Below are 107,246 nucleotides of genomic sequence, written 5' to 3'. Positions count from 1 at the left end.
AATATTATAAAGCTTGTAAAAAGTAATTTTTAAGTAAAATTACTTTTTACTTTCAAAAGATTATTATCAAAAAGAGTATTTATGGCAAGCAAACAACTTTCACTTAAACATCTTAGTATGCCTATATTGCTTGAAATGTTTTTAAGATATTTTTCTTTGATTATCAACACCGTTATGGTTTCGCAATATTCTAACTTTTTGGTTGGAGCTATGGGTGCGGGTAATCAAGTAGCAGATTTATTTATCATTATTTTTAGTTTTTTAAGTGTGGGTTGTAGTGTAGTGATTGCTCAAGCTTTAGGGGCTAAAGATTACACTCTAGCAAGAAAGGCAATTCATCAAAGTTTATTTTTAAATGCTTTGCTTGGTTTTGTGTGCGGAAGTTTAATTTTATGGCATGGAGAGTTTTTACTCTATCTTTTACAAATTCCAAATGAGCTTTTAAAGAATAGTGAAATTTACTTGCACATGCTTGGAATTTGCTTGTTTTTTGACGCTATGGGTATAGTTTTGGCTGCTATTATTAGGGTGTATAATATGGCTTATTGGGTTATGTTTACTACCTTATTGATGAATGTTGTGATATTTATAGGAAATTTTTATGTATTACATTTTACCAAACTAGAGCTTTTTGGAGTAGGGCTTAGTAATATACTTGGGCGTTTGGTCGCCTTTGGTATGCTTGTAGTAATACTTAGTTTTAAACTTAAAATTCATCTTAAAATTAAAGAGATGATAAGTCTTGAAAAAGCTGTGCTTAAAAAGATTTTTAACATCGGTGGTTTTGCAGCAGGAGAGCATTTGATATGGTTTATACAATACACCATAGCTTTTGCTTTTGTAGCAAGTTTGGGTAAAGAAAATTTAAGCGTTCAAACGATTTATTTTCAAATTTCTTTGCTCATCATGCTAATAGGGCAAGCTATAAGTGTAGCAAATGAAATTATCATAGGTAAATTAGTCGGTGCAAAATACTTAAATGTGGCCTACAAACATACTTGGATAGCTTTGTATTTTAGCGTGGTTGCAAGTGCTTTTGTAGCTTTACTTAATTATGTTTTGCAAGATTTTACCATGGATGTAGTAAAGCTTGAAGAAAGTTTAAAAGAACTTATGATACCACTTTTTACTCTTTCAATATTCTTAGAAATCTCAAGAACTTTTAATATAGTCATGGTGAATTCGCTAAGAGCAAGTGGTGATGCGAGGTTTCCGTTTTTAAGTGGAGTGGTATTTATGCTTGGAGTTTCTTTACCGGTTGGCTATGTGCTTTGTTTTTATGCTGGACTTGGAATTTTAGGAGTTTGGATAGGTTTTTGTGCAGATGAGTTTTTGCGCGGTATAGTAAATTCATATAGATGGAAAAGTAAAAAATGGCAAGGCAAAGCACTAGTATAAAAGGAATTTTAGAATTTAAAGAATTTCGTTTTGTTTTTGAAAAGAAAAAACTTAAATACTTAAGACTCAAGATAGATAGGGATTTAACTTTCAAGCTTAGTATACCGCTATATTATGAGCAAAGAGATGTTTTAAGATTTTTAGAAAAAAATGAAAGTTGGATTAGAGCCAAAGAAAAAGAACTTTCTTTAAAAAGAGTAGTTTTAGCAAGTGATGAATTGTATTTTTTAGGTAAAAAATACAAGCTAGTTTTTAACGAAAATCATAAAAAAGTTCTTATAAAAAAAGATAAAATTTTTGCAAAAAATCAAAAGTCCTTAGATCTTTTCTTAAGGCGTAGTGCTAGAGTGATTTTTGAGTATTTTATAAAAAAATGGCAATTTGTCCACAAGAGAAAAGTGCAAAGAATTTGCATTAAAGAAATGATTTCAAGATGGGGTTCTTGTAATCATCAAAAAGCATACATAAACTTAAATTTAAAACTTATGCAAAAACCTATAAAAGCTATAGAATATGTGATTTTACATGAACTTACACATTTAATCTACCCACATCATCAAAAAGAATTTTATGATTTTTTATATAAATTTATGCCTGATTATAAAGCAAGAGAAGTTTTTTTAAAAAGTCTTATTTTTTAAGTATATTTTTAAGCTTTCCTTAGAATTAAAATTGTTATATTTATATTTTTAAAAATTTAATTTTAAGGTTTTAAACTTGCTTTTAGAAATTACTTTTGATTATAAATCTAAAAATGATATTTTTGAGTATTTGTTAGCTTATTATGCTAAAGATTATGTGTATGATTATGAGCAAAAAGATGAAAAAATTATCATTAAGATTAAAGGCGAAAAAGATGAAATTCAAGCCTTTTGTTCTAATTTAGAAAATATCAGCCATAGTGTTTTTTTAAACAAATTTGACTTAAAAGTTATAGAAGAAGATTTTACACCTATAAAAAAAGAAAAAGCTTTTACTCAAAGAAGTTTTTTAACAAGACTTAATGCAAATGCTTATACTAATGGCGAGCTTTTAGAAAATGAATGGGGTATTTTTGTAGAAGAAGAATTTAAAATAGAAGAAGATTTTATAAAAATCACTAAAGAAAATTTCTACGATAATTTAAAAAAAGCCTTGGAAAAATTAAAAAACAAAGAAAAAATGCATTTTAAAAGTCCAAAAGGAATATATGCTTTTGAAATTTTTAATGAAGCATTGGATGATTTTTTAATACCTTGTGACCCAAAACATATCAATGCATTTTTTTCTTGCAATAACGAGCAATTTAAAATCTTAGCAGGGGTTGAAAAGCCTCTAATGAAGCTTAAATTTAATGCTATTTTTAGACAAAATCATCAATTAAATCATGAATATTTTAAAATCAAAATATATGATAATCTTTTCTTGTTTGCTTTATGTTTTGAACTTGAAAAAGAAGGAATTAAGTTTTTAAATTTTAAAAAGCTAGAACATTTTGAAGATGATTTTGAAGTAGCTTTAATCGAAAATGAACTAGTAGTTTGTAGGGGTTATGATTATATTTTACCCGAGTTTAAAAATTTGATTTTTCAAAAAGAGGATAAAAATTTCGCAAGAATTTCTTGTATATTGTCTGATTTTAAAGACAAAAAGCCTTTGCTTTTAGAACTTAGCAAAAGAAATGATGATATTATCTTACTTGATAAAGAACTAAATCTTTTAAAACTTTGCTTACCAAAAAGCTTTGATGAGTTTTATGAAACTATAAGTCAAGATGATGTTGCTAAGAGATTATTAGCTAATTACGAAAAAGAATTTATTCTTGTGCGAAAAGAACTAAATATGGCTAATAATTTTTTTAATCTTTTTGGCATGGTAGGGATGATTTTAGAGCTTAGTGAAGACGAGAAAAAAGCAGCATTAGCACTTTTGGCCTTAGCTGATGAGAGTAAAATGGCAAAAGGTGTTAGGATAGACTTTAAGCTTAATGAGCAAAAAGAATTTGATTACACTAAGACCTTAAGAAGTGTGATGAGTTTTAAGCTTGCTGGAGTAGAAAATCAAATCATAGCCTTAGGTGTTGTTGAGAGTTTGGTGTATTTTTTAAGAGATTTATTTGATGATTTAAAGGCTAAAGAGCAAGTTGATTGTGCCGTGCTTAGTGGGAGCTTGTTTGAGCATAAAAGCCTTAGCAAAAATGTATTTAAACACATACCATTTTTTAAGTTAAGTGATGTCCCACTTTGGATATGAAATTCATATTAAAGGGCTAGTGCAAGGTGTTGGCTTTCGTCCTTTTGTTTTTAACATAGCTAAAGAGCTTAATTTAAAAGGTGAAGTTTATAATAATAGCTTAGGTGTTGTTATAATCCTTGAGTGTGGTAATGATGATTTAAAAATTTTTAAAGAAAAACTTTTTGCTAATTTACCACCTTTAGCTAGGATAGATGATTTTAGCTTTTCTTATAAAAAACTTCAAAAAACTTATAATGAATTTATCATAAGTACTTCACAAGATAGTGAAAAATTTAGCCCGATTTTAAGTGATTTTGCTCTTTGTGAGGATTGCTATAATGAATTTTACGATGAGAAAAATCCGCGATTTAAATATCCATTCATCACTTGTACAAATTGTGGACCAAGATTTTCTATTATAAAAAAACTCCCATATGATAGAGTTAATACGACTATGGATGAGTTTAAAATGTGTTCTTTTTGTCAAAGCGAGTATAAAGATCCTACTAATCGTCGTTTTCATGCCCAACCACTCTCATGCCCAAAATGTAAAATTACTATTTTTTTAAAAGATAAAAATCAAAATATTTTAGCCAAAGATGAAAAAGCTTTTATCTTGCTTGCAAAGCTTTTAGAAGAAGGCAAAATCATAGCTTTTAAAGGTATGGGTGGGTTTCATTTAATTTGTGATAGCACAAATAAAAATGCTATAAATGAACTTAGAATACGCAAAAATCGCCCTAAAAAGCCTTTTGCTATCATGGTAAAAGATCTTAAAATGGCTCAAGAATTAGCTTTTATTAATGAAGCTGAAGCAAAACTTTTAACTTCAAATTTAAAACCCATAGTTATTTTAAATAGCAAAAATATCCATAAAAGCTTAGCACCAGATACCAATAAAATAGGCATTATGTTAGCTTATATGGGAACGCATTTAATGCTTTTTGAGCATTTTAAAAAACCTATCATTGCAACAAGTGCTAATCTAAGCTCACAAAGCATTATTTATGAAGAAACAAAACTTTTAGAGCAACTTAGTGGTGTGTTTGAGTTTTATCTTGATTATGATAGAGCAATACATAATTCAAGCGATGATAGCATTGCTCAAGTTGTTGGTAAAGAAGTAATGTTTTTAAGGACTTCAAGAGGTCTTAACCCATTTTATATTAACATAGCAGATATTTTTAATGTAAAAGAAAATATTCTTGCTCTAGGAAGTGAGCTAAAAAATGAATTTGCATGTTTTTTTAAAAATCAAATTTTCATTTCTCCTTATATAGGCGATATGAAAAGTTTAGACATACAAGAGAGATTTTTTAAAATTTTAACTTTCTTTCAAAACTCTTATAAACTAAATTTTGATCATATTTTAAGCGATAAACACCCACAATTTAACTATGTAAAAGAATTTAGAGATTATAAAAATTTTCGCGTGCAACATCACTATGCACATTTGTGTGCTTGTTTATTTGAACACAAAATTTACAAAAATGATGTTTTAGCCTTTGTTTTTGATGGAACAGGTTATGGAGATGATGGAAAAATTTGGGGTGGGGAGATTTTTAGAGCGAATTTAAAAAACTATGAAAGGCTAAATCATTTTAAAAATTTCAAACTAATTAATGCAGATATTAAAAATATCGCAAATTTAGCTTTAGCTTTAATTTTTGATTTTAATTTAGAAAGCAAAGCTAGCGAGTTTTTAGCTAAATTTTCTCAAGTAAAATTAAATAATCTTAAAAAAATTCACACTCAAAGCTCTTTATATACGAGTTCTCTTGGTAGGATTATTGATGCTTTTGGCACTTTTGCTTTTAATATACAAAAGCTTGATTATGAAGCACAAATTGGGCTTTTGATGGAAAAATATTATGATAAAAATCTTGATTATAGTTACAAATTTGACATCAAAGAAAAAGAAATTTGCTTTAAAAATGCTTTTTTGCAAGCTTTAGAAGATAAAGATAAAGTTAAAATTAGCACAGGTTTGCTAAATGGCATTGCAAATTTAATTATAGAATACTCAAAAGATTTTAAAGAAGAAGTGCTTTTATGTGGTGGGGTATTTCAAAACAAAACCTTGCTTGAAATTTTAGATCGAAAAAATTTTGCTTATAAAACTTCTTTGCAATTTCCTTGCAATGATAGTTCTATCGCACTTGGGCAACTTGTGCATTATTTATCTTTAAAAACTTAATAAAACTCATATTTTTTTAATACTTTTTTATATACAATAAAATAAAAATATAAAGGAAAGATTATGTGTAAAGATTGCGGTTGTTCTATTAATGGACATGAACATCATCATGATCACCATCATGAAAATCCTGTTTTAAAAGATGAAAAAACTATTAATGTTATTAGTAAAATTTTATCAAAAAATGATCATCAAGCAGCTCATAATAGAGAGCATTTTAATGAGTATAATACTCTTTGTATTAATTTAATGAGTTCCCCAGGAAGCGGTAAAACAACGCTTTTAGAAGAAACTATAAAAACTTTAAAAGATGATTTAAAAATAGCTGTGGTTGAAGGAGATTTAGAAACTAATAATGATGCAAATCGCATTATTAAAGCAGGAGGCTTAGCTCATCAAATTACTACAGGACAAACTTGTCATTTAGATGCTTTTATGGTGCATGAAGCTTTACATCATTTTAAACTTAGTGAACTTGATATAGTATTTGTTGAAAATGTGGGAAATTTAGTATGTCCTGCAAGTTATGATTTGGGCGAGCATTTAAATGTAGTTTTACTTTCAGTAACAGAAGGTAGTGATAAGGTAGAAAAATATCCAGTGATGTTTAGAAAGGCTGATTTATTGGTCATTACTAAAGCCGATTTGGCTCAATATTTTGACTTTGATTTCAAAGCAGCTTCTATGGCAGCTAAAAGATTAAATCCTAAAATAGATATTATGATTTTAGATAGTAAAACAAAAACAGGATTTGATCTTTGGATAAATTATCTAAAAATGAAAAAGGAGCTTAACTAATGTGTCTTTCTATACCTTCTAAAATTTTAGAAATTGATGAGCTAAATTCAGCCATAGTAGAAACTTTAGGGGTTAAAAGAAGAGTAAGTTTGGATTTAATAAGCGAGCCTTTAAAAGTAGGCGATTATGTGCTTATACATGTGGGTTTTGCTATGGAGAAAATCGACACTCAAGCTGCACAAGAAAGTTTAAAAATTTATGCTGATATAGCAGAGAAAATGCAAAATGGACAAATCGATGAAAATGAAGGCGATATGGGGCTAAAAAATGGATTTAATTAATGATTTTAGAAATAAAGAAAGAATTTTAACCTTAAAAGAACTTATTGCTTCTAAAATTACTAAGCCTATTAATATCATGGAAATTTGCGGTGGACATACGCATAGTATTATGAAATTTGGTTTGCCTGATTTATTGCCAAAAGAAATTAATTTTGTTCATGGCCCAGGCTGTCCTGTGTGTGTTATGCCTAGAGAGCGTATTGATGTAGCTTTAAAGCTTGCAAGTATGCCAAATACTATCTTTTGTGTATTAGGTGACATGCTTAAAGTGCCAGGAAGTTATGAAAGCTTAATTGATCTTAGAGCTAAAGGGGCTGATATTAGAGCACTTTATACACCTTTGGATGTGATAGATATAGCTTTAAAAAACCCTGAAAAAAATATAATCTTTTTTACCATAGGTTTTGAGACAACTACACCTATGAGTGGGGTGATTATAGAAAAAGGTATAGCTTTAAATTTAAAAAATTTATTTTTTCATATTAATCATGTGTTGGTTCCACCCGCGGTAGAAGCTATCATGCAAGATGAAAATGTAAAAATTGACGCCTTTTTAGGGCCTTCCCATGTAAGCGTTATCACAGGATCAAACATTTATGAACCTATTGCTAAAAAATACAAAACTCCTATAGCAGTGAGTGGTTTTGAGCCAGTTGATATAATGCTTAGTGTGTTAAATATAGTAGAGCAAATGAATGCAAATACTTTTGAAGTTTATAATGAATATCACAGAGTAGTTAGCAAAGAAGGAAATTTAAAAGCTAAGGCTTTAGTGGAAAAATACTTTAAACCTTGTGATTTTGAATTTAGAGGTCTTGGAGTGATTGTAAATGGCGGGCTTTGTCTAAAAGATGAATTTGCACACTTAGATGCTAGCAAAGTGTTTGATTGTAAAGTACAAAGTAAAAACGAAAGCAAGGCTTGTATTTGTGGTCAAATTTTAAGAGGCTTAGCTAAGCCTTACGATTGTAAGGTGTTTGCAAAAGCTTGCACTCCAAAAAATCCCATAGGTAGCTGTATGGTTTCTAGTGAAGGAGCTTGCGCGGCTTATTATAAATACTATCAAGATAAGGCATAAAATGAAGCAAATTACTTTAGCCCATGGTGGCGGTGGCGAAGAAATGAATGCTTTGATAAGTGAAATTTTTTCTATTTTTGAAAATGATGTTTTAAAAGAAGCAAATGACGCTGCTATTTTAGATGATTTGGCTTTTAGTACTGATTCTTTTGTATTAAATCCTATCTTTTTAAAAGATATAAATATAGGAAAATTAGCAGTTTGTGGTAGCGTAAATGATGTATTAATGGTGGGAGCAAAACCACTATATTTATCATTAGCTTTAATTTTAGAAGAGGGTTTTGAGCTAGAAAAGTTAAAAATTATACTAAAATCTATAAAAGAAGAATGCGATAAAGCGGGAGTAAAGCTAGTTTGCGGGGATACTAAAGTTGTTCCTAAAAATAAAGGCGATGAAATATACATTAATACTTCATGTATAGGTAAAAATATACAAAAAATCAATACCAAAAACTTAAAAAGTGGTTGTAGTATCTTAGTTTCAAGGGATATTGGAGCTCATGGTTGTGCGGTTTTGATTGAAAGAAATAATTTAGAGGCAAATATCCAAAGTGATTGTAAAAGCTTAAAAGATGAAGTTTTAACACTTTTAAATGCAAATATTTCCATAAAAGCAATGCGTGATGCTACGCGTGGTGGGCTTAGTGCAGTTTTAAATGAATGGACTAAATTAAGTAATTTAGAGCTTTTAATATTTGAAGAAAAAATCCCAGTTTGCGATGAAGTTTTAGGGGTTTGTGAGCTTTTTGGGTATGAGCCTTATGAGCTTGCAAATGAAGGAACTTTTATTATTTGTGTAGATAAAAAAGATGAACAAAAAGCATTAGAAATTTTAAAACAATTTAATACTAATGCAGCTATTATAGGTGAAATCACAGCTAATAAAAAAGCAAGAGTGGTTTTAGAAAATGCTTATGGAGCAAAACGCATTTTAGAAGCTCCAAAAGGCGAGCTTTTACCAAGAATTTGCTAATGCATGAGTTAAGTATTACAGAATCATTACTAGAACTTTGTGAAGAATATGCTCAAGAAAAAGTTATTGAAGAAGTGCATGTTAAAATAGGGCGTTTAAGTGGGGTTGAACCTCCACTTTTGCAAAGAAGCTTTGAAACTTTTAAAGAAAATAGTCCCTTGTGTAAGAATGCTAAATTTATTATGCATATTCAAGAAGTAGTAGTTGAGTGTCAAAAGTGCCATTTTAGTGGAGTACTTGAAAATAATATCTTTTGGTGCCCAAAATGCGAAGATAAAGATTTAAAAATCATAGACGGGGAAGAGCTTTATCTTATGCAGCTTGTTTTAAAAGAAAATGAGGATTTGAAAAATAATGACAAATAAGGAAATTATCTTAGGTGCGGGTTGTTTTTGGTGTACTCAGGCTGTGTTTGATGAAATCAAAGGCGTAGTTTATACAGAAGTAGGTTATAGCGGTGGTAAGCCAAATCCAAATTATGAAAGCGTGATAAATGGTGATGGGAATATAGAAGTAGCTAAGATAATTTATGATGAAAAACAAATTTCATTAGAAAAAATCTTAGAAATTTTTCTCAAAATGCACGATCCAACAAGCTTAGATAAACAAGGAGCTGATGAAGGAACGCAGTATAGATCAGTTATTTTTTATCAAACTAATGAGGAGTTAAAAATTATTAGCAATTTTTTACAAAAAGCACAAAAATATTACACTAAAGACATAGTTACACAAGTTTTAAAACTAGAAAAATTTTATAAGGCTGAAAACTATCATCAAAAATATTTTAAAAATAATCCTAGCCAAGCTTATTGTAGATTTGTTATTGCTCCAAAATTAGAAAAGGTTAATTGCTAATATTGTTTTTAAGTATTTTTGCAATTAGATTTAAAAGCCTTTTGCAGGCTTTTAAAATTTAGTGGCAACCACAACCACCACATCCACAACTTTGACTAAAGAAATTTTCTAAAGCTTGCATATTAGGAAGTTCTGTTACTTCATTTACTAATTCTTTATAAGCAACTACGCCATCTTTAATTACAAACACTGCTCTAGCTAAAATTCCCTCAAGCGGACCATCAGCCATTAAAACACCATATTTTTCACCAAATTCTTTAGAAACAAAATCACTCGCAACAGTTAAATTATTTATACCTTCAGTTGAGCAAAAACGACCCATAGCAAATGGTAAGTCCATGCTAACTACGATTACTTCTACACCGCTTGCTGCTGCTTTTTTATTAAATTCTCTAGCTTCGGTTGCACATACTGGGGTATCAAGGCTTGGAACGCTGATAATAATTTGAGTTTTACCTTTTGGAGCAATTTCAACACCTGAAAGATCTTTGGCTTTTAAAGTGATATTTGGAGCCATGTCACCAACTTGGATGTTGTTTCCTTTTAAATTTACTTTATTTCCTTTGAATAATACACTATTCATTTTTTCTCCTTGAATGATTTTTATTAATCATAATATAAAAAGATTAATAAAGTCTTATTTTTATTCTTCTTTGCACATACCTGCTTCGATTAGAAAACACGAGGGTTGATAATTGCTTTTTTTAATCTTATCATATTTTGCATAGCTTAAGTATAAAGTATCTTTGGCTCTAGTTACAGCTACATAAAAAAGCCTTCTTTCTTCTTCCAAACTTCCACCCATGCTCATGAGTTTTTGGTTAGGAAATCTTCCTTGTGCAAGATCAATTACAAATACAAGTTCAAACTCAAGCCCCTTACTAGCATGTATGCTTAAAAGATTAACCCCACTACCACTACTCATTTCACTAGCACCAAGAGTAAGAAAGTTATAGTATTTATAATTATCGCTATAATTTTTAGCAAGTTCTTTTAATACAAACATTTTCGCGTTGATTTTTTCTAAAATTTCATTTTTTTTATTTAAATCAACATTGGAATTTTTATTAGTCGCTCTTTTAGTTGCCAAAATATCACAAATTTCTTTAAAATAATCATTTTCTAAAATCAAATCTACAAGTTGGGTCGAGATTTTACACTCACTTGCTTTTTTAATAAAAAGATAAATTTTTTCAAGATTTTTTGCACAAAACTCGTTGATTTTGGGTAAGCTTAAAATAGGGTGGGTGTTAAATTCACTTTCTAAGTTAAATCTTGAAGGCGAGGCTAGCTCCTCAATATCATCAAAAAGTCCTAGTTGGTAACTTTGTTTTTTGTATTTTTTTAAATTCACACTACTATCAGGATTTAAAAAGCCTTTAATTAAACTAGAATTTCCTAATTTTAATAAAGCATCAAAAATATCTTTTGCCAAAACCCCACCAACTCCTTTGGTGTATTCAAGTAAATGTATAAAAGCCATGATATCTTTTGGATTAAGCACGATTGCAAGCATAGAGCAAAAGTTTTTAACTTCCAAGCTTTCAAAAAAACTTCCTCCACCTTTTCTTTTGCTTGCTATGCCAAGTTCTCTTAAGGCTACTTCTACTCCATCTGCACTAGAATTGTTTCTAAAAATCACAGCAATTTCATCAAGATTAACCCCGCTTTGTAAGATTATTTTTGCTATGGTAGAGTATTGATCAAATAATTCATTAAAAGTTAGCAAACTTGGCGCTTTAAAATCTCCTTCTCTAGTTACAATTAATTCTTTAGGATATAATCTTTCATTGTTTAAAATAACCTTATTAGCTAACGCAAGTATATTTTTACTAGAACGATAGTTTTTATTTAAAGTAAAAATATTTGCATCGACAAATCTATCTTTAAAACTTCCTATAATAGAAATATCAGCCCCATTAAAAGCATAAATACTTTGATCATAATCACCCACACAAAACAAACTTTTACTTTTAAAAGCATCAATTAACGAGCCTTGCAAGGTGTTAGTATCTTGATATTCATCTACTAAAATCTCATCAAATTCAAAATGATGTGAAGCTAAAATATGTTTTAATTTGATCAATAAATCATTAAAATCCACATAGTTAAAACGCATTTTTTCTTCTTCGTATTCTTTTAAAATATCTTCATAAATTTCAGCATAAACAGCTTGTTCATCATAATTTTGACAAAACCAATTATAAAATTCATCTAAGTTTGCATTAGTATTTTGAAATAAAGAATACACATCATACAAATAGCTTGGCATATAAGGTTTAGTATCGCTTAAATGATGAAAAGTGCGTTTTTCAAAAATAGAACGCAAAAGAATTTTAAGCTCACTCGCAGGTTTTAAAATAATATCGTGATTTAACTCTTTAAGTAGAGAATAAGCAGTACTATGAAAGGTTCCTGCTGTGATTTTTGAAGTAATGCTTTTATCAAAATACCTACCAAGTCTTTCAATCATCTCTTTACTAGCTTTGTTTGTAAAGGTTAGAAGCATAATTTTTTCAGGCTTTATACCATTTTGAAGTAAAAAAGCTATTCTTGCAACTATAGTTGAAGTTTTACCCGTGCCTGCACTTGCTATAATTAGATTATGTCCAAAAGGAGCACTAGCGGCTTTATATTGTTCTTCATTTAAACGCGATAAGGGCATGAATTTCCTAGTTTAAAATTATATTTTGTATATCATTAAAATAAAAATGATTAATACCATCTTTATATTCATAATAAAGCGTGAGTTTATGAGAATCTAAAATAGTCTTAACAATGTATAATCCAAGTCCAAAACTATCTTTATTTTTCTTGCCTTGCGTAAAGGCTTGAGTATAGTATTTCAAGTCTTTATCTAAGGCTTTTCCTTTGTTTTTAAAGCAAAGATAATCTTTAGTTATTTCTATAGTAACGCAATTTTCATCAGAGTATTTTGTCGCATTATCTATCATATTTTTCATTGCAGTGGTAAAAAGTTTAAAATCTACATTGACACTAAAACTTTCTTTTATACTAATTTTTACCTTTTCATCATCACTCATAGCTATATCTTTAGCTTCATCTAAAAGATCTAAGATATTGTATTTTTTTAAATTAATCAAACCAGCACCCGAAGTAATTTGCTCAATGGCTGCAAATTCATTAATCAAAATCTCTAAACGATTAAAAGCACCCACTAATCTTTCTTTATATTTGCTATCTTCAAGCATTTCTAAAGTAATTAAACCTTTAGTAATGGGGGTTTTTAGCTCATGCATAATATTTCTTAAGAAAAACTGCCTTGAAGTGTTTAGTTTTTGAATTCTTAAAATAGACTCATAAAAGGCTGTTGCTACTTGAGAAATTTCATCATTTCCCTTGCTAACATTTTGAATTTCATTGAGTTTATTTTCGCCAAATTTATCAATTTGTCTTTTTAAAGCTCTAAGTGGTTTTAATTTTTTAATGATAAAAATATATAAAATCAATAAAACCATTACTACTATACTAGCAATAAGCTTGATCACAAAATAACGATAACCTTGATATTCTAAATCTTTATATAAATAAAGCTTACCATCAAAGATGATTTTTAAATACACATTATCTTCTAAAGTAATGATTTCAACTACACCTGTGCTAGTTTGAGCCCGTGCTATAGTTTCAGCTTTATAGATGATTTGTCTTATGGCTGATGGAGTTGTTAATTCTATCATTTTGTAATTTTTTGTTTGCTCATAAAATTCTCTTTCACTAATCACATGATTAAAATATAATAATCTTGCATTAGCTATAAAAGAATATTTTGCATTAAGCTCATTAGTGTAATTTTGTTGATCATATTTTATAAGCCATAAAAAAGCTAAAATTACACTAACGCTTGCAAGCAAAAAAACAAAGGTTATAGTATAAAAAATTGATGATTTATTCATTGAGTTAATTTATATCCTATACCTCTGATTGAATGAATGTATTTTGGAGTTTTAGGATCATCTCCGATTTTTTGTCTGATTCTACTAATGATTACATCTATACTTTTATTACTAGAATCTTCACTAATAGAGCTACAATTATACACAAGCTCTTCGCGGCTTACCACTCCACCTTCTTTTTTAATTAAATAACTCAAAATATCAAATTCAGCATTAGTAAAGCTAATTTCTTGATCTTTCATAGTGATAGTATGTTTATATTTATCATATACAAGATCTTTTTTAACTTGAGCTTGAGCAGTTTTTGTGTTTGAAATTCTTCTTAAATGACTTTTAATTCTTGCTTGAAGTTCTTGAGGATTATATGGTTTTGGTAAATAATCATCTGCACCCAAATCAAGTGCTGCAACCTTATCGCTAATATCATGCCTTGCACTTGAAATGATAATAGGTGTATCATATTTTTTACGAATTTCCTCGCATACTTCAAGTCCATCAAGTCCAGGTAAGCTTAAATCCAAAATGATTAAATCATAAGGATTTAAAGCAAGTCTTGAAAGACCTATATAAGGTTCATGAGCAATATCTACTTTCATATCAAATTGCTCTAAATATTCAGCTATAATCTCTGCTAATTCTAAATCATCTTCTATCATTAAAATATTTGTCATTTTTTTCCTTTCTTAAAAAAGTAAAGCTCTTACAAATCCGCCTCTATTAATCCAAATTTTAACATACTCTTTACCTTTATTTAATTCTAAAGCCTTAGATAATTCTTTAAAATTTGAAATTTCATACTGATCAACACCTATAATAATATCACCTTGCTCAAAACCTATTTTTTCAGCTTTTGATTTTGGAGTAACTTCGGTAATTAAAATACCACTAATACTTTCAGGTATGCGGTATTGCTGTCTATTCTTAGAGTCAAGTTCCACTAATTTTAGACCATCAATATAACCTTTTTCATATTGTAGCGACTTTTCATCTGTTTTTAACATAAATTTAGCTGTTTTGACTTTATTATCTCTTTCATAAGTTACTTCTACTGCTTGTTTTGGATCAATACTTCCTATGTAGTTTTTTAAATCCATAGGGCTTTTAATCACAGTTTTATCTACTTTTATAATCAAATCTCCTCTTTTTAACCCTGCATTATAAGCTGCTGAATCTTTTTGTACTTCAGTGATTAAAGCACCTTCTTGATTAGTATAGGCTTTTTTAATATCTTGAGTTAAAGCTCCTATGACTACGCCTAAATATCCTCTTTCAATTTTTCCATGCTCAATAAGTTTTTGTGCAATAGATTTTGCCATATTAGAAGGGATTGCAAAACCTATGCCATTATTTCCACCACTTCTTGAAAGTATGGCTGAATTTATCCCAACTAAAGCTCCTCTACTATCTACCAAAGCTCCGCCTGAATTTCCAGGATTAATAGAAGCATCAGTTTGGATGAAATTTTCATATTGATTTAGACCTATATTGTTTTTATTTAAGGCCGAAATAATCCCACTTGTAACACTACTTCCAACACCAAAAGGATTACCCAAAGCAAACACTACATCACCTTCTAGTAATTTATCTGAATCAGCAAAAACTACTGCGGGTAAGTTTTTTGCTTCTATTTTTATCACTGCTAAATCTGTTTTAGGATCAGCTCCGATTAATTTAGCTTTATATTCAGTGCTAGAATCAGGTAAATTTACAGTGATTTTTTCAGCATCTTCTATAACATGATTATTTGTTATAATATAACCATCGCTTGAAATAATTACACCAGAACCCAATGAACTTACAACTTCTTTATTTTTTTTATTTTTTGGAGCTTGTGGGAAATCAAAACCAAAAAATTGTCTAAAATAAGGGTCATTGAAAAAATCATCAATTCCAAATGAACTACTTTGAACAGTTTTAGAAGTTGAGATATTTACAACTGAATTTTTAACTTTTTGTATGGAATCATGATAAGAAAGTATAGTATTTTGATTATCAGTTGGTAAAGTTCTTTTTACATTATCATCTGCTTGTTTAAAATCAATACTAGCACTAAAAAGACTAGTTGCCAATGCCAAAGAAAGAATCATAGTTTTTTTCATGTTTTATCCTTTGTAAAATCATTTAATGCAAGTATAAAATTTTATTTTTACACAATTGTAAATAAAACCTTTAGTTTTAAAACTTATAAAAGTTGATTGACTAAGACTAAAGTTTTTGATATAATCTTATAAAAAATTAAGGAATAATAAAAATGAGTAATAGTTTATATGAAACACTAGGAGTTTCGCAAAACGCTAGTGCAGATGAGATAAAAAAAGCTTATAGAAAATTAGCAAGACAATATCATCCTGATATTAACAAAGAAAATGGTGCTGAGGAAAAATTCAAAGAAATTAACGCCGCTTATGAAATTTTAAGTGATGAGAAAAAAAGAGCTCAGTATGATAGATATGGCGATTCTATGTTTGGTGGGCAAAGTTTTCATGATTTTTCAAGAAATGCAGGTGGAGCTGACATCAATGATATTTTAAAAAATATTTTTGGCGGAGGCTTTGGAGGATTTAGTGGCGGTTTTAGTTCTAGTAATAATTTTAGAAGTGGCTTTGGAGGATTTGGAGGATTTGAAGAAGATTTAGACTTGCAAGCAAGTGTTACAATTCCTTTTGAAAAAGGAATTTTAGGTGGTGAGCATTTGGTAAATATAAATAACGAGCAAGTTAAAATCAAAATTCCACATGGCATAAAAGATGGCGAAAAGCTACGCATACGAGGTAAAGGAAAAAGCTTTCAAGGGCAAAGAGGGGATTTGATTTTAAAAGTTGAACTTGAAAAAAGCGATGAATATGAAAGAGAAGATGATGATTTGTACAAAAAGGTTGAAATTAGCTTAAAAACAGCGCTTTTTGGAGATAAAATCAGTGTGCATACCCCAAGAAAAGAAGTTAAAATTACCATACCACCAAATTCTAAAAACAATCAAAAAATTAGACTTAAAGGCTATGGAGTGCAAAATAGAAAAACAGATCTTTATGGGGATATGTATTTAATTTTAAATGTAAAAATACCTGATATTAATAGCCTTGATCCTGAATTTGTAAAAATTTTAGAAGAAAAATTACCTTGAAAGGAGTAAGTAATGGAGCATAGTTATGATGAACCGGTGTATCTTATAAGTGTTGTTGCAAAAGTTTTAAGTATACATCCACAAACTCTAAGACAATACGAAAAAGAAGGTTTAGTTGAGCCAAGTAGAACCGATGGTAAAATGAGACTTTATTCTCAAAAAGATATAGATAGAATCAAAATGATTTTACGCTTAACAAGAGATCTTGGGGTTAATTTAGCTGGTGTTGATGTGATTTTAAAACTAAAAACAAAAATTGATGAGTTTGAAAACACTATTGAAGAGTTAAGATTAGAACTTGATAGAAGAGATAATCCTTCAAAATCAAGAGCAGTAGTTAAACATAGAAGTAATTTTGATTTAATTTTTTTAGAAAAAATAAAATAATAAAAACATTACAAAAGGTTGGTGAGTGGATGCTTTTATAACTTTATTTTTAACTGCAGTAGCAGTTGCTGTCATACTTAATGTTATACTTAAAAAATTTGGTATTCCAACTATTATAGGTTATATAGCTACAGGTTTATTTGTGCGTGAATTTTATGGTTTTAGCACTAATGAATTTGTTATACATGTAGCTGAATTTGGCATAGTTTTTTTAATGTTTACCATAGGGCTTGAATTTTCATTTAAACATCTTTTGGCAATGAAAAAAGAAGTATTTTTAAATGGAAGTTTGCAAATGCTAACTTGTGGTTTGGTTTGTACTTTACTTGTAACTTATATTTTAGGTATAGCAAGCCATATCGCAATGATAGCAGGTTTTGCTCTAGCCTTATCTTCCACTGCTATAGTTTTAAAAATACTTAATGATAATGGCGATATCAACGAAGAATACGGCAGAAAAGCTTTAGGAATTTTACTTTTTCAAGATATTGCTGTGATACCACTGCTATTAATGATTGATATATTTAGTTCTCAAAATGCTGATATTTCAAAACTTTTACTTACAACTTTAGTCAGTGCTGTGATTTTACTTGTTTTGCTTTATTTTATAGGCAAATACCTTTTTACTTATGTTTTAAAATTCATCATTAAAACTAACGCAAATGAAATTTTCATCGCTACCATACTTTTTACTGTAATAGGAGCAAGTTTTTTGGCTCATTCTTTTGGCTTTTCATACTCACTTGGAGCATTCATAGCTGGAGCTTTGATAGCTGAAACTAAATATAAACATAAAATAGAAGCAGATTTGGTTCCTTTTAGAGATTTGCTTTTAGGATTTTTCTTTATCAGTGTTGGTTTGCAAATTGATTTTCATATAGTTTTTGAAAATTGGTTTTTGATTTTTGTTTTTGTAAGCTTGGTTTTATTGATAAAATTTGTAGTAATCTATGGTCTTTTAATCCTTTATACAAGAAAAAGAGTAGCGTTAAAAACTGCTTTGAGTATTTCTCAAATTGGAGAATTTGCGCTAGCAGTATTTTCGCTAATGCAAGTAAATTCACTTATAGATGAAAAAACAGCACAAATTTTTATTATAGTTTCTATCGTCACTATGGTTGCAACGCCTTTTATTTTAAATAATCTTAGAAAAATAGCCAACGCAGCTGAAGGTGAGCAAAATGATATGGCTAAATTTTATTTATGTGATCAAAAAATGAAAGATCATTTTATCATTTTTGGTTATACAAGATTAGGTCAAGAAGTGGTACAAAAGATCAAAAAAACAGGTATTCCATATTTGGTTTTAGAAAGTGATTTAAATTTAGTTGAACTTGGCCGCAGTAGAAATGAAAATATCTTTTTTGCAAATGTAGCCCAAGTAGAAACATTAAAAGTAGCAAATATAGAAGAATGCTCAGTTGCTATTATAACTATAAGTAATGAAGCTAAGCTTGATATGCTCTATCAAGTGCTTTCTAGCTTTAACAAACCCATACAAACGGTTTTAAAAACAAGTGGTACAGGTGCTAAGATCATTTTCCCACATACTGATAAACATTTACACATTGTAGATGCTGAAGCTTCAATAGCAAGAAATTTAGTACAAGAAGCATTACAATGTAGAATCAATACAAGTGCAGCAGAATGAAAAATGATGAAAAAGCTTTAAGGGTAAAATATGTAAGAGCTTTAGAAAAATTTACTAATTCTGCTGTGAGTGCTTTAAAAAGAGAAGATTTTGATTTAACTCTTTTTAGGGAAAGAATGCAAAAAAATGCTAAAATCTTTGAGAAAATTCAAGCGGTGTTTTTAGATTCTACTTATACTAAGGCTTTGGAGATTTTTGTAAATGAGTGTTTAGATGAAAGTTTAGACCAAAAAACCTTAGCTTCAAAAGCCAATGCCTTATATAAGCTAAAAAATAATCAAAGTTATAAAAAAGACAAATATAAAATTAAATTTAAGGATGAATATTGATAAATGTAATTTTTGATATGGATGGCACGCTTATAGATAGTGCTAATGCTATAATATGTGCGGTAAATGAAATAAGAGCGGATTTAAATTTAGAACCTTTAAAAAGAGAGTTTATTTTAGATACTATCAATACTCCTGGACAAAATTATGCTAAGATTTTTTACGGGGTTGATACTTACTCACATACTAGCTTTAAAGAAGGTTATGAGAAGTATTTTATTAAGCATTATGATCAAAGCGTGGTGCTTTTTGATGGTGTGCTTGAGGTTTTGGAATTTTGTAAAAAAAATGATTGCTATTTAGCTATAGCCACAAATGCACCTCAAGAAAGCTTGGTACCTATTTTAAAAAAACAAAACATTCTTTCATATTTTGATAAAATACTAGGTGTTAGTTATGGTATAGAAGCTAAGCCTGATCCTATGATGCTAAGATTAATCGCAGATGAAGCAAAATATGAAAAAAGTATTTTCATAGGCGATAGCTTAAAAGACAGACTTTGTGCTAAAAATGCTAAGATGGATTATATACATATTTCTTGGCAAAAAGAAATTAAAGACTTAGATGAAGCTAACGATAAAACTACTTTAATAGAAAAAATTCAAACTTACATAAAAGGTTAAAAATGGATATTTTTGATGAAATGTTTGCAAAAAGCCCTAAAGAAAAATTTATCGAAACAATAAAATATGCAAATTTAGGTGCATTAGAAAATGTTTTAGAAAAATTATTAGCCGATCATATCGCTATGATAGAGCTTTTAGAAAAAAATAATTTAAATGAAAATGATGTAGCACAATTTCAAATGGAAAATTCACTCTTAATAGATGAGAGAAAAAATGATTTTTATATAGGCTTAAGTGCTGAAATTTTAGGGCATGAGGGTTGATTTTGCGTTTATTTTTATCTTTATTTTTGATGTTTAATTTTTTAAAAGCTGAAGTATTTTTTGATTATACTTACAAATTTACCTTAAGTAAAGATGAAAAAGCAAGTGTAAAAATAAAAGAAATTGATTATCCTGATGAGATTTATTATTTTGACTTTTCATGGACTTTATTTGATCAAACTAATATCATCGTTCATTCAAGGTATAAAAAATACCCTAGGCAATTTGTGATGTCTTTAAGAAGAAATTTAAATTGGGTAGATCAAACTTTAGTGCCTGATTATAAAAATCCACACATAGATAGAGCAAGATTAATACTTGAATTTAATGATTTTAAAAAAGGTGAGGCTATTTTCACTATCTACATAGAAGATAGAGATAAAAGATTAGAAGTGGAATTTTTAGATCCTAGAAAAGTCACTCTTAATCAAAACTAAAGTAAAATTTAATAAAATATAATTATAAGAAAATTAAGGAAAGCATGGTGCAAAAGATAGATCAATATATGCATGAATTTTTATCTGAATTAAATTACAAGCCTATTTTAACAATGAGTTCAAAACTTCAAGGCGGTAAAAAATTACGCTCAAAATTACTTTTAAAAATAGCTAGTGAAAACGATATTAGTTATAAAATTTGTGCCATTATAGAATTAATCCATGCTGCAAGCTTATTGCATGATGATGTGATTGATGAAGCAAAATTAAGAAGAGGTGTAAAATCTATCAATGAACAATTTGGAGCCAAAAATGCTATCATGCTTGGAGATATTTTATACTCAAAAGCCTTCTATGAACTTTCTTTAATAGATTTAAAATTAGCAAAAATCATCTCCAATGCTGTTGTAAAGCTTTCCATTGGTGAATTAATGGATGTAAATTTAAGCGAAACTTTCAATACCGATAAAAACGCTTATTTGCAAATGATATATAACAAAACAGCCGTTTTAATCGAAGCTAGTGCAAGATGTGGGGCTATACTTGCTAATTTAAATGAAGATGATTTTGCAGAATATGGTAAAAACTTGGGCTTGGCTTTTCAAATCGTAGATGATATTTTAGATATCAAAGGCGATGAACAAACCTTAGGCAAACCCGCCATGAATGATTTTAAAGAAGGTAAAACCACTCTTGCTTATATGTATTTATATGAAAAATTAAATCCACAAGATCAAGAAATACTTAAGTCTTATTACAAGAAAGATTTAAACATAGATGAACTTACTTGGATTAAAAATAAAATGCAAGAGCATGAAATTTTTAATCAAATTGGTCAAGAATTAAACACCTATGCAAATAATGCCTTAAAAGCCATAGAAAAATACAATATAAAAGATTTAGAAGATATTATTAAAAGTATGATAGAAAGGGAATTTTAATGCATTATTATTGTATCAGTTTTACGCACAAAAATACAGATATTGCTACTAGAGAAAAACTTTCCTTTTCTAATGAAGATAAAAAAAGAGAATTATTAAGATTAATCCATACTAATAATAAAATTCTAGAAAGTTTAGTGCTTAGCACTTGCAATAGAGTTGAAATTTTTCTTTTTATCGGAGAAATTGAAAGTATCAATGAACATATTTTAAAAACACTTAGTTTGCTTTGTGGGGTTGATAAAGAAAATTTAAGCACAAAAGCTGATTTTTATGAAGATAGTGGGGCTATCCATCATTTATTTTCTGTGGCAAGCTCACTTGATAGTTTAGTTATTGGAGAAACACAAATTGCTGGACAATTAAAAGATGCTTATAAATTTGCTCTACAAGAACAAAGATGTGGTGTGCATTTAACTAGAGCAGTCCATTATGCTTTTAAATGTGCAGCAAATATTAGAAATCAAACTGAAATTTCCAAAAATCCTATTTCAGTTGCTTCAGTAGCAGTAGCAAAAGCCAAAGAGCTTATAAATTTAGAAAATAAAACTGCAGTTGTAGTAGGTGCAGGGGAAATGAGCGAGTTAGCCTGTAAACATTTATTAAATGCTAAGGCCAAAGTATTGATTTTAAATCGAGATATACAAAATGCCAAAAAACTTTGTGAGGATTTAGGTGAAAATGCAAATTGCGAAAGTATCGCAAATTTAAAAGAAGCATTAAATAAATATGAGATATTTTTTAGCGCCACAAATGCTCCACATGCTATTATAACTAATGACATATTAGAAGAAAAAGATTATAAAAGATATTTTTTTGATATAGCAGTGCCTAGGGATATTGATGTAAAAGCAAATGAAAAAAATATAGTTTATGCTGTTGATGATTTAGAAGAAGTTGTAAGAAAAAATTTAACACTAAGAGAACATCAAGCCCAGATTGCTTATTCTATAGTAGGCACTATGACAAATGAGTTTTTTCAACACCTAAGCAAACTAGCAACCTTACCTTTGGTTAAGCAATTACGCTTGCAAGCTGATGAAATCGCTAAAGAACAATTACAAAAGGCCATAGATAAAGGATATTTAAAACACTCAAATCATGAAGAAGCAAGAAAGCTTATAAGACAGGTGATGAATGCATTTTTACATCATCCTAGTGTAAATTTAAAAAAACTAAGTGGAACTATGCAAAATGACTCTGTTGTAAATGCCATGCGTTATGTGTTTGATTTAAAAAATGAAAGCATGGAAGGTTTAAACTTCTATAAATGTGAATTTAATTTGGAGAATAATCATGAAATTTAGTAAATTTTATGCCATAAGCACAAAAGAAAATCCAAAAGATGCTACCCTGCCAAGTCATATATTTTTAGTTAAGGGTGCTTTTGTAGAACAAATTGGAAGTGGTTTGTATAATTTTTTACCTTTAGGAAAAAGAGTTTTAGATAAGATTAAAAATATCATCAAAGAAGAAATGGATAAAGCAGGGGCTTTAGAAGTAAATTTAAGTTTTAATACCCCAGCTGAACTTTGGAAAGAAAGTGGGAGATTTAATGTTTTTGGTAAAGAGCTTTTACGCTTTAAAGATAGAAAAGAAAATGATTTTGTCTTAGGACCAACTCATGAAGAAGCCATAGTAGCTTTGGTTAGAAATAAAGTAAATTCTTACAAGCAACTTCCTTTGCATTTATATCAAATAGGACTTAAATTTAGAGATGAAGCTAGACCTAGATTTGGGCTTTTAAGATGTAGAGAATTTTTAATGAAAGATGGCTATAGTTTTCATAGCAATGAAGCTGATTTAGACAAAGAATTTAATCTTATGCATGAAACTTATAGTAAAATTCTTACAAGATTAGGGCTTGATTTTAGAGCTGTTGAAGCTGATAGTGGGGCTATTGGTGGAAGTGGATCAAAAGAATTTATGGTTTTGGCTAAAAATGGCGAAGATGATATATTATTATGTGAGCATTGTGATTATGCTGCAAATATCGAAGCAGCAAAAAGAGCTAAAAAAAGTTGCGAAGATGAAAGACCAGAAGCTGACTTTGCTACACAATTTCACACTCCAAATGTAAAAACTATAGAAGAATTAGCAGAATTTTTTAAAATTAATCCTTACTATACTGTTAAAGCTATTGCTAAAAAAGCTATTTATGAAAATGAAGAAAAAATTGTAGTATTTTTTATACGCGGCGATGATGAACTGCAAGAAGTTAAAGCACTAAATGCAGCAAATGCATTAGAATTGGCCGATGTAAGTGAAGAAGAATTAGAAAAAGCAGGTTTGGTACCAGGATTTATTGGTTTTGTAGGATTAAATGGAGTTGATTTTTATATTGATCATGAGCTTGAAAATGAAACAAATATGATTATTGGAGCAAATAAAAAAGATTATCATTTGGTTGGAATCAATGTTGTAAATTTAAATAAAGAACGCTTTAAAGATCTTACCGCAGTTAAAGAGCATGATCTTTGTCCAAAATGTCAGCACAAGCTTAAGCAAAGCAAAGGTATTGAAGTAGGACATATTTTCAAACTTGGAAATAAATACTCAAAAGCAATGAATGCAAGCTATTTAGATGAAAATGGTAAAGCTCAATTTTTCACTATGGGTTGTTATGGTATGGGAGTGAGCCGTTTAGTAGCTGTCGCCATAGAAGCAAGCCATGATGAAAAAGGTTGTATTTGGAATAAAACTCTAGCTCCTTTTGTTTTAGATATTATCGTTTCTAATATAAAAGATACAAAAGCTATGGAATTTGCCGAGCAAATTTATACTCATTTTAAAGATAAAGAAATTTTGTTTGATGATAGAAATGAGCGTTTTGGTGTAAAGATTAATGATTTTGAATTAATGGGCTTTCCTTATGCTTTAGTTATAGGTAAAGGCTTAGAAAGCGATGAAGTAGAGTTAATCCATAGAAATACCTTAGAAAAACAAGTTTTAAAAACCCAAGAAGTAATTTCACACTTAGAGAAAATTTTATGATAGCAAAAACAAATTTAAGTGCTTTTTTGATTTTAGAATTGATTGCTAGTATTTTATTTATAGTCTTTTTTGGTTTTTTAAATTTTTTTATGATAGTTTTTGCAAGTATGTTTTTAGGAGCAATGTTTTTAGCAAAGACTTGGACAAATCTCATCACTATGCAAAATGCCAATACTAATTTATTTGGTATGATTAAATTATTTTCCTTAACTATAGTTGGAATTTTACTTTTAATACCAGGAATTTTAAGCACATTTTTGGGAATTTTACTCTTATTTTTTATGATGATATTAAAATTATTTACAAAACAAAAAAGAAAATATCATCAAACAAACAACGAAGAAGAAATCATAGATGTAGAAATCATACAGGAGCATAAAAAATGCAATTAATCATCGCAACAAGAAAAAGCCAACTTGCATTATGGCAAAGTGAGTATATAAAAAATAAATTATTACAAACACATTCTGATTTAGAAATTTCTTTAGAGGGTTTTAAAACTAAAGGTGATGTTTTACTTGATTCTCCTTTAGCTAAAATAGGTGGAAAAGGACTTTTTACAAAAGAACTTGAAGAAAGTATGTTAAGAGGTGATTCACACTTAGCTGTGCATAGCTTAAAAGATGTGCCAAGCTTCTTTCCTGATGGCTTAGTTTTAGCTGCTATTTCAAAAAGAGAAGTGGTAAATGATGCTTTTTTAAGTGAGTATTATGAAAGCTTAAATGCTCTTCCAAAAGGTGCAAAAGTAGGCACTACAAGTCTTAGAAGAAGAATGCAGCTTTTAGCGTTAAGACCTGATTTAAATATCATTTCTTTAAGAGGTAATATCAACTCACGCTTAGAAAAACTTAAAGCTAAGGAATTTGATGCTATTATTTTAGCTCTAGCTGGCATTAAACGCTTGGGTTTAGATAAAGAAATAAAATACATTAGGGCTTTTGAACTTGATGAGATAATACCTGCAGCTTCTCAAGGAGCTTTAGGTATAGAAAGCATTGATGATAAACAAATTTTAAAATACCTTGAATGCTTAAACGATAAAAATGCCTTTGTAGAAACTTATATAGAAAGAGATTTTATAAAAACCCTAGAAGGTGGTTGTCAAGTACCTATAGGAATTAATGCAAAAATCATTGATGAAAAAATAGAAATTCGCGCCATAGTGGGCTTACCCGATGCAAGTAAAATTTTAAAAGAAAAAAGAGTGATTGATAAGCAAAATTACTCAAATGCAGGCGAGCTTTTAGCCAAAGAAATGATAGCAAAAGGTGCAAAAGAAATTTTAAAAGAAGCAGAAAGTATGATATAAATGCAAAAATTCGTAGAGCTTTTAGAAAAAAATAATTTATTAAAAACCATCCATGAGCCAGTAGATGTAGAACTTGAAATGGCACATTTAGCTTATATAGAAGTTAAAAAAGAAGACTCTAAAGCCTTGCTTTTTACTAATGCAGTAAAAAATGGCAAAAAATACGATTATCCTGTATTATTAAATACTTTTTGCAGCAAAAAAGCTTTAAATTTAGCATTTGGAAAAGATTATGAAGATGTAGCTAAAGAAATTAGCTCTTTACTTAAAATGCACATACCGCAAAGCTTTGGTGCGAAATTAAATTTTTTCAAAACCTTGCTTGATTTAAAAAATATCCCACCAAAACGCATCAAAAAAGATGGAGAATTTAACTACAAAAGCTTAAATTCTTTATATGAAATACCTATTTTAAAAACTTGGGAAAAAGACACTGCACCTTTTATCACTATGGGGCAAGTTTATACTCAAAGCATAGATGGAAAACAAAATAATCTTGGAATGTATCGCTTGCAAGTAGTTGATGAAAAAACCTTGCTTATGCATTGGCAAATTCACAAAGACGCGAGCCACTTTTTCCATGAGTATAAAAAATCAAATCAAAAAATGCCAGTAAGTATAGCCATAGGTGGAGATCCTTTATATATTTGGTGTGCTCAAGCGCCTTTACCAAAAGGTATTTTTGAACTTTTACTTTATGGTTTTATCAAGAAAAAACCTGCTATTTTGGCAAAATGCAAAAGCAATCACCTCTATGTGCCTTATGATAGTGATTTTGTGATTGAAGGTTTTGTAAATCCAAATGAATTTGCACCCGAGGGACCTTTTGGAGATCATACAGGCTTTTATACTCCTATTGAACTTTGTCCTGTCTTAAAAGTAGAAAAAATCTTTGCTAAAAAAAATGCGATTTATCAAGCTACGGTTGTAGGAAAACCGCCTTTAGAAGATAAATACATGGGGCTTGGCACAGAAAGAGTTTTTCTACCTTTACTTCAAACTAACGCACCTGATTTGATAGATTATAACATGCCTGAAAATGGAGTTTTTCATAATTTAATCTTAGCCAAAATAGAAGCAAAATATCCAGCTCATGCAAAACAAGTAATGCATACTTTTTGGGGAGTAGGGCAAATGAGTTTTGTAAAACATGCTATTTTTGTCGATGAAAATGCACCTTGCTTGCAAGATTATGACAAGCTCATACCTTATATACTTAATCGCTTTGATGAAGAAAAATTACTTATTAGTGAAGGAATTTGCGATCAACTCGATCATGCTTCAAGCACTTATTGTTACGGTGGTAAAGCAGGACTTGATGCGTGTGGCGATGAGAAAAAAGTTGAACTTGAAATTCTAAGTGATGAAACTTTGTTTTCACTTTTTAAAGAAAAAGATCAAAATATTTTAAAATTAAAACAATTTTACACCCAAACCTTTGCTCCAATTTGTGTGATCTTAATTGATAAAAAAGAAAAAATTGCTCAAATTTTTGAAAAACTACAAATTCATAAAAAACATTTTAGAATTTTAGTTTTTTTAGATTCAGATGCTATTTTGGAAAATCCTTATATGTTAATTTGGCGTGTGGTAAATAATATCGATGCAAAAAGAGATATATTTATCAAAAAAGATTGTGTTGCAATTGATGCGACAAATAAAGGATCATTAGAAGATTATCATAAAGAGTGGCCTTTAATGACAAATTGCTCTAAAGAAGTTATAGACAGACTTATTGCAAAAAAATTACTTGTAAATGATGAAAAATTCTTCAAAAAGTTTGAAATTTTTTAATTTTAAACTTTTTGAGAACACTTTTTGCTTATTAAATATATATATTTTTAATTTAAATATTAAGTTTTTTAAAATTGTGTCGATAGTGTGTTTTAGAGTCTTTTAAAAAGGAGTTTAAAATGGACATTAGCAATATTCAAAGAGATACAAATATAACTCATTTTAACACAAAAAGTGTTGAAAAGCCATCTCAAGAGAATAAGCAACAGGTTGATTTAAATGATCAAGATGAGAATTTAAATGAAAAATTAAAAAACGCAACAGAAAAACTTAATAGACAAATGGAAACATTGGAAACAAATGTGCGTTTTGCGTATAATGATAAAATAAACGAAATGTATGTAAATGTCACCGAAAAAGACACAGGTAGGTTAATACGCAAAATTCCTAGTGAAGAAGTTATGAAATTAATAGAACATTTTAAAGGTGTTATTGGCACCATTTTTGATAAGGAGAGTTAATCATGGCAGTAGGTAGTTTAGGAAGCTTAGGTATAGGTTCAGGAGTTTTAACAAGCGATACACTTAATAAGCTTAAAGAAGCAGAAATGAATGCTCACTTAAAGCTTTATAACACGCAACTTGAAACTAACACTTCAAGACAAAAAGACTTAGCAGAGCTTGAAGCTAAACTACTTGCTTTTCAAACTGCTGTAAATAGTCTTGGCGATACTTCTCAATTTAACAAAAAGAAAGTTTCTCCTAGTGTGAGTGGCGATAGTGCTGCTGCTAGCTTAGTTGTAGGCTCTTTATCTAATCTTTCAAATATGAAAGTCATAGTCGATCAACTTGCTCAAAAAGATGTTTATCAAAGCAATGGTTTTAAAGACAAAACCTCTACCGTCATGGGTAGTTTAGGTATAGAAGGTGATTCTAACGGCAAAGCTTCTTTTACTATTACCCAAGATGGAAAAGACTATAAAATAGAAATTGATAAAAGTACAACCGTAGCTCAACTTGCTGAAAAAATCAATTCCGCCACAGGTGGTAAAATAGAAGCTAAGCTAGTAAATACTGGAGATAGAGACAATCCTTATCGTTTAGTAGTACAAAGCACTGAAACAGGAACTAAAAATAATATTTCTTTTTCAGGTGATGAAAACCTTTTGGATGCTATGGGTTGGAAACTTGATAAAGATAGCATTAGCGCAGGTGGTTTGTATGGTTTTAGACCAACAGGTACTGAAAATAAAGATAAAGATAAAATAAGTGGAACATTTAGCGGAAAGCCTGAAGATAAACTACTTAATCCAGGAGAAAAAACCTCTTTTACCTTTGTTATAAAAAATGGTGAAAGATATGATAGATTTACTATTGATATAGACGAGAACACTACTTATAAGAGCTTAGCAGAAGATTTAAAAAAACAAACTAACGGAAAAGTGGAATTAAACTTTGATGAGGGTAAAAATACTTTTACATTTAGAGCTACCAATGGTGGTGAATTAAGTCTTTTTGATGGTGGCTATGCAACTGATGCTGATGGCAATATAGATCAAGCAAATTATGCTAGAGATGAAAAAGCCACAAAATTATTAAGTGAAAAATTTGGTATTAAATTAGATACAAGCACACCACAAGGCTACAATGTAAAAGCAGACAATGAAAATCATATCCAAAAAGGTATGGATGCTATCTTTAGTGTAGATGGCGTTAAGATGATTAGATCAACTAATACGATCACAGATATAGGACCTGATATTACCCTAGAGCTTAAACAAAAGGGTGAAATTAGTTTCAATGTTACTCAAGATACTGAAGCCATAGCACAATCTTTAGAAAGTTTAGCTACTGCTTATAATGATTTGATGATCAATCTTAATGCAGCGACAAAATACGATCCTGATGCAGGGACAAAAGGAAATTTCGTAGGTGTAAGCTCGATTTATAATATAAAATCACAAATTAACAATATTTTACTTCAAACTATCACAGTAGATGGAACAATCACAGTTGGAGATAGTGATACTTCAGATGGTGTTAAAGTTTCTTCAAAAGTAAGTTTATCTCTAGCTGATTATGGTTTGACTTTAAATGATGGGGTTTTAACCTTTGACTCTGGAAAATTTAATGCTAAATTTAACGAAGATCCTGAAATGGCTGAGAAATTTTTCGTAGGACACAATGGCTTTGAAGACATTGATCTAACAGGAGATAGAGTAAGTAATCTTGGTAGTGGCGATATAGAATTCAAAGAAGGTGGTTTTACCATTACTTATAATGATGAAACTATAGATTTAAGTAAAACTGCCAATGGAGATCCTTTTAAACTAACAGGAAAAGATGATATAGAAAAAGCTAAAAATTTAGTTGATCATATAAATAGTTTTGGTTTAGAAGGTTTAGAAGCTAGTTTTGAAATCATTAATCAAGGTAATGAGAATCAGCAAATTCAATTTAGAATCAAAGGAACATCAGGAAGTAACCTAGAAATTCAAGGTGATAAAGAATTTTTGAAAAAATTTGGCTTAAGTCCAAAAACTATATATTCAGTTTATAAAGAAGAAACTGGAACCTTTGGGGTATTAAAAAACACTATGGGCGAGATGATGAGCTCTGATGGTTCTTTTGGTGGTTATAAAGACTCTTTAACTAAAGAATCAAAAAATCTAAACGAAACTATAGAAAATACTAAAAAATCCATAGAAAGCAGATATGACACAATGTGGTCAAGATGGGCTGCATATGATGGTATAATTGCAAAATTAAATAACCAAGCAAGTGTTATTACAAATATGATTAATGCAGCAAATAATCAAAATTCTTAAAAATAGAGAGGATTTAAATGCTAAATAGTGCAGTATATAATGCGTATTCACAAAATCAAACTGGTGTAGAATCCCAAGAAAAACTTATAGAGATGTTATATAGTGGGATTTTACGCTTTGCAAGTAGGATAAAAATAGCTATTCAAAATGGAAATATAGAAGAAAGAGTGTATTATGTAAAAAGAGCTAGTGCTATTTTTATAGAATTGTTAAATTGCCTTGATTATGAAAAAGGCGGAGAAATAGCACACTACTTAAGTGGCCTATACACTAGAGAATTACAACTTCTTTCTTTAGCAAATATAGAAAATAGTGAAGCAAGAGTAGATGAAGTTATCAATGTAGTCAAAGGCTTGTTAGAGGCTTGGAGAGAAGTTCATCAAAAATGAGTGAAAAAAAATGGATAGATGAGTTTAAACTAGCTGTATATACTGAAGATGTGGAAAAAATAGTTAAACTCATAGAAAAACCTGACTTTAAAGATTGTCCCAATGAGGCTTTAGCTCTTACCAATGAGGCAATAGCTTTTATGAAAAAAAAGCAAGATGAAGTAGCAAAAAATTTACAAAAACTTAAAAAAGCATCTGCTTATATGAAATAAAACATGGCGATAAGCCGAGTTCTGTCAAGAGCGATCATTTATCTAGACTTGTTTTTGCAAACAAGTTCAAGCGAAGGGTTATATTATAAGACTAAAACCACCCCTTCTTGCTGCGGATTGGGTTTACATAGCTAGCTTTGTTACCAAAGCTACTGGTAGGCTCTTACTCTACCGTTTCACCTTTTCCATATAATATGGTAGTTTTCTTTCTGTTGCACTTTCCCTTAGGTTACCCTAGCCATCCATTAGATGGAATCCTTGTCTTATTGCAGCTCGGACTTTCCTCTTCAAAAGAAGCGATCGCTTGCCATGTTTAGATAAATTTTATCAAAAAAATCATTTTTATACTAGAGTAAAAATAAGATTTAATGTAATTTTTAATTCATTTTCATATTTTACAAGCTCTAAATTTTTGACTTTTATATAAGGATCTAGTTCTTGTAAAAATTGCATTAAGAAATAAAAATCACCATTAAAACTCAATCTTAAATCATAATAAGTAAAATACTGATCTTGACTTTCATGACTTTGGATTTGTAAAAACCTTACTTTAGTGAGATTTTTTTCTATATTTTTTAAAACACTTTGATAATCTTTATTTTCTTCTAAGGATATTTCATTATCAAAAGATTGCAATTTTTCATCTTTAAAATCAGAAATCAATTCTTGTTTTTGCTTATATTTTGCTTGTAAAATAAATAACTCATCTTTTGATAATTTCATTTGTTTTTCAAAATACTCAAAAATACTCATATAGATTATAAAAAAACCAAATACAAAAGCCATTATCAAAGTCAATATAAATTCGCGTTTAGATAATCTCGTAAAGATATTTTCTAAATTTTCATAAAGATTTTTCAAAAACAAGAGTAATTTTTTCATCGTTAATCTCTTTATTTTTTAACACAAAATGATATTTTTTAAAATCATCATAAAAATCATAATCTTTATTAAGCTTTATGATAAAATCATTATTTTTTATATATAAAGCTTCTATATAACTTTGATGAGAATTTAAGACTTTTAAAAAATTATAAAAATCCTTATAGCAGAGCGTATTTGCATAAAATTTTTGTAACAAATCAACTTTTTGTTCATTTTTTTCTTGTAATTTTTCAACTTCTTGATTTTGTTTTTGATTTATTTTTGCTTGCTCTAAGATATCATCTTGATTTTTGATTAAATTTTCATATTTTATTTTTTCTTTTTCATAAAATGATTTTTGCGTATATAAATACAAAGGATAAACTAAGGCTAGTAAAATCCCGCATGTAAAAGCTAATAAAATTTTAAAACTAAAAGATTTTAAATGATTTATTTTTGCTTTATTAGCAAAATTAATTTTAACTCGATCATATTTTTTTAATAATTTTTGATAGAAAGTATTACTATTAAATTTATCAAAACTGCTAAGATTTTGAGTATCGTCTATACTTATGATGTTTTTATATGTATTTTTTAATTTTTCATCATATATTTTACTATAAGTATTTAATGGCATAACTTTGCAATTTTGAAATTCACATCCCAAATACTCCACTAAAACTATGTATTTTTTCTTAAATAATAATGCAAGATTTTCACTATTTGTATCATTCCTAAAATACACTTCAAAGAGCAGGGGTTCTGGGATTACATAATCAACATCTAAAATATCTTCATATTTACACAAAAATACATGAGTAAAAGATTTATCTTGAAAATACTTTAGCTCATATGAAAAATCATCTTTAAGACCAAGTTCCTCAAAGCTCTTTTTTAAGATTTCATCTTCACTAATAGGATTTGCAAGTTTTACATATAAAAGTTTTTCATAAGTAAGAAAATCTTTTTTGATGATTTTTTTACTCATCATAAAGGATTTTTTTGAGATTTTGCTCGTTTTTATGCCAATTTTTTTCTAATTGAACGAACAATTTTAACATTACCTTTTTTTGCGCTAATTTTTCTATCTTCATCCTAGCTTCTTTACCTATACGCTTAATTGTAGCTCCATCTTTACCTAGTATCATTCCTTTATGAGAATTACTATCTGTAATGATGATAGCGTTAATATAATAAATTTGCTCAAGCTCTTTGATTTTTTCTATTTTTACTTCAGTGCTATAAGGAATTTCATCACTTAAATTTTCATATATGGCTTCTAAAATAAAATCTCTATAGATATCCTTTTCATTTGTGGTAGTAATAAACTCAGGATCAAAATAATACGGATGTTCAGGCAAATACTTAATCATCTCATCTAAGAGAATTTTTTTATAAAATTTTTGCTTAGCAGAATAGGGGATAATAGCGCTAAAATGTGAGTTAAACTGAGAATACTCGCTTAATTTTTTAAGTAAGACTTCTTTTTTTACCAAATCAACCTTATTGATTAATACAATATGCGGCACTTTAGGATTTAAACTTAAAAAATTTTCATAATCTTTAATATCATCATAAATACTAGCTACAAATAAAATCACATCACAATCTGCAATGCTTTTAATCGCCAAATCAATCATAAGCTGATTCATAGCTTTAGAGCTTGCATGCAAGCCTGGTGTATCTATAAAAATAAGCTGATGATTCTCATGCATTATAATTGCATTAATCTTTCTTCTTGTGGCATTTTGCTTATGAGAAACCATAGCCACTTTTTCTTCTAATAAAGAATTAAGGATAGAACTTTTTCCCGCATTAGTTCTACCCACTATGCTTATAAAGCCACTTTTCACAAGATATACCTAGCTAAATCTTTATTTTCTATGATATCTCCAAGTTTAACTTGCACTTTAAAATCATCTATTTTATAAACTTTTCCAGCATATTCATCTGCCTCAAAACTAATATCTTCCAAAAGTTTTTCCACCACCGTGTGTAAGCGTCTTGCACCAATATCTTGCATTTCTTCGTTAGCCTTGCTTGCTATTTTTGCTATTTCTCTAATAGCCTCATCTTCAAAAACAAGCTCTACATTTTCGGTTTTTAAAAGCTCAATGTATTGTGTTAGTAATGAATTTTTAGGTCTTGTTAAAATAGCATATAAAGCATCCTCATCTAGCGAATCAAGCTCAACCCTTAAAGGAAAACGCCCTTGAAGTTCAGGGATTAAATCACTTGGCTTGCTTAAATGAAAAGCACCTGCTGCGATAAATAAAATATGATCAGTTTTTAAAGGTCCAAATTTAGTTTGTATAGTACTACCTTCAACTATAGGAAGCAAATCCCTTTGCACTCCTTCTTTGCTTGGATCTTGGCGGTTTGAATTTGAGCTTGAAACTGCTACTTTATCTATCTCATCAATAAAAATAATCCCTTCATTTTCAGCTCTTCTTAAAGCCTCGCCTTTAATACTTTCCATATCAAGAATTTTTTCACTTGCTTCTTGAGCTAAAGCTATTCTTGCATCTTTTACTTTCATTTCTTTTTTAACTTTTTTATTACCCACGCCAATAACTTTTACTATATCTTGCATAGCACCCATTTCAGGTGGTAAATTTGGATTAGCATCAAACACGCTTTGTGAAATTTCAACTTCTATTGTGCTATCATCTAAATCACCAGCTTTTAATTTCACGCGCATTTTTTCTAAAGAATTTTGATACTCTTCTTGTTTTTCTTCACTAACACCCTTTGGTAAAGGTGGTAAAAGTTTTTCTAAAATTTTATTTTCTATAAATTCATTAATTTTGTCTTTATTTTTTTCTTTTTCTTCGTTTTTTACTAAATTTAAAGCAGCATTAGCTAAATCTCTAACCATGCTTTCTACATCACGCCCAACAAAACCAACTTCAGTATATTTACTTGCTTCAACTTTTACAAAAGGAAGTCCCATCATCTTAGCAAGGCGTCTTGCAATCTCTGTTTTACCAACCCCAGTTGATCCTATCATTAAAATATTTTTTGGCATGATATCATCTTGAAGTTCAGGGCTAAGCTGCATTCTTCTATAACGATTTCTTAAAGCAATTGCTATGATTTTTTTGGCATTTTTTTGTCCAATTACATAATCATCTAAAAATTTTACAATCTCTTTTGGAGTTAAATTCATTTATCATCCTCAATTACATAAGTTTTAATATTTGTATTAGTATAAATGCAAATTTCACCAGCTATTTGCAAGCTTTCTTTGACTAATTCTTCTTCATCTAAATTTGAATGTTTGGCTAAAGCTCTTGCAGCAGAAAGTGCATAATTACCCCCACTACCAATAGCGGCTATAGCACCATCTTCAGGCTCAACTACATCTCCAGTTCCTGAAAGTAAAAATATATGATCTCTATCTAATACCAACATCATTGCTTCAAGTTTTCTTAGGTATTTATCCTTACGCCATTCTTTTGAAAAATCTATTGCAGCTTTTAATAAATCACCCTTAGAACTAGAAAGTAGTTTTTCAAACATATCAAAAAGATTAAAAGCATCAGCGGTGCTTCCTGCAAAACCTGCTAATACTTCTCCATTGTTTAATTTTCTAATTTTAACTGCATTGTTTTTTAAAACAGTGTTTCCAAAACTTACTTGTCCATCTCCACCAATTACAGATTTATTTTTACCTTTATAAGCTAAAATTGTAGTTGCGTGAAACATTATTCTCCTTTAACTTCTAGCTTAAATACAGCGTGAATTGCATGGCCTAATTTTGCTGAAATTTCATGCACACCAAGCTCTTTTATAGTATCACATTCTAAGCTTTTTTTATCAAGCTCTATACCTTTTTGATCTTTTAATGCATGTGCGATTTCATCTTTAGTAACCCCACCAAACAAGCTTCCATTAGCTCCTACAGGCTTAGCTATACAAATAGTGATTTTAGATAATTCCTCTTTTAATTTTTCCAAATTTGCAAGTTCAAATCTTAAATTTTCAGCCTTTTTCTTTTGCTCTGCTTCATATTGTTTTAAAACTTCATGCGTAGCAGCTTTGGCAAAACCTTTGGCAATTAAAAAATTTTGTCCATATCCATCTTTTACTTCTTTAACTTCTCCTGCTTTTCCTAAGCTTTTTACATCTTTAATTAATAATACTTTCATTGTTTTCCTTTTTAAAATTTTCTTCCATTTTTACCTGCGATGATAAATCTCAAAGCATTTAATCTTATAAAGCCTGCTGCATCTTTTTGATCATACACAGCATCTTCTTCAAAAGTACAATAAGCCTCGCTAAATAAGCTATCATTCGCACTTTCTCTGCCTATTACCATTACATTACCTTTATATAATTCAAGTTTAACTTTACCATTTACATATTTTTGCGACTCATCAATTAAGGCTTGAAGCATTAATCTTTCAGGCGAGAACCAATAGCCATTATAAATTAAACTTGCATATTTTGGCATTAATTCATCTTTTAAATGTGCTGCTTCTCTATCAAGAGTGATACTTTCTATAGCACGGTGTGCTTTTAAAAGTATGCTTCCACCTGGGGTTTCATAACAACCTCTACTTTTCATACCCACATAGCGATTTTCGACAATATCAAGACGACCTATACCATGTTTTGCACCAAGCTCGTTAAGTTTTGCTAAAAGCTGCGCAGGAGACATTTTTTCTCCATTAATAGCACATAAATCGCCTTTACTAAACTCAAGATCTATCACTTCGCTTTCATTTGGAGTTTCTTTTAAATCTTTCACCCAACGCCACATATCCGCTTCAGGTTTAGCAGCAGGATCTTCAAGTACTAAACCCTCATAAGAAATATGCAATAAATTTGCATCCATAGAATAAGGTGACTTACCTGGCTTTTTAGCTATATCAATACCATGTTTTTGCGCATAAGCTAAAAGTTTTTCACGGCTATTTAAATCCCATTCTCTCCAAGGAGCAATGATGGCTAAATTTGGATTTAGCGCCAAAGCACCTAATTCAAAACGCACTTGATCATTCCCTTTACCGGTTGCCCCATGACTAATAGCATCTGCTTTTGTTTTATTTGCTATTTCTACTAAAGCTTTTGTTATTAAAGGTCTTGCTATACTTGTACCTAGTAAATATTCTCCTTCATAAATAGCATTTGCTCTAAACATAGGAAACACATAATCTTTTACAAATCCATCTTTTAAATCTTGAATAAAAATATTTTCTTCTTTTACACCCAAAGAAAGCGCTTTTTTTCTAGCAGGTTCAAGCTCTTCGCCTTGTCCAATATCTGCTGTGAAAGTTACTACTTCACATTTATACTCATCTTGTAGCCATTTTAAAATTATACTTGTATCAAGTCCGCCAGAATATGCTAAAACTACTTTTTTAATATCTTTTTTCATTGTCTTTCCTCTTTGTAAAAAAATGATTGTAAAATTTAACGAATTTAGCTTAATATAATGTAAAATATTTAGACATTTTATAACATTTTCTTGTATTTTTTGATAAAATATTTTTATGAGAATAGATAAATTTTTAAATGTAGTTAATATTACTAAGCGTCGTGCTATTTCAGAAGATATGTGTAAAAGTGGTGTAGTAAGTATAAATAATCAAGTAGTTAAAGCTAGTAAAGAAGTAAAAATTGGCGATGAAATAAGCATTAAATTTATAGAATATACCAATACCTATAAAGTCTTAGATATACCAACAACCAAAAGCATACCAAAAGCTATGCAAGAAAAATATGTGGTAAAAATCCAATGAAAGAAATGATTTTAAGCCAAAATGAGCTTTATAAGCTTTGTGAAATTTTACCTAAAAATGGAGTTATTTTACTTCAAGGGGATTTAGCAAGCGGTAAAACTACTTTAGTACAAAATTATGCTCAATTTCTTGGAGTAGAAAAAACGCTTAATTCTCCTACATTTTCTATCATGCAAGAGTATGATTTTCAACAAGGTAAAATGTATCATTATGATATTTATCAAGAAGGTTTTGATGGGCTTTTAAAAAATGGCTTGATTGAAAATTTTTTTGAAGATGGTTTGCATTTGGTAGAGTGGGGTGATGAAAAATTAAAAAAATATTTAGATAAATATCAAATTTTTAATATAATTTTACAAATCATTCCTTATGAAAATAAAAGAAAGTATATAATACATGAGTAAGCTAGAAGCTAGAAATTTAGAAAAAATCATTAAAAAAACTAAAATCATACACGATGTTTCGCTAGAAGTGCAAAGTGGAGAAGTTGTAGGACTTTTAGGGCCTAATGGAGCAGGAAAAACTACGAGTTTTTATATGATATGTGGGCTTATTTTACCAACAAGTGGACAGGTGTTTTTAGACTCACAAGATATCACAAAAGAACCGCTTAATAAAAGAGCAAAGCTTGGCATTGGGTATTTACCTCAAGAAAGTAGTGTTTTTAAAGACTTAAGCGTAGAAGAAAATTTACTTTTAGCCGCCCAAGTAATATATAAGGATAAAAATTTATTAGAACAAAAGATAGAACAAATGCTAGAATTACTTAGCATAGAGCCTATTAGGCACAGAAAAGGTATGAGCTTAAGTGGGGGTGAAAGAAGGCGTTGTGAAATCGCAAGATCACTTATGTGTGATCCTAAATTTTTACTTTTAGATGAACCATTTGCTGGGGTTGATCCTATCGCAGTGAGTGAAATTCAAAGTTTGATTAATGATTTAAAAGCTATGAATATAGGTGTTTTAATCACTGACCATAATGTAAGAGAAACTTTAGCAATTTGCGATAGAGCCTATGTGATTAGAAGCGGAAGGTTGCTAGCTAGTGGTAATGCTAATGAAATTGCGCATAATGAAGATGTTAAAAAATATTATCTTGGAAGTGAGTTTAGACTTGAATAATGCTTAAACAAAAAACCTCTATAACGCAAAAAGCAAAACTATCACAAACCTTAAGATCTTGGCTTCCTATATTGCAAGCTAATATTGAAGATCTAAAAGAAAGTTTAGATGAATTTGCTAAAGAAAATCCTTTTATAGAGATCAAAGAAAACTCAAGCATTACAAACAATCAAAACAAGTATTATCAAGAGTATTTTAGTAAAAATACCACTACGCAAATGATTGATGTAAAAAGCTTGGAAGTAAAAAATGTATATGAACTTTTAAGCGAGCAAATCATACCACCATTTTTTCCTACTAAAAAATCCCAAACCATTGCTGAAAAAATCATAGAATGTTTAAATCATGAAGGTTATTTTGAATATGATGAAGAAATTTTAGGTGAATTTGATCCTTTAGAAGTAGAAAAAATCAGACAAAGATTTAAGTATCTTGAGCCTATTGGAGTAGGTGCAAAAGACAATCAAGAAGCTTTTATTTTTGCACTAGAACATTTTGACTTAGATGATGAGCTTTATGAGTTTTGCAAAATGTTAATTTTAAATTTAGAAAATGCAAAAGATTTTATCAAAGATCCTTTGTATAAAAAGGCTATAGCTATAATTAAAAAAATCTCCATTCCACCTTTTTTGGAGTATTTTGAAGAGAGCATGGAAATCATTCCTGATATATTTATTTATCAAGAAAATGGTGAAATTAAAATTAAAATTAATGATGATTATTATCCTGAAATTGCTTTTGAAGCAGATGGTTTAGATCATGAGTTTTTAAGTGCTTATTTAAAAGATGCAAAAAATTTAATCGATGCATTAGCTATGCGTAAAGCTACCCTTTATAAACTAGGGCTTATGATTATAGAATATCAATATGATTTTTTCATGGGTGGGGACATCAAACCTATGCAGCTTAAAGATTTAGCACAAGATCTTGAAAGAAATGCTTCTACTATTTCAAGGGCAATTGCAAACAAATACTTAAGTTGTGATAGAGGTTTAATACCTTTAAAATCTTTCTTTACTACCGCAGTTGATGATGGCGAAACTTCTAATGCTACAATCAAAGATTTTCTTAGTAATTTAATTAAAAAAGAAAATCCTAAAAAACCTTTGAGTGATTTGAAAATTCTTGAACTCACTCAAAAAGAATTCCCAAGTGTGCAACTAGGGCGTAGGACTATCACTAAATATCGTATGCAACTTGGTATAGGAAGCTCAAGTGAGCGTAAAAAATTATATGAATTGATGTAGGAAAAGATGAATTTAAAAAGTATTTTTGAAAAAACCATAAAACAAAATGTGCGTTTAGTAGCAGCTAGCAAGTATGTTCAAGATGAACAAATTCGAGAGCTTTTTAAGCAAGGTGTTGTAGAGTTTGGAGAAAATCAAGTCCAAGCTTTAGCTTTAAAAAAAGAAAAACTTCAAGATTTAGAAATCAAATGGCATTTTATAGGCAATCTTCAAAGTAACAAAATCAATCTTTTAATCAAACAAAACCCATTACTTTGGCAATCTTGCAATGGCTTAAAAATCGCCAAAGCCGTAGATAAAAGACTTGATTATAAATTAGATACTTTATTAGAAATCAATACTGCTAATGAAAGTTCTAAAAGTGGTATAGAGCAAAATAAGGCCATAGAAGAGTATTTACAAATACAAGAAGAGTGTAAAAATTTAAACCTTACAGGCATTATGTGTATAGGCTCTATGGATGAGGAAAAAGTTCAAGAAAGCTTTGAGCAAACTTTTAGAATCTATGAAATTTTACAAAAACACGGGGCAAAAATTTGCTCTATGGGTATGAGTGGGGATTTTGAACTAGCTATAAAATGTGGTTCAAATATGGTGCGTTTGGGGAGTATTTTATTTAAATAAACCCCATTTGTTTTGCTTTTTCTATCATAAAATCTGCGCCATTTTCACTTTTTAATCCTTGCAAGGCTATAGATTTTTCTTCTAGTGAGAAATTTTCTACCAAATTTAAAAATTGATGTTTTTCTTCTTGGGTTAAAATTTCACATAAATTACGCTCTTTTAAATACAAAGCATTAAAATATTGATGATTTTTAGCCGCATATGGATAAGGAATAAAAATACAAGGAAGTAAATTTGCACTAAGTTCAAAAAGACTACTTGCACCTGATCTTGATATAGCTAAATCTGCTTTAGAAATTTTATCCATAATGTTTTTATCAAAATCAAAAAGCTCTACTTTGACATTTAAATCCTCATAAGCTTTTTTACATCTTTCATAATCATTCTTACCACATTGATGAATGATATTTATACCTTTTTCTTTAAAGTATAAAGCATTTTCTAAAGCAAGGTCATTAATAAATTTAGCCCCTTGAGAGCCACCAAGAAAAATAATATTTTTTAATTCTTTTCTCACTCTTGCTTTTTGAGAAAAAATCTCGCTAATAGGATAAGGACAAAAGAAAGTATTTGTTTTGTTAATTTGATCATCAAAAGCAGTAAAAAAAGCTTTAGAAAAAGGTTTTAAAAGTGAATTTAAACTTCCTATTTTTGAATTTTGCTCATGGATTAAAAGTGGAGTATTTGCCATTAAAGCACCAAAAGCGCCTGGAGCACTGCTATATCCACCCACACTAAAAACTGCTTTAATATTATGTTCTTTTAAAATTTGTTTTGTTTTTCTTGCAAGTTTTAAAATATGTAAAAATGATTGAACTTTAGCTAAGCCTTTTTTATTAACAACGCCTTGAGAGCTTAGAAAATATTTTTTATAAAAACCATTTTCATTTTCAAACCAAAGTCTATCTTGGCCATTTTCACTTCCTATGTAAATACATTCTACGCCTTGTTTTCTTGCACTTTGCAATAAACATCTAGCTATAGCCAAATGTCCTCCCGTGCCTCCACCTGTAATTGCTATCATTTGTCCTCTTTATTTAGTTTTTCTTCTAAAAATTTAATTCTTTCCTCTAGTTTTTGAATTCTCTCTTTTTGGCTTATTTGAAATTCTTTAATATAAGCAGGTATACCAATAGCTGTTAAATTTGCCCCAACATCTTTTAATACAACTGCATTTGAACCTATTTTTGCATTTTTACCTATGGTAATATTACCTAAAATTTTAGCCCCAGAGCCTATGATCACACCATCTTCTATAGTAGGATGTCTTTTGGTATTTTTATCTAAACTTGTGCCACCTAAGGTTACTCCTTGATAGATAATCACATCATTACCAATTATAGCTGTTTCACCTACTACCACACCTATTGCATGATCTATGAATATCCTTCTACCTAGCGTAGCTCCAGGATGCAAATCAACCCCTGTTAAAAACTGAGAAATTCCACTAATCATTCTTGCTATGCGTTTATAATTTTTGATATAAAAAAAATGCGCAAAACGATAATTTACCACAGCCCAAACACCAGGATAGTTAAAAACTAATTCCACCCAAGATCTATATGCAGGATCTTTTTGTTTTGGCATAGAAAAATCTTCTTTGATTAGTTTAAAAATACTCATTTAGAACCTATACTTTTTAAGTATCCATTATCATTTAAAAATAAATAAATTTCACCCAAAATATGTTTTTTTTGATTTTCATTTACAAGTTTTGAAGCATAAATTTTTTCATTAATATTGTCCATAATTGCATGCACATCATAATCAAGATCTTCTAAGGTATCTAAAATAGATTGAGCCTCTAGCACGCTTTCTACTTCAAAACCCTTTTCATTAATACTTATACAAGCTTCAGTTGGATGTGTAAAAAGATTATGCTTCATGCCAAGCACTTCTTGATAAGCTCCCACTAGGAAAAATCCTAAAAAATAATCTTCAGCTTCTACATCAATATCATGTAAAAACAAAGGATTATCTTTAGAATAAGAAATTTCTCCATCGCTATCACAAGTTATATCCCATATACTTGCACTTCTAGTTGGCTTTTTATTGAGTCTATCAAGTGGCATGATAGGGAAATTTTGCTCTAAACCCCAAAAATCAGGTAAAGACTGAAATACTGAAAAATTCACTAAATATTTTTCTTGCACTTCATTTTGCAAACTCGATAAATCAGCTTGATCACCCACCAAAGAAATAGCTTTTCTCATAATCAAATGTACTAAAATTTCACTATTTGAGCGATCTTGTAAATCTACATAACCCAAATCAAACAAGGTTAAAATACTCTCCATATGATCAATGCTATCATGTAAATACTCAAGTGCATTAGAAGCTTTAATGTTTTTATACAAATCATAAAGTTCATCAATAAGTTTTGGGTTTTTATCTTTTAATAAAAGCTTGCTTTCTGTGTATTCTTGAGAAAAAAGCTCTAAAACAGGTGCTACTAAAACAGCATGATTAGCTGCTACAAAACGCCCACTTTCTATAAAAATATCAGGCTCTAAATCTTTTTTTTGTTCTGCAATACCTTTTAAAATAAACACAACATCGTTTGCATACTCACTTAAGGTGTAATTTCTGCTTGTTTCGTTTTTAAACTGAGAGTATTCTACCGCTAAACCTCCACCAAGATTAATAGCTTTTAAATTTTTTGCCCCCATTTTTCTAAGCTCGGTGTAGATATTACCCGCTTCATTTAGAGCTTTTTTCAAAGGATGAATTTCAGTAATTTGTGAGCCTAAATGAAAATGTATCATAGTAAATTGCTCTAAAAGTTTATTAGCTTTTAAAAGATTTACCGCTTCAATAAGCTCAGTGGATGTTAAACCAAATTTTGAATTTATACCACCACTTTTTGCCCAAATTCCTACTCCAGCTGAATGCAAACGCACTCTTAAACCTATATTTGGCTTTGGCTTAAAACGATTTTTAGCAATTTCAATCATCGCTTCAAGCTCATTAAGTCCTTCCATAGTTAAAGTGATATTATGACCCATTTCACACGCTATAAAGCCCATATTTATGAGTTCTTTATCTTTAAAGCCATTAACTGTTATAGGAGCACTTTCATTATTATAAGCCATAGCTAGTAAAAGCTCGGCCTTACTTCCTGCCTCTAAGCCATAGTTGTATTCTTTACCTAGATTAACTAAATTTTTTACAAAACCTGGATATTGATTGACTTTTAAAGGATATACAGCGTTAAAAGAACCTTTATAGTTAAATTCTTTTTTTGCTTTAGCAAATTTATTATAAATTTGCTCAATTTGCTTATGGATTAAATGAGGAAAACGAAGCAACAATGGCCCCTTATAACCATCATCGCGCAAAGTATTTACTATATCTATAATGGCAGGTTTTTTACCATGATTTACACATACTTTGCCATTTTCAATGATAAAATTATTTGCACCCCAAATATTAATACCATAATCAATCATAACTCATTCTCCAAATTTGCTAATTTTATATTTTTATTTTCTTTACTATCTAAATTTTTATAAAAAATCTCTTCTTTTTGCATTTCATCTTCGCCTATACACAAAAAGATTTCAGCATTAGCATTATCTGCTTGGTTTAAATGCTTTGCAAGTTTTTTTGCTTCATAGCTTAAATATACCTTATGTTTTTTTCTTAAAGTATTTGCTAATTTAAAAATAGTATCTATATAAGCTTCATCCATAGCACAAAGATAAATTCCTTCTCTTGGTTTTACGCTTTGTTTTTGCTCTAAAATAGCCATAATCCTTTCTATACCCATAGCAAAACCCACACCATAGCCACTTTTACCATCTAAATATTCAATCAATCTATCATATCTTCCACCACCTGCTACGGCAGCTTTTGCACCGATTTCATCGCTAACAAACTCAAATGCACTTTTAGAATAATAATCAAGCCCACGCACTAATTTTTCATCACATTCAAATTCAACATCATTTTCTTTTAAAAGTTTTTGCAATTTTTCATAATCTTTCTTACAACATGAGCATAAATTTTCACTTAGTTTTGGTGCATTTTCGATTAAACTTTGACAATGATCATTTTTGCAATCAAGCACTCTAATAGGATTTAAGTCTTTTCTTCTTAAGCAATCTTCGCAAAAACCTTCTTTAGAATTTAAAAAAGCTATGAGTTTTTCTTTATATACACCCATACATTCTTTACAGCCTAAAGAATTAATTTTCAAGCTTGTATGAATTTCTAAGCGTTTAAAAATTTCATTTAGCATTAAAATAATACTCGCATCCTCATATACACTTGCTACACCAAAGCTTTCTACTCCAAATTGATGAAATTCACGCAATCTTCCTTTTTGTGGCCTTTCATAGCGAAACATAGAGCCATGGTAAAACCATCTTTTAACACTTTGAGCCTTGTCCATTTTAGCTTCTATGTATGATCTTACCACCCCAGCTGTCCCTTCAGGCCTTAAACACACTTCATTGCCTGCTTTATCAACAAATTCATACATTTCTTTGCCAACTATATCAGAGCTTTCTCCAACACTTCTTTTAAAAAGCTTAGTAAGTTCTAAATGCGGACAATTAATAAAAGTAAAACCATAGTTTTTAGCTACTTCTTCACAAGTTTTTACCACTTTTTCATAAAGAGTAGCTTGATCATCTTGTAAATCTTTCATTCCTTTTAAAGCATTAATCATCTATAAATTCCTTAATCTTTTCATGTAAAATTTCAATACTCAAAGAAGCATCTAATTTTAAAATTTTTATATCTATCTTAATTTTTAAAAACTCTAAAGTTTCTTCTAGGGCATTTTGTATATTTAAAAAATATTCAACCCCTCTTTTTTCAATACTATCTAGATCTTTTTTAGAAAGTCTTTGTGCGATAAGCTCTTTAGAGCCATGCAAAAACACAACCTTTTGTGGAAAAAGTCCACCTGTGGCGAAAGAATTTAACTCAAATAAAATATTTTGATCAAAATCACATCTTGCATAAGCCATATTAGAAATAAAACTACGATCTGAAATGATAAGTTTGTTTTTATTTTGTGCTAAATGCATGTCGATTAAATTTGCTCTATCTGCTAAAAAAAGCAAAAGCTCAGCCTTTTTAGAAAAATGTATTTTGCTTTCTAATAAAATTTTTCTCAAATGCACTCCAAGCTCACTTCCACCTGGTTCTTTAGTAAAAAATGCATTATGAAAATATTTTTTTAAAAGTTCTATCTGTGTGCTTTTACCCACACAATCAACCCCTTCAAAAGCTATATACAATCTCTCTCCTTTAATAAAGATATAATTTCTTTTGGCACAAGCTTGCTCACATCACCATTATGGGCACAAATTGATCTTACTATGGAGCTTGAAATAAAAGAATTTTTTAAATTTGGCATAAGATATATAGTTTCAAAATCTTCCCAAAGCATGTGATTTGCATAGCCAAGTTGTAATTCATACTCAAAATCACTCACCGCTCTTAAGCCTCTTATAATGATATTTATTTGCAAATTTTTAGCAAGATCTACTAGTAAGTTATCAAAAGTTGTAATTTTAACATTTTTTAAGTCTTTTGTAGCAATTTTTACCATTTTTTCTCTATGTTCCAAGCCAAACATAGGCTTTTTGCTTTCACTTTTAGCTATAGCAACTACCACCTCTTCAAACATCTTGCTAGCTCTAATGATAACATCTAAATGTCCATTAGTGATAGGATCAAATGTTCCTGGATACACACAACTAGCCATCATTGCCACCTTTGGTATAAATTATGCTCGATATTTGCTAAATCAAGCCATTTTCCTATGATAAATTCATATAATTTTTCTAAATTATCAATCTTAGCATAACTTGCCATTACAGGAGGAGCGATGATAACTCCATAACTAGAAAGTTTAGCCATTTGTTCTAAATTTAAAGTAGAATAGGGCATTTCTCTTACTCCAAGTATGAGCTTTTTGCGTTCTTTTAAAGCCACTCCTGCAGCTCTTGTAAGTAAAGTATCATTTATACCGCAAGCAACTTTTGCTAAAGTATTAATCGAGCAAGGTGTGATAAAAGTCGTTTCTATGCCAAAAGATCCGCTTGCTACGCATTGACTAATGTCTTCATTATCTAAAAAATTTACATGTTCAAGCTCAAATTTATCTTTTATGTGTTGCAAAAAGTCTATATTTTGCAAAAGGGAATTTTCTTTTATAAAGCTTATTTTTGCATTTTTACTCACGATAGCATAAATTTGTCCTTTTTCTTTTAAATGTTTTAATAATAAAAAGCCAAGCTCGCAAGAACTAGCTCCACTAATACCTACTAAAATTTTTCTCATTTTAGCTCCACATAATTTTTACTAATAACTTTACCATGCACGACTTTTCCATCTTTATTTTTAAGGCGAATTCTTTGGTTTAAATTCCCACTTTGCAAGGCTTTTAATTCTATCATCATACTTAAATCCCCATCTTTGATGATACCATAAACAGAATCATTTCTTTGTATAAGGGTTTTGGTTTTAAACATATTATATTTTAAAATCATATTTTCTCTTATATTGCTTTTGGCTATTAAATTTGTGATTTCATCTTTTTTTAATACACCTTGAGGGGCTTTATCAAAAGGAATTTTTAAAATTTTAAAACTAGCAGGACTTAAATTTTCATTACGCGAAATAGGACGCGTAGTTTGCAAAACTTCTAATTTTGCCTTTAAAAAATACTTAAAAAATATATTTTTTTTAAACTGCTCTGGAGTTTTAAATTCAGCCTTTATAAAACCATCGGCTCTATCAAAATTATGATTACCTAGCTTTAAAAAAATATATTGATTAAAATCAGCAGGCAAACTTGATTGAGTGTTAAGATCCAAAGAAATGATTTCTAACTGCGGATAATTTATTTTAAATTCTTTAATCAAAGCTAATTTTACTTCATCAAAATTCGAAGCAAAACTTAAAGTATAGAAAAATAAAACTAGAATGATTTGTTTAAAAAACAATACAGCAACCTCTTATATAAAATATATTAATTATATAATACATCAAAAAAGTTTGATTTTAGTTAAAAGAAGTGGAGCGGGAAACGAGATTCGAACTCGCGACCCCAACCTTGGCAAGGTTGTGCTCTACCCCTGAGCTATTCCCGCATTTTGAAAGTAGAGTGTGATTTTATCAAAACTTTATTTTATTGTCAAGTTTTTAAAATTAAGGAATGTTTTTTGCTTGTGATTATTAAATTTTAAAAGGAGCAACTCATGCAAGTAAATGATAAAAATAGTCCGCTAGCCTTAAACAATATGACAAAAATCAAAGAAAAAAACACATCTTCAGATGAATTTCAAGCTACACTTAATGCACTTAAAGACAAAGAGGAAAAAGAGTATAAAAAAGATAGCAACAATGCTTTTAGTAATACAGATTTAAATATAGGTTCAATTTCTAAAGATTATAGCGTATATGCTTGGGAGAAATTACGCCAAAGCAAATACCAAAAAAATGAAGAAAATATCTTAAACAATCTTTTTAAAACTTTAGATAAAGCAAGAAGTTAATCATTCAAAATAGGGTAGTGCAATACCCTATTAAATTTTTAAAACTTTAACTTCTTGATCTTTTACTAATTTTGTATCATCAATTTGCGTGATTAAAATATGCGTGTTTTCACATAAAGGTTTTAGCATACCTGAGCCAAATTTAGCTTCACTTGGTTTAAAATACCCATCGACTAATTTTCCAAAAGCAAAATCATTTCTTTGACCTTTGAAATTTAAATCTTTAGTCAATCTTGCTTTATCAATTTCCAAAAGTTCTTTACCATAAAGTAAATTGAGTATATTTTTTGCAAAAATATGCGTTGAAACTAAAGAGGCTAAAGGATTTCCTGGTAGGGCTAGAAAAAGCGTATCGCTTTTGCTAAAAAGTTTTACATGCTTGCAAAGTTTAGCATTTACTTTTTCAAAAATAGGGTTAAAATCACACTCAAGCAAAGCTTGTTTGATAAAATCAGCCTCACCCACGCTAGCTCCACCACTGCTTATAAGCATATCAAATTCTTTATTTTCTAAAAGCTTTTTATATGCATTTAAATCATCTTTTATAAGTCCTAAATACTCAACATCAGCATAATCTTGCAAAATAGCATAAATTCCAAAAGCATTTGCATTATATATGCTGTATTCATCAGCATTTTCCCAAGGTTCTACAAGCTCATCTCCACTTGAAAAAATCCCAACACGCAATTTTTTAACGACATTTAACTCATAAATTCCTTGAGCAGCAAGCATAGCTATCATACCTGAAGTGATTTTTTGTCCCTTTTTAAACAAAAGCTCTCCAAGCTTTGCTTCCTCGCCTTTAAAACGGATGGCATTGTTTTCTTTAGCGTTTTTGGCATTGAGCTTTTCATCTTCAAGCAAAGCTTCTTCAAACATTAAAATAGTATTTGCATTTTGAGGAATTTTAGCTCCTGTCATAATTTTATAGCATTCATTTTTTTCTAAAATATAATCATTTTTATCGCCTGCTAAAATGCTTCCTTTTATTTTTAGCAATTCATTCTTATGTGCATAATTTAGTGCATAACCATCTAGGGCAGAATTATCAAAAGCGGGTAGGTTTTTTTTCACAAAAACATCTTCATATAAAATACACCCCAAAGCTTGCGTCAAATTTACTTTTTGAAATTCATTTTTTGCTTTGATTTGTTCTTTTAAAAAATTTAAAGTTGCAAAAATATCTCTCATTCTTCAAGCCTTCTTATACTTGCACCTAGTTTTTTAAATTTTTCTTCTAAATTTTCATATCCTCTATCAAGATGATAAATTCTATGAATTTTACTAGTTCCTTTAGCTGCTAAAGCCGCTAAAATCAAAGCAGAAGACGCACGCAAATCAGTAGCCATAACATCAGCCCCCAAAAGCTCTTTAGTGCCATTTATAGTAGCAATATGCCCGTTTAATCTTATATCAGCTCCCATTCTTAAAAGCTCACTTACATGCATAAAACGATTTTCAAATAATCTCTCATCAATAATACTTGTACCATTTGCTTTTAAAGCTAAAGCCATAAATTGTGCTTGCATATCCGTTGGAAAACCTGGATATTCGCTAGTTAAAATTTCAACCGGTTTGATTTCTTTAGCAGGATTTATACCAATACTATCTTCATTAATATCAAAGCTAAAACCCATTTGCTCTAGCTTTGCCAAAACTGCACTAAGATGGCTTGCATTGACTTTTTTTAGAGTGATTTTTGAGTTAGTGATAGCTCCTGCACACAGATAAGTTCCTGCTTCAATACGATCAGGAATAATTTCAAAAGGTTTAAATTCTAAAAGTTCTCCACTTGTGCCATAAATTTCAAGTTCAGAAGATCCTATGCCTTGTATATCAAGCCCGGCTCTAGCTAAAACCTCACAAAGTTGCACTACTTCAGGCTCTTTAGCAACATTTAAAAGTCTAGTTTTACCATGAGCTAGGGCTGCTGCCATAATGATATTTTCACTGCCTGTAACAGTGATTTTATCAAACATCACATCAGCACCCCTAAGCCCTCCACTAGCTACTACATAGCCTTGTTTAATCTCAATATTAGCTCCCATTTTTTCTAAAGCTAAAAGGTGTAAATCAATAGGGCGTTGGCCTATAGCACAACCTCCCGGTAAAGAAACTTCACAATTTCCAAATCTAGCTAGTAAAGGCCCTAAGGTAAGTATAGAGGCACGCATTTTACGCACGATGTCGTATTTTGCTATGGTTTTATTTAGGTGTTTTGTATTTATTTTTGCAAAATTGTCTTTAAAAGTATAATTTGCCCCTAAATTTTCAAGCAAAGAAAGTAGGGTACAAATATCTGCTACATTTGGTAAATTTGAAATTTGCACTTCATTTTTAGCTAAAATACTTGAAGCTATCAAAGGAAGTGCTGCATTTTTTGCACCACTTATTATCACTTCTCCATTTAACTTTTCAACACCATCAATCTCTAAATAAGTCATTAATTTTCCTTAAAATATATACATAATGATATAATAATATTTTACTACAAATATTATATAAATTAATAAGATTAAAGGTGTTTTTTGGGAGTTTTTCTAGTCATACTTGGTGGGATATTTTGGGCCATAAGTGGGGTTTTGGCTGAGTATTTGTTTAAAAATCATTATTCTGCTGAATGGGTAAGTTTTTATCGTTTGCTTTTTACCGGCGTTATTTTAATAATTTTGGGTGTAAAAAATTTCAAACTAAAACTACTAAAGCAAAAACAAGAACTTAGCTCTCTTTTAATTTTTTCTATCTTTGGTTTATTGATAACTCAATATGGTTATTTTAAAGCTATTTATTATACCGATGCAGGAACTGCCACAATGATACAATACAACGCACCATTAATCATAATGCTTTTTATGTGTTTTAAAAATAAAATTTTTCCTAAAAAAATAGAGCTAATCGCTTTGTTTTTAATACTTTTTGCCTTATTTTTACTTATAACAAATGGGGATATTAATACATTAAAACTTGATATAAGAGGTGTTATTTGGGCTTTTTTTGGAGCTCTTGGAGTAGCGTTTTATTCTTTGAGTGCTAGGCTTATCATAGCAAAATATGGCTTATTTTTAATCATGGGTTTAGCTAGTTTATTTGCTTCTTTTTTGCTTTTTGTATTGTTACAAGGAAATATCCCAAAACATGATTTTTCTTTAAATTCCTTTTTGGCTATGAGTGGGATTGTATTTATAGGCACAATAGGGGCTTTTTGTTTATATTTAAAAGGAGTTGAATTAATAGGAGCTTTTAAAGCTAGTATGATAGCTTGTATAGAACCTGTGGCTGCTGCTTTTATGAGTTTTTTATTTTTAGGAACTATTTATAGCGTGATTGATCTTTTTGCTTTTGCTTTGATCATTCTTAGTGTGTTTTTAAATGCCAAAAAACACTAAGAATAAGTGATTAAAAAATACTAGATAAAACTATCTAGGTTCTATCGTGAAGTTTTTTGGCTACCTCTGCAGCTAATTTTAGCTTTTCATTATCAAAGTGCGTATAAATTCTTGAAGTATTTAAACTCGCATGCCCTAGTGCTTCTTGGACTAAAACTAAATCTTTTTGTTTTTTATAAAGCAGGGTAGCAAAGGTATGTCTTAGCATATGGGCTCCATTTTTTTGCTTGCGAATTCCTGCTTTAAATAAAATTTGTTCTACTATACGCGAAACATAAGCTTGGGTTAGGGCTTTGCCATTGCGATTGACAAATAAAAGTCCATCATAAGAAAGATAATTTACCTTTACATCTTTTAAAAGATGTTCTATAAGCTCTTTTTTAATCATCACAACGCGGTATTTATTACCTTTAGCTCTAATGCGTATAATATAAAGATCATTTTCTTCACTAATATCTTTTAATTTTATATTAATAGCTTCACTAACCCTAATTCCTGTAAAAATGATGATTTTAATAATCAAGCGATTGCGTATGGTATTACTTTTAAAATCTGTATTGTCAATAGCATCTAAAAATTTACTCACTTCATCTTCACTCATATACTCAGGTAGCTTAACTCCCTTAGAACCACTTACACCTGCCCAATTTTTAAGATTAATATCAAAAATGTGTGCCTTTTGATCTTCTTCATTTTGTTTATCTAAAAATGCAAAAAAATTAATCACAGCTATACGGTAGTTTTTCTTACTCGCATCAGACAAAGAAGCACTAATACTTGCTAAAATTTCTACTAAAAGCTCTTCATCGATTTGTTTTAGCGAATAAAGCTTGTAAAATAACAAATACTCATAAAGTTTTTTCAAAGGATTAAAATACGTATTTACACCGCTAAGTCCTGCATTTCTTGCTTTTTTTACATAAGCATCAAGCTCTTGTATATTTTTAACACCCTTGCTTAAGGCTAAATTTACTACAGCCAAAGCTTGAGGGTCTTTTAATTCCTTATTTGATAAAGAATTAAGCTTAAATTTCACATATCTACAAAGCCAAAATAAAAATGACCTTTCAAAATTTTCTTCACAATCTAGAGGATATTTCATCACTCATTCTCCAAAGCTTTCAAAGTAGCCATTTTAGCATGGATATATGCACTATCAAATAGCTTTTTAGAGCTTTCTTTTATAATCAAACCAAGTTCAGTACAACCCAAAATCACTCCTTGAACCTCCGAAAATTGAGCAATCAAATCACATAAATATCTTTTTGATTTTTCATTTATAATACCTTTGCAAAGTTCATTAAAAATAATATCATTAAGCTTTAAAATATCATCATTTTTGGGAATAAAAACTTCAATCTTTGAGTTAATTAAAAGTTGTTTATAAAAATCTTCTTGCATAGTGTATTTTGTCCCTAATAACAATACTTTATCGATATTTTGCTCTTGAAGTTCTAAAAGCATAGCTTTAGCTATATGTAAGATAGGAATTTGAATGTTTTTTTGTATATTTTCATAACATTTATGCATAGTATTAGTGCAAATTAATATAAAATCAACTCCACTTTTTTGCAAAAGTAGGGCATGTTGGGTTAAAATTTCACTTGCTTTTTGCCAATCATTCTTTCGTTGACATTCTTCTATTTCTTCAAAATCAACGCTAGTTAAAACTATCTTAGCACTATGTAATTTTCCTAATTTTTCATTTATTAATTTATTGATAATTTCATAATAACTAAGTGTGCTTTCATAACTCATTCCGCCTATTAAACCTATGGTTTTCAATTTTTTTCCTTTTAAAATTAATATAAAAATTATAAAAAAATCTTACTTAAAAAATATCAAGCTATAATTATAAAAACAAAGATAGGGTGATGATATGTTTTTTAAGAAAAAAACCGCGCAAAAGCAAGTAAAACAAAACAATATTTCAAAACAAGATAATACTTTAAATAATGACTTTACACAAGAAAAAAGACTTTACGAATTTAGAGAAAATATGAAAAAACTTAGCAAAAATGAAAATAGTGCTAAACTTTTAGCAAAACAACTTTCAAGATTGATTCAAAAATCCAAATAAAATCAAAAACTCCACACAAGTTAAACTTTTGTATTAATTTCTTTTTTTACTCATCATTTTAACTTTTTTAGTCTATAAAAATATTTTAACTTAAACTTAATATATATGTAAAATTATATGATAAATAGTAAAATATTGAAATTATATATATTTTGTATTGAAAACTATAATTTTCAAACTTTTATATTTATCTGTTTATACATAAGTGAAATATATTTAAAAATACCTATAATATAGTATTTTAAAGCATTTTATTTTTTGGATGAAAATAATTTATCCATAAAAAAATAAGTATAATTTTTTGAAAAATATTATAAGTTATTTTATGCAGTTATAAAAGACTAAAGATGTATATTTTTTATTTCAACTAAATTTTAGTTTATATTTTTGCTTAAATAAATTTGAAGTTTAAAAATGTAGATTAGTTATTTTCTTGACTTTTAGGATAATCAAAAAACACAACTTCCCCGCTGTGTTCTTTTATATCTTTAAATTCTTTTATATCAAATTGCATACATAAAATAGCAGAAGTTGGAAAGTTTTCTAAATCTATATGAGCTAGATACTCACAAAGTTCTTGCAATAAAGGATTGTGCATAATTAGCACTACCCTACTCTCTTTTGATTCTTTTATAAAATTTAACACATCCTTTAAATTACCATCATAAAAGCTTTTTTCTATCTTGATATCTTTTTCTTTTAAAGAAAAGCTTTTACAGAGTTTTTGTGCTGTTTTTATACAGCGCTTAGCAGGACTTGAGATAATGCTTTGGGCTTTAAATTCTAAATCCTTAATCCTATAAATCATAGTTTTTAAATCATCTTTTCCACTAGAACTAAGTTCTCGTTGTAAATCTTGATCGTAATTTTCTTTTTGAGCTTTAGCATGACGAATAAAATAGATATATTTCATCTTATAACCTTAAATTTACCCAAAGCATATCCACATATAAAGCCAAAAATATGTGCATACCAAGCTATATTAACACCCATAAAAATAGGCACAAAACTCATTAATAATATAGCCACGATAAGTCCTTTGGTGGCGGTTTTATCCAAATATGCATAATACCCCATTAAAACACATATAGCACCACTTGCACCCACTACATTTACAAAACTACCATCAAAACTTAAATACATATAAAAAGCACTAAGCAAAGAGCAAAGAATTCCACCGATTAAATAAAGCAGGGCAAATTTAAAACTTTTTAAGTATTTTTCAAGCATAGAACCAAATTGAAAAAGCACTATCATATTTAAAATCAAATGAGGCCAATTTCCATGCATAAATATTGAGCTTAAAATTTGCCAGTAAAATCCTTGAAAAAAAAATAAATTTAAACCCAAAATAGTATCTAAATTTAAAGAACCAAAATAAAGATAATTTACAAAAATAAATACAATAACATTAAAAGCGATTAAAAATGAAGCTACCATTGCCCTACTTTGTATTTTTAATAATTATAACAAAAAGCTATTTAAATTCTAGCTTACACATAAAATTCACATTAATAAGATACAATATCGTCAAAAATATAATAAGGTTAAAAATGAAAAAACTAGCTTTAGCTTTTTTGATTAGTTTAAATACTCTTAATGCTGGTATAGTCATAGCACCTGATTCTTTGCCGGTAAATATCAAACAGTTTATTAAAGATTACTTTAATGCAGAGATTGGTCTAGTAGAACAAGATGGATATTCTTACGAAATTTATTTAAGTGATGGAAGTGAAATTGAGTTTTCACTCAATGGAGAATTTAAAGAAGCTGAAAATTTCAGATCTTTAAATTATGCTATTTTGCCTTTAGCAATACAAAATACCATTAAAAATACCTATCCAAATGCAGCGATTATTGAAATAGAAAGAAAAATTTCATATTACAAAATAGAACTTAATAATCAAATGAAACTTTATATTGATGATAATGGGACTATTTTAAGACAAAAATTTGACGATTAAAATTGTTTAAGATCAAATAAGCAAATTTTAAATTTTCTTCTAAAAAGGCTTTAACCCTTATCAAAACTTATAAAAATTTCAATTGCTCCGGTAGAATAAGGAGCTTTATCATAGGCTCCGTATTGATTTTCTCACCTTAAATATTGCTTTTACTTTGTTTGGACAAAATCATAATTAGTACTACTCTTTGTCAAATTAGATAAACAAATATCAAATTTTTCCTAAAATATTTAGTATAAATGTATTTTCATTATAGGTATATAACTCACACATAAGCTAAAATTTTTTAAATATTTACTCCTCTTGCACTCTTACTATCAGGCTTTTTGGTAGCTTAAAATATTCAATCCATTCTTGTTCTTTTTGTCTCATTTGTCCTTGATCTACCTCATGATCATATCCTTGTAAATGAAGCATAGCATGTATAAAAAGTAATGCCATCTCTTCTTCATTACTGTGTTTATACTCCATTGCTTTTTTACTTACTTCATCTAAATTTATCACAATACTGCCAAGTAAATTTTCACAATTTTGTATCAAAGGAAAAGATAACACATCTGTAGTTTTATCTATACCTCTTTGACTAAAATTAATCTCACGCATAACTCTTTCATCTACCAAAACAAGCTCTATATTTTGATCGCTCATTTTCTGTGCTATTTTTTCAAGAAAAGAAATATCCATTTCTTCTTCACAAAAAATCATTATTATCCTTTTGATTTTATAATTTCAAAATTATATCAAAATTAAGGAAAAGCATGAAAAAAGCTCTTTGTATTATAAGTGGTGGTATGGATAGTACTTTATGTGCATATTTAGCTAAAAAAGAAGGATATGAGATCATTGCTTTACATTTTGACTATAACCAACGCACCATGCTTAAAGAAAGGGAATGTTTTAATAAAATTTGTGAAAAACTTAACATAAAAACAAAATATATTTTAGATGTGTCATTTATAGCAAATATTGGAGGAAACTCACTAACAGATTTAAATTTAGAAATTCCCAAAGAAAAACTACATGAAAAAGAAGTCCCAAACACCTATGTTCCTTTTAGAAATGGTATTTTTTTATCTATCGCAGGTGCTATAGCTGAAAAGGAAAATTGTGAAAGTATTTTTATAGGAGTGGTACAAGAAGATAGCAGTGGTTATCCTGATTGTAGTGCGAAATTTATACAAAAAGCTAATGAATTTATCAATGAAGGTACAACAAAAACTTGCAAAGTACAAATAAAAACCCCATTAGTTCATCTAAGTAAAGGACAAATAGTTGAATTAGCCCTAAAAGAAAAGGTAGCCTTAGAATATACTTGGTCTTGCTATGAAAGAGGAGATAAAGCTTGTGGTAAATGTGATAGTTGTTTATTAAGACTAAAAGGCTTTAAAGAGGCTAATGTAAAAGATTTTATAGAATATGTTTAAAAATTTACTTTCATTTTATTTTAGTTTGTATAATTTGCTTTTTTAAACATTAAGGAGAAAACATGAAAAAAATATTATTTGGTTCATTTTTAGCTGCTTCGATTTTGGCAAGTAGTGCTTTGAGTAAAGAATTTAGTTTAGATAAAGCACACACAAATGTAGCTTTTAAAATCAAACATTTACAAATTAGTAATGTAAATGGAAATTTTAAAGATTATGATGCAGTAATTGATTTTGATAGTGCTAAATTTGAATTTAACAAACTTCAAGCAAATATAAAAGTTGCTTCTATAAACACAGAAAATAAAGCAAGAGATGCGCATTTACAACAAGATGATTTTTTTAAAGCAAAAACTCATCCAAACATTACTTTTACTATGAGTAAATATGAAAAAATCTCTAATGAAAAAGGTAAAATGTATGGCTCATTAAGCATTGCTGGAGTAAGCAAAGATGTTGTTTTAGATACTGAAATTGGCGGTGTTATTAAAACAGATAGTGGTAAAGAAAAAGCAGGTTTTACTCTACAAGGACAAATTAAAAGAAGTGATTTCAAATTTGCTCCTGATACTTCTAGCTTAACACTTAGCGATGAAGTACAAATTAGCATCGAAGCAGAAATTAACGAAAAATAATACTATAAAAGCATTTTACTTTTTGTAAAATGCTTTGATTTTTATTTAGCTACCCAACCTTCTTTTTTCCAAATTTTTTGAGCTTCTTTACTTTGTGTAAATTTGATGAATTCAGCTACTTTTGGATTTTTTAAACCTTTTTGCGTTGGAACTATTTCAGCCGCTCTGTAAATGATTGAATTTTTATCCGCTAAAATAAATTTATTTTCTTTCTCTCCAACTGCTTTAATCCAATGTGTCCAAATGATTAAAGCATCGATATTTTGATTATTTTTCCACTCATCAACCGCTGCTTTTGAATTTTTAGCATATACTTTAATGTTTTTTCTTAATTTTTCTAGGTTTTCAATTTTTCCTGTTTTTAAAGCCATATCCTCGTATAAGCCAACCTGCCCTGCTCCATCAACCACCATAACATTAACACCATCTTTTAAAAGATCTTCAAATTTTTTAATTTTTTTTGGATTATTTGCTCTTACAATCATACCCGAGCCTCTAGCATTTAAAACTTGAACATCTTGTATTTTGATTTGTTTTGGCATTGCTTTAACAAAACCATCCATCATAGAAGTATTACCTGAATAAATAATATCAGCATCTGTTTTTGCTTTTTTTATCCATTTAGGTGTTGGCCCTGCATTAATAATAACTTTTTCTCCATGTTTTTCTTCAAATTGCTTAGCAAGCTCTTTCAAAACAGGAGCAGGACCACCTGGACCATAAACTAAAATTTCAGCATTTAATGCAGCTGCAGCAAATAAACTTAAAAATAAAAATTTTTTCATATTTTTTTCCTTAAATTAATAAAATAAAATCGTAAATATATCTTTTTAAAGTTGATATTTTTTTAATCAAATAAACTAATTTTTTTCTCTTGTGCTAAAAAATATTCCAAAAACTCTTCTTCGCTTTCTTTGATTAGGCAATATTTAAAATCAAAAAAATTCTTTAATTCACTCAAATTTATATAAGAAAAATCACAAAATAATGAATTTTTTAATGCTGTTTTGAAATCTTTAACGCCTTGGAGCTTTTGGCATATAAATTCAAAATCTTTTTCGTTTTCCACAAGTAAAATTACTCTAGAACTTCCACCAAAAGCACAAATTTCATTTTTTGAGTTTAAAAAATATGCCTTAAAAAGATCTAACTTTTTTTCATTAAAATTAAAAGATAGATTTTGCTTTTCAGCAAAATCAATAAATCTAGCAAAAATATCTGCATAAAAAAATGCAAATTTTAAATCTTTAAAATACAAATTTTTACAAAGCAAACTCGTTTGAAATAAAGATTTAGAGCCTAAAATTTCGTATTTACATGCTTTTAAAGTATGAAAATTTGATTTAAGTTTTAAAATAAATTTTTCATCATCAGAGCAAAAGAAAGTTTTTTCTTTTGAATTTTTTAAAAGATCAAAATCTAATAAAATATTTGAGTTTAAGACTTTAAAATTAAATGCCTTTGCAAATTTTAATTCTACATGATTGCAATATATAAATTCATAAGATTTTTCTTCACTTAAAAATCTAAAAAGTCTAAAAATAGTTGCTTCTAAATCATCAACTTGAAGATAAAACACATCTTTATCTTCAAGTTTTAATCTTTCCTCACTTACTATAACATATGCTCCAAGTTTTATAGCAAAACTAGCTTGTTCATTATTCTTAGCAAAAAATACACTTGCTTGTTTGACTTTGTTTAAATCTATACTAAAATCATAAACACTAGAAGTTGCTCCATAATTTAAAACTCGAGCATTAATAAGTTCGATAAAGTTAGAAATATTCATCTAGCCTATTAAAGCTCCATTTTCGATAAAGCCTTGCGGGCTTATCAAAACTAATTTTTCATCTTTTTGAGCACTTAAAATCATACCTTGGCTTTCATGACCAAAAATTTTAGCTTTTTTTAGATTTGTAATTACGCAAACTTGCTTGCCTATTAACTCACTAGCTTTATAAAATTTAGCAATACCTGAAAGTACTTGTCTTAGTTCGCCATTTTCAAGTTCAAGTTGAAATTTTAAAAGCTTTTCACTGCCTTCTATATTCTGACAATCTTTTACTGATGCTACTTTGATTTCGATTTTTTTAAAATCATCTATTTTAATTTGAGCTAAATTTGGCTTCTCTTCTAATTTTTCTTCTTTTTTGTTTTCTTGGGTTAATTCAACTTTTGGAAACAAAGCTTCACATGCACTTGATTTTAAATCACATAATTGATTATTTAAAATTAGTTTTTGATAATTTTCGTTTGATATTTCAAAATTTAAAGCCTTTGCAATTTTTAATGCTGTCTTTGGCATAGCAGCTGAAAGTAAAATAGTTGCTTTTGTTAAAATATTAGCACATAAAGCCACTAAAGCATTAGCTTTTTGCGTTTGATTGTTTTTAATCAAATTCCAAGGCTCATATTTACTAATACTTAAATTTGCTAAAGATAAAGCCTTGAAAAGTTCCTCTAAATAGCGATTTGGCTGGATATTTTCCAAAGCATTGATTGCATTATCTAAATACTCTTTGCATTCATTTAATTCTTGATTAAAATACAAATTCACATCTTTACACTCAATAATATTTTGAGAATACTTAGCACTCATACCGATAATTCTATTTAATAAATTTCCAAGCTCATTGCTCAATTCTGCATTGATTCTAGTGATTAATGCTTTTTGCGAAAAATCCCCATCATTACCAAAAGGAACTTCTCTGAGTAAAAAATATCTAAAAGCTTCTAAACCAAAAGTATCTACTACTTCTTTAGGCGCTACTACATTGCCTTTAGATTTGCTCATTTTTTCACCATCTTTAGTCCACCAACCATGTGCTGCTATAAATTTAGGTAAAGGAAGTTCTAAACTCATCAAAAACGCAGGCCAATACACTGCATGAAAACGCAAAATATCTTTGCCTACAAAGTGTATATGAGCAGGCCAAAGATCCATATTTTCATCATCAAGTCCATAGCCCAAAGCACTCACATAATTCATCAAAGCATCAAGCCAAACATACACCACATGTTTTTCATCATTTAATTCTTTTGGAAGCTTTATACCCCATTCAAAACTCGTTCTTGTAATGGAAAGATCTTTTAAGCCACCTTCTACAAAATAAATCAACTCATTAGCCTTATTTTTAGGTAAAATCGGCTCTTTTTCTTTGTACCATTTAAGAATTTGATCTTGATATTTAGAAAGCTTGAAAAAATAACTTTCTTCTTTTAAAAGCTGTGTTTTCTTACCACAATCTGGACAATGACACTCATTTACAAGCTGAGTTTGAGTAAAATAACTCTCACAAGAAACACAATAAAAGCCTTCATAAGTGCCTTTGTAAATATCACCTTTATCATACATTTTTTTAAATGCTTTTTGAACGCTTAATTTGTGATTTTCATCCGTAGTTCTAATGAAATAATCATAAGAAATCTCAAACTCATCCCAAAGTTTTTTAAACTTAGCACTAATTTCATCTGCATATTCTTTAGGGGTAAAATTTCTAACGCTAGCAGCTTGCTCTATTTTTTGACCATGTTCATCTGTGCCTGTTAAAAAGAATGTTTTTTCTCCTTGTAAGCGATAAAATCTAGCCAAAGTATCTGCTATAATCGTAGTGTAAGAATGACCAATATGAGCCACATCATTTACATAATATATCGGGGTAGTAATATAACGCATTTTCAACCTTTATTAAAAATCAAATCCACCTTCTTTACCTTTAGACATACTCTTATAAACTGCTTCTATATACTCTTTTCTTAAAGAGCACTCAAAAATCATAGAGCAAGGTAAACAAGATTTTATTTTTTTTTCGTTTTGACAAGCTTGAAGTTCATTTTTTTTAACTTCTAAAGCCAACTCAAATTCATCTTTAACTTCAGCCATTAAAAACCTTTATAAGCTTGTTTTAGTTTTTCAATTTCATATTTAGAACCCAAAAAGCATGGCGTACTTGCATGAATTTTTTCAAATTCTAAATCAAGTAAAGAATCATTTTCTCCATTGGTAGAAAATCCTCCTGCTTTTTCAAAAATAAAAGCAAAAGGAAACACCTCAAAATATGCTCTTAATTTTCCATTTGGTGCATCGCTTGTTGCAGGATATGAAAACAACCCTCCACCTTTGAGTAAAATTTGGTGCAAATCACTCACCATAGCACCAGAATATCTCAAGCGATAACCCTCATCAAATAAAGCTTTTATAAAGGCTCTATGAGTATTTGACCAATTTTTTTGCGTCCCACCGCTTGCATTTAATTTGCCTTTTTCATTTAATTTTAAATCCTTAACAAAAACAAATTCATCTTTTTCATTTAATCTATAAAGCTTAGGAGTGTCTATACACACTATAAGCTCTAAACGCACGCCATAAATAGCATAAATTGCTGCTTTTAGATTTTTTGCACTAGCCTTTTGCTCATAAATAGCAAAAATAGAACCTATAGCAAAATTCACATCTACTAAAGAAGAACCATCTAAAGGATCATAAGCAACAACATATTTTTCATTTTCATTGATTAATAATTGCTCTTGTTTTTCCTCGCTAATTAAGCTTTTTAAACCTTTGCTTTGCTTTAAAATTCTAGTGATAATCTCATCGCTTTTCACATCAAGTTTTAATTGATTATCTCCTGTGGCATTTTGAGAAGTGGTATAATCAAAATCTTTTAAATATCTAAGTTCTTTTGAAATTTCAATCACTGCTTTTTGTATATCGTCAATTAATTCTTGCATATTTTACCTCTATACTTTTTTTGAATTTTTTAATATAAAATCACAAATACTTTCTAAATCATCCAAATAAAGCCAAGTTAAATTTTCATTTTCAATTTTATCATAGCTTGCAATAGCCTTAGAATAAGCAAAATAGCTCTCATCTACTTCTTTGCAAAAAACACTAATTCTTGGCATATCTAAGGTTTTTAAGCCCTCTACAAATAAAAAATCAAATTCTCCTAGTTTAGAAATAGCTTCATCTAAAGTACTTGGAGAATGTGTAAATAAAGTTGTCCTTGTGGGACTTAAAACCATTACATCAGCACCACTTTGAAAAAATTTAAAACTATCTTTTTTTGCTATATCAAAGCTTGCTTTATCTTTTGGATCATGTTTTATAATGCATACTTTATAATTTTGCTCCATAAAATACTTAGCAACTTGAGTAATCAAAGTCGTTTTACCTGAATTGGAAGGCCCGCTAAAAGCCATTGCTAATCTTTTCATAACTTCCTTAAATCAAATAAAATAAATGAAATTATATCTTTTTAAAAGTTAAAAGCTTATAATTATAAAAAAAATTAGGAACAAAAATATGAAAAAAGTTTATATGATTATTTTTTTAACACTTATTTTTACCGCATGCTCTAATAAAACCCAAGAGCAAAGTGAAATTAATTTAAAAAGCCAAACTCTAATGTATGCACAAAAAATTAATTTTAATTATAAAGATAATAGAGTAGTTGCTTTATTGAGCTATTTAAACCCTGTATTAGATGAAAAAAGTCAAAAAGAAGTTTTTGTACTTAGTTTTTTGCCAAATATCAACATCAAACAAGAGCAAATTTCAATACTCATAGATGGAGAAAAAACTAATATAAAGACCTTAGATCAAAATGATAAATTATTTAAATATATCATTAAGAGTGATTATGCAAGTTATTACAAAATCACTCTTAATGAATTAGTGCAAAAACCTATTTTAAAACTTGATTTGTGTTTTGAGAATCAGTGTTTTGAGCTAAAGTTTCAAAAAATTTCGAAATCGGTGTATTATCGTTCAGAAGATGCAAATAAACAACATAATTAGCTAAAACTTTCTTAGCATATACCCTGCTTTCTGCATAAGGAACAAGCTCCATTGATAAAAATGGCTCATATTTTCCCGCTCTAAACATATCTTCTCTTTTGAGCATTCTAGTGGTAAATCCTATACCTCCATTATAAGCATAAGCCACAAAAACCGGGGAATTAAGTTTAGATTCTAAATAATCTAAATGATGATTTGCAAAAGTATAAGCTGTTTTTGGTTCAAAAAGCATGTCTTGATCAAAATTTGGAATTTGCAGTTCTTTATTGCCTATATGATTAGCTAAAAATGGGATAAATTGCATAATACCCAAAGCATAAGAAGTTGAAATGGCTGTTGGTATAAAACGACTTTCTTGTCTAGCTAAAGCTAAAATCATAGCTTTTCTTTGCGTGGAATAATCTTTTAAATATTCAAAATAAGGCATAATAAAATAATGTTTTTTAAAACCTTCGGCCCTTTCTTTAATATAGGCATAAATAGCGATATTTTCCTTGGTATAAAAATCTTTTGCAAGTTTTTCTAGCTCATTAGGAGTGCCTTTTGCAATTTCTTTTGCGAGCTTTTGCCAAGCAAAAGGATCTTTCATATCAAAATCATTTTTTTGTTTTTTTGGCTTTAATTCTTCTATTTTAGGTAAAGGCAAGCCTTTTAACTCTCTTGCATAAAGACTATAAATATTTAAAGAATCACTTTGAGCAAGCTCATCAATGTACTTTTTATCTTGAGTGATCAAATATAGCCAAAAATTTGCATTATCTACTAAAGGTTTGCTTTTAAAAGTATCTTTTGCTACTTGAAAAAATTCCAATGCTTTTTTATCGTCATTTTCTAAAATAGCATTTACACCTAGATAAAAAGCATTATCTTGAAAAGTTAAATTTGCATCTACATTGACTAGAGATTTTCTTATCAATGGACTTTTTTTCTTAATGATAATTTCTTTTACAAAATTTGTAAATTCTTTTTCTTTAGCTAATTCATTTACAAAATCTTTTTCTAAGAAAAAATCTTTTTTATCTTTTAAGAAATTATAGATTTTATAAAAATTAGCACTATCATAATTTAAAACCGCATAACTTAGAGGATCTTTAGCATCAAAAGCTTCTAAAAGTTTTGTTAAATTTGGATTATCCTGTGGGATATTTTTTTTCATCTCATTACGCACTGAAGCATTAAGATCTTGTATAAAAGTTAAACTATTTAATCTTATAAGCTGACAAGTAGCATTAGCATCTAAGATATTTTGCGTATTAAATTTATAACAAGCTTCATATTCTTTATTATACCCCAAAGGCGGAATAATGGCTTCAATGGCATTTTTAATACGCCCTGCATAACGATAAATATGTTCTTTTAAACCTTCAACTTCTTCTTTTTTAAATTCATTTTTTTCTAATAAACGATATAAATAATAATCCTTAGCTAAAGAATTTGGTCTTTGCTCTAATTCTTTATAAGAATACATTGCACTATTTGCAAAAACAACTCCAGCTAAAAGTAACACTACACTTTTTTTCAACACTTATAAACTTCCTAAAATTAAATTTGATAAAAATATTTGGATAAATTTTAATCCTAAAATAATAATCAAAGGTGCTAAATCAATACTCCCTATAGTAGTAGGAATAAACCTTCTTACAAAAGCATAAGCAGGATTAGTTAAACGATATAAAATTTGCACTATAGGATTATATGGATCAGGCCTTACCCAAGAAATCAATGCTGCAATGATTATAATCCATACATAAATTTCAATAACTAAAGAAAAAATTTGCACCAAAGATACAATCAAACTTGTTCCAACTCCCATTTTACTCCTTTATAATTTCTTTAACAAAAGGCTTGATTAGAGTATAAATTTCACTCATTTCAGGTCCGTGAGTAACTCCTGTTAATACCAAACGCAAAGGCATAAAGAAATTTTTACCTTTTAAATTTGTTTTTTCCATCAAAATCTTTTTAAACTCATCATATTCTTGAGGTAGATCTAAATCTTTTAAAACTTCTTTAATCAACTTACATTCTTTTTCAAATTCATTATAATTTTTAACTGCAAAAATTGCTTGTATTTTTTCTCTTATCTCATTTAGCGTGCTAGCTTCTTGAGTATAAAATTTTGCAAGCTCAGCTACATCTTTGCCTAAATTTAATAAAGAATTTAATTTATCATTATCAAGCATTTTTATATGCTCACGGTTAATTTGCATTAAACGCTTAGTATCAAATCTTGCAGGAGATTTTGAAACTTTTTTCAAATCAAACCATTCTATGGCTTCTTCTAAAGTAAAAATCTCTTTTAGAGTTTTATTACCTAGAAGGATTAAATAATTTGCAATAGCACTTGCTAAATATCCATTATCAAGCATCCATTTTACACTAGAATGAGCCTCTCTTTTGCTCATTTTAACACCTTCTTCATTTAAAATGATAGGCAAATGTACATAAGTCATGCTTTTATCATAACCCAAACTTGCTCTAATATGTTCTTGCTTAGGAGTATTTGAAACATGATCTTCGCCCCTTATAATACAAGTAACACCTTCTAGCATATCATCAACCGCACAAGCAAAATTATAAGTTGGGGTTTTATCAGCCCTCATAATTACAAAACTATCAATATCTTCAGGATTAAAACTAATCTCACCTTTAATATAGTCTATAAATTTCATTTGCGATTGAGGTTTTTTAAGACGGATTACGAAAGGTTTTTCACAATTTAATACATCAATATCTGCAAGTTTTTCACAAGTACCATCGTATCTATATGCTTGATTTTTACTTTTAGCTAGTTCTTTTTTATGAGCTAATTCATCCTCAGTGCAAAAACAAGCAAAAGCTTTTTTTTCACTTACTAGCTTTAAAGCCATTTGACGATGAAATTTCAAATTCTCACTTTGTACATAATAATGCTGCCAAGTTATACCAAATTCTTTTAAAATAGCTTTTATTTCTTCTTCTTTTCCAGCTATATTTCTAGCATTATCCGTATCTTCAATACGCAAAATAAAATCAGAATTTTCTTGTCTTGCTTTAATATAATTAAATAAAGCTGCTCTTAAATTTCCAATATGCATATCTCCAGTAGGCGATGGTGCAAACCTATACATTATTTATCCTTTTAAAAAACTTTTTTATCATTATACAATTAAATACTTGCTATTTCTTTTAAGTTCACACAAAATTCACTCAATAGCAATATGATTTCATAAATAATTCAACATAAAGGATAAAAAATGAAATTAAAAATAGCTTTAGCAACATTAGTTACTGCAGGTTTTGTTTTTGCACAAGATATGATTGTAGGAGTTAATGCTTTACCAGCAAATTCTAAAAATTTCATACAAAAACATTTTACAGGTTCAAACATTGCTTTAGTTAAACAAGATATTGATAGCTTTGATGTTTATTTAGACAATGGAACTGAGCTTGAGTTTTTTATCAATGGAGATTGGAAAGAAATCGATGCAAAATACAGACCAATTGATACTTCTTTTTTAAGTCCAAATGTTTTAGCAACAATTAAAAAAATGCACCCAAATGCAAGTATAATTAAAGTTGAAAAAGAAATTCAAGGTTATAAATTTAAACTTAATAATATGATGGAAATTTATACTGATGTAAATGGAAATTTCTTAGGACAAAAATTTGATGATTAGAATTTAAGCTAAGCTTTTTTGCTTAGCTTTTATAAGAATTTAAAGCAAGCTCTTGTATATTATAATTAGCAACTCTCTTGTAAGTAAAGCCTTTTTTCTCTAAAAAATCAAGTAAAATTTTCTCCATTTTTTCTAAAGCATTTAAGACTTCTTTTGAAAGTTCAAAACTCAATGGCTCTATACGCTTTGGCACGCAAGCTAAAATTTGAGTTTTAGGTAAATCTCCCATAAGTTCCATGTATTGTAAAGTTTGAAGCATTTCAACCTCATGCGCACTACCACTCCAATTAACTTTTTTTGGCATTGCATCATAAGGAAAGAAGAAAATATCTCCGATCTTAGCATCATCTGCTGCAATACAATCAATCACAATCATTTCATCATATTCGGCTATAATATAGCTAAGTTGTAAAGCCAAAGTTCCACCATCTACAAAACTCACCGAGTCTTTTTCATGATAAAACTTATAATTTTTTTCTAAAAGTTTGCAAAGATGAACGCCTAAGCCCTCATCTGCAAACATAATATTACCAATACCTAAAACTAGAAGTTTCAACGATTTTCTCTTACAAATTTATAACCGCTAAAGATAGCATCTAAAGCACCATCTTTACCTTTAACTGAGTTAAATACAGCCATATAAATATGCACTGGAACAAAAATCAACACAACCCACATTAAAATTCTATGATAGGTTCTAACATCAGCCAATCCACCCAACATTACCTCAATAGGTCTTAAGATATTATATAAAAATCCACCCAAGCCTTCATGATATACATGCATATAAAGGATTAGACCTGTTAAAATAAGCCCAAACATAACAAGATAAAAGAAAAGGTAAGTTACAAATTGCAAAGGATTATATACACCTTGTAAATGCGGGTGCTTTCCTAGGAAAATGTAAAATTTAATCTGCTCTATCCATAATTTTACATTAAAAATATCTTTTATACTCTTTCTCTCGCCATCACTTTTTGAATCAAAAAAGAACAAATATGTTTTAAAAATCACACAAGCTATTAAGATAAAACCAAAAATTTGGTGCACCATGCGGTATTTTGCCTGCATAAATAAAGTCGGTTCAGATGAAATAGAAGGAGCTTGAAATACATAAGAAATATAATATCCAGTTCCCACTAAAATCACGATTGCAACCGCTCTTAACCAATGTGTAAAACGAAGACCGATACTAAATTCGTATTCAGCCTTTCTGTTTGATTTTAAGGAATGTTTAGAATCCATACTAAAGTCCTTTCCTTATAAATTTACATTAACTTTATACTCGCTAAGATTATTACCTTTAGTATCCATTACATGTACTGCACATGCTATACAAGGATCATAAGAGTGAATAGCTCTTATTACTTCTAAAGGCTGTTTAACATCAGCTAGTTTCATACCAATAAGACATTGTTCATAGCTACCACCTACTCCATTTGCATCTTTTGGACTTGCATTCCAAGTAGAAGGAACTACTGCTTGCCAATTTTCAATTACACCATTTTTAATCCTACACCAATGGCTTAACGCACCACGAGGTGCACTTCCCATAAATCTACCTTTGTATTCTTTGTTTTTATCAATTACATAAGTAGTACAAGTGCTTTCATCTGTTTTTAAATTTTCAACCAAAGAATTAAATGCTTTCAAGCCATGATCAGCAATAATTTTAGCTTCAATTGCTCTAGCACCTGTTCTTCCTAAAGTGCTCATAAGTGCTTGAACTGGTAAATTCGTAGCTTTTAAGAAAGAATCAACTGCTTCTACTACAATTTTATTACCCTTAGCATAATTTACTAAAATATTTGCTAATGGTCCAACTTGCATAGGTAAATTTTCATATCTTGGAGCTTTAATCCAGCTATATTTGCCTTTAATATCAAATACCTTACTATGAACTATATTGCCTTTATCATCGATGCTTTCACCATCAATTAAGCCTGTATAGTTTGGATTAGTTTTACCATCATAAGGATGTAAAGCTTCATTGTCTGCATACCATGATCTTGTAGCTTCTTCGGTGATTTTAGCTTCATCTACTTCTTCAACCTTACTCAAATCACCATTTCTAATAATACCACCTTCAAACAACCACTCATCACTTGAAATTTGGAATTCTCTCTCAGTATAGAAGTTATTTACCCCTACATCATTTAATACACTTGCTTCTTTAGAGTAAGCTTTAGCTGCCATGATTAAATCCGGATAATAAGCACGATTAATAAAATCAGCTACTTCTTGGAATTTAGTCATATATTCAGCCATTCTTGATGGGTTTAAAAGATCCATAACACAAGTTACACCACCTACTGTTAAACTTTGTGGATGAGGATTTTTAGCACCAAAAATCGCCATAGCTTGAGCTATTGTTCTTTGAATTCTTAAACATTCTAAATAATGCGAAAGTGCAATAAGGTTTTGCTCAGGAGTAAAGCGATAAGTCGCATGTCCATAATAAGCATTTGCAAATGGTCCAAGATTTCCTTTATCTACAAAGATTTTTAGTCTTTGCTGAACTTCTAAAAGCTTATCTGCACCTGTTGCATAAGGCATATCAGTATATTTAAATGCTTCATCACTTGCTTTTTTTACATCAGCACTTAAAGCACTTACAACATCAACAAAATCAAGACCATGAAGTTGATAAAAATGTACAGGATGATCATGCATGTATAAAGCTGCATTCATTAAAGTTCTAGTTAAAACTGCATTTAGTGGCGGAGTAATACCTAAAGCATTTTCTACTGCGATAATCCCTGCTCTATAATGTGAAAAAGTACAAACACCACAAATTCTTTGAGTTAAAAAGCCTGCATCTCTTGGATCACGACCTTTTACAATAGTTTCAATCCCTCTCCATAAAGTCGATCCTGAATATGCTTCTTTAATGACATTATTTTCATCAACCACTACTTCAACTCTTAAATGTCCTTCTATTCTAGTAAGTGGATCTATAATAATTCTTTTTGACATTTTTAATCCTTATTTTTTTCTAATGAAGCAATTACAGCATGCGCAGCAACAGCTACGCCTGTTACACAAAGCACACCTATACCAATTTTATCTGAAATGCTATCAGCACCCAAGCCATAAACAGTATCAAATAATCTTCCTGCCATCACTTCTTCAAAAGGTCCCATAGTATCCCAAAAATCAGGTTCAGAACAGCCTATACAACCATGTCCTGCTTGGATTGGCCATGAAGTATGTTGATTAAATCTCTCTCTTGAGCAATTATTAAAAGTATAAGGGCCTTTACAACCTACTTTATAAAGACAATATCCTTTTTTTGCTCCCTCATCACCAAATTGTTGCACAAATTCACCCGCATCAAAGCGTCCTCTTCTTTCACAAAGATCATGAATTCTTAACCCATAAGCCCATTTTGGTCTATTGTAGGCATCAAGTGCTGGCAATGTTTGATACAATATGTAATGAATCACATTACCTATAATATTTTTTTCACTTGGAGGACAACCTGGTACATTGATAACTGTTTTATTTGTTACTTTACTTAAGCTTACAGCATTGCTTGGATTAGGTCTAGCAGCTTGGATACCACCAAAAGCTGAACAAGTACCTATAGCAAAAATAGCTAAAGCATCATTACAGGCTTGTTCTGCTAATTGTCTTCCTGTTTTTCCATGTGGTCCTATAGTTAAAAAGTTTTCTGTAGCACCTGTTGGTATACCACCTTCTACCATTAAGATATATCTACCTTTGTATTTTTCCATAGCAGCTTCAAGATTATGTTCAGCTTGCCAACCCGCAGCACCCATTATAGTTTCATGATATTCTAAAGAAATATGATCAAAAATCAAACTATCAATAGTAGGAGCATCACTTCTTAACAAACTTTCAGAACATCCTGTACATTCAGCCATATGAAGCCAAATCACTGGAAGTCTATCACTAAGCTCAGCAGCTCTTGCAACTACTGGAGTAAAGCTAGCAGGTAATGCTAAAAATGCAGTCATAGCACTAGCCCATTTCATAAAATCTCTTCTTGAAAAACCTGATTGCTCTAAGGCTTTAGAGATAGAAATCTCATTTTTCAAAAGAGGAAGTTTTTCTAATGCGTCTAAACGGCGATTAAAAATATCTAAATCACTCATTTGTTGTTCCTTAAATTATAGAAATATCATTAAAGATTTTAAAATATTTATTGTTAAGAATAGATAAAAAATGATAATTTTTTAATCAAATATACGAAGTATTTACAATTTAGTATTATTAAGATAATTTTACTCTAAATAAGCAAGTATTACACTTGCTTATTGTTTAACAATGATGATTTCATCATCTTTAGAATCTATAATAATCTCATCATTTTCATTTAATTCATCCGATAATATCATATCACTTAATTTATCTTCTACCATGTCATATAAAGCTCTTTTTAATGGTCTTGCACCAAAATCCACATCAAAACCAACCTTTGCTATTAACCTAGCAGCATTATCACTCAAGCTTGCTTTAATACCTCTATTTTCAAGACTTTTTTGCAAGGTATTAAAAAGCAATTTAACTATTTTTTCAGCTTCACTTTCTCCCAAAGGATTAAAAGTAATAATATCATCCAAACGATTTAAAAACTCAGGTCTAAAAAAGCTTCTAAGAGCTTCTTTGATAGCTTTTTCTCTTTCTTCGCCCTTTAACTCCATAATAAATTTTGCACCTATATTAGAAGTTAAGATAATGATAGTATTAGTAAAATCGACCGTTACGCCTTTACTATCTGTAGCCCTACCATCATCTAAAATTCCCAAAAGTATATTAAATACATCTTTATGGGCTTTTTCTACTTCATCAAATAAAATCACACTATAAGGCTTTCTTCTAACAGCTTCAGTTAATTCCCCACCTTCTTCATGCCCTATATATCCTGGAGGTGCACCTAAAAGTCTTGATACACTGTGTTTTTCCATAAATTCACTCATATCAAAACGCACCATAGCTTTTTCATCATCAAATAAAAATTTAGCCAAAGCCTTCGCACTTTCTGTTTTACCTACTCCAGTTGGCCCTAAAAATAAAAAGCTTCCTATAGGCTTAGTTGCTTGATTTAACCCTGCTTTGTTACGCTTAATAGCTTTAGCTAAAGCACTCAAAGCCTCATCTTGCCCTATGACGCTTTCTTGTAAATACTCTTGAATATGTAAATATTTTTGTTTTTCAGAAGTGAGCATTTTTTGCACACTAATGCCTGTCCATTTACTTAAAATACCAGCTACTAAATCCTCATCTACTTGATTTTTAAGCAAAACTCCTTCTTGGGTCATTTGTTTCCATTTTTCTTCTAAATTTAAAACCTCTTTTTCACACTCTAAAATTTTGCCATATTCTATTTCAGCAGCCTTTTGGAAATCTCCTTTATTTTTAGCCAAAATAGCTTCATTTTTTAAAGTATCGATTTCTTTTTTCTTTGCACTTATGCCATTAAATACTGCTTTTTCATTTTCAAATTTAGCATTAAGTTTGATTTGCTCTTCTTTTAAATTTGCTAATTCTTTTTTAATCTCTTCCAATCTTTTTTCATTAGCTTCATTTTCTTCCATTTTTAAAGCTTCATTTTCTACTTCCAAACTTTCAATTTGCTTTCTAACCTTTCTTAAAGAATTTGGCTCACTTTCTATTTGCATTTTTAATTCCGCTGCAGCCTCATCAATTAAATCAATCGCTTTATCAGGTAAAAATCTATTAGCTATATAACGCTTAGATAGCTTTGCAGCTGCCACTAAAGCACTATCATTGATAGTTACATTATGATGAATTTCTAATTTTTCTTTTATACCTCTAAGCATAGCCAAAGCTTCATTTACACTAGGTTCAGCTACATTTACAGGCTGAAATCTTCTTTGTAAAGCTGCATCTTTTTCAAAATATTTTCTATATTCTTTTAAGGTTGTAGCACCTATAGTATGAAGCTCACCTCTTGCTAAAGCAGGTTTTAAAATATTTGCTGCATCCATGCTCCCTTCATTTGCACCTGCACCTACAATGGTGTGAATTTCATCTATAAATAAAATTACATTCTTATGTTTTATTACTTCATTTACAACTGCTTTTAATCTATCTTCAAATTCACCTCTGTATTTTGCCCCTGCTATTAAAGCACTCATATCTAAAGCTATAACTTTTTTATTTTGCAATGAAGTAGGAACATCTTTTTTTACTATCCTTTGTGCTAAAGCTTCCACCACAGCAGTTTTTCCTACCCCTGGCTCACCTAATAAAATAGGATTATTTTTAGTTTTTCTGATTAAAATTTGCATTAATCTTTGAATTTCTTCTTCCCTACCTATAACAGGATCAAGCTCATTGTTTTTAGCTTTCATAGTCAAATCAATACCAAATTTAGATAAAGAATCAAGTGTTTCATCACTTGTTTTAGTTTCTATTTTAGCTCCTGCTCTAATAAATTCCAATTCTTTTTTAAACTCATTTAAATCTACAAATTTAGACAAAAGTTCCTTAATAACCCCGCTAGCACTTTCTGAAACAAGCCACATATCCACAGCTAAATAACTATCTTTATTTTCTAAAGCCAAGCCTTTTGCTTTTTCTAAAGAATTAATAAATTCATTTGAAAATTTAATATTGTCTTTATTTACATTTGAGCTAGTAGGAAAAGATGAAATTTTACTTTTTACTTCTAACTCAAATGCCTCTTTAGAAACATTTAATTTATTAAAAACTTGATTAAGCAAACTGGAGCTATCAACACTTAAAGCCCATAATAAATGCAAAGGTTTTATTTCGCTATTCTTAGAATGAATGGCCAAAGAAATTGCACTTTCTATATTTGAAAGCATAGAATCTGTTAAAAAATCTTGTATATTTGCCATTTTTACTCCTTTTTACTTTTATATGAAGTGTATTATATAACTTTAGTCTATTATTGTCAAGTTTATTTAGTTATATTTATAAATAATTTTTTATATATACACGCTAATATCATAAAAATATTTACTTTATTTACGATTTTTTAAGCAAAAATAACTAAAATTAGATAATTATTTTATGAATTCATATTTATTTTGGAGTTTTTCCTTTGAAGACAAAAAGAAATCTTATTATCGCAGCTAGCATTTGTAGTTTAATAACCGCTTCTTTTATTTTTACTAACTTGCAAGCTAAAAATCCCGCTCCTAGCGAAGCAGAAAAGAAAATAGAAGCTTTATCTAAACTTACAAGAACTATGTCTATCATAGAACAATATTATGTTGATGATGTTAATTATACAGATTTGGTTGATAAATCCATAGCAGGTTTACTTACAAATTTAGATGCCCACTCTTCCTTCTTAGATGAAAAAGGTTATAAAGAGCTTAAAGAGCAAACTAATGGGGAATTTGGTGGACTTGGCTTTACTATTACCCAAAAAGATGGAGCAATTAGTGTTGTAGCTCCTATAGAAGGAAGTCCAGCGGATAAAGCAGGTATTAAAACTGATGATATTATCTTAAGAATTAATAACGAATCAACTTTAGGTATGACTTTAAATGAAGCTGTTTCTAAAATGCGTGGAGAGCCTAAAACAAAGGTTACTCTAACTATTTATAGAAAAGGCGATGCAAAGCCATTTGATGTAAATTTAAAAAGAGATATCATAAAAGTAGATAGTGTTTATACAAAATTAATTGAAAATGAAAATTTACTTTATTTAAGAGTGACTAATTTTGATAAAAATGTTGTAGATGAAGCTAGTAAAGCGATCAAAAAACATTCTGATACAAAAGGAATTATACTAGATCTTAGAACCAATCCAGGTGGTATTTTAAATCAAGCAGTGGGTTTGGTAAATCTTTTTGTAGATAAAGGAGTAATCGTTTCACAAAAAGGTAAAATTGAAAGCGAGAATGTAGAATTTAAAGCAAATCCTAGTAAAAAAATCACTAATGCACCTTTAGTAGTGCTTGTAAATGGTGGCAGTGCAAGTGCGAGCGAGATTGTAAGTGGGGCTTTGCAGGATTTTAAACGCGCTATTATCATAGGAGAAAAAACCTTTGGAAAAGGTAGTGTGCAACTTATATTACCTATGGATGAAAAAGGTAAAGAAGGCTTGAGACTTACTATAGCAAAATATTATTTACCAAGTGGTAGAACTATACAAGCTGTTGGAGTTAATCCTGATATAGAAGTATTTCCAGGAAAAGTAAGTAAAGAAGAAAATCACGGCTTTGAGATCAAAGAAAGTGATCTTAAAAAACACTTACAAGCTGAACTAGATAAAATCGGACATCAAGAAAAGAAAAAAGACAACAAAGAAGATAAAAATATCATTACCAAAGAACAAATTAATAATGACATACAACTAAAAACCGCAATAGATGCGATTAAAATTTTAAACATTACAAAAGGAGAGTAAAATGGCTATGAAATTAGATCTTTTATATGAAGGAAAAGGTAAAAAAATGTTTAAAACTGATGATGAGAATTTGCTCATCACAGAATTTAAAGATGATTTAACAGCTTTTAATGCAGAAAAAAAGGGTAATGAAGCAGGAAAAGGTGCATTAAATTGTAAAATTAGTACTGAAATTTTTCATCTCTTAGAAAAAGAAGGCATTAAAACCCATCTAGTAGAAACCATCAGCGAAAAAGAACAAATTGTTAAAAAATGTAATATTATACCCATTGAAGTTATTACTAGAAATGTAGCTACAGGATCTTTAACAAAAAGATTAGGCATTAAAGAAGGCACGATTTTACCTTTTGCTGTAGTTGAGTTTTGTTATAAAAATGATGATTTAGGTGATCCTATCATCAATGATGAGCATTGTTTGATTTTAAATCTAGTAAAAAGTGAAAAAGATTTAGAATTAATCAAAAATACCGCAAGACATATCAATTCTATTCTAGTAAAATTCTTTGAATCTAAAGGTTTAAGATTGATTGACTTTAAATTAGAATTTGGTATTGATAATGAAGGAAATATGATCTTAGCTGATGAAATTAGTCCTGATAGCTGTAGATTTTGGGATAGCAAAACTAATGAAAAATTAGATAAAGATCGCTTTAGACAAGACTTAGGTAATGTAAAAATGGCCTATGAAGAAGTCTTAAAAAGAATTTTAAATTAGGAAAAATAATGAAAGTAACTATAAATATCACACTTAAAAATGGGGTTTTAGATCCTCAAGGCAAAGCCATAGAAAAGGCTTTGCATTCTTTGGATTTTAATAATATTGCAAATGTTAAAACCTCAAAACAAATTAGTTTTGATATAGCTTGTGATGATAAAGAAGAAGCTTTTAAACAAGTTGATTTAATGTGTAAAGAATTACTTGCAAATACTGTGATAGAAGATTATGAGATAATATTATGAAAGTAGCTATTATTCGTTTTCCTGGAACTAATTGTGAGTTTGATACAGCTTATGCCTTTGAAAAATTAGGGGTAAAAACTGAAATCATTTGGCATGAAAGACAAGATTTTAGTGCAGATTTAATCGTATTACCTGGAGGTTTTTCTTATGGAGATTATTTAAGATGTGCTGCTATTGCAAAACTTGCTCCTGCTATAAAAACACTTAAAGAGCATGTTCAAAAAGGTGGATATGTTCTAGGCATATGTAACGGCTTTCAAATTTTATTAGAACTTGGACTTTTAAAAGGAGCTATGAAACATAACAATAGTTTAAGTTTTATTTCTAAAATGCAAGCATTGCAAGTAGTATCAAATAATAATGCTTTTTTGAAAAATTTTCAAAAAAATGATATCATAGAATTACCTATTGCCCATGGAGAAGGAAATTATTTTAATAGCGAAGATGGTATTAAAATGCTAGAAGATAAAGATATGATCTTACTAAGATATATCAACAATCCAAATGGCTCTTTAAACGATATAGCAGGAATTTGTGATGAAAATAAAAAAGTCTTTGGATTAATGCCACATCCTGAAAGAATGTGCGATGATATTCTTGGATCAAAAGTAGGACTTAAAATGTTTGAAGGATTTTTAAATTGCTAAAAACCTTCAAATTTTTTTGTCTTTTTTTACTAACTTTTAACTTATATGCTCAAGAAAATAGTGTTTTTGAAGATTATAACACTTTAGAAAAAAATTACAATCAATTAGATGATCAAGCTAAGCAAATTTATCAAACCATCGCTCCAAGTGATGAGAGTAATTATGAAAGTAAAATCGATGATGAAAATTTCATCCCTCAAGGTTCTTTAGTATTAAACGCAAAAGAATACACTGATGAAGCTTTCATAGATGAAGCTTTTACTATAGATCTTGAGGTTATTACCACAACTAATGTGAGTTTTGATTTAAATGTGAGTTTTGAAAAAAGTGATGATATGCTTTGGATCAATCCTAATCCTATTTGGGAACAAAAGGCTAATTCATATCATACAAAATTATGGTTTGAAGCTAAAAGTTTAAATGCTAGTTTAAACAAAATCATCGTTTCATTAAGCAGAAATGATCATATTTTTCAAAGCTCATCATTAATTATAAAGCCCATTAAACTTAAAAAAATCGATGCTCCTTCTAATAAATACTCACATATAGTTGCAAGCAATTTGGAAGTTAAACAAGTAAAAGCGAGTAGTTTTGATAATGATAGTATAATTTTATTTATAGAACTTGCAGGAGAAAACACAAATCTAGCAAGTTTTAACATAAAAGATATCCAAAAACAAGGTGTAGAGGCTATTAAAGGCGATTTTGAAAAACAAAGTGGATTTTATTATGCTATTTTAGATAAAAGTAAAACGCGTTTTGATTTTTCTTATTTTAATTTAAATTCTAAAGAATTAAAAGATTTTTCCTTAAAAATAGAACTTAAAGAAGACAGTATAAGTACACAAAGTGATTTAAATCCAAAAACTAATGATTTTAATTTTTACAAACAAGTTTTTTTATGGAGCTTGTGTGGTATTTTCGCTTTATGGTTTGTATTTAAAAAAAGCTACACAGCTTTAGGTTTGGCAATTTTGGCTCTAATAGCAAGTTTTTTAGCTCAAAATAACATATATAAAGCTATATTAAAAGCTGAAAGTAAAGTACAAATTTTACCAACTCTAAACTCAACTCATTTTTATTCTGGGAAATACAAACAAGAAGTAGAAGTGTTAGATTCAAGAGATGAATACAGAAAAATTTTATTTAATAATGGAAAAATAGGCTGGGTGAAAAGTGAAGATTTATCAAAGATTTAAAGCTTTAATATTTTGGGTAGAATTTATTTTATCTATTATATTTTTATGTATTGCCTTTTTATTATTGCAATCGCAAGAAAAAATTTGGAAAATCAGAAAAGTATGGTCAAAACTGCAAAAATATGTAATAAACTATAAAATTCAAACCCAAGGTTCTATACACCCTCAAGCTAATTTGCTTTTAATCAATCATCAAAGCTTGCTAGATATAGTTATTTTGGAAGATTTATGCCCAAAAAATATATCTTGGATAGCTAAAAAAGAACTAGGCGAACTCCCTGTTTTTAAAACTTTGATTAAAAAACCAAAAATTATTTGTATAGATAGAAGTCCAAAAGGCCTAGTAAAGCTTTTAAAAGAAGCCAAAGAAAGATTAAACGAGGATAGAATTTTAGCCATTTTTCCAGAAGGCACAAGATCTAAAACACAAAAACTTTTAAAATTTAAAGTCGGAGCTAAAATTTTAAGTGAAAAGCTTAAGTTAAAAGTCCAGCCTGTGGTAATTGTTGATTCAGCTAAAATTTTAGATACCCAAAATTTTAGCGCAAATAGTGGTGTTTTAAAAGTGGTATTTCTGGATCTTGTTGATACAAGTAAAGATGATTGGCTTGAGCAAACTAGAGAAAAAATGCAAACAATCTTAGATAGCGAAAGGTCACAAGCTTGATTGGTACGATTTTAGCTGTAGGTTTTGGAGGCTTTTTAGGGGCCATATCCAGAATGCTTACTAGCAACTTTTTTAATAAAATCATTCCTCATAACTTTCCTTATGGGACATTAATGGTCAATATAATAGGATCATTTTTAATAGGTTTATTTTTTTCTTATGTAAATTCTAAAGGTGTGCATATTTTTACTAAAAATTTAATTAGCACTGGTTTTTTGGGTGCCTTTACAACTTTTTCAACTTTTTCTTATGAAAATTTGTTATTTTTGCAAAATGGTGATTATTTTCACTTTTTTATAAATATTATTTTAAATGTTATCCTTTGTCTTTTGGCAGTATGGATTGGTTTTTTAATTTTTAAATAAAGGAGATATAAATGCAATTTCAAACTGAAGTTAATCAACTTTTACAACTTATGATTCATTCTTTGTATTCTAACAAAGAAATTTTTTTAAGAGAGCTTATTTCTAATGCAAGTGATGCACTTGATAAACTTAGTTATTTAAGCGTGAGTGATGATGCTTATAAAAATTTAAAATTTGAGCCAAAAATTCAAATTAATTTCAATCAAGAAGCAAAAACCTTAACTATAAGTGATAATGGTATAGGTATGAATAAAGACGATTTAATCAATCATCTTGGAACCATTGCTAAAAGTGGCACAAAAAGCTTTTTAGAGAACTTAAGTGGTGATGCCAAAAAAGACTCTCAACTTATAGGACAATTTGGTGTAGGTTTTTACTCTGCTTTTATGGTAGCTTCCAAAATAGAAGTTTTAAGCAAAAAAGCATTAGATGATAAAGCTTATCTTTGGACTTCTGATGCTAGTGGCTATGAAATAGAAGATGCAAATAAAGATGAACAAGGCACTTGCATAACCTTGCATTTAAAAGATGAAGAGTTTTTAAACTCATACCGCATTGAAAGCATAGTAGAAAAATATTCAAATCATATACAATTTCCTATTTTCATGGAAAAAGAAGAATATTTACCACTAGAAGAAGGCGAAAAAGAACCTAAAAAAGAATTAAAAAACACTCAAATTAATACAGCAAGTGCCTTATGGAGACAAAATAAAGCAAGTTTAAAAGCTGAGGATTATGAAAGATTTTATGAACAAAACTTCCATGATTCAAACAAACCTATGCTTTATATCCACACAAAAGCCGAAGGTTCTATAGAGTACAATTCTTTATTCTTTATACCTGCGCAAGCTCCATTTGATCTTTATAGAGTAGATTATAAAAGTGGTTTAAAACTTTATGTTAAAAGAGTTTTTATAAGTGATGATGATAAAGAATTATTACCAACTTATCTAAGATTTGTGCGTGGGATTATTGATGTAGAAGATTTACCGCTTAATGTTAGTCGTGAAATCTTACAAGAAAATAAAATCTTAAAAAGCGTTCAAGAAGCAAGTGTTAAAAAAATCCTAGCTGAACTTAAAAAATTCAAAGAAAAAGATAAAGAAAATTATCTTAAATTCCATGAAAATTTTGGAAAAGTTTTAAAAGAGGGTTTATATGGTTTTGGCGAAAATAAAGACGCTATAGCTAAGCTTTTATATTTTAAAAACTCAAATAAAGAAGAATTAATTGATCTTGAAGAGTATAAACAAAACCTAGCTGAAGGTCAAAATGAAATTTTTTATATTAGCGGAAAAAATGAAAAACTTTTAAGAAATTCTCCGCTTCTTGAAAGCTATAAACAAAAAAATATCAATGTTTTATTACTTGATGAGGAAATTGATACCATAGTTATGCCTATGATGAATGAATTTGAAGGTTTAAAATTTAGCGCTATTAACCATCTAGCTAGTGAAGAAACTAGCGAAGAACAAAAGGCTGAATTTGCAAGCTTACTCATCAAAATAAAAGAAGTTTTAAAAGATGAAGTTGAAGAGGTAAAACTTAGCCAAAGACTTTCAAATAGTCCAAGTTGTATTGTTTATGATCAAAATAAACCTGATTTTGCTATGCAACAAATTCTTAAACAAATGGGGCAAGAACAGCAAGTTAAACCTATACTTGAAATCAATCCTAATCATGAAATTTTAAAAGCCTTAAAAGAAAATGATACTTTAGCTAATGAAATGGCACATATTCTTTTAAATATGGCTAAGCTTAGTGAAGGTATGGGTATAGACAACCCTAGCCAATTTAACAATGCTTTAAGTAAAATCGTTTCTAAGGCTTTAGAAAAATGAAAAATATAGCTATTTCTAAAGATATTTTGCACGAGTTTTGCATTATAGATGTAAGAACTCCTAGCGAATGGAAAAGCGGGGTTATAAAAGAAGCTTTACTCATCGCACTTTGCGATGATAATGGCTTTATGAATGAAAACTTTATCCAAGAGTTTAAAGAAAAAGTAGATTATCAAAATAAAAACATAGCCTTTGTATGTGCTACAGGCTCAAGAAGCAAACATACTGCTGTGATGATAGAAGATGCTCTAGGTATAGAATGTACTAATTTAGATGGTGGCATGGTAGCGCTTTTATCACAAGGTTATGAAGCAACAAAAGAAGGTTGATTATGAAAAAAATATTTTTATCTTTAGCACTTTGCGCTAGTTTTGTTTTAGCAGAAGTTAAAAATATAGATATTAATGCGGATATTTTGGAAAATTATCAAGTAATCGATATTAGAAAACCTAGCGAATGGGCACAAACTGGCACAATAAAAAATGCCATTAAAATTAGCTTTTATAATGAAGATGGAAGCTTGAATAAAAATTTCGTTGAGGAAATTAAAAAGATTTCAAGCAAAAAACCTATCGCTATAGTTTGTAGAAGTGGAGCAAGAAGTGCTAAAGCTTCTGCTTTGCTAAATCAAAATGGCATAGAAGTTACTGATTTAAAAGGTGGTATGAATGCACTTTTATCACAAGGTTATGAAACCTCAAAATAAGTCTAACTAGACTTATTTTTTCTTTGGTCTAAACACAGAAATTACTTCTTCATTATTTTCAATATAAGCTCCACCTATCAAATCTACGCAATAAGGAATAGCAGGAAATATAGGTTCAATACATTCTCTTATAGCTTTTGGATTACCCGGTAAGTTAATAATTAATGATTTTCCTTTTATACCTGCACTTTGTCTTGAAAGTATAGCCGTTGGTACATATTCTAAGCTTTTTGCACGCATTAACTCCCCAAAACCTGGAAGTATTTTATCACACACTGCTTGTGTTGCCTCTGGTGTCACATCACGCAAAGCAGGCCCCGTACCCCCTGTGGTAAAAATCAAATCACATTTTACTTCATCAGCCAAATAAGCTAATTTTTCTATAATTAAATCATACTCATCAGGAATTAGCTCATAATAAAAACTTTTTTCATTTTTTATATAAGAATCTAAAATTTTTTCTATCTCTACTCCGGATTTATCCTCATAAACTCCGCCACTTGCTCTATCTGAAAGTACCAAAATTCCTATTTTTACCATTTTCACTCCATTATAATTTTTTCTATATCTTGTTTTTCTATTTTTTCATTTTCTAAAAGAATACTAGCTAATCTCACTACTTTTTCTTTCATTAATTCTAAAAATTCTTTCACTTCTTGCTTTTGCTCTTGTAATAAACCCTCATTTGCCATAGCGAAAGTTTCCATAAAAACGAGCAATTCTTTAACCTTTAAAAGATCACTTTGTGCATTAGTATAGCTTTCATTAAAAATAAGCTCCATAGCAACTGAGCCTGCTAGAAAAACTTTTATTTTATTTAATAATTCTGATTTTGATTTGATGGTATTTTCATACTCTTTAAATCTATCTTCGATTAGGGTAATTTTTTCAAATTTAACATCAAAATAAAAAGCACACAAAGCTTTAGCTGCTTGGTATGTGGCTTGAATTTTTCTTTCTTTATCGCTTAGAGAGAAAATCTTTTTTTTACCCATTAAAACCTTATTAAGCACTGCAAAAAAATCATTTTCTTCTATTAAATCTGATTTTCTTCTTATAGCATTAATAGCTGCTTCATTAACTAAAGTCTCTAAAGCTGCTCCGCTAAAACCCACACTAGCTTTTGCAATTTTTTCTAAATCTACACTAGATTTTTTTTCTTTCATATAATTTTGCAAAATATGCATTCTATCTTTAAAATCAGGCAAAGATATAAAAATTCTTCTATCAAAACGCCCTGATCTTAATAACGCTTTATCCATAAGGTCAATTTTATTTGTAGCAGCCATCACTATAACACCACTATTATCTTCAAATCCATCCATTTGAGTTAAAAGCTGATTTAGAGTATTATCTCTTTCTACATTGGAAAAATCCCCTCTACTTTTACCAACTGCGTCAATTTCATCTATAAAAATAATACTTGGAGCTTTTGATTTAGCTTTTAAAAAAAGTTCTCTAACTCTTTTTGCACCCATACCTACATAAATTTCTACAAAACTAGCCCCACTTTGATAAAAAAATGGCACCCTAGCTTCACCTGCTACTGCTTTTGCTATCAAGGTTTTACCTACTCCAGGAGGACCTACTAGCAAAACGCCTTTTGGCATTTTCACGCCAAAATCTTTATATTTTTGAGGATTTTTTAAAAAATCAACGATTTCCAAAAGCTCCACCTTAGCCTCATCAACCCCTGCTACATCTTTAAATTTAACTTCACTTACTACATCTTGTATGGTGTTATTTTGTTCATTTTTTTCTAAAATATTTTTTTCTAAAGAAAGTAAATTTTGCCTATCTTTGTTTTTTTTATTAAGAAAGAGTAAAAAGCTTATGAGAAAAGCAAGTAAAATAAATATCAAAAAAAACTCACTCAAATCATAATCTTTAGCATATTCTAAAGGAATTTTTTGCCACAAAGCATTTAAATCCACTACATCTTTAGCGATTAAAAAATTTCCTTCTTTGCTTTTTAATAATATTTCATTATTTTCTACTATAGCCTTTTGGATTAAATTTTGTTCTAAAAGCTCTTCATAAGCAGCCTTGCTAATATAATCTGGTTGATTTTTTAAAAATGCAATCAATATAAAAACACAAAGCAATAAAAATGAAGCCAAGATAATCTTTTTATTTTTCATCCTCTAACCTTAAATAGTTACAATCTTCTTTGCATTCATATTTTTCAATACTTATCCATTGTTTAGCAATATCTTCTTTGCTTGTAATTTTGATTTTATTAAAAAATTGATCATAGCCTTCATAAAAACCATCTTTTTTACTCTCGACTAAAATTTCTAAAATATTTTTTTGGTTTTTTCTAAACTCATAATTATTTTGTGCGACTATATCTTTTAAAATATTTAATCTTTCTTTGGCTATATCACCATTAATTCGCTCACTCATAGAAGCAGAATGCGTTCCATCGCGTGGTGAGAAAATAAAAGCATGGATATGTGTGAGTTTAAATTGTTTGAAATTTTCTAAAGCTTCTTGCCATATCAACTCACTTTCCCCAGGATGTGCCACGATAAAGTCTGTTCCTAAAGCAAAACCTTTTTGATTTAACTCATTAAACAATGCTAAATCATTTTGCGTGTGTGATCTTCTACGCATGATGCGTAGCATTTTCTCATGAGTGTGTTGCAGGGCAATATGCAAATGCTTTTCAAGCCAAGGTTCATCTAAAATTTCTTTAAAACTCTCATCAATTTGAGCAGGTTCTAAACTCCCAAGTCTTACTCTTTTTATACCATTAATCTTGCCTATTTCTTGCAGTAATTTTCCAAGTGTAGTTTTATCTTTTAAACCATAACTTCCTATATTAGTACCCGTTAAAACTACTTCACTATAGCCATTTTGAGCCAAAAGTTTGATTTGTTTTATTATTTCCTCACTTGGCATGCTTCTTGATTTACCTCTAACACTTGGGATTATGCAATAACTACAAGCAAAGTCACATCCTTCTTGAATTTTTACAAAAGCTTTAGTGTGATTTTCATAATTACTTACGATTTTTGTATCAATAAAGCGTAAATTTCCAAGCTCATAAAAGGCTTTATCCTGTGAGATTAACTCGTTAATTTTATCTTTATTAGAAGCTCCTAAAACTCCAAAAATTTCTTTTTTATTAAAAAAATCCTTTCCCTTGCTTACAGCACCACAGCCTGTAAGTATAACCTTAACTCCATTTTTTTTTACACTATTAATATAACTTCTAAGCCCACTATCAGCACCATTTGTAACCGTGCAAGAATTTATCACTATCACATCAGCTTCTTGTTCATTTTGTGTGACAATATGATCTTTAATATAAGTTTTTAATAATTGCGTATCATAAATATTAGTTCTACAACCAAAAGTTTTAAAATATACCTTTTTTTTCAAATATCTTCCTTATTTTCTATAAATTCATGTTTTGCCATATATAAATTTTGTGATGGATAGGCTATTTTTATATCATCATGTTTATTAAATTCATTGATAATTTCTTTACTTATATTACTTCTTAAAACCAAGGCCGCATAAGAATTTGTCATATACCAAGCAGAAATTCTCATACCATAACCTTCTAAAAATGTAAAAAACCTAGGTTCTACTTTAGGATTTCTAATGCTGTATTCATTTCTTAATTTATTCATGGATTCTTTTGCAATTTTTGTATAGCCTTTGGAAGCTTTTATAACGATTTCTTCTACTATATCTAAGGCTTTTTGATGATTTGAATCAAAAGTTAAAGTAATATCAAGTCCATCCCAAATTGTTTTCATCCCATGATGAGTATAATTTGATATAAGATTGGTAAAAATAAAGTTATTTGGTATGAAAATTATCCTACCACTTCTTCGATTATCTGTATAAGTTAGTAAAGATATATCTTCATACAAAGTTATTCTTAAAAATGAAATATCAATTATATCGCCGATATAATGTGTATTGTTTTGAAAAACTCTCACCCTATCGCCCACTCTAAAACTTCCACCAAAAACTATCACACACCAACCAAGCATAGACATAAACATATCTTTCATAGCAATAGCCAAACCAGCAGAAGCAAAACCAAGAACGGTCACTAAATAGCTGATATTTTCAATATATCCAAAAAGCAAGATTAAAACAATTACATTGATATTAATAAAATTAATGATTTTATTTGCTGTATAAAAGCGATCATTATCGCCTATATATTTTCTAGCTATAAATTTGAGTAAAAATGCTATGGCTACAACTATAACAATAGCCAAAACTATATTGAAAGCTCTTACACCCTGAATTTTAATTGAAGCTGTCGTTTTTTCAATCTCTTCTTGAATTTTTTTCTCATACACAGAATAAGAAATTTCTCCAAAACGCAGAGTTTGTGAAAAATCTCTAACCATCTGATTGGATATTTTTAAATATTCATCATGCTCTTTATTAGAAGATAATTTAGCTATTTCAGCTACTAAAACATTTTCTTTTATAAGCTCATCTAAAGTTTGCTTAAAACTATTCAAGAGATTAATGTATTCTTCTTTATCGCGTCTTAATTTTTTTATATGTGAGTATGCTGAAATAATAGCTAAAGGATTAGTTAGCTTATCTATTTTATCAACTTCTTCAGGTGCTAAAACCATCTTAGAAAAATTTGCACTTTTATACTCACTTAAAAGCTCTAGTCTTTCTTTTAAAATTAAAATTTGTCTTTCTATAATGCTTTTATTGCGTTCATTAGCTTTTAAACTTTCTTTTTCTAAAGCCAAAATTTCATCTTGAGTTTTTCTGTAAATGTTAAAATTATTATATTTAATTATCCAAGTATTATATGCTAAATTATTATGTAATTCATTTAATTTTTGTTCTAAATGCTCTATATCATCTTGCGCTAAAAGTAATGTAAAGGATAAGAGCAAAATCAATATAATTTTTTTCATGCAAACACCTCTAAAGTGTGTAAAATATCTTCTTTAGATATATCATTTTTTATACAAGCTTTTCCTAAACCACAAGCTAAAACAAAATTAATCTTTTGAAAATGTGTTTTTTTATCTAAGAAAAAGGCATTATAAAACTCTTCTATATTTGAAATTTTATAAGATATGGGTAATTTAAATTTCACAAGCAATTTTTGTACTCTTTGGCATTCTTGCTCGCTTAATAACCCCAAATTTAAAGCTAGAATATTTGCCATGTTCATACCTATAGCCACGGCTTCACCATGTAAGTACTTTTTATATCCTGTTTGATTTTCTATAACATGAGCAAAAGTATGCCCATAGTTTAAAAGCATTCTTAAGCCACTTTCTTTTTCATCTTGTGAAACCACATTAGCTTTAAGTTCTATACTTTTTTGGATGATTTGAGCTAAAATAATATCATCTAATTTAACATTAAAAATTTTATCCTCGTCCAAATTTTCCAAAAAAGATAAAATTGCTTCATCAAAAACCACAGCCATTTTAATAAATTCAGCCATACCTGCAGCTAGCTCTCTTGAAGGTAAAGTTTTTAAAAACTCACTCTCACAATACACTGCTTTTGGCTGATAAAAAGTGCCTATTAAGTTTTTACCAAATTTATTATTCACTCCGGTTTTACCACCCACACTTGCATCCACGCAAGCTAGTAAAGTTGTAGGGATATTGATAAATTCTATCCCTCTTTGATATATACTTGCTACAAAACCACCCATATCAGAGATCACCCCGCCACCAAAGCTTATGAGTAAGCTTTTTCTATCTAGCCTATAAGTACACATTTGATCTAAGATGTATTCTATAGTTTGTAAATTTTTATACTCTTCGCCATCTTTGATTTTTATAACAAAAAGTTCTTTAGCATGAATTTTTTTCAAAAGTGTATCCAAATGTAGTTTTGCAACTAATTCATTAGTTAAAATCACTACTTTAGTATCAAAATTTAATTTTTCTAACTCATTTATATAGACATTATAACTTGTATTTTTATCTAAATTTACCTTAACTTGCATTATTTTCTCACAATGATGGTATAAACAATTGATAATTTTTATTCATCTTATAATATATCGTATTTAAATCCGTTTTTAAAATTTTATTGAAATTGTTTCCTAAAATTTTTTCATTAAATGGTACAAAATGCAATATATTTTGTTTGTAAGAAAATTTATTGATAGGATTATGTTCTTTTTCTTCTATCAAAAGTAATTTTTCATCATGAAGTTTTGAAAGGCTTTCAAAATACTGATGATATTCAAAAATTTCGGCTTTATTTAATTTTAAAGCATAGTAATACAAGGCAAGGCCTAGTTGAATTTGCTTGTTAAAATCAAGCATAATAGAAGCAATACCCTCTACATCTTCAAAATTTGAACTTAAAACTACAGAAGATTTTAAATCTGCAAAATCCCCTTTACCTGCTTTTAACACAGGAAGTTTTAAAGTAAAAAGAAAACTTTTTTCTTTTTCAAAAAGATAATCCTCCACCACTAGTAAACCTATGCTAGTATTTTCCACAAAAGGTTTAATGTTTTTTATATTTGTGCTTTCAAAGTCAAATATCACTTCAGTGCTATTTTTATGCAAGGATTTAAGTTTATAATACATAGGAGTTAAAGTAGGATTAATCACCTTAAAATAAAGTTTTTTGCTATTGATTCTTACATGCAAAAGCAAGCTTGCAAAAATAAGCTTTTCTATAGCAAACTCACTCATTTTTTTCATATCTATAATACAAAGTATATTATCTCCAAAAGGCGATGGAAAGCGTCCTAAGCTTGTTTTAACATTAGTAAAAACACTTTGCAAAACTTTAGGATCACCCACGATTAAAATGCTATCATTTGGCATTAAAATAAGCCCAGGTCTTGCCAGAATAAATTCATTATTTCTATAAACCATTACGATTTTAAAGCGTTTTTGGCTAATAGAGCTTATGTGTCTATAAGCAAAGCTTGACCCTGCAGGAATTTTAACCTCCATAATCTCACCTTGTCCAAGCCCTATAAATTGTGCCATTGAAGGCATATTATCCAAACAACCTGTCAATCTTGTACTTAAAGTATCATAAATATTAATTACTTCACAAAAATTATCATCAATTTGGCTATTCCACAAATCCATAATAACTATATTTAATCTTGGGTGTAATTTTCTTAAATTTTTATAGCAAGCTAATGTATCTGCTTCTTCTTGCATATAAATAATAGCTTGATGAAAATTTTCTTTTAATAAATTTTCTAGCTTAATCAAACTCGTAGGATCAAATTTAAAAAAAGAAATTTGTTCATTCTCTAAGTCTAAGTCTACGCTATCATCATTATAGTACACAACACTCAAAGACTCTTTGAAGGTTTTGTTATTATAAATTTTCTTTAAAAAATCTTTCGCAAAAGGTCCATCAGCTAGTAATAAAATCTTATTCATTCACACCTCTAAAATATAAAGCATAATTATAGCAAAGTTATAGTTTATATTTTAAAGTTTTTGTTTTTTCAAAATATATTCCACTACTTAATATATCTTTTAAGTTAACAAAAATTATTATTTTTCATTCAGTAAAAATCTTAATGATGGATACTTATTTAACTTATAAAAGGATTTTAAAGTTAAAGATATATAATAAATATTCCTCACATGTCAATTAAAATCTACTTAAAAAAACTGTATAATATATTTTTTGGATAAAATTATCACAAATTTAGAAATAATTTAACATCTTAAAACTAAAATATATCAACAAGAAAAAGTTCATTTTGTCTAAAACTACTTTAAAGATTTAAAAATAAAAATTATATCATTTAAATAAAACAATTTTTATAAAAAACAATATTTAAAGACAAAATAAAAATAAAACTTACAAGAATCAACTATTTAAGTGAAATAAAAATATCAAAAAGAGAGAAATTTTTGTAAAATAATGCTATTGATATACAAATAGTAATTGCAATAAAAAATTTATTATTTATAAATTTTAATAAATTTAACAAAAAATAGTTTAGCGGACGGTAGTTTATGTTGCTTCAAACTATAAATTCTACTACAACATACCTCGGAAAAAGATAATGAATTAATAAACTACTATGTTAGATATACTATTTAACTTAAAAATCAACTAGATAACTTTCTATGTATTTGATTTTAATTTCAACTTTTTTGAGCATTTGCTGCACTTATTAAGATATATTTAAATAATTTATTTTCATATGTAAATCATAATTCACTTTATGGATAATACCAATACAATCACATGTATACTCAAATATTTCTTCGCTTTTTATCATCTCGTTTTGTTTTGATAAATTTTGATTAGATGAATTTTGAACATAATCTCTTATTTTCATATCATGTATACTAAAATGATTAAAAAACCATGATGATACTATATTATAAAGTTCATTTTTAAGTTCATTAGTACTACAACACTCATATAATAGACTTTTCATAGATTTTACAATATTTTTATGCATTATTATATGCTCATCTAAATATGGATATTTAATTTCTCTCATATATTCCTCTTCATCATCAAAATGATTTTTCATATATGAAAATAACTCCATTAATACTTTTTTTAATTCTGTTTTATAAATATGTCTATTTGAAAGTCTAAAAACTTCTAAAGTTAAAGCAAAAAAATCTCTGATGCTGTAAATCTATTTTTTCATTGCCTAAACAATATTCATCACTCCAAGAGGGAAAATTACTTACCATATACCCCCGCCGATTAAATCAATCGAATATTTTACTGACAAATTTTACAATCATACTTAGCACCATTAAAAATTTTAAGATGCATATTATGTGAAATTTTATATTTTTTATTTAAGCATCCACAAGTATAGAAAACATATTCTTTTTTTCTTAAAATTAGCATATTTTATATCTTCCTCTAAAATATGCTTAATAATATTATCATCTATAAAATCACTAAATTTTGTTTTAAATTCATTTATGTTTGATGTGTTTTTAACTAAAGAAGCTAATGAAGACATAATTTTTTTATGCTCTTTCATATGTATATCGATATATGGGGAAGCAATCCTTTTCATATATTTTTCTTCATATTTTGCATGATCTTTAAGTTGTTTTAAAAATTCAATCGAAAGCATTCTAACTTCATTAATATTTACATGATTATTTTTTATAAAATAAATTTCTTTAGCTAAATCAAATAAGCTTTTATGTTGTATATCAATAATACTATTCCAAGCGGTATATTTTTGAGTCCATATTTTCATATATAATATTCCTTATTTTGTAGTATATATATAATAGTATTATCTATAAAATAAATATTAAAAAATATATATATAATTATTTAATAAGAAATTTATTTAAAAAACAACTTAGCAAACTAGCAATAATTATAAAAATAATATAAATATAAAAATACTCCTTATATACAAAATTAACAATAAAAGGGGTTATAAAACCCAAAATCGCATAAGAAATATTATAAGCAAAAGAAAGACCACTCGATCTTAACTCTGTGGTAAAAATTTGAGTCATAAAAATAGGAGCAAAAGCTATAATACCTTGTGCAAAACAAGCAAGCAAATAAAATAACAAAAACCACTCATTATAAAAGCTAAAACTAATGCCAAAAATTCCAAAAAGCAAAGTAAAAATAAAACAAATTTTAAAATGTCCTAAAAAATCTGCTAAATATCCTTGTGCTAAACTTCCTAGTATGATCATCACTATGGCCAAATTTTGATATAACAAAGCAGTAGTTTTGCTAACTCCTAATAAGCTTTCAAAATATTGTGGCAGTATCATTAAAGTAGCCACCCCACTTGTTAAAACCACAGTAAGTAAAGCGCATATTAACATACTTTTTTTATGTGTTTTTAAAGCCTGCAAAAGTGGGAAATTTAAAATTTTTTCTTTTGCTTTTATATTTTTAAAAGCTGGTGTTTCATTCAATTTCGTGCGTAAAAATAAAGCCAATATACCAAAAAATCCTCCTATAAAAAAAGGAATTCTCCAAGCAAAGCTTTCTACTTCTTCTTTATCAAAATACGCATATATAGTCAAAGTCGCTAAATTTCCAAGCAATAAACCTAAAGTCAAAGTCGCTGAAATAAAACCAAGTGCCAAACCAAGTCTTTTTTTACTCACAAATTCACTCACAAAAATCCAAGCACCACTAACTTCAGCTCCTATGGCTAATCCTTGGGCTATCCTAATAACAAAAAGCATAAAAGTAGCCAAAAGCCCTATACTTTCATAAGTAGGTAAAAAGGCCAAAACAAAACTTGGTACAACCATTAAAAGCATGCTAATATAAAAAACATTCTTACGCCCTTTTATATCTGCAAAATGCGCTAAAACAACAGCACCAAAAGGTCTGGCTAAATACCCTGCCCCAAAGGCTACATAAGTATAGATTAATGGCCAAAAATCATCATTTTGAGGAAAGAAAATTTTTGCAAAAACACTTGCAAAGAAGATAAATAAAACAAAATCATAAAATTCTAAAATACCACCTAAGGAAGCATAGATGGTATTTTTAAAAGCTTTTTGCATTATTAAATTTTGCCACCTTCAATTACTACATCATCAGCTTTTATATCATCACTAAAAAACGGTTTTAAAGTTTCATCATAAGCTTTGTGGAAAAATTGTTCATTTTGTAATTTTAAAATCAAATCATTGATAAAATTTAACATAGCTTCGTCACCTTTTTTTACAGCAGGAGCTATAACATCATGATTTCCAAGTTCTTTAATCACTACTTCAAAATTTGGATTTTCTTTAGCCCAGGCAAAAAGCAATGCATTATCATGACTTAACGCATCACCTCTTTTACCAATTAAAGCTGCAAAAGTTTCTGTATTTTGATCAAATTTAATCGTTTTAATATCTGGCATATTTTTTGTAAAATACGCATCAGCTGTTGTGCCTTTATTTAAAATTAAAGTTTTATTTTTTAAATCATCTAAAGTTTCAATATCTGATCCTTTAGGAGCCACCACCCCAAGAGCAACTTTCATATAAGGTAATGCAAAATCAACCACAGCTTCTCTTTCTGGGGTTTTTGTAAAATTTGCTAAGATTAAATCTACTTTATTTGATTCTAAAAATTCTACTCTATTTGCTGCTTCAACAAGTACAAATTGCACTTTAGATTCATCTCCTAAAAGCTCTTTTGCTATGCGTTTAGCAAAATATACATCATAGCCTTGATTTTTCCCTTGTGCATCTAGGTAACCAAACGGAGGTTTATCGCCAAATACACCTATGCGGATTACACCTTGCTGTTTGATTTTCTCTATGGAATTTTCATTAGAGCTTGAATTTGAGCATGCACTAAAAAAAAGTGCCATCAAAAATGATAAAAGAAAAATTTTTTTCATGTTTTATCCTTATGATTAAAAATTTAAATTTTTAAACCTTATATTATTTTTTTAAATAAATATTTTAAAAAAATAAAATTAACGATGAAAATCAAACAAATTGAGAAATTTTTTCGCACGATCTGTCTTTGGATTTTCAAAAAATTCATCAGGATTTGAAATTTCTACTATTTTACCATCATCCATAAAAACTATTTTATCAGCAACTGCTCTTGCAAAACCCATTTCATGTGTAACTATAAGCATAGTCATACCATCTTTTGCTAAATTTAAAATCACATCTAAAACTTCACGCACGATTTCAGGATCAAGCGCTGCTGTAACTTCATCAAAAAGCATGATTTCAGGGTTCATACAAAGGCTTCTAACTATGGCTATGCGTTGCTTTTGTCCACCGCTTAATTCTTTAGGATAAGCTTTTATTTTATGCAAAAGTCCTACTCTATCAAGCCAGTATTTTGCTTCTTCTAAAACCTCTTCTTTTTTTCTTTTTTGCACCTTTAAAGGTCCTAAAAGTATATTTTGCTCAACATTTAAATGATCAAAAAGCTCATAAGATTGAAACACCATACCTATTTTTTGACGAATTTGAGTCCATTTTTTATAATTTTTATCAATTTTCTCATCATCTACTAAAATAGCTCCATCAGCCATTTCTTCTAAGCCATTAATACATCTTAAAAGTGTAGATTTCCCACAACCACTTGGACCTAGTATAACCACTACTTCTTTTTGATTTACTTCTAAATTAATATCTTTTAAAACATGATGATCATCATAATATTTTTGTAAATTTTGTATTTTTAAAATGCTCATATTAGCTCCATTTTTTCTCTAAAAACTTTGAATATACTGACAAAGGATAACAAAGTATAAAATAAATCAATAAAATCAAACCATAAATCACAAAAGCCGCGTAAGAATTTTGAAATAAATTAAGCTCAATCACTTGTTGACCTACTTTAATAAGCTCTATACCGCCGATTAGATAAATCACTGAAGTGCTTTTAATAATTCTTGTAAAAAGATTAATACTCATTGGCAATAATCTTCTCAAAGATAAAGGTATAATGATAAAAAGATAAACTTCGAATTTATTAAAACCTAGTGAAAGTCCTGACTCATACTGATGTTTTGGTATACTTGCTAAAGATGATCTAACCAAATCCATCATCTCAAATACACCCCAAATACTAAAAACAATAATACTTGAACCCAAAGCACTCAAATGCCATCCAAACCATTTCGCCAAGCCAAAATGCACTATAAAAAGCCAAACAATCAAAGGCATAATACGCACAAACTCAAGCATAAAACGACAAAAAACATAAAGGAATTTGTTTTTAGAATGCATTAAAATTCCAAAAAATACTCCTCCTATGAGTGAAATCAAAACACTAATCAATGAAAGCTCTAAAGTAACCTTTAAACCTTGCGCTAGTCTAAAAAAGGTATCTTGATTTAAAATTTCAAACATAATTTAACCTTTTTTCTATACGGTTTAACACTAAAGATAAAGGTAAAATCAAGATCAAATAACAAAGCACCAAAGCAAATAATGCTTCGTTGCTTTTATAATAAAGCCCTATAAGATCTTTAGCCACATATACTAAATCTGCTAAAGCAATAATGCTTACTACTGAAGTTTCTTTAAGTAAAAAAATGATATTTGCACTAATGCTTGGCATAGCTATACCCAAAGCTTGAGGCATAATAATATAACGGAAATTTTGCCATTTACTCAAACCCAAAGAAAGTCCTGATTCATATTGTTGTTTTTTAACCGCTTCCATACCCGCTCTTAAACTTTCAGCCATATAAGAACCACCTAAAAAACTAAGTCCTATCACAGCACAAGCAAAAGAGCTAAGTTGAATTCCAAATTCAGGTAAAGCATAATATAAAAAGAAAAGTTGGATTAGCAAAGGTGTGTTTCTTGAAAATTCTATATAAATTTTACAAATTGTGTTTAAAAAGGAAAATTTAAAATAACTCACTCCCACACAAAATAAACCTACTAAAAATGAAAAAAACACCCCATAAATAGCAAGTTTTAATGTAAGCCAAGAAGCTTGTATAAACATAGGGCTAAACTTGACTAAAAAATCAAAATCCATGAAACCATCCATACTTTAAAATATAATATTGTAACAAATAAGACTTAAAAAGACTTAATTAAATTTTGCATTTTTTCTTTATTTAAAATTACTATTTTACCTTTATTTGTGCAAATAAGCTCATTTTGTTTTAATTCTTTTAAAAAACGCGACAAAGATTCTGGGGGTAAATTTAAAATCACAGCGATTTCTTTTTGTTTTAAATTTTGTAGCTTTTCTTCATTTTCTAGTAAAAAGCTGACTAATCTTGACTTTAAATCCAAAGATTTTTGTCTGATAAAATTTTCTAAAATTCGAATTTTACCGATTAAAGAAGTCAAAAGTAAAAAACTAAATTCTCCATTTTCTAAGCATAATTTTTTAAATTCATTAAAATCAAAAACACAAATTTCACAATCTTGCTCACAAATTGCATTGGCTGGGTAATCAATACCCTCAAACACAGGCATTTCAGCTATAAAATTCACCGGAGTTAGAGCGTGTAGTGTTAGCTCAAAACCTTTTGCATTCACCTTGTATATACGCACTTTTCCACTTAGTAAAATGTAAATTTTATTTGCTTTTTCACCTTGAAAAAATAAAATATTTCCTTTCTTAAAATACTTCTTTTCGCCCTTTGAAATCAAAATTTCAAAATGTTTATCCATTTTTTTCTTCCATATTTTTAATACTTTCTTTTGCTTTTAAAACCAGCTCTTCATCATCTGCAAAATCAAAAAATTTAAAGTGATTTCCATGTTGCACTCTACCATCTAGCAAATCCCCACTTAACCTGTTTTTTAAATCAAGCTCAGCTATTTTAAACCCATCTAAAGTTTTAGCAAATTCAAGCAAACGACTTGGAATTTCTTTTTGCTTAGTATATAAATAACAAAAGCTCTCAAGCCCTACTCTACCTACCCTACCTCGAAGCTGATGTAAGGTAGCAAGCCCAAGTCTTTCAGCCCCAACAACTACAATCACGCTTAATCTTGGTAAAGAAATTCCCACTTCAACCACAGTCGTAGAAAGTAAAATCGTGCCTTTTTCTCTAAATTCTTGCAAAATTTGATCTTTATTTTTATCTTTTCCATGAGTCACATAAACATTTTTGTATTTGTTTATCCAATACCCTTGTGCTTGTTCTAGCGATAAATAATCTATATTTTCACTTTCATTTACCAAAGGATAAATGATGATCACTTGATGATTTTTAGCTAGTTCATCGTCGATTTTTTTAAGCAAATATTTAAAATCTTTATCTTGTATGCAAAAAGTTTTAATGTCTTTTTTAAAAGGCATTTGTTTAATAAAACTAAAATTTACAAGCTCACTTTGTATCATAGAAAGTGTTCTTGGTATAGGTGTAGCAGAAAATTGCACGATATGTGGAGCATATTGAGAGTTTTTACTAAGCTCACTTATTTTTTGTCTTTGATTAGAGCCAAAGCGATGTTGCTCATCTATCATCACTAAAACTGCTTCAAATTCTTCTTGATGAATGAGCGCATGTGTACCTATGATAAAATGGGCTTGTTCTTTTAATTTTGCTAAATCTTTATCTTTTTTACCACCCTTTAAAAGCAATACATTAACAAAATCAGGCAAAAGTCTTTTTGCTTCATGATAAATTTGCTCTGCTAATATACTAGTTGGAGCCATTAAAATAGCCTTTTTAGGATATACTAGCAAACTTGCAGCAAGTATGACCAAAGTCTTACCACAACCCACATCACCCATCACCACACGCCTTTTAGCGACTTTATTTTGCAAATCTTTTTTAATATCTTCTATTGCTAAAAACTGATCATTTGTAGGGCTAAATTCTAAACCCTTAAGCCAAGAGCTTATATCAAAAAGTTCTATTTCATAAGCATTTTGTGATATTTTTTTACCCTTTAAACGCCTTAAATGATTAAAAATTTCTATATATTTTAAGTCTTTAACTATGGCATTAAAATTTTCATAAAGAATTAAATCATCATAATTGTGTAAATTCAAAAGTAAATTGATATATTTTTGTTCTAAATTTAGCGCTTTTAAATTAGCTTCATTGACATATTTTAAAATAAGTTTTTTTATGCTTTCATCTTTAATAGAACTAATTTGGTATTTAGGGACTATTTGACCTATATTTTTTACTATTTTTGGGTTTATAAACTGCCAAATTCCATTAAAAAAATTCATCTTTGCATGGATACAAATTAAAGCATTATGTTTAAAAATTTTAAAATGCCACTTATTAGGATGAAAAATTACTATATTTGCTTTTATACCCCATTCTAAACATTCACAAAGTATAAAAAGTTGGGAGTGATGATTTTGTGCGCTAATAATTTTTACATTTTGAGTGCAAAATGTATCTTTTGGAAACTTTGAAATTCTAAAATCATCAAATTTTTTAGGTAAAATCAAAGCCAAATCGATACAATTTTTAACCCCTAAAGCATGAAGTAGTTTTAAGTCCTTTTCTTCAACTTTCATTTTCTATGCTTGCAAAACTCACTTTGGTAATTTCACTATGTGCTTTGATAAAGTCATTTAACTCATCTAAATTAGTGTTTTTAATCTTTTGCATTTCTTCTTTTAAATTTCCAAGTTTTAAACCATGCAAATATTCATTTAGCATTATATCTAGTCTTTTAGCCAAGTTTTCATACCTTAAAGGCATAGAGCCTACTAAAAATTGTTTAGCTAGTTGAAATTCTTTTTCATTGACTCCATTTTGGACAAAGTTTTCAAAAACTTCCTTAACTAAAGCTTTAGCCTCATTAGAACTTTCATTTTTAGTTTGCAAATACCCAAAAACTCTACTATAATTTAAATTTACATCAAGCATAGCATATGCTGAATACGCCAAGCCTCTTTTTACACGCACTTCTTCCATCAAACGCGAACCAAAACCACCTTGACCTAAAATAAACAAAGCAAGTTTAGCTAAATACATTTTCTCATCATTAATTTGTATATTAAATGGAGAGCAAAAGTATATATAAGCTTGCTCAGTGCTTTTTTGCTCACTTACTTCTATACTCTCATCAACGAGCTTGTAGCTTTTGTTTTGATTTGGGGCATTTCTTTTTAGAATTTGGCAAATTTTTTCTACTTTAATCTTTACTTCATCTTCTTTAATATCTCCACCAAAAACAAATAAAGCATTATCAAGTACTAAATTTTCACTCATAAAATCTTGTAATTCTTTTAAACTAATCTTTTCTATGCTTTCTTTAGTCCCATCAAGACCACTAGCAAAAATTTCATCTTTAAAAACATTCTTATTCAAAAGTCTTTTTGCTTGATAATCATAATCAGTATTTAAACTTGCAAGTTCACCCAAAGCTAAAGTTTTTAATCTTTGTAAAATTTTTTCTTCAAAACGCACACTTAAAAACAATTCTTGTAATTTTTCTAAAGCAAAATCAAAATGTTCTTTCAAGCATTTAATACTAATTTGAAAATGTTCAAAACTAGCCTTAGCATAAAGCTCTATAGCACGGTATTCTAAGCTTTTAAAAAACTCATCATTACTTCCTTCATTTAAAAGCCTAGCAAGCATACTTGCACAACCTCTATTGTGTTTTTCTGCTATTTTTCCACTATTTTTAAAAATGAGCTTAAAAAATACTACAGGAAGCTCATTTTCATACTCATATATTATGTCTATTTTAGTTTCATTAAAGTCTAAATTTAACATTAAAACCTTTCTAAAATATTATAAGCTGTATCGCGTTTGGCAGGTAATTCCCCTATATCTTTAATAAGTTCTATCATTTGTTCTTGATTCATTCTATATTTTGCACCAGCTGCGGCTACAACATTTTCTTCCATCATAGTTGAACCTAAATCATTTGCACCAAATTTTAAAGCAAGTTGGCCTATTAAAGAGCCTTGCGTTACCCATGAACTTTGTAAATTTTTAAAATTATCCAAATATAATCTTGCCAAAGCTAGCAATCTTAAATATCTATTAGAGCTTTGCTTGATGATTTCAGGATGTTTTTTGATCAAAGGGGTATTTTCACTTTGAAATGACCATAAAATAAAAGCTCTAAAGCCATTTGTTTTATCTTGCAAATTTCTTAAATGATCAAAATGTTCGATGATTTCCTCATCATTTTCAACCGTACCAAACATCATTGTAGCAGTACTTTTCATACCTATATTATGCGCACTCTCATGTACCCTAAGCCAAGTAGCCGTGTCGCATTTATGTGGCGCTATAATATCTCTCACCCTATCGCTTAATACTTCAGCACCCGCTCCAGGTATAGAAAAAAGTCCTTTGACTTGTAATCTTTTTAAAACCTCTTCTATAGAAATTTTAGAAACTCTTGCTATATAAGCTATCTCTACTGCTGAAAAACCATGCACGGTAATCGTTGGATAATTAGTTTTTATATAAGAAAGCAAATCTTCGTACCATTCTATTTTAAGTTTTGGATGTACCCCGCCTTGAAATAAAATTTGCGTTCCACCTATGGCTTGCAATTCTTCTATTTTTTGCCCTATTTCTTCGTATTTTAAAATATAAGAATCATCATCTTTTTCTTTTCTACAAAAAGCACAAAAATCACAATCAATACAGCAAATATTTGTATAATTTATATTTCTATCTACCACAAAAGTAGTTATTTTTTCAGGATGAAGCTCTAATTTTCTCTCATAAGCCATTGCACCTAGTTCATATAAAGGTGCATTTTGGAGCAAATTTAACGCTTCTTTTTTACTTAATCTACTCATTCTTAAACCTTTTTATAAAAAAGGATTATTATAACATTTAAATGTAAAATAATCTTAAAGACGATATAATCAAGCCCTTTAATTTCATATATTCATAGGATACTCATGACTTATAGGTCTTTACTTAAAAATAATAAAACTTTTCGCCTTTTAGCAATAGTACAATTTATAAGTTATTTTGGTGCGTGGTTTTCTCAAGTAGGTGTTTTTACCCTTTTAACTAAAGAACTCGGTGCACCTGCAAATATCATAGGTTTTTCAGCTATTTTTGTTTTTTTACCTTCTATTATACTTGCACCTATAAATGGAGTTATAGTGGATAGATTTAAACCTAAAAATTTATTGCTAACAATGATTAGCATTGAGATGATTTCTATTTTTATGTTAATTTTTGTAAATTCTTTAGCCATGCTTTGGTTGTTATACTTTTTAACCTTTGTTCGTATGGCAGTTGCAAGTATGTATTTTCAAACAGAAATGTCGGTTTTACCTAAAATTTTAACCCCACAAGAATTAAAACTAGGCAATGAGCTTCATAGTATCATATGGGCTGTATCATATGCTTTGGGTATGGGTGCAGCAGGGCTTTTTATAGATCTTTTTGGAGTAAAGCCAGCCTTTATAGCTGATACTTTAATGCTATTTTGTGCTATGCTTATACTCAAAACTTTGATTTTACCTAATGAAAAAAATACCACACAAAATAATCTTTTTATATTAATCAAAGAAGGCTTAGTTTATGTATTTAATAATAAAAAAATCATTCATTTGATTTTACTTCATGGGGTTGTAGGGATAACTGCTTATGATGTTTTAATCACTCTTTTAGCAGAATATGAATACGCAAAAGTTATTTCCATACCTCTAGCCATAGGGCTTTCTAATGCCATAAGAGCCATATCTTTACTTATAGGCCCTTATGTGCTTAGTCCTTATATTAATAAAAACACTTTGGTATATTTATACTTAGCGCAAGGTGTAGGTATAATGCTTTGGGCTTGCTTGCAATTTAACTTTTATCTTGCTTTTGTAGGCTTGGTAATGGCTGGTTTTTGCACTTCATCTTTATGGAGCTATACCTATACACTTTTACAAAATGATTGCGACAAAAGATATTATGGCAGAGTGATTGCTTACAATGATATGGTATATTTAACCTTTAGTGCAATCATTGCTTTTTCAACAGGATATTTATTTGAATTTTATGGAATAAAACTAAGTCATTTTACTTTTGGCTTAGGAGTATGTTTTATCTTTGCAGCAATTTATTGGTGGTGGTTTAATAAAAAATATAATTAATCCACCTTAGAATAATAAACTCCACCTGCTGAAAAGTTTTTTTCAAAATAAGCTGTTTCAGGCACAAGATCTGACTTTCCTGGGTAAATTCTACCTTCTTTATTCAATATCCTATAAAAACGCTCCATAAGTCTTATTTTAAAATCTTGATCAAAATATATCATCATATTTCTTGAAAAAATCACATCAAATTTTCCAAATTTAAATAAAGAATCATCAAAGACATTACAAAGATCAAAACGGCATCTACAAGCTAGGGTTTCTTTTTTAAGATGATACATTCTATCTTTTACATCAAAATAACGCGTTTTTTGCATAGTGTTTAATCTAGATACTGAACGCTCTGAATAAATCATTTCATTGCATTTATCTATCATTTTTTTATTAATATCTATACCAACTATATTCATACCTTTAACAAAATTCTCACTTGCTAAAATAGCTAAAGAATACACTTCTTCGCCGCTTGAACATGGAGCACAAAGCACATTTACAGGGCGATCAAGAGATTTTATATAAAAAATCACATCTTTTAATTGCTCTAATTCTCTAAAAAAATAAGTCTCACAAACTGTAATAAAATCCATAGTTTCTTGTTTTAAATTTCTTTGAAACTGCACTTTTTCATTTAATTCACTAAGACTGCTCAAGCCTAATTCTTGTAAAAATTTAGGAAGTTTAATAGATAATATATCCTTTTTCGCATTTAAGTTATTTCCACTTATTTGCTCTACGATTTTTACAAAATCATTCATTTCATTTTCTGTAATCTTTATCATCTTTTTTATCCTACGATTTGATGAAATTTGTTATTTCTTTTTTGAGTTCTATTAAACTCATAGGTTTTAAATTTGGATTAGTATCTCTGGCTTTTTTTGGCATACCATATACTATAGAATCTGCCTCATTTTCGCACAAACACCTTACTCCTGCTTTATAAAGTTCAAACAAAGACTTAGCACCATCATCGCCCATTCCTGTCATAATCAAAGCTAAAATTTTATGATATTTGCAAAGATTAACAGCAGAATTAAATAGCACATCAATCCCTGGATTAAAACTACTAGTTTCGTCTGTAGTATTTAATGTTAAGGTATTGTTGCCACTTAAAATCATATTTCTTTGACAAATATAAATTTTATTTTTCAAAACTTCCTTATCACTTGGTATAATCACCTCGCTTAATGCTTCTTTGTTAAATTGATTTACAAAAGAAGGAATAAACGCAGGATTCATATGCTGAGCAATCACTACTGCACAATCTTTCAATTCTACATCATTTAGTAAAAACTTTAGTTGGCTTGGGCCACCTGTTGAAGAACCAATTAGAATAAGCTTCATTTTTTACCTTAAATAATTATTGTTATTATATCAAATAAATATTTGAAAACATAAAAAAATAATTATATATAAGAAAGAAAAATTTTAATTAAATATGATAAAATTAATACTTTAAATTTCAAAAATGATAAAGTGAATGTTAAATGTTAAGAGAAAAAATTTATATTGCAAGTGATCATGCTGGTTTTATTTTAAAGCAAGAAATTACTAAATTTTTACAAGAAAAAAATATTACTTTTGAAGACTTAGGTCCTTTTAGTGAGGATCGTTGTGATTATCCTGATTATGCACATTTATTAAGCTCTAAAATAAACGAAAAAAGTTTTGGAATTTTAGTGTGCGGATCAGGAATTGGTATGAGTATAGCAGCAAATCGTCATAAAAATATACGCTGTGCTTTGTGTAATGAATCTTTAAGTGCTAAACTTTCAAGAGAACATAATGATGCAAATGTTTTAGCACTAGGAGCTAGATTAATAGGGGTTGATATGGCTTTTGAAATTATCTCAAATTTTATCAACACTTCTTTTAGCGGCGGAAGACATTGCGCAAGAATTAGCAAAATAGAGGAAAGATTATGATCTTAAGTTGGCTTGTATTAACTGTATTAATTTGTATTAGTATTTATATGACTATTATGCTACTTTATTATAAAACCCTGCTTCATAAAGAAAAAGTAGCAAAAGAATTTATAAAAAACAACCTTGATGATACTGAAATTGTTATTAGAAAACTACAAGTACAACTTCAAAGAAGTTTGGGTAATATTGATATTTTAACTGAAGAATTAAACAAAAGTAAAGCAGACTTAACCTCTCTTAGAACAAGAAATTCACAATATCGTATTGAAAATGAAAAACTAAGACAAAGAATCAAAGAATTAGAAGCAAAAATAGAGGCATTATTATGATAAAAGAGCAAGATAAAAAATATTTACTAGATAGCATTAGAGCTATTAAGGACTTTCCAAAAGAAGGGATTGTTTTTAGAGATATTACTACTTTATTAAACAACAAAGAAGCATTTGCGTTTTTAATGGATCATTTAGTTGAAAAATATCAAAACGCAAAGCTTGATTATATCGTTGGTATAGAAAGTAGAGGTTTTATTTTTGGAGCTGCCTTGAGCGCTAGTTTAAGACTTCCTTTTGTACCTATAAGAAAACCTGGAAAGCTACCTTCAAAATGCTTACAAGAATCTTATAGTTTAGAATATGGCAGTGATACTATAGAAATTCATATCGATGCTTTTAATAATCAAAAAGCAAATGTTTTACTTATAGATGATCTTATCGCTACAGGTGGCACAGCTATCGCTGCTGTGAAACTTATAGAAAAACTCAATGCAAAATGTGTTGAAGCTTGTTTTTTACTAGAGTTAAAAGATCTAGATGGTGCTAAAGAATTAGCTAAATTAACTTCTGTTTATAGTGTTTTAGAGGTATAAAATGGAAGAATTTTTAAAACAACTTTTGTATGATTATAAAAATTGGGCTTATATTATTGTGTTTTTATGGTGCATACTTGAAGGAGAACTTGCACTTATTTTAGCAGGTATTTTTGCACATGAAGGCCATGTAAATTTAGGACTTATTATCTTTATAGCAGGCTTAGGTGGCTTTGTAGGCGATCAAATATACTTTTATATAGGAAGATATAACAAAAAATACATTCAGAAAAGACTTCGCACCCAAAGGCGTAAATTTGCCATAGCACATTTACTTTTACAGCGTTTTGGTTGGCCTATTATCTTCATACAAAGATATATGTATGGTTTTAGAACTATTATACCTATGAGTATAGGATTAACTCGCTATAGTGCTAAAAAATTTGCGTTTATTAATCTTATTAGTGCGTGGGCTTGGGCTGCTATAACTATTTTACTTGCATGGTTTTTTGGAAAAGAAATTTGGCTTGCAGTAGAATGGGCTGGAAATCATTGGTATTTTGCAGTGCCAATTATTGCTGGCTTTTTATTAGCTTTATTTTTAGGAATGAAACAAATAGAAAAATCAATACTTACAAGAAGGACTCGCAAATGACTTTTAATTTTATAGAAGAAAATATCGGCTCTATAAATGCTGATTTTGAAATCATTTTAATACAAGATAAAAAAATAGAACAATACACTCAAAGTCAAGAACTTTTCAAGCTTTCAAGCTATAAAGGTGAAGGAATTTGCATAGATATGCAAAATAAAATTCTTTACAGTGAACTTAAAAGCTTAGAATATGAAGATATAAGGCTTGCTTTTGCAAATGCATACAAAGCTTTAAAAAAACTTGAAATTCGAAGCGTAAAAACAAAAAGTGTCATAGGAAAATGTGTAGTAAATAGCTTTAATGCTATGATTCAAGGATTTACTTTTGGTGCTTATGAATTTAACAAATACAAAAAAGAAAAAACACCAAGCAAATTAGAAAATATCTTCATTGCAAAAGATGAAATTAATAATAAAACATACAACCTAGAAGAGGCTTGCATAGGTATAAACTATGGTCAAATTTTTTCAAATGCTTGTGATTTTGCAAAAAATATCGTTAATGAAATCCCACAAATTTACACTCCTGCCAAAATGGCCGAAGATGCGCTTGAACTGAGCCAAAATAATTCTAATATTTCATGTAAAATTTATGAAAGCGATTTCTTAGAGCAAGAAAAAATGCAAGCATTTTTAGCAGTAAATCGTGCTTCAATTCATCCCCCAAAACTCATTCATCTTTCTTATAAACCACAAAATCCAAAAATGAAAGTAGTGTTTGTAGGTAAAGGGCTAACTTATGATAGTGGTGGACTTAGTTTAAAACCTGCTGATTACATGCTAACGATGAAATCAGATAAAAGCGGTGGTGCGGCTGCAATGGCTATTATCAAAGGTGCAAGTGAGTTAAACCTTGATATAGAAGTTCATTCTATCATCGGCGCAACTGAAAACATGATAGGCGGAAATGCTTATAAACCTGATGATGTGCTTATTTCAAGAGAAGGTGTGAGTATAGAGGTTAGAAATACCGACGCAGAAGGAAGATTAGTTTTAGCAGATTGTCTTTCACTTGCTCAAGATCTAAAACCTGATTTATTAATAGATCTTGCTACTTTAACTGGAGCTTGCGTAGTAGGACTTGGAGAATACACAAGTGCCATCATGGGAAATAATGAAGATTTGCAAAATGAATTTTATAAAATAAGTAAAAAAAGTGGAGATTTAGCTACTATTTTACATTTTAATCCGCACTTAAAAGAGCTTATAAAATCAAACATAGCAGATGTTAGTAATACCTCTTCAAGTCGTTATGGCGGAGCCATTACTGCGGGATTATTTTTAAATTCTTTCATTAGAGAAGAATACAAAGACAAATGGCTACATTTAGACATTGCAGGACCAGCTTATTTAGAAAAAGCTTGGGGTTATCATAATTTTGGTGCAACCGGAGCAGGTGTTAGAATGTGCCTTTCATATTTACTTTATCTTTCAAGGAAACAAAAATGAGTTTATCAGTTGGTATAGTAGGACTTCCAAATGTTGGAAAATCTACCACTTTTAACGCTCTAACAAGAGCACAAAATGCTGAAAGTGCAAACTATCCATTTTGCACCATAGAACCAAACAAAGCAGTGGTACCTGTGCCTGATCATCGCTTAAAAGAACTAGCAAAAATTGTTAATCCACAAAAAATTATACGCTCAAATATAGAATTTGTTGATATAGCAGGCTTAGTAGCAGGAGCTAGCAAAGGTGAGGGTTTGGGTAATAAATTTTTATCTAACATACGCGAAACAGAGATGATTTTACATATTGTGCGTTGTTTTGATGATGAAAATATCACCCATGTTGCGGGCAGTGTTGATCCTGTGCGTGATGTACAAATCATAGAAACAGAACTTATACTAGCAGATATAGAACAACTTAGCAAAAAAATAGAAAAACTCACTAAAGGTGCAAAGGCCAATGAAAAAGGCGCAAAAGAAACCTTGGCATTAGCTAATGAACTTTTAGAGCATTTAAATCAAAATAATAGCGCAAGTTCTTTTGCTAATAAAAATGAAATCTATCATGCTCTTATAAAAGAACTAAGATTGCTTTCAGCTAAAGAAGTGATATATGGAGCAAATGTAGATGAGAATTCACTTTTAGAAGATAATGAATTTGTAAAAGATCTTAAAGAATTTGCAGCAAAATCAGGCCATGAAGTAATCAAACTTTGCTCTAAAATAGAAGAAGAAATGATAGCTTTAAGCGATGAAGAAAATTATGAATTTTTAAAATCTTTAGGTATAGAAAGTAGCGGACTTGAAGTAGTTATACGCACAGCATTTTCAAAGCTAAACTTGATTAGCTATTTTACAGCAGGTCAAGTAGAAGTTAGATCATGGACTATACAAAGAGGTTGGAAAGCACCAAAAGCAGCAAGCGTGATCCATAATGACTTTGAAAAAGGTTTTATCAAAGCTGAAGTAATTTCTTATGAGGATTATATCGCTTGCAAAGGCGAAAGTGGTGCTAAAGAAGCAGGAAAACTACGCCTTGAAGGGAAAGATTATATCGTACAAGATGGCGATGTAATGCATTTTAGATTTAATGTTTAATTTCAATTGCAAGCTAAAACAGCTTGCAATCTCAAAAATACACCCCTCCACTTAAATATAATTTCATTCTATGCTCATCATCGTATTTATATTGATGTAATGCTCTAA

Annotated in this window: 117 protein-coding genes, 1 tRNA gene and 1 other RNA gene; 57 read left to right on the top strand and 62 right to left on the bottom strand. The window is 29.2% G+C overall.

Translation table 11 applies throughout. From position 1 onward, the window contains the following. Positions 1–81: 81 nt before the first annotated feature. From L8Y18_RS05525 to msrA, 10 genes are all read left to right on the top strand, one after another. On the top strand, positions 82–1,398 hold the full coding sequence (locus L8Y18_RS05525) for an MATE family efflux transporter (RefSeq protein WP_263676417.1): 1,317 nt from the start codon (positions 82–84) through the stop codon (positions 1,396–1,398). Then, positions 1,374–2,039 (top strand): M48 family metallopeptidase, encoded by a 666-nt coding sequence (locus L8Y18_RS05520; protein WP_263664665.1) that lies wholly within the window; start codon positions 1,374–1,376, stop codon positions 2,037–2,039. Before L8Y18_RS05525 ends, L8Y18_RS05520 begins: the two co-directional genes overlap by 25 nt. A gap of 76 nt (positions 2,040–2,115) precedes the next feature. Next, a complete protein-coding gene (locus L8Y18_RS05515) occupies positions 2,116–3,630 on the top strand; it encodes a hypothetical protein (protein ID WP_263664666.1) in 1,515 nt (504 codons plus the stop codon). Next, entirely contained in the window at positions 3,611–5,809 is a 2,199-nt protein-coding gene (hypF, locus tag L8Y18_RS05510; RefSeq protein WP_263676416.1) for a carbamoyltransferase HypF, read from the top strand. Before L8Y18_RS05515 ends, hypF begins: the two co-directional genes overlap by 20 nt. Before the next feature lie 63 nt (positions 5,810–5,872). Then, positions 5,873–6,607: a hydrogenase nickel incorporation protein HypB gene (gene hypB, locus L8Y18_RS05505; RefSeq protein WP_263676415.1), complete on the top strand. Its 735-nt coding sequence runs from the start codon at positions 5,873–5,875 to the stop codon at positions 6,605–6,607. Then, complete coding sequence (locus L8Y18_RS05500; protein WP_012661500.1) at positions 6,607–6,888, top strand: HypC/HybG/HupF family hydrogenase formation chaperone; 282 nt, start codon at positions 6,607–6,609, stop codon at positions 6,886–6,888. The genes hypB and L8Y18_RS05500 overlap by 1 nt, the downstream gene beginning before the upstream one ends. Continuing rightward, positions 6,875–7,966 (top strand): hydrogenase formation protein HypD, encoded by a 1,092-nt coding sequence (gene hypD, locus L8Y18_RS05495; protein WP_133318873.1) that lies wholly within the window; start codon positions 6,875–6,877, stop codon positions 7,964–7,966. Before L8Y18_RS05500 ends, hypD begins: the two co-directional genes overlap by 14 nt. 1 nt (position 7,967) lies before the next feature. Continuing rightward, entirely contained in the window at positions 7,968–8,939 is a 972-nt protein-coding gene (hypE, locus tag L8Y18_RS05490) for a hydrogenase expression/formation protein HypE (RefSeq protein WP_263659856.1), read from the top strand. Then, entirely contained in the window at positions 8,939–9,304 is a 366-nt protein-coding gene (locus tag L8Y18_RS05485; RefSeq protein ID WP_263676414.1) for a hydrogenase maturation nickel metallochaperone HypA, read from the top strand. The genes hypE and L8Y18_RS05485 overlap by 1 nt, the downstream gene beginning before the upstream one ends. Beyond that, on the top strand, positions 9,294–9,794 hold the full coding sequence (msrA, locus tag L8Y18_RS05480) for a peptide-methionine (S)-S-oxide reductase MsrA (RefSeq protein ID WP_263676413.1): 501 nt from the start codon (positions 9,294–9,296) through the stop codon (positions 9,792–9,794). The genes L8Y18_RS05485 and msrA overlap by 11 nt, the downstream gene beginning before the upstream one ends. 58 nt (positions 9,795–9,852) lie before the next feature. On the opposite strand, the gene tpx is transcribed toward msrA, so the two are convergent. Genes tpx through L8Y18_RS05455 form a run of 5 tightly spaced genes read right to left on the bottom strand, consistent with a single transcriptional unit; the run spans position 9,853 to position 15,807 of the window. Further along, positions 9,853–10,377 carry a thiol peroxidase gene (tpx, locus tag L8Y18_RS05475; RefSeq protein WP_263664670.1) on the bottom strand — a complete coding sequence of 175 codons (525 nt, stop codon included), beginning with the start codon at positions 10,375–10,377 and terminating at the stop codon, positions 9,853–9,855. 60 nt (positions 10,378–10,437) lie between these two features. Then, complete coding sequence (locus L8Y18_RS05470; protein WP_263664671.1) at positions 10,438–12,459, bottom strand: ATP-dependent helicase; 2,022 nt, start codon at positions 12,457–12,459, stop codon at positions 10,438–10,440. A 7-nt stretch (positions 12,460–12,466) separates the two neighbouring features. Continuing rightward, positions 12,467–13,708: an ArsS family sensor histidine kinase gene (locus L8Y18_RS05465; protein WP_263670243.1), complete on the bottom strand. Its 1,242-nt coding sequence runs from the start codon at positions 13,706–13,708 to the stop codon at positions 12,467–12,469. Beyond that, positions 13,705–14,379 (bottom strand): response regulator transcription factor, encoded by a 675-nt coding sequence (locus L8Y18_RS05460; protein WP_039626094.1) that lies wholly within the window; start codon positions 14,377–14,379, stop codon positions 13,705–13,707. Before L8Y18_RS05460 ends, L8Y18_RS05465 begins: the two co-directional genes overlap by 4 nt. A gap of 12 nt (positions 14,380–14,391) precedes the next feature. After that, on the bottom strand, positions 14,392–15,807 hold the full coding sequence (locus L8Y18_RS05455; protein ID WP_133318880.1) for a DegQ family serine endoprotease: 1,416 nt from the start codon (positions 15,805–15,807) through the stop codon (positions 14,392–14,394). 152 nt (positions 15,808–15,959) lie between these two features. On the opposite strand from L8Y18_RS05455, the gene L8Y18_RS05450 reads away from it, so the two are divergent. From L8Y18_RS05450 to L8Y18_RS05370, 17 genes are all read left to right on the top strand, one after another. Then, entirely contained in the window at positions 15,960–16,832 is an 873-nt protein-coding gene (locus L8Y18_RS05450; protein ID WP_263676412.1) for a J domain-containing protein, read from the top strand. Between the two features lie 12 nt (positions 16,833–16,844). Continuing rightward, on the top strand, positions 16,845–17,219 hold the full coding sequence (locus tag L8Y18_RS05445) for a heat shock protein transcriptional repressor HspR (RefSeq protein ID WP_039668403.1): 375 nt from the start codon (positions 16,845–16,847) through the stop codon (positions 17,217–17,219). A gap of 25 nt (positions 17,220–17,244) precedes the next feature. Then, a complete protein-coding gene (locus L8Y18_RS05440) occupies positions 17,245–18,870 on the top strand; it encodes a cation:proton antiporter (RefSeq protein WP_133318882.1) in 1,626 nt (541 codons plus the stop codon). Then, positions 18,867–19,199 carry a hypothetical protein gene (locus L8Y18_RS05435; RefSeq protein WP_133318883.1) on the top strand — a complete coding sequence of 111 codons (333 nt, stop codon included), beginning with the start codon at positions 18,867–18,869 and terminating at the stop codon, positions 19,197–19,199. The genes L8Y18_RS05440 and L8Y18_RS05435 overlap by 4 nt, the downstream gene beginning before the upstream one ends. After that, a complete protein-coding gene (locus L8Y18_RS05430; protein ID WP_263662454.1) occupies positions 19,196–19,822 on the top strand; it encodes an HAD family hydrolase in 627 nt (208 codons plus the stop codon). The genes L8Y18_RS05435 and L8Y18_RS05430 overlap by 4 nt, the downstream gene beginning before the upstream one ends. A 2-nt stretch (positions 19,823–19,824) precedes the next feature. Continuing rightward, on the top strand, positions 19,825–20,088 hold the full coding sequence (locus L8Y18_RS05425; protein WP_258107334.1) for a DUF2018 family protein: 264 nt from the start codon (positions 19,825–19,827) through the stop codon (positions 20,086–20,088). 29 nt (positions 20,089–20,117) lie between these two features. Next, the gene (locus tag L8Y18_RS05420) at positions 20,118–20,525 is read left to right on the top strand and encodes an exporting protein (protein ID WP_263676421.1); all 408 of its coding nucleotides are present in this window, start codon (positions 20,118–20,120) and stop codon (positions 20,523–20,525) included. A gap of 47 nt (positions 20,526–20,572) precedes the next feature. Beyond that, positions 20,573–21,466 (top strand): polyprenyl synthetase family protein, encoded by an 894-nt coding sequence (locus tag L8Y18_RS05415; RefSeq protein WP_258107335.1) that lies wholly within the window; start codon positions 20,573–20,575, stop codon positions 21,464–21,466. After that, positions 21,466–22,773 (top strand): glutamyl-tRNA reductase, encoded by a 1,308-nt coding sequence (gene hemA / locus L8Y18_RS05410; RefSeq protein ID WP_263676411.1) that lies wholly within the window; start codon positions 21,466–21,468, stop codon positions 22,771–22,773. Before L8Y18_RS05415 ends, hemA begins: the two co-directional genes overlap by 1 nt. Beyond that, on the top strand, positions 22,760–24,460 hold the full coding sequence (locus L8Y18_RS05405) for a proline--tRNA ligase (RefSeq protein WP_263676420.1): 1,701 nt from the start codon (positions 22,760–22,762) through the stop codon (positions 24,458–24,460). Before hemA ends, L8Y18_RS05405 begins: the two co-directional genes overlap by 14 nt. After that, on the top strand, positions 24,457–24,852 hold the full coding sequence (locus L8Y18_RS05400) for an FxsA family protein (RefSeq protein ID WP_133318888.1): 396 nt from the start codon (positions 24,457–24,459) through the stop codon (positions 24,850–24,852). The genes L8Y18_RS05405 and L8Y18_RS05400 overlap by 4 nt, the downstream gene beginning before the upstream one ends. Then, on the top strand, positions 24,843–25,769 hold the full coding sequence (gene hemC / locus L8Y18_RS05395; protein ID WP_263672563.1) for a hydroxymethylbilane synthase: 927 nt from the start codon (positions 24,843–24,845) through the stop codon (positions 25,767–25,769). The genes L8Y18_RS05400 and hemC overlap by 10 nt, the downstream gene beginning before the upstream one ends. Further along, positions 25,770–27,563 carry a menaquinone biosynthesis decarboxylase gene (locus L8Y18_RS05390; RefSeq protein WP_263676410.1) on the top strand — a complete coding sequence of 598 codons (1,794 nt, stop codon included), beginning with the start codon at positions 25,770–25,772 and terminating at the stop codon, positions 27,561–27,563. 119 nt (positions 27,564–27,682) lie between these two features. After that, positions 27,683–28,024, top strand: a complete 342-nt coding sequence (locus L8Y18_RS05385) for a FlaG family protein (protein ID WP_133318891.1) — start codon at positions 27,683–27,685, stop codon at positions 28,022–28,024. A gap of 2 nt (positions 28,025–28,026) precedes the next feature. Continuing rightward, entirely contained in the window at positions 28,027–30,330 is a 2,304-nt protein-coding gene (gene fliD / locus L8Y18_RS05380; protein ID WP_263676409.1) for a flagellar filament capping protein FliD, read from the top strand. A gap of 17 nt (positions 30,331–30,347) precedes the next feature. After that, positions 30,348–30,719, top strand: coding sequence for a flagellar export chaperone FliS (fliS, locus tag L8Y18_RS05375; RefSeq protein ID WP_133318893.1), 372 nt, complete (start codon positions 30,348–30,350; stop codon positions 30,717–30,719). After that, positions 30,716–30,931: a hypothetical protein gene (locus L8Y18_RS05370; protein WP_133318894.1), complete on the top strand. Its 216-nt coding sequence runs from the start codon at positions 30,716–30,718 to the stop codon at positions 30,929–30,931. Before fliS ends, L8Y18_RS05370 begins: the two co-directional genes overlap by 4 nt. On the opposite strand, the gene rnpB is transcribed toward L8Y18_RS05370, so the two are convergent. The 8 genes from rnpB to L8Y18_RS05330 form a co-directional block, all read right to left on the bottom strand. Continuing rightward, positions 30,926–31,247: RNase P RNA component class A (gene rnpB, locus L8Y18_RS05365), an RNA gene on the bottom strand. The genes L8Y18_RS05370 and rnpB overlap by 6 nt on opposite strands. Before the next feature lie 26 nt (positions 31,248–31,273). Next, the gene (locus L8Y18_RS05360; RefSeq protein WP_263659840.1) at positions 31,274–31,813 is read right to left on the bottom strand and encodes a hypothetical protein; all 540 of its coding nucleotides are present in this window, start codon (positions 31,811–31,813) and stop codon (positions 31,274–31,276) included. Continuing rightward, complete coding sequence (locus tag L8Y18_RS05355) at positions 31,776–32,786, bottom strand: hypothetical protein (protein WP_263664678.1); 1,011 nt, start codon at positions 32,784–32,786, stop codon at positions 31,776–31,778. Before L8Y18_RS05355 ends, L8Y18_RS05360 begins: the two co-directional genes overlap by 38 nt. After that, a complete protein-coding gene (era, locus tag L8Y18_RS05350; protein WP_263662445.1) occupies positions 32,776–33,648 on the bottom strand; it encodes a GTPase Era in 873 nt (290 codons plus the stop codon). Before era ends, L8Y18_RS05355 begins: the two co-directional genes overlap by 11 nt. Then, positions 33,645–34,964 (bottom strand): ATP-dependent protease ATPase subunit HslU, encoded by a 1,320-nt coding sequence (hslU, locus tag L8Y18_RS05345; protein WP_263676408.1) that lies wholly within the window; start codon positions 34,962–34,964, stop codon positions 33,645–33,647. The genes era and hslU overlap by 4 nt, the downstream gene beginning before the upstream one ends. Continuing rightward, on the bottom strand, positions 34,961–35,503 hold the full coding sequence (hslV, locus tag L8Y18_RS05340; RefSeq protein WP_263664679.1) for an ATP-dependent protease subunit HslV: 543 nt from the start codon (positions 35,501–35,503) through the stop codon (positions 34,961–34,963). Before hslV ends, hslU begins: the two co-directional genes overlap by 4 nt. Beyond that, positions 35,503–35,946 (bottom strand): 50S ribosomal protein L9, encoded by a 444-nt coding sequence (rplI, locus tag L8Y18_RS05335; protein WP_039618280.1) that lies wholly within the window; start codon positions 35,944–35,946, stop codon positions 35,503–35,505. Before rplI ends, hslV begins: the two co-directional genes overlap by 1 nt. Before the next feature lie 11 nt (positions 35,947–35,957). Then, on the bottom strand, positions 35,958–37,178 hold the full coding sequence (locus L8Y18_RS05330; RefSeq protein ID WP_263664680.1) for an argininosuccinate synthase: 1,221 nt from the start codon (positions 37,176–37,178) through the stop codon (positions 35,958–35,960). Between the two features lie 115 nt (positions 37,179–37,293). On the opposite strand from L8Y18_RS05330, the gene L8Y18_RS05325 reads away from it, so the two are divergent. From L8Y18_RS05325 to L8Y18_RS05305, 5 genes are read left to right on the top strand one after another with little or no spacing between them, the layout of a single operon-like run. After that, a complete protein-coding gene (locus L8Y18_RS05325) occupies positions 37,294–37,542 on the top strand; it encodes an RNA-binding S4 domain-containing protein (protein WP_066007995.1) in 249 nt (82 codons plus the stop codon). Next, a complete protein-coding gene (gene tsaE / locus L8Y18_RS05320) occupies positions 37,539–37,946 on the top strand; it encodes a tRNA (adenosine(37)-N6)-threonylcarbamoyltransferase complex ATPase subunit type 1 TsaE (protein WP_220566375.1) in 408 nt (135 codons plus the stop codon). The genes L8Y18_RS05325 and tsaE overlap by 4 nt, the downstream gene beginning before the upstream one ends. Continuing rightward, complete coding sequence (gene lptB / locus L8Y18_RS05315; protein WP_039618272.1) at positions 37,939–38,664, top strand: LPS export ABC transporter ATP-binding protein; 726 nt, start codon at positions 37,939–37,941, stop codon at positions 38,662–38,664. The genes tsaE and lptB overlap by 8 nt, the downstream gene beginning before the upstream one ends. Then, entirely contained in the window at positions 38,664–39,911 is a 1,248-nt protein-coding gene (locus tag L8Y18_RS05310; protein ID WP_263676407.1) for an RNA polymerase factor sigma-54, read from the top strand. The genes lptB and L8Y18_RS05310 overlap by 1 nt, the downstream gene beginning before the upstream one ends. Positions 39,912–39,917: 6 nt before the next feature. Then, positions 39,918–40,535: a YggS family pyridoxal phosphate-dependent enzyme gene (locus tag L8Y18_RS05305; RefSeq protein ID WP_263676406.1), complete on the top strand. Its 618-nt coding sequence runs from the start codon at positions 39,918–39,920 to the stop codon at positions 40,533–40,535. On the opposite strand, the gene L8Y18_RS05300 is transcribed toward L8Y18_RS05305, so the two are convergent. From L8Y18_RS05300 to L8Y18_RS05260, 9 genes are all read right to left on the bottom strand, one after another. Next, a complete protein-coding gene (locus L8Y18_RS05300) occupies positions 40,528–41,559 on the bottom strand; it encodes a UDP-N-acetylglucosamine--N-acetylmuramyl-(pentapeptide) pyrophosphoryl-undecaprenol N-acetylglucosamine transferase (RefSeq protein WP_263676405.1) in 1,032 nt (343 codons plus the stop codon). The two genes, L8Y18_RS05305 and L8Y18_RS05300, sit on opposite strands and share 8 nt — an antisense overlap. Then, positions 41,556–42,158 carry a serine O-acetyltransferase gene (cysE, locus tag L8Y18_RS05295; RefSeq protein ID WP_133318905.1) on the bottom strand — a complete coding sequence of 201 codons (603 nt, stop codon included), beginning with the start codon at positions 42,156–42,158 and terminating at the stop codon, positions 41,556–41,558. Before cysE ends, L8Y18_RS05300 begins: the two co-directional genes overlap by 4 nt. Beyond that, a complete protein-coding gene (speA, locus tag L8Y18_RS05290) occupies positions 42,155–43,984 on the bottom strand; it encodes a biosynthetic arginine decarboxylase (RefSeq protein ID WP_133318906.1) in 1,830 nt (609 codons plus the stop codon). Before speA ends, cysE begins: the two co-directional genes overlap by 4 nt. Further along, a complete protein-coding gene (gene hisS / locus L8Y18_RS05285) occupies positions 43,981–45,207 on the bottom strand; it encodes a histidine--tRNA ligase (protein ID WP_263664684.1) in 1,227 nt (408 codons plus the stop codon). The genes speA and hisS overlap by 4 nt, the downstream gene beginning before the upstream one ends. Beyond that, positions 45,200–45,784 (bottom strand): dTMP kinase, encoded by a 585-nt coding sequence (tmk, locus tag L8Y18_RS05280; protein ID WP_263664685.1) that lies wholly within the window; start codon positions 45,782–45,784, stop codon positions 45,200–45,202. The genes hisS and tmk overlap by 8 nt, the downstream gene beginning before the upstream one ends. Continuing rightward, positions 45,775–46,257, bottom strand: a complete 483-nt coding sequence (gene coaD / locus L8Y18_RS05275) for a pantetheine-phosphate adenylyltransferase (protein WP_263676404.1) — start codon at positions 46,255–46,257, stop codon at positions 45,775–45,777. Before coaD ends, tmk begins: the two co-directional genes overlap by 10 nt. Further along, entirely contained in the window at positions 46,254–46,832 is a 579-nt protein-coding gene (locus L8Y18_RS05270; RefSeq protein WP_263659693.1) for a UbiX family flavin prenyltransferase, read from the bottom strand. The genes coaD and L8Y18_RS05270 overlap by 4 nt, the downstream gene beginning before the upstream one ends. After that, positions 46,829–47,497 (bottom strand): flagellar basal body P-ring formation chaperone FlgA, encoded by a 669-nt coding sequence (flgA, locus tag L8Y18_RS05265; protein WP_133318910.1) that lies wholly within the window; start codon positions 47,495–47,497, stop codon positions 46,829–46,831. Before flgA ends, L8Y18_RS05270 begins: the two co-directional genes overlap by 4 nt. Positions 47,498–47,569: 72 nt before the next feature. After that, a tRNA-Gly gene (locus L8Y18_RS05260) sits at positions 47,570–47,644 on the bottom strand. Between the two features lie 108 nt (positions 47,645–47,752). On the opposite strand from L8Y18_RS05260, the gene L8Y18_RS05255 reads away from it, so the two are divergent. Next, a complete protein-coding gene (locus tag L8Y18_RS05255) occupies positions 47,753–48,049 on the top strand; it encodes an invasion antigen C (RefSeq protein WP_039668370.1) in 297 nt (98 codons plus the stop codon). Positions 48,050–48,079: 30 nt separating this feature from the next. Here the strand turns inward: L8Y18_RS05255 and L8Y18_RS05250 are convergent, their stop codons facing one another. After that, positions 48,080–49,240, bottom strand: coding sequence for a molybdopterin molybdotransferase MoeA (locus L8Y18_RS05250; protein ID WP_263659692.1), 1,161 nt, complete (start codon positions 49,238–49,240; stop codon positions 48,080–48,082). After that, entirely contained in the window at positions 49,237–50,493 is a 1,257-nt protein-coding gene (gene murA, locus L8Y18_RS05245; RefSeq protein ID WP_263659691.1) for a UDP-N-acetylglucosamine 1-carboxyvinyltransferase, read from the bottom strand. The genes L8Y18_RS05250 and murA overlap by 4 nt, the downstream gene beginning before the upstream one ends. An 84-nt stretch (positions 50,494–50,577) precedes the next feature. Here murA and L8Y18_RS05240 point away from each other — a divergent pair, with 84 nt between their 5' ends. After that, positions 50,578–51,435: a DMT family transporter gene (locus tag L8Y18_RS05240; protein ID WP_263676403.1), complete on the top strand. Its 858-nt coding sequence runs from the start codon at positions 50,578–50,580 to the stop codon at positions 51,433–51,435. Positions 51,436–51,469: 34 nt separating this feature from the next. On the opposite strand, the gene L8Y18_RS05235 is transcribed toward L8Y18_RS05240, so the two are convergent. Both L8Y18_RS05235 and L8Y18_RS05230 read right to left on the bottom strand, forming a co-directional pair. Then, positions 51,470–52,537: a tyrosine-type recombinase/integrase gene (locus L8Y18_RS05235; RefSeq protein ID WP_263676402.1), complete on the bottom strand. Its 1,068-nt coding sequence runs from the start codon at positions 52,535–52,537 to the stop codon at positions 51,470–51,472. Further along, positions 52,537–53,220 (bottom strand): aspartate/glutamate racemase family protein, encoded by a 684-nt coding sequence (locus L8Y18_RS05230; protein ID WP_263662432.1) that lies wholly within the window; start codon positions 53,218–53,220, stop codon positions 52,537–52,539. Before L8Y18_RS05230 ends, L8Y18_RS05235 begins: the two co-directional genes overlap by 1 nt. Before the next feature lie 94 nt (positions 53,221–53,314). On the opposite strand from L8Y18_RS05230, the gene L8Y18_RS05225 reads away from it, so the two are divergent. Next, positions 53,315–53,515: a molybdenum cofactor biosynthesis protein gene (locus L8Y18_RS05225; RefSeq protein WP_263676401.1), complete on the top strand. Its 201-nt coding sequence runs from the start codon at positions 53,315–53,317 to the stop codon at positions 53,513–53,515. A 421-nt stretch (positions 53,516–53,936) separates the two neighbouring features. Here L8Y18_RS05225 and L8Y18_RS05220 read toward each other — a convergent pair whose 3' ends face one another. Next, on the bottom strand, positions 53,937–54,428 hold the full coding sequence (locus tag L8Y18_RS05220) for a SixA phosphatase family protein (RefSeq protein WP_133318916.1): 492 nt from the start codon (positions 54,426–54,428) through the stop codon (positions 53,937–53,939). After that, positions 54,425–54,955 carry a rhomboid family intramembrane serine protease gene (locus tag L8Y18_RS05215; protein ID WP_263676400.1) on the bottom strand — a complete coding sequence of 177 codons (531 nt, stop codon included), beginning with the start codon at positions 54,953–54,955 and terminating at the stop codon, positions 54,425–54,427. Before L8Y18_RS05215 ends, L8Y18_RS05220 begins: the two co-directional genes overlap by 4 nt. Positions 54,956–55,068: 113 nt before the next feature. On the opposite strand from L8Y18_RS05215, the gene L8Y18_RS05210 reads away from it, so the two are divergent. After that, on the top strand, positions 55,069–55,479 hold the full coding sequence (locus L8Y18_RS05210; RefSeq protein WP_133318918.1) for a PepSY-like domain-containing protein: 411 nt from the start codon (positions 55,069–55,071) through the stop codon (positions 55,477–55,479). Positions 55,480–55,773: 294 nt separating this feature from the next. Here the strand turns inward: L8Y18_RS05210 and ybeY are convergent, their stop codons facing one another. Next, on the bottom strand, positions 55,774–56,184 hold the full coding sequence (ybeY, locus tag L8Y18_RS05205; RefSeq protein WP_220566256.1) for an rRNA maturation RNase YbeY: 411 nt from the start codon (positions 56,182–56,184) through the stop codon (positions 55,774–55,776). A gap of 53 nt (positions 56,185–56,237) precedes the next feature. Between ybeY and queC the strand changes: the two genes are divergently transcribed. Together queC and L8Y18_RS05195 are read left to right on the top strand one after the other, a co-directional pair. After that, a complete protein-coding gene (queC, locus tag L8Y18_RS05200; RefSeq protein WP_133318920.1) occupies positions 56,238–56,903 on the top strand; it encodes a 7-cyano-7-deazaguanine synthase QueC in 666 nt (221 codons plus the stop codon). Between the two features lie 62 nt (positions 56,904–56,965). Beyond that, a complete protein-coding gene (locus tag L8Y18_RS05195; protein WP_133318921.1) occupies positions 56,966–57,538 on the top strand; it encodes a YceI family protein in 573 nt (190 codons plus the stop codon). A gap of 41 nt (positions 57,539–57,579) precedes the next feature. On the opposite strand, the gene L8Y18_RS05190 is transcribed toward L8Y18_RS05195, so the two are convergent. The 6 genes from L8Y18_RS05190 to mobB all read right to left on the bottom strand — a co-directional run bounded on the left by L8Y18_RS05190 (position 57,580) and on the right by mobB (position 62,758). Further along, a complete protein-coding gene (locus tag L8Y18_RS05190) occupies positions 57,580–58,323 on the bottom strand; it encodes a substrate-binding domain-containing protein (RefSeq protein ID WP_263660322.1) in 744 nt (247 codons plus the stop codon). A 62-nt stretch (positions 58,324–58,385) separates the two neighbouring features. Then, positions 58,386–59,327: a hypothetical protein gene (locus L8Y18_RS05185; protein WP_263676399.1), complete on the bottom strand. Its 942-nt coding sequence runs from the start codon at positions 59,325–59,327 to the stop codon at positions 58,386–58,388. Then, positions 59,328–61,214, bottom strand: a complete 1,887-nt coding sequence (metG, locus tag L8Y18_RS05180; RefSeq protein ID WP_263676398.1) for a methionine--tRNA ligase — start codon at positions 61,212–61,214, stop codon at positions 59,328–59,330. Between the two features lie 12 nt (positions 61,215–61,226). Then, complete coding sequence (locus L8Y18_RS05175) at positions 61,227–61,421, bottom strand: hypothetical protein (protein WP_133318925.1); 195 nt, start codon at positions 61,419–61,421, stop codon at positions 61,227–61,229. Beyond that, positions 61,421–62,269 (bottom strand): class 1 fructose-bisphosphatase, encoded by an 849-nt coding sequence (locus L8Y18_RS05170; protein ID WP_133318926.1) that lies wholly within the window; start codon positions 62,267–62,269, stop codon positions 61,421–61,423. The genes L8Y18_RS05175 and L8Y18_RS05170 overlap by 1 nt, the downstream gene beginning before the upstream one ends. A 9-nt stretch (positions 62,270–62,278) precedes the next feature. Next, positions 62,279–62,758, bottom strand: a complete 480-nt coding sequence (mobB, locus tag L8Y18_RS05165; RefSeq protein WP_263676397.1) for a molybdopterin-guanine dinucleotide biosynthesis protein B — start codon at positions 62,756–62,758, stop codon at positions 62,279–62,281. Positions 62,759–62,846: 88 nt separating this feature from the next. Here mobB and L8Y18_RS05160 point away from each other — a divergent pair, with 88 nt between their 5' ends. Beyond that, positions 62,847–63,341, top strand: coding sequence for a hypothetical protein (locus tag L8Y18_RS05160; RefSeq protein WP_133318928.1), 495 nt, complete (start codon positions 62,847–62,849; stop codon positions 63,339–63,341). Here the strand turns inward: L8Y18_RS05160 and L8Y18_RS05155 are convergent. The 3 genes from L8Y18_RS05155 to gltX are packed head-to-tail and all read right to left on the bottom strand — an operon-like array spanning position 63,229 to position 66,451. Continuing rightward, complete coding sequence (locus tag L8Y18_RS05155) at positions 63,229–64,866, bottom strand: lytic transglycosylase domain-containing protein (protein WP_133318929.1); 1,638 nt, start codon at positions 64,864–64,866, stop codon at positions 63,229–63,231. The two genes, L8Y18_RS05160 and L8Y18_RS05155, sit on opposite strands and share 113 nt — an antisense overlap. Beyond that, a complete protein-coding gene (locus L8Y18_RS05150; protein WP_012661430.1) occupies positions 64,867–65,154 on the bottom strand; it encodes a YggT family protein in 288 nt (95 codons plus the stop codon). Between the two features lies 1 nt (position 65,155). Beyond that, positions 65,156–66,451, bottom strand: coding sequence for a glutamate--tRNA ligase (gltX, locus tag L8Y18_RS05145; RefSeq protein WP_263659681.1), 1,296 nt, complete (start codon positions 66,449–66,451; stop codon positions 65,156–65,158). A 126-nt stretch (positions 66,452–66,577) separates the two neighbouring features. On the opposite strand from gltX, the gene L8Y18_RS05140 reads away from it, so the two are divergent. Next, positions 66,578–67,000, top strand: a complete 423-nt coding sequence (locus tag L8Y18_RS05140; RefSeq protein ID WP_133318931.1) for a PepSY-like domain-containing protein — start codon at positions 66,578–66,580, stop codon at positions 66,998–67,000. A gap of 22 nt (positions 67,001–67,022) precedes the next feature. Here L8Y18_RS05140 and L8Y18_RS05135 read toward each other — a convergent pair whose 3' ends face one another. From L8Y18_RS05135 to L8Y18_RS05115, 5 genes are all read right to left on the bottom strand, one after another. Next, positions 67,023–67,556, bottom strand: coding sequence for a HyaD/HybD family hydrogenase maturation endopeptidase (locus L8Y18_RS05135; RefSeq protein WP_220566245.1), 534 nt, complete (start codon positions 67,554–67,556; stop codon positions 67,023–67,025). Then, positions 67,553–68,245 (bottom strand): Ni/Fe-hydrogenase, b-type cytochrome subunit, encoded by a 693-nt coding sequence (gene cybH / locus L8Y18_RS05130; protein WP_133318933.1) that lies wholly within the window; start codon positions 68,243–68,245, stop codon positions 67,553–67,555. Before cybH ends, L8Y18_RS05135 begins: the two co-directional genes overlap by 4 nt. 15 nt (positions 68,246–68,260) lie before the next feature. After that, positions 68,261–69,976: a nickel-dependent hydrogenase large subunit gene (locus L8Y18_RS05125; RefSeq protein ID WP_263676396.1), complete on the bottom strand. Its 1,716-nt coding sequence runs from the start codon at positions 69,974–69,976 to the stop codon at positions 68,261–68,263. A gap of 2 nt (positions 69,977–69,978) precedes the next feature. Beyond that, positions 69,979–71,118, bottom strand: coding sequence for a hydrogenase small subunit (locus L8Y18_RS05120; protein WP_133318935.1), 1,140 nt, complete (start codon positions 71,116–71,118; stop codon positions 69,979–69,981). Positions 71,119–71,277: 159 nt separating this feature from the next. Further along, the gene (locus L8Y18_RS05115; RefSeq protein ID WP_263662427.1) at positions 71,278–73,851 is read right to left on the bottom strand and encodes an ATP-dependent Clp protease ATP-binding subunit; all 2,574 of its coding nucleotides are present in this window, start codon (positions 73,849–73,851) and stop codon (positions 71,278–71,280) included. A 206-nt stretch (positions 73,852–74,057) separates the two neighbouring features. Here L8Y18_RS05115 and L8Y18_RS05110 point away from each other — a divergent pair, with 206 nt between their 5' ends. Genes L8Y18_RS05110 through L8Y18_RS05065 form a run of 10 tightly spaced genes read left to right on the top strand, consistent with a single transcriptional unit; the run spans position 74,058 to position 81,759 of the window. Next, entirely contained in the window at positions 74,058–75,374 is a 1,317-nt protein-coding gene (locus L8Y18_RS05110) for a S41 family peptidase (protein ID WP_318529583.1), read from the top strand. Between the two features lie 7 nt (positions 75,375–75,381). Beyond that, entirely contained in the window at positions 75,382–76,089 is a 708-nt protein-coding gene (gene purC / locus L8Y18_RS05105; protein WP_263659703.1) for a phosphoribosylaminoimidazolesuccinocarboxamide synthase, read from the top strand. Positions 76,090–76,097: 8 nt separating this feature from the next. Next, a complete protein-coding gene (purS, locus tag L8Y18_RS05100) occupies positions 76,098–76,334 on the top strand; it encodes a phosphoribosylformylglycinamidine synthase subunit PurS (RefSeq protein ID WP_133318938.1) in 237 nt (78 codons plus the stop codon). After that, positions 76,331–76,981, top strand: coding sequence for a phosphoribosylformylglycinamidine synthase subunit PurQ (purQ, locus tag L8Y18_RS05095; RefSeq protein WP_133318939.1), 651 nt, complete (start codon positions 76,331–76,333; stop codon positions 76,979–76,981). The genes purS and purQ overlap by 4 nt, the downstream gene beginning before the upstream one ends. Continuing rightward, positions 76,975–78,180: a hypothetical protein gene (locus tag L8Y18_RS05090; protein WP_263659677.1), complete on the top strand. Its 1,206-nt coding sequence runs from the start codon at positions 76,975–76,977 to the stop codon at positions 78,178–78,180. The genes purQ and L8Y18_RS05090 overlap by 7 nt, the downstream gene beginning before the upstream one ends. Beyond that, positions 78,158–78,847 (top strand): lysophospholipid acyltransferase family protein, encoded by a 690-nt coding sequence (locus L8Y18_RS05085; protein ID WP_263660309.1) that lies wholly within the window; start codon positions 78,158–78,160, stop codon positions 78,845–78,847. Before L8Y18_RS05090 ends, L8Y18_RS05085 begins: the two co-directional genes overlap by 23 nt. Continuing rightward, positions 78,844–79,212, top strand: a complete 369-nt coding sequence (gene crcB / locus L8Y18_RS05080; RefSeq protein WP_220566236.1) for a fluoride efflux transporter CrcB — start codon at positions 78,844–78,846, stop codon at positions 79,210–79,212. The genes L8Y18_RS05085 and crcB overlap by 4 nt, the downstream gene beginning before the upstream one ends. Positions 79,213–79,223: 11 nt before the next feature. Then, positions 79,224–81,053: a molecular chaperone HtpG gene (gene htpG, locus L8Y18_RS05075; RefSeq protein WP_263661335.1), complete on the top strand. Its 1,830-nt coding sequence runs from the start codon at positions 79,224–79,226 to the stop codon at positions 81,051–81,053. Next, positions 81,050–81,382 carry a rhodanese-like domain-containing protein gene (locus L8Y18_RS05070; protein WP_263676395.1) on the top strand — a complete coding sequence of 111 codons (333 nt, stop codon included), beginning with the start codon at positions 81,050–81,052 and terminating at the stop codon, positions 81,380–81,382. The genes htpG and L8Y18_RS05070 overlap by 4 nt, the downstream gene beginning before the upstream one ends. Before the next feature lie 2 nt (positions 81,383–81,384). Next, positions 81,385–81,759, top strand: coding sequence for a rhodanese-like domain-containing protein (locus L8Y18_RS05065; RefSeq protein ID WP_263676394.1), 375 nt, complete (start codon positions 81,385–81,387; stop codon positions 81,757–81,759). 12 nt (positions 81,760–81,771) lie between these two features. Here L8Y18_RS05065 and mog read toward each other — a convergent pair whose 3' ends face one another. The 17 genes from mog to L8Y18_RS04980 form a co-directional block, all read right to left on the bottom strand. Then, on the bottom strand, positions 81,772–82,299 hold the full coding sequence (mog, locus tag L8Y18_RS05060) for a molybdopterin adenylyltransferase (protein WP_412175793.1): 528 nt from the start codon (positions 82,297–82,299) through the stop codon (positions 81,772–81,774). 2 nt (positions 82,300–82,301) lie between these two features. Continuing rightward, a complete protein-coding gene (locus tag L8Y18_RS05055; RefSeq protein ID WP_263676392.1) occupies positions 82,302–83,900 on the bottom strand; it encodes an ATP-dependent metallopeptidase FtsH/Yme1/Tma family protein in 1,599 nt (532 codons plus the stop codon). Beyond that, positions 83,890–85,146, bottom strand: a complete 1,257-nt coding sequence (gene mtaB, locus L8Y18_RS05050) for a tRNA (N(6)-L-threonylcarbamoyladenosine(37)-C(2))-methylthiotransferase MtaB (protein WP_133318946.1) — start codon at positions 85,144–85,146, stop codon at positions 83,890–83,892. The genes L8Y18_RS05055 and mtaB overlap by 11 nt, the downstream gene beginning before the upstream one ends. Further along, the gene (locus tag L8Y18_RS05045; RefSeq protein WP_263676391.1) at positions 85,143–86,672 is read right to left on the bottom strand and encodes a mechanosensitive ion channel family protein; all 1,530 of its coding nucleotides are present in this window, start codon (positions 86,670–86,672) and stop codon (positions 85,143–85,145) included. The genes mtaB and L8Y18_RS05045 overlap by 4 nt, the downstream gene beginning before the upstream one ends. Beyond that, positions 86,669–87,727 (bottom strand): 3-dehydroquinate synthase, encoded by a 1,059-nt coding sequence (aroB, locus tag L8Y18_RS05040; protein WP_263676390.1) that lies wholly within the window; start codon positions 87,725–87,727, stop codon positions 86,669–86,671. Before aroB ends, L8Y18_RS05045 begins: the two co-directional genes overlap by 4 nt. Positions 87,728–87,734: 7 nt before the next feature. After that, on the bottom strand, positions 87,735–89,141 hold the full coding sequence (locus L8Y18_RS05035; RefSeq protein ID WP_263666569.1) for a COG3400 family protein: 1,407 nt from the start codon (positions 89,139–89,141) through the stop codon (positions 87,735–87,737). Between the two features lie 749 nt (positions 89,142–89,890). Continuing rightward, positions 89,891–90,361 (bottom strand): hemerythrin family protein, encoded by a 471-nt coding sequence (locus L8Y18_RS05030; protein WP_263676418.1) that lies wholly within the window; start codon positions 90,359–90,361, stop codon positions 89,891–89,893. A gap of 174 nt (positions 90,362–90,535) precedes the next feature. Then, positions 90,536–90,955: a hemerythrin domain-containing protein gene (locus L8Y18_RS05025; RefSeq protein ID WP_263676389.1), complete on the bottom strand. Its 420-nt coding sequence runs from the start codon at positions 90,953–90,955 to the stop codon at positions 90,536–90,538. A 76-nt stretch (positions 90,956–91,031) separates the two neighbouring features. After that, positions 91,032–92,246 carry an MFS transporter gene (locus L8Y18_RS05020; protein ID WP_263660298.1) on the bottom strand — a complete coding sequence of 405 codons (1,215 nt, stop codon included), beginning with the start codon at positions 92,244–92,246 and terminating at the stop codon, positions 91,032–91,034. 2 nt (positions 92,247–92,248) lie between these two features. After that, positions 92,249–93,046: a cysteine ABC transporter substrate-binding protein gene (locus tag L8Y18_RS05015; RefSeq protein WP_375154872.1), complete on the bottom strand. Its 798-nt coding sequence runs from the start codon at positions 93,044–93,046 to the stop codon at positions 92,249–92,251. A 108-nt stretch (positions 93,047–93,154) separates the two neighbouring features. After that, a complete protein-coding gene (locus L8Y18_RS05010; RefSeq protein WP_133318954.1) occupies positions 93,155–93,892 on the bottom strand; it encodes an amino acid ABC transporter ATP-binding protein in 738 nt (245 codons plus the stop codon). Between the two features lies 1 nt (position 93,893). Continuing rightward, positions 93,894–94,553, bottom strand: coding sequence for an amino acid ABC transporter permease (locus tag L8Y18_RS05005; protein ID WP_133318955.1), 660 nt, complete (start codon positions 94,551–94,553; stop codon positions 93,894–93,896). Next, entirely contained in the window at positions 94,546–95,193 is a 648-nt protein-coding gene (locus L8Y18_RS05000) for an amino acid ABC transporter permease (protein ID WP_133318956.1), read from the bottom strand. The genes L8Y18_RS05005 and L8Y18_RS05000 overlap by 8 nt, the downstream gene beginning before the upstream one ends. Before the next feature lie 44 nt (positions 95,194–95,237). Continuing rightward, complete coding sequence (locus L8Y18_RS04995; RefSeq protein ID WP_263664709.1) at positions 95,238–95,840, bottom strand: Crp/Fnr family transcriptional regulator; 603 nt, start codon at positions 95,838–95,840, stop codon at positions 95,238–95,240. Next, positions 95,833–97,656: an ATP-dependent DNA helicase RecG gene (recG, locus tag L8Y18_RS04990; protein WP_263676388.1), complete on the bottom strand. Its 1,824-nt coding sequence runs from the start codon at positions 97,654–97,656 to the stop codon at positions 95,833–95,835. The genes L8Y18_RS04995 and recG overlap by 8 nt, the downstream gene beginning before the upstream one ends. Then, entirely contained in the window at positions 97,646–98,866 is a 1,221-nt protein-coding gene (locus tag L8Y18_RS04985) for a M16 family metallopeptidase (RefSeq protein ID WP_263662410.1), read from the bottom strand. Before L8Y18_RS04985 ends, recG begins: the two co-directional genes overlap by 11 nt. Next, positions 98,866–99,912, bottom strand: coding sequence for a dehypoxanthine futalosine cyclase (locus L8Y18_RS04980; protein ID WP_133318960.1), 1,047 nt, complete (start codon positions 99,910–99,912; stop codon positions 98,866–98,868). The genes L8Y18_RS04985 and L8Y18_RS04980 overlap by 1 nt, the downstream gene beginning before the upstream one ends. Before the next feature lie 105 nt (positions 99,913–100,017). Between L8Y18_RS04980 and L8Y18_RS04975 the strand changes: the two genes are divergently transcribed. After that, entirely contained in the window at positions 100,018–101,211 is a 1,194-nt protein-coding gene (locus L8Y18_RS04975) for an MFS transporter (protein WP_133318961.1), read from the top strand. On the opposite strand, the gene L8Y18_RS04970 is transcribed toward L8Y18_RS04975, so the two are convergent. Both L8Y18_RS04970 and L8Y18_RS04965 read right to left on the bottom strand, forming a co-directional pair. Then, entirely contained in the window at positions 101,208–101,999 is a 792-nt protein-coding gene (locus L8Y18_RS04970; RefSeq protein WP_318529830.1) for a protein-glutamate O-methyltransferase CheR, read from the bottom strand. The genes L8Y18_RS04975 and L8Y18_RS04970 overlap by 4 nt on opposite strands. A 1-nt stretch (position 102,000) precedes the next feature. After that, positions 102,001–102,552 carry a CheB methylesterase domain-containing protein gene (locus L8Y18_RS04965; protein ID WP_133318963.1) on the bottom strand — a complete coding sequence of 184 codons (552 nt, stop codon included), beginning with the start codon at positions 102,550–102,552 and terminating at the stop codon, positions 102,001–102,003. Positions 102,553–102,695: 143 nt separating this feature from the next. Between L8Y18_RS04965 and rpiB the strand changes: the two genes are divergently transcribed. The 6 genes from rpiB to ychF are packed head-to-tail and all read left to right on the top strand — an operon-like array spanning position 102,696 to position 107,138. After that, positions 102,696–103,133, top strand: a complete 438-nt coding sequence (rpiB, locus tag L8Y18_RS04960; protein WP_133318964.1) for a ribose 5-phosphate isomerase B — start codon at positions 102,696–102,698, stop codon at positions 103,131–103,133. Continuing rightward, the gene (locus L8Y18_RS04955) at positions 103,130–103,462 is read left to right on the top strand and encodes a hypothetical protein (protein WP_133318965.1); all 333 of its coding nucleotides are present in this window, start codon (positions 103,130–103,132) and stop codon (positions 103,460–103,462) included. The genes rpiB and L8Y18_RS04955 overlap by 4 nt, the downstream gene beginning before the upstream one ends. Next, positions 103,459–103,998, top strand: coding sequence for an adenine phosphoribosyltransferase (gene apt, locus L8Y18_RS04950; protein ID WP_412175234.1), 540 nt, complete (start codon positions 103,459–103,461; stop codon positions 103,996–103,998). The genes L8Y18_RS04955 and apt overlap by 4 nt, the downstream gene beginning before the upstream one ends. A 1-nt stretch (position 103,999) precedes the next feature. After that, positions 104,000–104,593, top strand: coding sequence for a DedA family protein (locus tag L8Y18_RS04945; RefSeq protein ID WP_263662408.1), 594 nt, complete (start codon positions 104,000–104,002; stop codon positions 104,591–104,593). Then, positions 104,590–106,041, top strand: coding sequence for a leucyl aminopeptidase (locus L8Y18_RS04940; protein ID WP_263662407.1), 1,452 nt, complete (start codon positions 104,590–104,592; stop codon positions 106,039–106,041). The genes L8Y18_RS04945 and L8Y18_RS04940 overlap by 4 nt, the downstream gene beginning before the upstream one ends. Then, complete coding sequence (ychF, locus tag L8Y18_RS04935; RefSeq protein WP_263664711.1) at positions 106,038–107,138, top strand: redox-regulated ATPase YchF; 1,101 nt, start codon at positions 106,038–106,040, stop codon at positions 107,136–107,138. The genes L8Y18_RS04940 and ychF overlap by 4 nt, the downstream gene beginning before the upstream one ends. Positions 107,139–107,246: the final 108 nt, after the last annotated feature.

Origin of the sequence: Campylobacter sp. CNRCH_2007_0968H (genome assembly GCF_025773245.1) — a bacterium.
GTDB classification, from domain to species: Bacteria; Campylobacterota; Campylobacteria; order Campylobacterales; family Campylobacteraceae; genus Campylobacter_D; species Campylobacter_D lari_D.
This window is presented reverse-complemented; position numbering and strand designations above follow the sequence as displayed.

Bases quoted from the DNA above. Each gene is read 5' to 3' on its own strand.
- L8Y18_RS05525 (WP_263676417.1), top strand. From the start codon at position 82: ATGGCAAGCAAACAACTTTCACTTAAACATCTTAGTATGCCTATATTG.
- L8Y18_RS05520 (WP_263664665.1), top strand. From the start codon at position 1,374: ATGGCAAGGCAAAGCACTAGTATAAAAGGAATTTTAGAATTTAAAGAA.
- hypF (WP_263676416.1), top strand. From the start codon at position 3,611: ATGTCCCACTTTGGATATGAAATTCATATTAAAGGGCTAGTGCAAGGT.
- hypB (WP_263676415.1), top strand. From the start codon at position 5,873: ATGTGTAAAGATTGCGGTTGTTCTATTAATGGACATGAACATCATCAT.
- L8Y18_RS05500 (WP_012661500.1), top strand. From the start codon at position 6,607: ATGTGTCTTTCTATACCTTCTAAAATTTTAGAAATTGATGAGCTAAAT.
- hypD (WP_133318873.1), top strand. From the start codon at position 6,875: ATGGATTTAATTAATGATTTTAGAAATAAAGAAAGAATTTTAACCTTA.
- hypE (WP_263659856.1), top strand. From the start codon at position 7,968: ATGAAGCAAATTACTTTAGCCCATGGTGGCGGTGGCGAAGAAATGAAT.
- L8Y18_RS05485 (WP_263676414.1), top strand. From the start codon at position 8,939: ATGCATGAGTTAAGTATTACAGAATCATTACTAGAACTTTGTGAAGAA.
- msrA (WP_263676413.1), top strand. From the start codon at position 9,294: ATGACAAATAAGGAAATTATCTTAGGTGCGGGTTGTTTTTGGTGTACT.
- tpx (WP_263664670.1), bottom strand. From the start codon at position 10,377: ATGAATAGTGTATTATTCAAAGGAAATAAAGTAAATTTAAAAGGAAAC.
- L8Y18_RS05470 (WP_263664671.1), bottom strand. From the start codon at position 12,459: ATGCCCTTATCGCGTTTAAATGAAGAACAATATAAAGCCGCTAGTGCT.
- L8Y18_RS05465 (WP_263670243.1), bottom strand. From the start codon at position 13,708: ATGAATAAATCATCAATTTTTTATACTATAACCTTTGTTTTTTTGCTT.
- L8Y18_RS05460 (WP_039626094.1), bottom strand. From the start codon at position 14,379: ATGACAAATATTTTAATGATAGAAGATGATTTAGAATTAGCAGAGATT.
- L8Y18_RS05455 (WP_133318880.1), bottom strand. From the start codon at position 15,807: ATGAAAAAAACTATGATTCTTTCTTTGGCATTGGCAACTAGTCTTTTT.
- L8Y18_RS05450 (WP_263676412.1), top strand. From the start codon at position 15,960: ATGAGTAATAGTTTATATGAAACACTAGGAGTTTCGCAAAACGCTAGT.
- L8Y18_RS05445 (WP_039668403.1), top strand. From the start codon at position 16,845: ATGGAGCATAGTTATGATGAACCGGTGTATCTTATAAGTGTTGTTGCA.
- L8Y18_RS05435 (WP_133318883.1), top strand. From the start codon at position 18,867: ATGAAAAATGATGAAAAAGCTTTAAGGGTAAAATATGTAAGAGCTTTA.
- L8Y18_RS05425 (WP_258107334.1), top strand. From the start codon at position 19,825: ATGGATATTTTTGATGAAATGTTTGCAAAAAGCCCTAAAGAAAAATTT.
- L8Y18_RS05420 (WP_263676421.1), top strand. From the start codon at position 20,118: ATGTTTAATTTTTTAAAAGCTGAAGTATTTTTTGATTATACTTACAAA.
- hemA (WP_263676411.1), top strand. From the start codon at position 21,466: ATGCATTATTATTGTATCAGTTTTACGCACAAAAATACAGATATTGCT.
- L8Y18_RS05400 (WP_133318888.1), top strand. From the start codon at position 24,457: ATGATAGCAAAAACAAATTTAAGTGCTTTTTTGATTTTAGAATTGATT.
- hemC (WP_263672563.1), top strand. From the start codon at position 24,843: ATGCAATTAATCATCGCAACAAGAAAAAGCCAACTTGCATTATGGCAA.
- L8Y18_RS05390 (WP_263676410.1), top strand. From the start codon at position 25,770: ATGCAAAAATTCGTAGAGCTTTTAGAAAAAAATAATTTATTAAAAACC.
- L8Y18_RS05385 (WP_133318891.1), top strand. From the start codon at position 27,683: ATGGACATTAGCAATATTCAAAGAGATACAAATATAACTCATTTTAAC.
- fliD (WP_263676409.1), top strand. From the start codon at position 28,027: ATGGCAGTAGGTAGTTTAGGAAGCTTAGGTATAGGTTCAGGAGTTTTA.
- fliS (WP_133318893.1), top strand. From the start codon at position 30,348: ATGCTAAATAGTGCAGTATATAATGCGTATTCACAAAATCAAACTGGT.
- L8Y18_RS05370 (WP_133318894.1), top strand. From the start codon at position 30,716: ATGAGTGAAAAAAAATGGATAGATGAGTTTAAACTAGCTGTATATACT.
- L8Y18_RS05360 (WP_263659840.1), bottom strand. From the start codon at position 31,813: ATGAAAAAATTACTCTTGTTTTTGAAAAATCTTTATGAAAATTTAGAA.
- L8Y18_RS05355 (WP_263664678.1), bottom strand. From the start codon at position 32,786: ATGATGAGTAAAAAAATCATCAAAAAAGATTTTCTTACTTATGAAAAA.
- hslU (WP_263676408.1), bottom strand. From the start codon at position 34,964: ATGAATTTAACTCCAAAAGAGATTGTAAAATTTTTAGATGATTATGTA.
- hslV (WP_263664679.1), bottom strand. From the start codon at position 35,503: ATGTTTCACGCAACTACAATTTTAGCTTATAAAGGTAAAAATAAATCT.
- rplI (WP_039618280.1), bottom strand. From the start codon at position 35,946: ATGAAAGTATTATTAATTAAAGATGTAAAAAGCTTAGGAAAAGCAGGA.
- L8Y18_RS05330 (WP_263664680.1), bottom strand. From the start codon at position 37,178: ATGAAAAAAGATATTAAAAAAGTAGTTTTAGCATATTCTGGCGGACTT.
- L8Y18_RS05325 (WP_066007995.1), top strand. From the start codon at position 37,294: ATGAGAATAGATAAATTTTTAAATGTAGTTAATATTACTAAGCGTCGT.
- tsaE (WP_220566375.1), top strand. From the start codon at position 37,539: ATGAAAGAAATGATTTTAAGCCAAAATGAGCTTTATAAGCTTTGTGAA.
- lptB (WP_039618272.1), top strand. From the start codon at position 37,939: ATGAGTAAGCTAGAAGCTAGAAATTTAGAAAAAATCATTAAAAAAACT.
- L8Y18_RS05310 (WP_263676407.1), top strand. From the start codon at position 38,664: ATGCTTAAACAAAAAACCTCTATAACGCAAAAAGCAAAACTATCACAA.
- L8Y18_RS05305 (WP_263676406.1), top strand. From the start codon at position 39,918: ATGAATTTAAAAAGTATTTTTGAAAAAACCATAAAACAAAATGTGCGT.
- L8Y18_RS05300 (WP_263676405.1), bottom strand. From the start codon at position 41,559: ATGATAGCAATTACAGGTGGAGGCACGGGAGGACATTTGGCTATAGCT.
- cysE (WP_133318905.1), bottom strand. From the start codon at position 42,158: ATGAGTATTTTTAAACTAATCAAAGAAGATTTTTCTATGCCAAAACAA.
- speA (WP_133318906.1), bottom strand. From the start codon at position 43,984: ATGATTGATTATGGTATTAATATTTGGGGTGCAAATAATTTTATCATT.
- hisS (WP_263664684.1), bottom strand. From the start codon at position 45,207: ATGATTAATGCTTTAAAAGGAATGAAAGATTTACAAGATGATCAAGCT.
- coaD (WP_263676404.1), bottom strand. From the start codon at position 46,257: ATGATGGCTAGTTGTGTGTATCCAGGAACATTTGATCCTATCACTAAT.
- L8Y18_RS05270 (WP_263659693.1), bottom strand. From the start codon at position 46,832: ATGAGAAAAATTTTAGTAGGTATTAGTGGAGCTAGTTCTTGCGAGCTT.
- L8Y18_RS05255 (WP_039668370.1), top strand. From the start codon at position 47,753: ATGCAAGTAAATGATAAAAATAGTCCGCTAGCCTTAAACAATATGACA.
- L8Y18_RS05250 (WP_263659692.1), bottom strand. From the start codon at position 49,240: ATGAGAGATATTTTTGCAACTTTAAATTTTTTAAAAGAACAAATCAAA.
- murA (WP_263659691.1), bottom strand. From the start codon at position 50,493: ATGACTTATTTAGAGATTGATGGTGTTGAAAAGTTAAATGGAGAAGTG.
- L8Y18_RS05235 (WP_263676402.1), bottom strand. From the start codon at position 52,537: ATGAAATATCCTCTAGATTGTGAAGAAAATTTTGAAAGGTCATTTTTA.
- L8Y18_RS05225 (WP_263676401.1), top strand. From the start codon at position 53,315: ATGTTTTTTAAGAAAAAAACCGCGCAAAAGCAAGTAAAACAAAACAAT.
- L8Y18_RS05220 (WP_133318916.1), bottom strand. From the start codon at position 54,428: ATGAAATATATCTATTTTATTCGTCATGCTAAAGCTCAAAAAGAAAAT.
- L8Y18_RS05215 (WP_263676400.1), bottom strand. From the start codon at position 54,955: ATGGTAGCTTCATTTTTAATCGCTTTTAATGTTATTGTATTTATTTTT.
- L8Y18_RS05210 (WP_133318918.1), top strand. From the start codon at position 55,069: ATGAAAAAACTAGCTTTAGCTTTTTTGATTAGTTTAAATACTCTTAAT.
- ybeY (WP_220566256.1), bottom strand. From the start codon at position 56,184: ATGATTTTTTGTGAAGAAGAAATGGATATTTCTTTTCTTGAAAAAATA.
- queC (WP_133318920.1), top strand. From the start codon at position 56,238: ATGAAAAAAGCTCTTTGTATTATAAGTGGTGGTATGGATAGTACTTTA.
- L8Y18_RS05195 (WP_133318921.1), top strand. From the start codon at position 56,966: ATGAAAAAAATATTATTTGGTTCATTTTTAGCTGCTTCGATTTTGGCA.
- L8Y18_RS05190 (WP_263660322.1), bottom strand. From the start codon at position 58,323: ATGAAAAAATTTTTATTTTTAAGTTTATTTGCTGCAGCTGCATTAAAT.
- L8Y18_RS05185 (WP_263676399.1), bottom strand. From the start codon at position 59,327: ATGAATATTTCTAACTTTATCGAACTTATTAATGCTCGAGTTTTAAAT.
- metG (WP_263676398.1), bottom strand. From the start codon at position 61,214: ATGCGTTATATTACTACCCCGATATATTATGTAAATGATGTGGCTCAT.
- L8Y18_RS05175 (WP_133318925.1), bottom strand. From the start codon at position 61,421: ATGGCTGAAGTTAAAGATGAATTTGAGTTGGCTTTAGAAGTTAAAAAA.
- L8Y18_RS05170 (WP_133318926.1), bottom strand. From the start codon at position 62,269: ATGCAAGAATTAATTGACGATATACAAAAAGCAGTGATTGAAATTTCA.
- mobB (WP_263676397.1), bottom strand. From the start codon at position 62,758: ATGAAAAGATTAGCAATGGCTTTTAGCGGGCCTTCCAATTCAGGTAAA.
- L8Y18_RS05160 (WP_133318928.1), top strand. From the start codon at position 62,847: ATGAAAAAAGTTTATATGATTATTTTTTTAACACTTATTTTTACCGCA.
- L8Y18_RS05150 (WP_012661430.1), bottom strand. From the start codon at position 65,154: ATGGGAGTTGGAACAAGTTTGATTGTATCTTTGGTGCAAATTTTTTCT.
- gltX (WP_263659681.1), bottom strand. From the start codon at position 66,451: ATGTATAGGTTTGCACCATCGCCTACTGGAGATATGCATATTGGAAAT.
- L8Y18_RS05140 (WP_133318931.1), top strand. From the start codon at position 66,578: ATGAAATTAAAAATAGCTTTAGCAACATTAGTTACTGCAGGTTTTGTT.
- cybH (WP_133318933.1), bottom strand. From the start codon at position 68,245: ATGGATTCTAAACATTCCTTAAAATCAAACAGAAAGGCTGAATACGAA.
- L8Y18_RS05125 (WP_263676396.1), bottom strand. From the start codon at position 69,976: ATGTCAAAAAGAATTATTATAGATCCACTTACTAGAATAGAAGGACAT.
- L8Y18_RS05120 (WP_133318935.1), bottom strand. From the start codon at position 71,118: ATGAGTGATTTAGATATTTTTAATCGCCGTTTAGACGCATTAGAAAAA.
- L8Y18_RS05115 (WP_263662427.1), bottom strand. From the start codon at position 73,851: ATGGCAAATATACAAGATTTTTTAACAGATTCTATGCTTTCAAATATA.
- purC (WP_263659703.1), top strand. From the start codon at position 75,382: ATGAAATTAGATCTTTTATATGAAGGAAAAGGTAAAAAAATGTTTAAA.
- purS (WP_133318938.1), top strand. From the start codon at position 76,098: ATGAAAGTAACTATAAATATCACACTTAAAAATGGGGTTTTAGATCCT.
- purQ (WP_133318939.1), top strand. From the start codon at position 76,331: ATGAAAGTAGCTATTATTCGTTTTCCTGGAACTAATTGTGAGTTTGAT.
- htpG (WP_263661335.1), top strand. From the start codon at position 79,224: ATGCAATTTCAAACTGAAGTTAATCAACTTTTACAACTTATGATTCAT.
- L8Y18_RS05070 (WP_263676395.1), top strand. From the start codon at position 81,050: ATGAAAAATATAGCTATTTCTAAAGATATTTTGCACGAGTTTTGCATT.
- L8Y18_RS05065 (WP_263676394.1), top strand. From the start codon at position 81,385: ATGAAAAAAATATTTTTATCTTTAGCACTTTGCGCTAGTTTTGTTTTA.
- mog (WP_412175793.1), bottom strand. From the start codon at position 82,299: ATGGTAAAAATAGGAATTTTGGTACTTTCAGATAGAGCAAGTGGCGGA.
- L8Y18_RS05055 (WP_263676392.1), bottom strand. From the start codon at position 83,900: ATGAAAAATAAAAAGATTATCTTGGCTTCATTTTTATTGCTTTGTGTT.
- L8Y18_RS05045 (WP_263676391.1), bottom strand. From the start codon at position 86,672: ATGAAAAAAATTATATTGATTTTGCTCTTATCCTTTACATTACTTTTA.
- aroB (WP_263676390.1), bottom strand. From the start codon at position 87,727: ATGCAAGTTAAGGTAAATTTAGATAAAAATACAAGTTATAATGTCTAT.
- L8Y18_RS05035 (WP_263666569.1), bottom strand. From the start codon at position 89,141: ATGAATAAGATTTTATTACTAGCTGATGGACCTTTTGCGAAAGATTTT.
- L8Y18_RS05025 (WP_263676389.1), bottom strand. From the start codon at position 90,955: ATGAAAATATGGACTCAAAAATATACCGCTTGGAATAGTATTATTGAT.
- L8Y18_RS05020 (WP_263660298.1), bottom strand. From the start codon at position 92,246: ATGCAAAAAGCTTTTAAAAATACCATCTATGCTTCCTTAGGTGGTATT.
- L8Y18_RS05015 (WP_375154872.1), bottom strand. From the start codon at position 93,046: ATGGCACTTTTTTTTAGTGCATGCTCAAATTCAAGCTCTAATGAAAAT.
- L8Y18_RS05010 (WP_133318954.1), bottom strand. From the start codon at position 93,892: ATGAGCATTTTAAAAATACAAAATTTACAAAAATATTATGATGATCAT.
- L8Y18_RS05005 (WP_133318955.1), bottom strand. From the start codon at position 94,553: ATGTTTGAAATTTTAAATCAAGATACCTTTTTTAGACTAGCGCAAGGT.
- L8Y18_RS05000 (WP_133318956.1), bottom strand. From the start codon at position 95,193: ATGGATTTTGATTTTTTAGTCAAGTTTAGCCCTATGTTTATACAAGCT.
- L8Y18_RS04995 (WP_263664709.1), bottom strand. From the start codon at position 95,840: ATGGATAAACATTTTGAAATTTTGATTTCAAAGGGCGAAAAGAAGTAT.
- recG (WP_263676388.1), bottom strand. From the start codon at position 97,656: ATGAAAGTTGAAGAAAAGGACTTAAAACTACTTCATGCTTTAGGGGTT.
- L8Y18_RS04985 (WP_263662410.1), bottom strand. From the start codon at position 98,866: ATGTTAAATTTAGACTTTAATGAAACTAAAATAGACATAATATATGAG.
- L8Y18_RS04980 (WP_133318960.1), bottom strand. From the start codon at position 99,912: ATGAGTAGATTAAGTAAAAAAGAAGCGTTAAATTTGCTCCAAAATGCA.
- L8Y18_RS04975 (WP_133318961.1), top strand. From the start codon at position 100,018: ATGACTTATAGGTCTTTACTTAAAAATAATAAAACTTTTCGCCTTTTA.
- L8Y18_RS04965 (WP_133318963.1), bottom strand. From the start codon at position 102,552: ATGAAGCTTATTCTAATTGGTTCTTCAACAGGTGGCCCAAGCCAACTA.
- rpiB (WP_133318964.1), top strand. From the start codon at position 102,696: ATGTTAAGAGAAAAAATTTATATTGCAAGTGATCATGCTGGTTTTATT.
- L8Y18_RS04955 (WP_133318965.1), top strand. From the start codon at position 103,130: ATGATCTTAAGTTGGCTTGTATTAACTGTATTAATTTGTATTAGTATT.
- apt (WP_412175234.1), top strand. From the start codon at position 103,459: ATGATAAAAGAGCAAGATAAAAAATATTTACTAGATAGCATTAGAGCT.
- L8Y18_RS04945 (WP_263662408.1), top strand. From the start codon at position 104,000: ATGGAAGAATTTTTAAAACAACTTTTGTATGATTATAAAAATTGGGCT.
- L8Y18_RS04940 (WP_263662407.1), top strand. From the start codon at position 104,590: ATGACTTTTAATTTTATAGAAGAAAATATCGGCTCTATAAATGCTGAT.
- ychF (WP_263664711.1), top strand. From the start codon at position 106,038: ATGAGTTTATCAGTTGGTATAGTAGGACTTCCAAATGTTGGAAAATCT.